The organism is Aeromonas popoffii (genome assembly GCF_037818705.1).
GTDB classification, from domain to species: Bacteria; Pseudomonadota; Gammaproteobacteria; order Enterobacterales; family Aeromonadaceae; genus Aeromonas; species Aeromonas popoffii.
Genome location: NZ_CP149129.1, coordinates 4100001 through 4215343 on the forward strand (window position 1 = coordinate 4100001; position 115343 = coordinate 4215343).

The 115343-nt window shown below is 59.1% G+C and carries 106 protein-coding genes, 1 tRNA gene and 3 pseudogenes (2 of these 110 cut by a window edge); 49 read left to right on the forward strand and 61 right to left on the reverse strand.

The genetic code is table 11. The annotated features are described in order from the left end of the window. Both rapA and rluA read left to right on the forward strand, forming a co-directional pair. A protein-coding gene (rapA, locus tag WJM78_RS18980; RefSeq protein WP_339011013.1) for an RNA polymerase-associated protein RapA crosses the window boundary here: on the forward strand, positions 1-1920 show its 3' portion. It extends 948 nt beyond the left edge of the window; the window shows 1920 of its 2868 coding nt (coding positions 949-2868); the start codon falls outside the window, past its left edge; the stop codon is at positions 1918-1920. Positions 1921-2035: 115 nt separating this feature from the next. Continuing rightward, positions 2036-2692 (forward strand): bifunctional tRNA pseudouridine(32) synthase/23S rRNA pseudouridine(746) synthase RluA, encoded by a 657-nt coding sequence (gene rluA, locus WJM78_RS18985; protein ID WP_339011015.1) that lies wholly within the window; start codon positions 2036-2038, stop codon positions 2690-2692. A 58-nt stretch (positions 2693-2750) separates the two neighbouring features. Here rluA and WJM78_RS18990 read toward each other — a convergent pair whose 3' ends face one another. The 5 genes from WJM78_RS18990 to WJM78_RS19010 form a co-directional block, all read right to left on the reverse strand. Continuing rightward, the gene (locus tag WJM78_RS18990) at positions 2751-2939 is read right to left on the reverse strand and encodes a hypothetical protein (RefSeq protein WP_080741189.1); all 189 of its coding nucleotides are present in this window, start codon (positions 2937-2939) and stop codon (positions 2751-2753) included. A 58-nt stretch (positions 2940-2997) separates the two neighbouring features. After that, positions 2998-4929, reverse strand: coding sequence for a putative bifunctional diguanylate cyclase/phosphodiesterase (locus WJM78_RS18995; RefSeq protein ID WP_339011019.1), 1932 nt, complete (start codon positions 4927-4929; stop codon positions 2998-3000). A 23-nt stretch (positions 4930-4952) separates the two neighbouring features. Then, entirely contained in the window at positions 4953-5450 is a 498-nt protein-coding gene (locus WJM78_RS19000) for a molybdopterin-binding oxidoreductase (RefSeq protein WP_339011021.1), read from the reverse strand. 95 nt (positions 5451-5545) lie between these two features. Further along, on the reverse strand, positions 5546-7180 hold the full coding sequence (gene groL / locus WJM78_RS19005) for a chaperonin GroEL (protein WP_042033714.1): 1635 nt from the start codon (positions 7178-7180) through the stop codon (positions 5546-5548). A gap of 39 nt (positions 7181-7219) precedes the next feature. Next, positions 7220-7513, reverse strand: coding sequence for a co-chaperone GroES (locus WJM78_RS19010; protein ID WP_042033715.1), 294 nt, complete (start codon positions 7511-7513; stop codon positions 7220-7222). 233 nt (positions 7514-7746) lie between these two features. Between WJM78_RS19010 and WJM78_RS19015 the strand changes: the two genes are divergently transcribed. Beyond that, positions 7747-9099: an MATE family efflux transporter gene (locus tag WJM78_RS19015; RefSeq protein ID WP_042033716.1), complete on the forward strand. Its 1353-nt coding sequence runs from the start codon at positions 7747-7749 to the stop codon at positions 9097-9099. A gap of 24 nt (positions 9100-9123) precedes the next feature. On the opposite strand, the gene WJM78_RS19020 is transcribed toward WJM78_RS19015, so the two are convergent. After that, positions 9124-9606 (reverse strand): FxsA family protein, encoded by a 483-nt coding sequence (locus tag WJM78_RS19020; protein WP_042033717.1) that lies wholly within the window; start codon positions 9604-9606, stop codon positions 9124-9126. A 452-nt stretch (positions 9607-10058) separates the two neighbouring features. Between WJM78_RS19020 and aspA the strand changes: the two genes are divergently transcribed. The 3 genes from aspA to WJM78_RS19035 all read left to right on the forward strand — a co-directional run bounded on the left by aspA (position 10059) and on the right by WJM78_RS19035 (position 14232). After that, positions 10059-11501, forward strand: coding sequence for an aspartate ammonia-lyase (aspA, locus tag WJM78_RS19025; RefSeq protein ID WP_339011026.1), 1443 nt, complete (start codon positions 10059-10061; stop codon positions 11499-11501). Between the two features lie 127 nt (positions 11502-11628). Continuing rightward, positions 11629-12948, forward strand: coding sequence for an anaerobic C4-dicarboxylate transporter (locus WJM78_RS19030; protein ID WP_108537135.1), 1320 nt, complete (start codon positions 11629-11631; stop codon positions 12946-12948). A 198-nt stretch (positions 12949-13146) separates the two neighbouring features. Then, positions 13147-14232 (forward strand): porin, encoded by a 1086-nt coding sequence (locus tag WJM78_RS19035; RefSeq protein ID WP_108537136.1) that lies wholly within the window; start codon positions 13147-13149, stop codon positions 14230-14232. 63 nt (positions 14233-14295) lie between these two features. On the opposite strand, the gene mdtH is transcribed toward WJM78_RS19035, so the two are convergent. Then, complete coding sequence (mdtH, locus tag WJM78_RS19040; RefSeq protein WP_339011032.1) at positions 14296-15489, reverse strand: multidrug efflux MFS transporter MdtH; 1194 nt, start codon at positions 15487-15489, stop codon at positions 14296-14298. Positions 15490-15698: 209 nt separating this feature from the next. On the opposite strand from mdtH, the gene WJM78_RS19045 reads away from it, so the two are divergent. Further along, positions 15699-16598: a LysR family transcriptional regulator gene (locus WJM78_RS19045; RefSeq protein WP_275930960.1), complete on the forward strand. Its 900-nt coding sequence runs from the start codon at positions 15699-15701 to the stop codon at positions 16596-16598. Positions 16599-16649: 51 nt separating this feature from the next. Here the strand turns inward: WJM78_RS19045 and WJM78_RS19050 are convergent, their stop codons facing one another. Next, on the reverse strand, positions 16650-18419 hold the full coding sequence (locus WJM78_RS19050) for a M4 family metallopeptidase (protein ID WP_275930959.1): 1770 nt from the start codon (positions 18417-18419) through the stop codon (positions 16650-16652). Positions 18420-18770: 351 nt separating this feature from the next. Here WJM78_RS19050 and WJM78_RS19055 point away from each other — a divergent pair, with 351 nt between their 5' ends. Both WJM78_RS19055 and WJM78_RS19060 read left to right on the forward strand, forming a co-directional pair. Further along, positions 18771-19325, forward strand: coding sequence for a GNAT family N-acetyltransferase (locus WJM78_RS19055; RefSeq protein ID WP_212513598.1), 555 nt, complete (start codon positions 18771-18773; stop codon positions 19323-19325). A 57-nt stretch (positions 19326-19382) separates the two neighbouring features. Continuing rightward, on the forward strand, positions 19383-19934 hold the full coding sequence (locus WJM78_RS19060; RefSeq protein ID WP_042033725.1) for a GNAT family N-acetyltransferase: 552 nt from the start codon (positions 19383-19385) through the stop codon (positions 19932-19934). Positions 19935-19991: 57 nt separating this feature from the next. Here WJM78_RS19060 and WJM78_RS19065 read toward each other — a convergent pair. The 4 genes and pseudogenes from WJM78_RS19065 to WJM78_RS19080 form a co-directional block, all read right to left on the reverse strand. Beyond that, positions 19992-20951: pseudogene (locus tag WJM78_RS19065) on the reverse strand (IS1595 family transposase); the annotation flags it as partial. Between the two features lie 122 nt (positions 20952-21073). Next, on the reverse strand, positions 21074-21307 hold the full coding sequence (locus tag WJM78_RS19070; protein ID WP_212513596.1) for a hypothetical protein: 234 nt from the start codon (positions 21305-21307) through the stop codon (positions 21074-21076). Positions 21308-21615: 308 nt separating this feature from the next. Beyond that, positions 21616-22677: an oxidoreductase gene (locus WJM78_RS19075; RefSeq protein WP_339011038.1), complete on the reverse strand. Its 1062-nt coding sequence runs from the start codon at positions 22675-22677 to the stop codon at positions 21616-21618. A gap of 103 nt (positions 22678-22780) precedes the next feature. Beyond that, the gene (locus WJM78_RS19080; RefSeq protein WP_339011040.1) at positions 22781-23944 is read right to left on the reverse strand and encodes a multidrug effflux MFS transporter; all 1164 of its coding nucleotides are present in this window, start codon (positions 23942-23944) and stop codon (positions 22781-22783) included. 236 nt (positions 23945-24180) lie between these two features. Between WJM78_RS19080 and WJM78_RS19085 the strand changes: the two genes are divergently transcribed. Both WJM78_RS19085 and hemW read left to right on the forward strand, forming a co-directional pair. Further along, a complete protein-coding gene (locus tag WJM78_RS19085) occupies positions 24181-24777 on the forward strand; it encodes an XTP/dITP diphosphatase (RefSeq protein ID WP_108535937.1) in 597 nt (198 codons plus the stop codon). A gap of 73 nt (positions 24778-24850) precedes the next feature. Further along, positions 24851-25996: a radical SAM family heme chaperone HemW gene (hemW, locus tag WJM78_RS19090; RefSeq protein ID WP_339011043.1), complete on the forward strand. Its 1146-nt coding sequence runs from the start codon at positions 24851-24853 to the stop codon at positions 25994-25996. A 98-nt stretch (positions 25997-26094) separates the two neighbouring features. On the opposite strand, the gene WJM78_RS19095 is transcribed toward hemW, so the two are convergent. The 4 genes from WJM78_RS19095 to zntR form a co-directional block, all read right to left on the reverse strand. After that, on the reverse strand, positions 26095-26319 hold the full coding sequence (locus WJM78_RS19095) for a ribosome alternative rescue factor ArfA (RefSeq protein WP_339011044.1): 225 nt from the start codon (positions 26317-26319) through the stop codon (positions 26095-26097). Positions 26320-26341: 22 nt separating this feature from the next. Next, a complete protein-coding gene (locus WJM78_RS19100; RefSeq protein WP_271772548.1) occupies positions 26342-26593 on the reverse strand; it encodes a hypothetical protein in 252 nt (83 codons plus the stop codon). 136 nt (positions 26594-26729) lie between these two features. Then, positions 26730-27269, reverse strand: coding sequence for a dihydrofolate reductase family protein (locus WJM78_RS19105; RefSeq protein ID WP_339011049.1), 540 nt, complete (start codon positions 27267-27269; stop codon positions 26730-26732). Positions 27270-27350: 81 nt separating this feature from the next. Continuing rightward, the gene (gene zntR, locus WJM78_RS19110) at positions 27351-27791 is read right to left on the reverse strand and encodes a Zn(2+)-responsive transcriptional regulator (RefSeq protein ID WP_108535940.1); all 441 of its coding nucleotides are present in this window, start codon (positions 27789-27791) and stop codon (positions 27351-27353) included. Between the two features lie 422 nt (positions 27792-28213). On the opposite strand from zntR, the gene purH reads away from it, so the two are divergent. The 19 genes from purH (at position 28214) to WJM78_RS19205 (ending at position 45716) form a co-directional block, all read left to right on the forward strand. Continuing rightward, positions 28214-29806 (forward strand): bifunctional phosphoribosylaminoimidazolecarboxamide formyltransferase/IMP cyclohydrolase, encoded by a 1593-nt coding sequence (gene purH, locus WJM78_RS19115; RefSeq protein WP_339011052.1) that lies wholly within the window; start codon positions 28214-28216, stop codon positions 29804-29806. 114 nt (positions 29807-29920) lie between these two features. After that, positions 29921-31210 (forward strand): phosphoribosylamine--glycine ligase, encoded by a 1290-nt coding sequence (purD, locus tag WJM78_RS19120; RefSeq protein WP_042033735.1) that lies wholly within the window; start codon positions 29921-29923, stop codon positions 31208-31210. Positions 31211-31471: 261 nt separating this feature from the next. Then, positions 31472-31846: a cytochrome b562 gene (locus tag WJM78_RS19125; protein ID WP_042033736.1), complete on the forward strand. Its 375-nt coding sequence runs from the start codon at positions 31472-31474 to the stop codon at positions 31844-31846. Beyond that, positions 31827-32396, forward strand: a complete 570-nt coding sequence (locus WJM78_RS19130; RefSeq protein ID WP_339011055.1) for a cytochrome b/b6 domain-containing protein — start codon at positions 31827-31829, stop codon at positions 32394-32396. The genes WJM78_RS19125 and WJM78_RS19130 overlap by 20 nt, the downstream gene beginning before the upstream one ends. A 110-nt stretch (positions 32397-32506) precedes the next feature. Then, on the forward strand, positions 32507-32977 hold the full coding sequence (locus tag WJM78_RS19135) for a tetratricopeptide repeat protein (protein ID WP_339011057.1): 471 nt from the start codon (positions 32507-32509) through the stop codon (positions 32975-32977). A 515-nt stretch (positions 32978-33492) separates the two neighbouring features. Further along, on the forward strand, positions 33493-34917 hold the full coding sequence (locus WJM78_RS19140; RefSeq protein WP_339011059.1) for a site-specific integrase: 1425 nt from the start codon (positions 33493-33495) through the stop codon (positions 34915-34917). A 12-nt stretch (positions 34918-34929) separates the two neighbouring features. Further along, positions 34930-35895: a DUF6387 family protein gene (locus WJM78_RS19145; protein WP_339011061.1), complete on the forward strand. Its 966-nt coding sequence runs from the start codon at positions 34930-34932 to the stop codon at positions 35893-35895. A 98-nt stretch (positions 35896-35993) separates the two neighbouring features. After that, positions 35994-36224 (forward strand): helix-turn-helix domain-containing protein, encoded by a 231-nt coding sequence (locus tag WJM78_RS19150; protein ID WP_065479347.1) that lies wholly within the window; start codon positions 35994-35996, stop codon positions 36222-36224. A 26-nt stretch (positions 36225-36250) separates the two neighbouring features. Next, positions 36251-36442, forward strand: coding sequence for an ogr/Delta-like zinc finger family protein (locus tag WJM78_RS19155; RefSeq protein ID WP_404294919.1), 192 nt, complete (start codon positions 36251-36253; stop codon positions 36440-36442). Between the two features lie 39 nt (positions 36443-36481). After that, entirely contained in the window at positions 36482-36802 is a 321-nt protein-coding gene (locus tag WJM78_RS19160; protein ID WP_275930300.1) for an ogr/Delta-like zinc finger family protein, read from the forward strand. Continuing rightward, entirely contained in the window at positions 36799-37434 is a 636-nt protein-coding gene (locus WJM78_RS19165) for a GPO family capsid scaffolding protein (RefSeq protein WP_339011069.1), read from the forward strand. Before WJM78_RS19160 ends, WJM78_RS19165 begins: the two co-directional genes overlap by 4 nt. A gap of 13 nt (positions 37435-37447) precedes the next feature. Further along, positions 37448-38413, forward strand: a complete 966-nt coding sequence (locus WJM78_RS19170) for a P2 family phage major capsid protein (protein ID WP_339011071.1) — start codon at positions 37448-37450, stop codon at positions 38411-38413. 4 nt (positions 38414-38417) lie between these two features. After that, a complete protein-coding gene (locus WJM78_RS19175; protein ID WP_339011073.1) occupies positions 38418-39143 on the forward strand; it encodes a hypothetical protein in 726 nt (241 codons plus the stop codon). Positions 39144-39526: 383 nt separating this feature from the next. Beyond that, a complete protein-coding gene (locus WJM78_RS19180) occupies positions 39527-39694 on the forward strand; it encodes a host cell division inhibitor Icd-like protein (protein ID WP_236760962.1) in 168 nt (55 codons plus the stop codon). Beyond that, on the forward strand, positions 39691-39942 hold the full coding sequence (locus WJM78_RS19185; RefSeq protein ID WP_125601595.1) for a hypothetical protein: 252 nt from the start codon (positions 39691-39693) through the stop codon (positions 39940-39942). Before WJM78_RS19180 ends, WJM78_RS19185 begins: the two co-directional genes overlap by 4 nt. Beyond that, positions 39939-42647 carry a DUF927 domain-containing protein gene (locus tag WJM78_RS19190; protein WP_339011077.1) on the forward strand — a complete coding sequence of 903 codons (2709 nt, stop codon included), beginning with the start codon at positions 39939-39941 and terminating at the stop codon, positions 42645-42647. Before WJM78_RS19185 ends, WJM78_RS19190 begins: the two co-directional genes overlap by 4 nt. Positions 42648-42730: 83 nt before the next feature. Next, entirely contained in the window at positions 42731-43990 is a 1260-nt protein-coding gene (locus WJM78_RS19195; protein ID WP_339011079.1) for an AAA family ATPase, read from the forward strand. Next, on the forward strand, positions 43987-44493 hold the full coding sequence (locus WJM78_RS19200; RefSeq protein WP_339011081.1) for a hypothetical protein: 507 nt from the start codon (positions 43987-43989) through the stop codon (positions 44491-44493). The genes WJM78_RS19195 and WJM78_RS19200 overlap by 4 nt, the downstream gene beginning before the upstream one ends. A gap of 815 nt (positions 44494-45308) precedes the next feature. Then, positions 45309-45716, forward strand: a complete 408-nt coding sequence (locus WJM78_RS19205) for a hypothetical protein (RefSeq protein ID WP_339011083.1) — start codon at positions 45309-45311, stop codon at positions 45714-45716. A 574-nt stretch (positions 45717-46290) separates the two neighbouring features. Here the strand turns inward: WJM78_RS19205 and WJM78_RS19210 are convergent. From WJM78_RS19210 to rpsU, 5 genes are all read right to left on the reverse strand, one after another. Next, positions 46291-46367 (reverse strand) — tRNA-Ile (locus tag WJM78_RS19210). Positions 46368-46563: 196 nt separating this feature from the next. After that, positions 46564-48429, reverse strand: a complete 1866-nt coding sequence (gene rpoD / locus WJM78_RS19215) for an RNA polymerase sigma factor RpoD (protein ID WP_084204523.1) — start codon at positions 48427-48429, stop codon at positions 46564-46566. Between the two features lie 213 nt (positions 48430-48642). After that, on the reverse strand, positions 48643-50430 hold the full coding sequence (gene dnaG, locus WJM78_RS19220; RefSeq protein ID WP_339011087.1) for a DNA primase: 1788 nt from the start codon (positions 50428-50430) through the stop codon (positions 48643-48645). Between the two features lie 88 nt (positions 50431-50518). Next, the gene (locus WJM78_RS19225) at positions 50519-50962 is read right to left on the reverse strand and encodes a GatB/YqeY domain-containing protein (protein ID WP_275929743.1); all 444 of its coding nucleotides are present in this window, start codon (positions 50960-50962) and stop codon (positions 50519-50521) included. A gap of 15 nt (positions 50963-50977) precedes the next feature. After that, the gene (rpsU, locus tag WJM78_RS19230; protein ID WP_005309452.1) at positions 50978-51193 is read right to left on the reverse strand and encodes a 30S ribosomal protein S21; all 216 of its coding nucleotides are present in this window, start codon (positions 51191-51193) and stop codon (positions 50978-50980) included. A gap of 179 nt (positions 51194-51372) precedes the next feature. On the opposite strand from rpsU, the gene tsaD reads away from it, so the two are divergent. Then, positions 51373-52386, forward strand: coding sequence for a tRNA (adenosine(37)-N6)-threonylcarbamoyltransferase complex transferase subunit TsaD (gene tsaD, locus WJM78_RS19235; RefSeq protein ID WP_043826335.1), 1014 nt, complete (start codon positions 51373-51375; stop codon positions 52384-52386). 88 nt (positions 52387-52474) lie between these two features. Here the strand turns inward: tsaD and rpoS are convergent, their stop codons facing one another. From rpoS to rlmD, 14 genes are all read right to left on the reverse strand, one after another. Beyond that, the gene (gene rpoS, locus WJM78_RS19240) at positions 52475-53458 is read right to left on the reverse strand and encodes an RNA polymerase sigma factor RpoS (protein WP_042033754.1); all 984 of its coding nucleotides are present in this window, start codon (positions 53456-53458) and stop codon (positions 52475-52477) included. 47 nt (positions 53459-53505) lie between these two features. After that, complete coding sequence (locus WJM78_RS19245) at positions 53506-54549, reverse strand: peptidoglycan DD-metalloendopeptidase family protein (protein ID WP_042033755.1); 1044 nt, start codon at positions 54547-54549, stop codon at positions 53506-53508. Between the two features lie 9 nt (positions 54550-54558). After that, positions 54559-55140, reverse strand: a complete 582-nt coding sequence (locus WJM78_RS19250) for a YqaA family protein (RefSeq protein ID WP_042033756.1) — start codon at positions 55138-55140, stop codon at positions 54559-54561. Further along, entirely contained in the window at positions 55137-55754 is a 618-nt protein-coding gene (locus WJM78_RS19255; protein WP_108537344.1) for a protein-L-isoaspartate(D-aspartate) O-methyltransferase, read from the reverse strand. The genes WJM78_RS19250 and WJM78_RS19255 overlap by 4 nt, the downstream gene beginning before the upstream one ends. Before the next feature lie 4 nt (positions 55755-55758). Then, complete coding sequence (gene surE, locus WJM78_RS19260) at positions 55759-56520, reverse strand: 5'/3'-nucleotidase SurE (RefSeq protein WP_108537345.1); 762 nt, start codon at positions 56518-56520, stop codon at positions 55759-55761. Then, positions 56501-57559, reverse strand: a complete 1059-nt coding sequence (gene truD / locus WJM78_RS19265; RefSeq protein WP_339011097.1) for a tRNA pseudouridine(13) synthase TruD — start codon at positions 57557-57559, stop codon at positions 56501-56503. Before truD ends, surE begins: the two co-directional genes overlap by 20 nt. Then, positions 57559-58035, reverse strand: coding sequence for a 2-C-methyl-D-erythritol 2,4-cyclodiphosphate synthase (gene ispF, locus WJM78_RS19270; RefSeq protein ID WP_042033760.1), 477 nt, complete (start codon positions 58033-58035; stop codon positions 57559-57561). The genes truD and ispF overlap by 1 nt, the downstream gene beginning before the upstream one ends. A gap of 132 nt (positions 58036-58167) precedes the next feature. Continuing rightward, positions 58168-58854, reverse strand: a complete 687-nt coding sequence (ispD, locus tag WJM78_RS19275) for a 2-C-methyl-D-erythritol 4-phosphate cytidylyltransferase (protein ID WP_108537346.1) — start codon at positions 58852-58854, stop codon at positions 58168-58170. Further along, positions 58847-59170, reverse strand: coding sequence for a cell division protein FtsB (gene ftsB, locus WJM78_RS19280; protein WP_108537347.1), 324 nt, complete (start codon positions 59168-59170; stop codon positions 58847-58849). The genes ispD and ftsB overlap by 8 nt, the downstream gene beginning before the upstream one ends. 179 nt (positions 59171-59349) lie before the next feature. Next, entirely contained in the window at positions 59350-60651 is a 1302-nt protein-coding gene (eno, locus tag WJM78_RS19285; RefSeq protein ID WP_042033763.1) for a phosphopyruvate hydratase, read from the reverse strand. 89 nt (positions 60652-60740) lie between these two features. Then, positions 60741-62378 carry a glutamine hydrolyzing CTP synthase gene (gene pyrG / locus WJM78_RS19290; protein WP_042033764.1) on the reverse strand — a complete coding sequence of 546 codons (1638 nt, stop codon included), beginning with the start codon at positions 62376-62378 and terminating at the stop codon, positions 60741-60743. A gap of 140 nt (positions 62379-62518) precedes the next feature. After that, entirely contained in the window at positions 62519-63316 is a 798-nt protein-coding gene (gene mazG / locus WJM78_RS19295) for a nucleoside triphosphate pyrophosphohydrolase (RefSeq protein ID WP_339011104.1), read from the reverse strand. A gap of 85 nt (positions 63317-63401) precedes the next feature. Beyond that, the gene (relA, locus tag WJM78_RS19300) at positions 63402-65612 is read right to left on the reverse strand and encodes a GTP diphosphokinase (RefSeq protein ID WP_042033766.1); all 2211 of its coding nucleotides are present in this window, start codon (positions 65610-65612) and stop codon (positions 63402-63404) included. Positions 65613-65916: 304 nt separating this feature from the next. Continuing rightward, a complete protein-coding gene (gene rlmD / locus WJM78_RS19305; RefSeq protein ID WP_339011106.1) occupies positions 65917-67239 on the reverse strand; it encodes a 23S rRNA (uracil(1939)-C(5))-methyltransferase RlmD in 1323 nt (440 codons plus the stop codon). A 153-nt stretch (positions 67240-67392) separates the two neighbouring features. Here rlmD and barA point away from each other — a divergent pair, with 153 nt between their 5' ends. From barA to kbaY, 4 genes and pseudogenes are all read left to right on the forward strand, one after another. Beyond that, on the forward strand, positions 67393-70104 hold the full coding sequence (gene barA, locus WJM78_RS19310) for a two-component sensor histidine kinase BarA (RefSeq protein ID WP_339011108.1): 2712 nt from the start codon (positions 67393-67395) through the stop codon (positions 70102-70104). Positions 70105-70235: 131 nt separating this feature from the next. Continuing rightward, positions 70236-70715 carry a DUF1456 family protein gene (locus tag WJM78_RS19315; protein ID WP_042033769.1) on the forward strand — a complete coding sequence of 160 codons (480 nt, stop codon included), beginning with the start codon at positions 70236-70238 and terminating at the stop codon, positions 70713-70715. Positions 70716-70814: 99 nt separating this feature from the next. Then, positions 70815-71645 carry an N-acetylmuramoyl-L-alanine amidase gene (locus WJM78_RS19320; protein ID WP_422388455.1) on the forward strand — a complete coding sequence of 277 codons (831 nt, stop codon included), beginning with the start codon at positions 70815-70817 and terminating at the stop codon, positions 71643-71645. 25 nt (positions 71646-71670) lie between these two features. After that, positions 71671-71796 (forward strand): annotated as a pseudogene (kbaY, locus tag WJM78_RS19325) (tagatose-bisphosphate aldolase subunit KbaY); the annotation flags it as partial. A 126-nt stretch (positions 71797-71922) separates the two neighbouring features. Here kbaY and pdxJ read toward each other — a convergent pair. The 10 genes from pdxJ to rpoE form a co-directional block, all read right to left on the reverse strand. Then, positions 71923-72660, reverse strand: coding sequence for a pyridoxine 5'-phosphate synthase (gene pdxJ, locus WJM78_RS19330; RefSeq protein ID WP_042033771.1), 738 nt, complete (start codon positions 72658-72660; stop codon positions 71923-71925). 73 nt (positions 72661-72733) lie between these two features. After that, positions 72734-73441: a DNA repair protein RecO gene (gene recO / locus WJM78_RS19335; RefSeq protein WP_275929737.1), complete on the reverse strand. Its 708-nt coding sequence runs from the start codon at positions 73439-73441 to the stop codon at positions 72734-72736. After that, a complete protein-coding gene (era, locus tag WJM78_RS19340) occupies positions 73442-74341 on the reverse strand; it encodes a GTPase Era (protein WP_042033774.1) in 900 nt (299 codons plus the stop codon). Between the two features lie 61 nt (positions 74342-74402). Next, entirely contained in the window at positions 74403-75074 is a 672-nt protein-coding gene (rnc, locus tag WJM78_RS19345) for a ribonuclease III (RefSeq protein WP_042033775.1), read from the reverse strand. After that, entirely contained in the window at positions 75075-75998 is a 924-nt protein-coding gene (gene lepB / locus WJM78_RS19350) for a signal peptidase I (RefSeq protein ID WP_339011116.1), read from the reverse strand. A gap of 3 nt (positions 75999-76001) precedes the next feature. After that, positions 76002-77795: a translation elongation factor 4 gene (gene lepA / locus WJM78_RS19355; RefSeq protein ID WP_339011118.1), complete on the reverse strand. Its 1794-nt coding sequence runs from the start codon at positions 77793-77795 to the stop codon at positions 76002-76004. A gap of 117 nt (positions 77796-77912) precedes the next feature. Beyond that, a complete protein-coding gene (locus WJM78_RS19360; protein WP_042033778.1) occupies positions 77913-78374 on the reverse strand; it encodes a SoxR reducing system RseC family protein in 462 nt (153 codons plus the stop codon). 93 nt (positions 78375-78467) lie between these two features. Beyond that, complete coding sequence (locus tag WJM78_RS19365; RefSeq protein WP_042033779.1) at positions 78468-79448, reverse strand: MucB/RseB C-terminal domain-containing protein; 981 nt, start codon at positions 79446-79448, stop codon at positions 78468-78470. Positions 79449-79469: 21 nt separating this feature from the next. Continuing rightward, positions 79470-80063 (reverse strand): RseA family anti-sigma factor, encoded by a 594-nt coding sequence (locus tag WJM78_RS19370; protein WP_108535565.1) that lies wholly within the window; start codon positions 80061-80063, stop codon positions 79470-79472. A 22-nt stretch (positions 80064-80085) separates the two neighbouring features. Continuing rightward, complete coding sequence (rpoE, locus tag WJM78_RS19375) at positions 80086-80667, reverse strand: RNA polymerase sigma factor RpoE (protein ID WP_042033782.1); 582 nt, start codon at positions 80665-80667, stop codon at positions 80086-80088. Positions 80668-80849: 182 nt separating this feature from the next. Here rpoE and nadB point away from each other — a divergent pair, with 182 nt between their 5' ends. Next, on the forward strand, positions 80850-82457 hold the full coding sequence (nadB, locus tag WJM78_RS19380) for an L-aspartate oxidase (protein WP_339011123.1): 1608 nt from the start codon (positions 80850-80852) through the stop codon (positions 82455-82457). A gap of 83 nt (positions 82458-82540) precedes the next feature. On the opposite strand, the gene WJM78_RS19385 is transcribed toward nadB, so the two are convergent. Both WJM78_RS19385 and sdhE read right to left on the reverse strand, forming a co-directional pair. Beyond that, entirely contained in the window at positions 82541-82918 is a 378-nt protein-coding gene (locus WJM78_RS19385; protein WP_339011125.1) for a protein YgfX, read from the reverse strand. Between the two features lie 18 nt (positions 82919-82936). Further along, complete coding sequence (gene sdhE / locus WJM78_RS19390) at positions 82937-83206, reverse strand: FAD assembly factor SdhE (RefSeq protein ID WP_339011127.1); 270 nt, start codon at positions 83204-83206, stop codon at positions 82937-82939. 113 nt (positions 83207-83319) lie between these two features. On the opposite strand from sdhE, the gene ygfZ reads away from it, so the two are divergent. Beyond that, the gene (gene ygfZ, locus WJM78_RS19395; protein ID WP_339011129.1) at positions 83320-84231 is read left to right on the forward strand and encodes a tRNA-modifying protein YgfZ; all 912 of its coding nucleotides are present in this window, start codon (positions 83320-83322) and stop codon (positions 84229-84231) included. A gap of 6 nt (positions 84232-84237) precedes the next feature. Here ygfZ and WJM78_RS19400 read toward each other — a convergent pair whose 3' ends face one another. Then, positions 84238-85119, reverse strand: a complete 882-nt coding sequence (locus WJM78_RS19400) for a LysR family transcriptional regulator (RefSeq protein WP_339011131.1) — start codon at positions 85117-85119, stop codon at positions 84238-84240. Between the two features lie 136 nt (positions 85120-85255). Here WJM78_RS19400 and WJM78_RS19405 point away from each other — a divergent pair, with 136 nt between their 5' ends. Next, positions 85256-85693 (forward strand): PACE efflux transporter, encoded by a 438-nt coding sequence (locus WJM78_RS19405; protein ID WP_339011133.1) that lies wholly within the window; start codon positions 85256-85258, stop codon positions 85691-85693. 95 nt (positions 85694-85788) lie between these two features. On the opposite strand, the gene WJM78_RS19410 is transcribed toward WJM78_RS19405, so the two are convergent. Next, positions 85789-86130 carry a hypothetical protein gene (locus WJM78_RS19410; RefSeq protein ID WP_181364635.1) on the reverse strand — a complete coding sequence of 114 codons (342 nt, stop codon included), beginning with the start codon at positions 86128-86130 and terminating at the stop codon, positions 85789-85791. A 193-nt stretch (positions 86131-86323) separates the two neighbouring features. Here WJM78_RS19410 and cutA point away from each other — a divergent pair, with 193 nt between their 5' ends. From cutA to WJM78_RS19425, 3 genes are all read left to right on the forward strand, one after another. Further along, a complete protein-coding gene (cutA, locus tag WJM78_RS19415; protein ID WP_042033792.1) occupies positions 86324-86641 on the forward strand; it encodes a divalent-cation tolerance protein CutA in 318 nt (105 codons plus the stop codon). Beyond that, a complete protein-coding gene (locus WJM78_RS19420) occupies positions 86638-88431 on the forward strand; it encodes a protein-disulfide reductase DsbD (RefSeq protein ID WP_339011136.1) in 1794 nt (597 codons plus the stop codon). The genes cutA and WJM78_RS19420 overlap by 4 nt, the downstream gene beginning before the upstream one ends. Before the next feature lie 125 nt (positions 88432-88556). Beyond that, positions 88557-88970 (forward strand): hypothetical protein, encoded by a 414-nt coding sequence (locus WJM78_RS19425; RefSeq protein WP_275929732.1) that lies wholly within the window; start codon positions 88557-88559, stop codon positions 88968-88970. 51 nt (positions 88971-89021) lie between these two features. On the opposite strand, the gene WJM78_RS19430 is transcribed toward WJM78_RS19425, so the two are convergent. The 10 genes from WJM78_RS19430 to WJM78_RS19475 all read right to left on the reverse strand — a co-directional run bounded on the left by WJM78_RS19430 (position 89022) and on the right by WJM78_RS19475 (position 102485). Then, positions 89022-90326, reverse strand: coding sequence for an FAD-binding oxidoreductase (locus WJM78_RS19430; protein ID WP_339011139.1), 1305 nt, complete (start codon positions 90324-90326; stop codon positions 89022-89024). Between the two features lie 269 nt (positions 90327-90595). Then, positions 90596-91675, reverse strand: coding sequence for a class II fructose-bisphosphate aldolase (gene fbaA / locus WJM78_RS19435; RefSeq protein ID WP_339011141.1), 1080 nt, complete (start codon positions 91673-91675; stop codon positions 90596-90598). 116 nt (positions 91676-91791) lie between these two features. Then, a complete protein-coding gene (locus WJM78_RS19440; protein ID WP_005318809.1) occupies positions 91792-92955 on the reverse strand; it encodes a phosphoglycerate kinase in 1164 nt (387 codons plus the stop codon). A 62-nt stretch (positions 92956-93017) separates the two neighbouring features. Further along, a complete protein-coding gene (gene epd, locus WJM78_RS19445; RefSeq protein WP_042033797.1) occupies positions 93018-94028 on the reverse strand; it encodes an erythrose-4-phosphate dehydrogenase in 1011 nt (336 codons plus the stop codon). Positions 94029-94074: 46 nt separating this feature from the next. After that, a complete protein-coding gene (locus tag WJM78_RS19450; protein ID WP_108535855.1) occupies positions 94075-95004 on the reverse strand; it encodes an ROK family protein in 930 nt (309 codons plus the stop codon). Between the two features lie 204 nt (positions 95005-95208). Continuing rightward, on the reverse strand, positions 95209-96276 hold the full coding sequence (gene hemE / locus WJM78_RS19455) for a uroporphyrinogen decarboxylase (protein ID WP_339011145.1): 1068 nt from the start codon (positions 96274-96276) through the stop codon (positions 95209-95211). Between the two features lie 146 nt (positions 96277-96422). Next, positions 96423-97202 carry an NAD(+) diphosphatase gene (nudC, locus tag WJM78_RS19460; RefSeq protein WP_339011147.1) on the reverse strand — a complete coding sequence of 260 codons (780 nt, stop codon included), beginning with the start codon at positions 97200-97202 and terminating at the stop codon, positions 96423-96425. Positions 97203-97408: 206 nt separating this feature from the next. Next, positions 97409-100573 (reverse strand): bifunctional proline dehydrogenase/L-glutamate gamma-semialdehyde dehydrogenase PutA, encoded by a 3165-nt coding sequence (putA, locus tag WJM78_RS19465; RefSeq protein WP_339011149.1) that lies wholly within the window; start codon positions 100571-100573, stop codon positions 97409-97411. 331 nt (positions 100574-100904) lie between these two features. Next, positions 100905-101510: a TIGR04211 family SH3 domain-containing protein gene (locus tag WJM78_RS19470; protein ID WP_212513564.1), complete on the reverse strand. Its 606-nt coding sequence runs from the start codon at positions 101508-101510 to the stop codon at positions 100905-100907. Positions 101511-101663: 153 nt separating this feature from the next. Further along, a complete protein-coding gene (locus WJM78_RS19475) occupies positions 101664-102485 on the reverse strand; it encodes a potassium channel family protein (protein WP_084204524.1) in 822 nt (273 codons plus the stop codon). Positions 102486-102518: 33 nt separating this feature from the next. Here WJM78_RS19475 and WJM78_RS19480 point away from each other — a divergent pair, with 33 nt between their 5' ends. From WJM78_RS19480 to glnE, 3 genes are all read left to right on the forward strand, one after another. Continuing rightward, positions 102519-103769, forward strand: coding sequence for a methyl-accepting chemotaxis protein (locus tag WJM78_RS19480; protein ID WP_339011153.1), 1251 nt, complete (start codon positions 102519-102521; stop codon positions 103767-103769). 166 nt (positions 103770-103935) lie between these two features. Continuing rightward, entirely contained in the window at positions 103936-104382 is a 447-nt protein-coding gene (locus WJM78_RS19485) for a GNAT family N-acetyltransferase (protein ID WP_339011155.1), read from the forward strand. 190 nt (positions 104383-104572) lie between these two features. Then, positions 104573-107458 carry a bifunctional [glutamate--ammonia ligase]-adenylyl-L-tyrosine phosphorylase/[glutamate--ammonia-ligase] adenylyltransferase gene (gene glnE / locus WJM78_RS19490; RefSeq protein ID WP_339011157.1) on the forward strand — a complete coding sequence of 962 codons (2886 nt, stop codon included), beginning with the start codon at positions 104573-104575 and terminating at the stop codon, positions 107456-107458. 330 nt (positions 107459-107788) lie between these two features. Here the strand turns inward: glnE and WJM78_RS19500 are convergent, their stop codons facing one another. Both WJM78_RS19500 and WJM78_RS19505 read right to left on the reverse strand, forming a co-directional pair. Next, positions 107789-109942 carry an AsmA family protein gene (locus WJM78_RS19500; RefSeq protein WP_339011159.1) on the reverse strand — a complete coding sequence of 718 codons (2154 nt, stop codon included), beginning with the start codon at positions 109940-109942 and terminating at the stop codon, positions 107789-107791. Between the two features lie 193 nt (positions 109943-110135). Continuing rightward, positions 110136-112283 carry a prolyl oligopeptidase family serine peptidase gene (locus WJM78_RS19505; protein ID WP_339011161.1) on the reverse strand — a complete coding sequence of 716 codons (2148 nt, stop codon included), beginning with the start codon at positions 112281-112283 and terminating at the stop codon, positions 110136-110138. Between the two features lie 280 nt (positions 112284-112563). Between WJM78_RS19505 and WJM78_RS19510 the strand changes: the two are divergent. The 5 genes and pseudogenes from WJM78_RS19510 to WJM78_RS19530 form a co-directional block, all read left to right on the forward strand. Beyond that, positions 112564-112773: pseudogene (locus WJM78_RS19510) on the forward strand (threonine synthase); the annotation flags it as partial. Then, on the forward strand, positions 112770-113435 hold the full coding sequence (locus tag WJM78_RS19515; protein ID WP_339011163.1) for an amino acid ABC transporter permease: 666 nt from the start codon (positions 112770-112772) through the stop codon (positions 113433-113435). The pseudogene WJM78_RS19510 and the gene WJM78_RS19515, both read left to right, overlap by 4 nt. Positions 113436-113527: 92 nt before the next feature. Continuing rightward, positions 113528-114190 (forward strand): amino acid ABC transporter permease, encoded by a 663-nt coding sequence (locus WJM78_RS19520; RefSeq protein ID WP_339011165.1) that lies wholly within the window; start codon positions 113528-113530, stop codon positions 114188-114190. After that, positions 114187-114948 (forward strand): amino acid ABC transporter ATP-binding protein, encoded by a 762-nt coding sequence (locus WJM78_RS19525; protein WP_339011166.1) that lies wholly within the window; start codon positions 114187-114189, stop codon positions 114946-114948. Before WJM78_RS19520 ends, WJM78_RS19525 begins: the two co-directional genes overlap by 4 nt. Next, positions 114945-115343: the 5' portion of a transporter substrate-binding domain-containing protein gene (locus WJM78_RS19530; protein WP_339011168.1), read on the forward strand. It continues 438 nt past the right edge of the window; the window shows 399 of its 837 coding nt (coding positions 1-399); the start codon lies at positions 114945-114947; its stop codon lies beyond the right edge, outside the window. The genes WJM78_RS19525 and WJM78_RS19530 overlap by 4 nt, the downstream gene beginning before the upstream one ends.

The window sequence follows — 115343 nt, forward strand, 5'->3', positions numbered from 1 at the left end:
CAGCTGGGGCACCAGAGCCACTTCGCCCGTCTGCGCCTGCTCGATCCCGAGCGTTTCTACGACTACGAGGCCTTCCTCGCCGAGGAGCAGGCTTATGGTCAGGTCGCCAGCGCAGCGCAAGAGCTGCTGGATGGCGAGACCCTGAGCGATGAAGCCAGGCAGATCCTCGCCAGCCAGCTGGAAGGGCTGGATCTGAGCAATACCGCCGCCCGTCAGCAGGCGGTCGCCAAGCTGCTGGATCAGCATGGCACCGGCCGAGTGCTGTTTCGCAACAGCCGCGCCAATATTCAGGGCTTCCCTGAGCGCCACCTCAATGTCTACCCCATGCCGCTGCCGGAGCAGTACAAGACTGCCATCAAGGTGATGGGCATGATGGGTGGCAATGGTGGCGATCTGCAGACCCGTGCCCTGCGCTACCTCTACCCCGAGAAAATCTTCCAGCAGTTCGAAGGCGACAACGCCACCTGGACTCAGTTCGACCCGCGCGTCGAGTGGTTGCTGGGGCTGCTGCTCTCGGCCCGCCAACAGAAGGTGCTAGTGATCTGCTCCGAAGCGGCCACCGCCATCGCGCTGGAAGAGGCGCTGCGCACCCGTGAAGGGATCCGCGGCACCGTGTTCCATGAAGGGATGTCGATCCTCGAGCGGGACAAGGCCTCCGCCTATTTCGCGCAAGAAGATGGTGGCGCCCAGGTGCTGCTCTGCTCCGAGATCGGTTCAGAAGGTCGCAACTTCCAGTTTGCCAGTCATCTGGTGCTGTTCGATCTGCCGCTCAACCCGGATCTGCTGGAACAGCGTATCGGTCGACTGGATCGTATCGGTCAGCAGAATACCGTCGAGATCCACGTCCCCTATCTGGAAGGGACTGCCCAGCGCGCCCTGCAGCTCTGGTATCACGATGGTCTGGACGCGTTCGAGCAGACCTGCCCTACCGCTCGCCCGGTATTCGAAGCGGTGCGTGACGAGCTGTTCGAGCTGCTGGCCGCCAACACCGGCGATCAGGCGACCCTCGACGCCCTGCTGATCAAAACCCGCGAACTGCACGAGCCGCTCAAAGCCCGGCTGGAACAGGGTCGCGATCGCCTGCTGGAGATCCACTCCAGCGGTGGCGCTGCTGCCCAGCTGCTGGTCGACAAGCTGGCCGCCGAAGATGACGACACCGGCATGATCTCCTTCGCTCTCAAGATGTTCGACGAGATCGGCGTCAATCAGGATGACCGTGGCGAGAACGCACTGGTGCTGACCCCGGGGGATCACATGCTGGTCTCCAGCTTCCCGGGCTTGCCGCAAGACGGCATGACCATCACCTTCGATCGCAACACCGCCCTGTCGCGGGATGATATGGCGCTGCTCTCCTGGGATCACCCCATGATGCGCGGCGGTATCGACCTGATCCTGGGCTCCGAGATCGGTGCTACTTCGGTCGCCCTGCTCAAGAACAAGGCGCTGCCCATCGGATCCATTCTGCTGGAGCTGATCTTCGTCGCCGAGTCTGCGGCCCATCCCCAGCTCTACCGCTTCATGCCGCCGACCCCGATCCGCCTGCTGATGGACAAGAATGGCCAGAATCTGGGCGAGAAGGTGGCGTTCGATGCCTTCAACCGCCAGCTGACTCCAGTCAACCGCCATCTTGGCAGCAAACTGGTGACAGCTTCCCAGCCGGTTATTCACGGTCTGATTGGCAAAGGCCAGCCGATTGCCGAAGAGCTGAAAGCCGTGATTGTCGACAAGGCCCGTGCCCAAATGGCGCAGACCCTGCAGCAGGATCTCGATCGGCTGGAAGCGCTCAAGGCAGTCAACCCGAACGTGCGCGACAGCGAACTGGATTATCTGCGCAATCTGCAGGCAGAATTGCACCACCTGATCGATCAGACCCAACTCAAGCTGGATGCCATCCGCTTTATCGTGGTCACCCATAACTGACAAGGTACCGACCGACAGCGGCCAGACCCAGCTCAAACTGGATATCCAATGCCGCTTTATCGTGGTTACCCATAACTGATGGGGGCTTGCCCCCACCTTCTGATGCGAGACATTTATGTTTGAATACTCACCGCCTCTGGAACCCTGGCTCGATATCCTGTTCAAGGACAAGGACATCATGGTGGTCAACAAGCCCACGGGCCTGCTGAGCGTCCCCGGGCGCGGCCCCGAGAATGAAGACAGCATCCTGCATCGGGTGAAGCAGCAACACCCCAAGGCGGCGGCTGCCCATCGCCTCGACATGTCCACCACTGGCGTCATTGTCATTCCTCTCAACCCCAATTCTCATCGGGAGCTGAGCCGACAATTTCGCGAGCGGGAAACCGAGAAGCACTACCTCGCCTGGGTGTGGGGTGAGCCAGAGGCAGAATCGGGTCAGGTAAATCTGCCACTCTGCGTCGATTGGCCCAACCGCCCGAAACAGAAGGTGGACCACGAGGAGGGGCGCCACGCCCTGACCCTGTGGGAAAAACTGAAGGTAGAGAACGGCAACAGCCTGATCAAGCTGACCCCCATCACAGGTCGCTCCCACCAGTTACGCGTCCATATGCTGGAGCTGGGGCACCCGATTCTGGGTGACAACCTCTATGCCCATCCGGATGCGCTGACGGCAGCCCCCCATCTCTACCTGCATGCGGCCATGCTGACCATCAGCCACCCCCGCAGTGGGGAGCGTATGACCTTTGAAGCTCCCGCACCTTTTCCGCTATAGGCCAGAACGTGAACATAAAAAAAGCCCCCATCAACTGATGGGGGCTTTTTCATTAGGATCAGACGCGAATATCGATTTTACTTCCCAGTGTGGAGCTGGCCGATGTCGCTGCGGTCGGGGCTGATTGAGCAGCCGTCTGGAGCAGTTTCAATGCGGCCTCACCATCCTGGGTTTGCTGCTTCTTGGCCAGACTGGCTGTCAGCAAAGCAGAACCAAATGACGTTGATGCAGAACTAGATATATCCATGGTGTACCTCCTGCCCTAAGACTATCGGCCCTCTTGTGCCATTCATGAGCCATTTTGGCTAAATTAAATACGTCTTGTTGGGGTGACGTCGCTCCAGCCATTGCTCTTCCATCTCCAGCAAAGTCTGATAGACCTTCTCTGCCTGTTCAGGACGACTGAACAGATATCCCTGACCATAGAGGTGAATGTCGGTGAGGGTGCGCAGCACATCGAGTTGGGCCTGGGTTTCTATCCCCTCACACACCAGGCTTTTGCCCAGCATGGAGCCCATGCGGCAGATATTGGCGACCAGCTCCGAGGCCTCTATTGAGGTATCGATCCCCTGAATGAAGGAGCGATCGATCTTTACCTTGCTGACGGGCAGTTTCTGCAAATAACTGAGGGAGGAGTAGCCGGTCCCGAAGTCATCCAGCGCCAGCTGTACACCCTGCTGATTGAGATCCTGCATCAGCTGTAAGGAGTTTTTCACCTCGCGCATTGTTGTGTCTTCGGTCACTTCCAAGACCAGGCTGGCGGCCGGGATATGATGATCCATCAAGGCCTTGGCCACCAGCTTCAACAAGTTGCGCTGGTACATGCCAGGTGAGATGTTCACGCACATCTGCAAATCGACCAACCCGAGCTGCTGCCACTGATAGAGCTGCTCACAGGCGGTATTCAGCACCCAGCTGCCCAGTTTCTCGGCAAGCTGGAACTCTTCCGCCACCTGGATCACCTCATTGGGCGGAATGAAGCCCAATTCAGGGTGGCGCCAGCGCAGCAGAGCTTCGACCGCCTCGCAGCGACCACTTTCGAGATTGACGATGGGCTGGTAATAAAGCTCAAGTGCGTTGTGCTCCAACGCCATTATCATGTCGCTTGCCAGATGCTTGCGTCGCGCCGTCTCATTGAGCAGCGAATTGTCATAAATGACATAAGGGACATGGGCCTTGCGACTGTGAAACAGCGCCAGCTCGGCCCGGCTGAGCAACTCCTGCGTCAGTTTGCTGTCCATCGGGAAGAAGGCAATACCGATCCCGACTTCCAGCCGGAATGGGTAATTGTCGATGATAATGTCCTGCTTGAGTGCATGGAGCAGGCGGGAGACCAGCTCCCTCACCTGTCGCAGGTCGCTGCTCTCGCGCTGGATCATGGCGAATTGGTCCCCACCCAGACGTGCCACCCACTCCCCGTTTTCACACAGGCTGCGGGTCCGCTTTGCCAGCTCCCGTAGCAGGAAGTCACCCGTGTTGTAGCCAAATTTGCTGTTGATATCACGAAAATCATTGATATCCACCAGCACCAGGCCAAATGGCGTCTCCCTGGCTGCATACGATTCCATCTTCTCCAGCAACGCCAGCCGGTTGGCCAATCCGGTCAGGGGATCAACCCGTGCCATACGGAAGTGCCGGCGAGCCTCGCGGATCAGCAGGCCACTGAGCAGCATCACCGACAGCACGAGGCCGGACACCATGAACAGCAAGGCATTGCGCAACTGGCCGAAACGCTTGTCATTGCCCGAATAGACGTTGATGTTCTTCTGCATGACAGACGCAAGAGAGTAAGAGAGAGGTTCCTGCAGGGGGGCCAGCCGCATCATGATCTGCTGATAGTCCGGCGTGCCCGATTTCAGGTGAGTGATGTTGGACTCCATCTCGCGGATATTGCTTTCGATCAGCTGCACCAACCGCAGTGTCTTCTGCTTGTCCTTCATGCTCTGGCGCAGCTGGCCACTGAGCAGGATAGGTGTACGACTCCAGAGGATGTCGTAACGCAGCATCAGGGTATCGTGATCTATGCCGCCATAATGGTAGATCTCGACGGAGTTGAGGAAACGCCCCAACTCCAACTGCAACTGCATTAGGGCCCAGGAGACATCATAGGTATATTTCTCCATCACCCGGGTTGCATTCTGTATCTGTGCGAGGCAATACAGGGTGCTTCCCGTGAACAACAGGATGGATAGATAAAGCACCGCAAGTAACGGCCACGCCTTGGTCTTTGCTTTCACCCGTACTCCCGCAAACCATTATATCAATGCTGGATATCAACCGAACTCAGTTGCCAGATCATCATGTCGGTAAATTCTGACCGTTTCAGCTCAGGATACTGATCCAGCGGTAGGATAAACCAAAGCGGCCCCTTATTCCGCACCCGCATGGTCACCCCGTCGTCCTGCCAAGCCAGGATGGGATCATATTGTTTGACCTTGTCCCAGTTGATCTTAATCTGAAAACTGTTCAAGGCGGTCAGGGTTACGGCCTTGCCATCCGCCCCGACGGCAGCAAGCACATCCGCCAGCTTGGGCCCCACATACTTGTGCGGTTTGTCGACCCAGGGGTTTCCCGTCACTATCTCATGCTGTGGCAGCGCCTTGAGCATGGCCAGATCGAAGCCAATGGCCCCCTCGCTCGCCTCGGCGGGCATCACATTGCCGGTCACCTTCAAGATCACGGGTCCCTGCGGTGCCTCTAGGGCCATGGCTGGCATTGCCAGAGAAAAGAGTAATGTAATCAAACCCAGTGCACGCATATTCACCTCATATAAAGTTGCCAACAATAGACTCAGTTTAGTCGCCATAAAAAAAACGGCTCGCAAAAGCGAGCCGTTTGGTAAACAGGGCCGAATTACATCATGCCCATACCGCCCATGCCACCCATGTCAGGCATGGCAGGGGTATCTTTCTTCGGCAACTCGGTGATCATGCACTCTGTGGTGATCATCAGGCCGGCGATGGAAGAGGCGAACTGCAGCGCAGAACGGGTCACCTTGGTCGGATCCAGGATCCCCATGGCCAGCATGTCACCGTACTGTTCGGTGTAAGCGTTGTAACCGAAGTTGCCTTCACCATTCTTCACCGCGTTGGCAATGACGGAGGCTTCTTCGCCGGCGTTGATGACGATCTGACGCAGCGGAGCTTCCATGGCACGCAAGGCAACCTTGATGCCCACGTTCTGGTCTTCGTTGTCACCGCGCAGATTGGCCAGCTTGGCAGCAACGCGCACCAGCGCAACACCACCACCAGCAACCACACCTTCTTCGACGGCTGCGCGAGTTGCGTGCAGGGCATCGTCAACACGGGCTTTCTTCTCTTTCATCTCGACTTCGGTAGCGGCACCGACCTTGATCACGGCAACGCCGCCAGCCAGTTTGGCTACACGCTCTTGCAGCTTCTCACGGTCATAATCGGAAGAGGTATCTTCGATCTGCTGACGGATCTGGGCCACACGGCTCTCGATCAGGGCTGCATCACCCACACCATCGATAATGGTCGTGTTTTCTTTGGTGATGACGATGCGCTTGGCACGGCCCAGGTCTTCCAGGGTCGCTTTTTCCAGCTCCATGCCCACTTCTTCGGAGATCACGGTACCACCGGTCAGCATGGCGATATCCTGCAGCATGGCCTTGCGACGGTCACCGAAACCAGGTGCCTTGACGGCAGCCACTTTCACTATGCCGCGCATGGTGTTGACCACCAGGGTCGCCAGCGCTTCGCCTTCCACGTCTTCGGCAACGATCAGCAGCGGCTTGCCTGCTTTGGCAACGCCTTCCAGCACCGGCAGCATCTCGCGAATGTTGGACACTTTCTTGTCAACCAGCAGGATGAAAGGATCATCCAGCTCGACAGAACCGGTTTCCGGCTTGTTGACGAAGTACGGAGAGAGGTAGCCGCGATCGAACTGCATACCTTCGACTACAGCCAGCTCGTCATCCAGGCCCTGACCATCTTCAACTGTGATGACGCCATCACGACCGACTTTGTCCATGGCTTCGGCAATCAGCTTGCCCACTTTTTCATCGGAGTTGGCGGAGATGGTACCCACCTGAGCGATAGCATTGTTGCAGGCACACGGCTGGGACAACACTTGCAGCTCGGCAACGGCAGCAATAACTGCCTTGTCGATACCACGCTTCAGATCCATCGGATTCATGCCAGCGGCAACGGCCTTCAGGCCTTCGTTGACGATGGCCTGAGCCAGTACGGTCGCCGTGGTGGTACCGTCACCGGCGGCGTCATTGGCCTTGGAAGCAACTTCCTTGACCATCTGGGCGCCCATGTTCATGAATTTGTCTTCCAGCTCGATTTCGCGAGCAACGGAGACGCCATCCTTGGTGATGGTCGGAGCACCGAAGGACTTGTCCAGTACCACGTTGCGGCCTTTCGGACCCAAGGTGACCTTGACGGCATCGGCCAGGATGTTTACGCCTTCGAGCATCTTGATGCGGGCTTCGTTGCCAAACTTGACTTCTTTAGCTGCCATTTTCTTCAGTCCTTAAATCAATTCGGGGAAAAGGGTGAATTACGCTTCGACAATCGCCAGGATGTCGGTCTCGGACAGGATCAGTACATCCTGACCATCCAGCTTCTCGGTCTTCACACCGTAGCCTTCGTTGAAGATCACCTTGTCACCCACCTTGACGGCAAGGGCTTTGACATCGCCATTGTCCAGAATTCGGCCAGTCCCCACGGCAAGTATTTCACCACGGGTGGACTTCTGGGCCGCAGTACCAGTCAAGACAATGCCGCCAGCGGATTTGGCTTCAGCTTCGATGCGCTTGATGATGACGCGATCGTGCAGTGGACGAATTTTCATCGATAACTCTCCCAAAATGAGTCTCTGTGTTGCTTTGAGGAATGGCCATTCCTGGCCAAATTAGATATGTCTCTGATGTGGGGCGTTTTTGTTAACCCTTCAAGGGCAAATACAAAAAAAATATTTTCACGTACTATGAATATCTTCGATGGATCGCCCGTGTCCCGGTCAGGAAACCGGATTTGCGCTGCCCACAGTCAGAACGTAATTCGCCAGATGCAAGAGACGAGCCCGTGACCCGACCCAATCCCATGCTGACCGCCCCCATGACGTCCGTATTGTTGCGCATGACGGGCCCCATGATCCTCGGCATAGTCGCCATACTGGCTTTCAACCTGGTCGACACCTTCTTCATCGGCATGCTGGGCACCCAGGCGCTGGCGGCCATCAGCTTCACCTTTCCGGTTACTTTCGTGGTGACCTCGTTGGCAATGGGGCTGGGGGCTGGGCTCTCGGCGGTCATCGGTCACGCACTCGGCCAGGGCAGGCATGACGAAGCCGCCCGCATCACCACTGACAGCCTATTTTTGGCCGTGGTACTGGTTACCCTGCTCTCTGTGCTGGGCGCCCTCACCATACAACCCCTGTTTCGGCTGCTCGGTGCCAGCGACCCGCTTATCGGGCTCATCTACGACTACATGCTGATCTGGTATCTGACCGTGCCCATGCTGGTGCTGCCCATGGTAGGCAATGCCGCCATCCGGGCCACTGGAGATACCAAGACCCCGAGCCTGGTGATGGGGGTAGCGGGACTGGTCAACGGTGTGCTGGATCCTCTGCTCATCTTCGGCATAGGCCCTTTTCCCGAGTGGGGGATCCGTGGGGCGGCCATTGCCACCTCGATCTCCTGGCTGATGGCCATGCTGGTCAGCCTCTATATATTGCGCCATCGGGAAGGCTTGCTGTTGTGGCGCCTGTCGCCCCGGCCACGGCTGCTGGCTCACTGGCGCGCCTTGCTGCACGTGGCAGTACCGGCCTCGTTTACCAACATGCTCAACCCGCTGGCCACTGCCGTGCTGATGACCATCTTCGCCGGATTAGGCACCGAGGTAGTGGCTGCCTATGGCGCCGCATCGAGAGTGGAAGCCTTGTTGCTTATCGTGATGATGGCGCTCTCTTCCGTGCTGGCCCCCTTCATTTCTCAAAACTGCGGAGCGGGCAACCCGGCCCGCGCCAAGGCGGCGCTCCAGTTCTGCATGCGCTTCGCCCTGCTGTTCCAGCTCGGCGTCTATGGATTGACCTGGCTGCTGGCACCGCTCATCGCCAACCTGTTCAGCGATCACCCACAGGTGGTGCGCCTCATCATCCTTTATCTGCACCTGGTGCCCATAGGTTACGGCTTCCAGGGCATGGTGATGCTGCTGGCCTCGGCGCTCAATGGTGTCAGGGCCTCGAGTGTCTCTTTTCTGTTCAACGGGTTGCGACTGTTTGTCTTCTTGGTGCCAGGGGCTTGGCTGGGGGCTGAACTGGGTGGGGAACAGGGGATCTATCTGGGGATACTGCTGGCCAATCTGGCGGCGGGCACACTGGCCTGGTGGTATGCCCACCACCGCTTCGAGCGACTGTGCCATCAGGGCAAACCCTGACAGGCACAGCACCCATACTGCGGTTTATTCTTTACGTTCAAATTCGCCCTCGATGGTGGTCCCACCACGATTAGCACCGCCCGGCGGTTCCTCGTCCTCGCCAGGACGCGCCTCGAATGGAGGCCGCTGTGCCTGAAAACCGCCCATCTGCATCCTGAACTGGCCGCTGCCCACCAGCTTGTCGGCCAGCCTGTTACGCAGCCAGGGCAGCAACAGCAGGATACCGAAGAAATCGGTCACAAAACCCGGGATGATCAGCAGCAAGCCAGCCAGCGCCAGCATCATGCCCCCCATCACCTCTCGACCCGGCATCTCGCCCTGCTGCATCTTTTGCTGCGCATTGAGCAGGGTCTTGATGCCTTCACTGCGCACCAGCGATGACCCGATCACGGCGGCCAGTACCAATAAGCCGACGGTTGGCAAGGCGCCCATCACGGAGCCCACTTCGATCATCACGGTTAGCTCGAGCAGCACCAGACCAATCAACAACAGAAATAACTTGCCCATAACAACCTCAGTGCGGGTGAACTTGAATGAATCTCAGGTCTGTTGCAGCCAACGAAATAATGTTGCTGCCAACTCACCATGATATAGCTCCTTGAGAATTAAAATGGGGGTATCCCCTCGTTTTTCAAGTCTGAAGGGTGACAGCGCGCCGGTTCTTCAGAAAAAACGGCCAAGTGGACTGTGATTGAACACCTTGTTCTGTCAAAGTAAATCGTTCGATTGCAATCTCAGTTTAATGACCACAATTTATTTGAGGCTGTCTCAAATTTAGTGATCCAAGTCTAATATTAGATACCTCAATTGAGGTAATGTAGACACCAGTAATTATAGGGGGCAAAAAAGCCTCCACCTGCCCCACTCGATGTGTGGTGCTTCAGGATGAGCCGTGCGTAAGGAACTCGCGACCACTCGGTGAGGATCGTTTCCATTAATCTGATTTCTGAGGCATTACAATGAGCGACATCAAGAACGTCCGCATTGAAGAAGACCTGCTGGGCACCAAAGAAGTTTCCAATCATTTCTACTACGGTGTGCACACCCTGCGCGCTGTCGAGAACTTCAAGATCAGCTCTCAGAAGATTTCTGACGTTCCGGAATTCGTCCGCGGCATGGTACTGACCAAGAAGGCCGCCGCCATGGCGAACGGCGAACTGGGTACCATTCGTCCTGAAATTGCTGACAAGATCGTAGAAGCCTGCGACCTGATGCTGAACACCGGCAAATGCTTCGACCAGTTCCCGGTCGACGTGTATCAAGGTGGTGCCGGCACCTCCGTCAACATGAACACCAACGAAGTACTGGCCAACATCGCCCTCGAGATCATGGGTCTGGCGAAAGGCCGCTACGATGTCATCAACCCGAACGACCACGTCAACAAGTGCCAGTCCACCAACGACGCCTACCCCACCGGTTTCCGCGTTGCCGTGGTAAACAGCACAGACACCACACTGCACGCGCTGGAAGCGCTGATCGCCGCCTTCTATGACAAGGCCAAGGAGTTCAAGAGCATTCTGAAGATGGGTCGTACCCAGCTGCAGGACGCAGTTCCCATGACCCTGGGCCAAGAATTCCACGCCTTCGCCGTCACCCTGCGTGAAGAGATCAAGTCCATCAAGCGTTGCCAGGAGCTGCTGCTGGAAGTGAACCTGGGCGCGACCGCGATTGGTACCGGCCTGAACACCCCGCCCGAGTACTCAGCCTTGGCCATCAAGCGACTGGCCGAGATCACAGGTCGTGCCTATGTGCCGGCAGAAGACTTGATAGAAGCTACTTCAGACTGCGGCGCCTACGTGATGCTGCACGGCGCCATCAAGCGTCTGGCCATGAAAATGTCCAAGATCTGTAACGATCTGCGTCTGCTCTCCTCCGGCCCGCGCACCGCACTCAAAGAGATCAACCTGCCGGAAATGCAGGCGGGCTCCTCCATCATGCCGGCCAAGGTCAACCCGGTTATCCCGGAAGTGGTCAACCAGAGCTGCTTCAAGGTATTCGGTAACGACGTCACCATCACCTTCGCCGCCGAAGCGGGTCAGCTGCAGCTAAACGTCATGGAGCCGGTGATTGGCCAGGCCATGTTCGAATCCCTTGGCCTGATGGAAAAAGCCTGTATCTCCCTGCGCGAGAAGTGCGTCGAAGGCATCACTGCCAACCCGGAAATCTGCATGAACCACGTGCTGAATTCCATCGGCATCGTGACCTACCTGAACCCCTTCATCGGCCACCACGAAGGGGATATCGTCGGCAAGATCTGTGCCCAGACCGGCAAGAACGTCCGTGAGGTCGTGCTGGAACGCGGCCTGCTGACCGCAGAGCAGCTGGATGAAATTCTCTCCATCGAGAACCTGATGAACCCGCAATACAAAGCCAAGCGCTACACCCGCGAAGCCAACGTATAAGCGAGCAAATGGGCCGGGTTTATCCCGGCCCATAAAGTCAGTTCCCGATAGGTCTTGCCCAGCCCCATCGGGAATTGGCTTTTCTGCCAAATAAAACCTAAAAAAACTGGAAAATGGAGTGTTCACTATGATTGTTATCGAGTTACTTGTCGTGCTCGCCGCTATCTATCTGGGTGCCCGGATAGGCAGTATCGGTATCGGCTTTGCCGGTGGTCTGGGTGTGCTGGTACTGACCTGGGGCCTGGGGGTAGCAATTCCGGGCGACCAACTGGTCACCTTCATCCCTTGGGACGTGATCATGATCATCGCGTCCGTCATCTGTGCCATTGCCTGTATGCAACTGGCGGGAGGCATGGACTACCTGGTGTCGCTGGCAGAAAAAGCCTTGCGCAAAAATCCCAAGTACATCACCTTCGCCGCCCCGATCGTCACCTATCTGATGACCATGCTGGCCGGTACCGGTCACACCGCCTTCTCCACCCTGCCGGTGATCGCCGAAGTGGCCAAGGAGCAGGGCATTCGTCCTTCCCGTCCGCTCTCCATCGCGGTTGTTGCCTCCCAGATCGCCATCACCGCCTCCCCGATCTCCGCGGCCGTGGTTGCTTTCTCCGGCATGCTGGAGCCGTTCGGCATTGACTACCTGACCCTGCTGGCCATCTGTATTCCCTCCACCTTCATTGCCTGTATCCTGGGCGCCTTCATTGCCAACCTGATGGGCAAACCGCTGGAGCAGGATGAAGTCTATCTGGAGCGTAAAGCCAAGGGACTGATCAAGCTGCGCGGCACCACCAAGCTGGAGCTGAAGCCTTACGCCAAGGTTTCTGTCTGGATCTTCATCTCCGCCATCGTAGCGGTCATGGCCTATGCCACCGCCATCTCAGGTAAAGTGGGCCTGATCACCAACCCGCCGATCCCCCGTGACGGCGCCATCATGGGCATTATGCTGGCCGCTGCCACCATCATGACCCTGGTCTGCAAACTGGATGCCACTCAAGTGACCAACATGCCGACCTTCAAATCCGGTATGTCCGCCTGTATCTGCGTACTGGGTGTGGCCTGGCTGGGCAACGTCTTCGTGAAAAGCAACATGGACACCATACAGCTGATCGCCGGTGACCTGCTGAACCAGTACTCCTGGCTGCTGGCCGTTGTGCTGTTCTTCGCCGCCATGCTGCTCTACTCACAAGGCGCCACCACCAAGGCCCTGATGCCGGCTGCGCTGGCACTGGGTGTCAGCCCGCTGACCGCCATCGCCTCTTTCGCCGCCGTGAGCGCCCTGTTCGTACTGCCGACCTACCCGACCCTGCTGGCCGCGGTCGAGATGGACGACACCGGCTCGACCCGTATCGGCAAGGCCGTGTTCAACCACCCCTTCTTCATCCCCGGCACTGCGACCATCGCTTTCGCCGTGGCACTGGGCTTCTTCTTTGGCGGTATGATACTCTGATCAGCATTTCATGCTAAAAACCCTCAAACGGCCCGCTTTGGGCCGTTTTTTATGCCTGGCTTTTGCGTCTAATCATTAATTAATCCTTATGCACTTCAGTTTCTATCAAGGTTCGCAGATCTACTCTGGGCATCGGAACAGAAACCGATCAACAGGGCCAGCACAGGTACGACAGTGTTTACACCAGAGGAACGAACAATGAAAAAGACAGCATTGACTATGGCCATCTCCAGCGTGCTGCTGGCCGGTGGTGCGCAAGCCGCTACCGTCTATGACCAGAACGACACCAAACTCGAGATTGGTGGCCGTGCTCAAGGCATGTACTACGGTACCGATGACAACGGCTCCGAAGGTGATCAGAGCTACTTCCGTCTGCACGTTGCCGGCGAAACCAAGATAGATAGCGAACTCAAAGCATTCGGCTTCGCTGAATACAACCTGCCGGTCTCCGGTTCTGACAACGACGAACTGCGTTATGCCTACGCCGGCATCAAGCACGATCGTTTCGGTGCCTTCAGCTATGGCCGTCAGGATGGTCTGTTCACCAAAGCCGTGAACAACTACACCGACGTGCTGGCTGAGTGGGGCGGTGACGGCCTGGGTAAAGACACAGAAGTGTTCGGCACCGGCCGCACCAACGGCCTGGCCCAGTACATCTATACCTATCAGGGCCTGACCCTGGGTGCCCAGTTCACCGGTAACAACGATCCGCAGAACGCTGATCGCTCCAACCGCGTTGGCCCGAACAGCACCTGGAATCCGAAGGGTTCTTCCGAAGGTTTCGCCGTGTCTGCCAACTATGACTTCGACATGGGCCTGAGCCTGGGTACTGCCTACAACCAGGCTGGCAAGACCGACGAGCAAGTAGCCAATGCCGCTTTCGGTGGCGATCGCGATGCCAAGCTGTATGGCGTGGGTGCCAAGTACGCAGTCGGCGACCTCTACCTGGCTGCGACCTACTCCCACGGTGAAGACCACCTGTTCGTCAACAACGGCTATGCCGAGAAGATGGATGGCTACGAAGCCGTAGCCCAGTACACCATCGGCAAGTTCAAGCCGTCTCTGGCCTACCTGCGTACCGACGTGAAAGACAACGCCCGCGGCATCGACGAGACCGCTACCGAATATGTTTCCATCGGTGCCTGGTACAACTTCACCGACAACTTCAACGCCTATGTTGATTACAAAATCAACCTGTTGGACGAAGTGGGATCTACCAGCATGAATACTCTGGGCAAGAACACCGACGACGTGGTCGCCGTGGCCCTGCAGTACAACTTCTAAGCCGTTCCTGAATTGCCTACTGTATTGTTACCGGCCGCCCTGCGGCCGGTTTTTGATTGCCCGTCAGATATTAATCCGCGCCAGACTCGGCTCGCGGTGAAAGCAGTTCACCAGCAGCAGCAAGGTCGTCACGCCGACCGTCCCCAGCACCAGCCAGGGTAACCAAGGCTGCCCCTGAGCATTGGCGTAGTCATGCAAGGCTCCGCCCCCCACGTATCCCGTCATGCCACCGAGCGCCAGCCCCAACCGGCTGAAGCCCATGTAACTGCCACGTGCCCCCGGCTGCGCCAACTTGGTCATGAGGGTCTCCCGCGCCGGCTCGGCGATGACGATCCCCAGGTAGAAGCAGGCCAGCAGCATGAAGACCGCTGGCAGCGTGATCGCAAACGCCACCAGCCCTATGCCGGCCGTCATCAGCAACACGCCCGCCATCAGCCGACTCTCCAGCTTGAGGTGCTTCTCACCATAGCGGGCAAGAGGGTACAGCAGCGCCAGCGAGATGGCAGTTTCCAGGGTATACATCCAGCCCACCGCAGTGGTGCTGCCCGCCATCTGTTTCACCAGAATGGGGAAGATCAGCATGACCTGCACCCAGAGTGCGTAGTAGCCACTCAGGATCAGCACCAGCCGGCAGAAGGCCTTGTCCGCCAACACCTGGCCGAGACCGGCCCGGATCGGCGTCGGCCGTAGCGAGAGCTTGTAGGGCGGCAGGATCAGCAGGTTGCACAGGGCCGCACAGACAAACAGGCCAGCCCCCAGCAGACAGACGTACTCGAAGTCGAAGTTGAGCAACCAGCTGCCAAGCAGCGCCCCCACCACGGCGCCGGCGCTCTCCAGCATCATCAGCAAGGAGATGTAGCGACCCCGCTGACGCGGACGAGTGAACTTGATCACCAGGGCGGCCCGGGGGGGATCGAACAGACAGCCGCCCAGCCCCGAGATGATGCAGGAGAGGATCAGATCAAGCCCACTCTGGGCATAGGCCAGACTGGCAAAACCCGCTGCCCGTAACAGCATGCCCCCCACTATGAGTGGCCGGGCACCAAACTTGTCTGCCAGCGATCCCCCAAACACCCCCAACCCCTGCTGGGTCAGCTGACGCAGCCCCAGCGCCAGACCAACCACCCCGGCCGCCCAGCCAAGCTGATCCACGAAGCGCAGACTGATCATAGGCATCACCACGAAAAACCCCAGGATCACCAAGAGGGAATCCAACGCCAAAAACCACCGCCCCAACCGCCTCGCCCGCTCCACCATAATTGCCTGACCCCTGCTTTGCTAATGACATCCAACTCGCTCGTCTCATCGCCCGGATGACGCCGTCGCCAAATCGGGTCAAGGGTGACTGTAACCCCCTGACTCGACATGGCAATATGCCAATGCACGACGATTGAGACTGCTATTCTGGAAGGGCGCCAGATATAGTGGTAGCCGACAACTGGCTATATTTCATATTGGATTACGTTATGGCTATGACTCTGGATGACTTGCAATTACTACTGGATGTGGTCAATCGCGGCAGCTTCAGCAAGGCGGCGGCCATTCGCGGCTGGTCCCAACCCATGGTCAGTCAGCGAATCGCCGTGCTGGAACAGGCGCTGGGACAACCCCTGTTTCGCCGCCACAGACGCGGCGCTACCCCGACCCCGGCCTGCGAACAGTTTCTGCCTGCGGCAGCCGCCGCGCTCACTGCACTGGAAGGGGGACGCCTGGCGATGCAAGGTGCGCCAGCCCTGCCCCGCATCAAGCTCTCCTGCCTCCCTTCCCTGACCACTGTGGTGTTTGGCCCCCTGCTGCTGGCGCTGGTGGATGAAGCATTCGAGATCCGCTGCAATACGGATCACTCCGGCATCATCATGCAAGAGCTGCTGACCGGTGAAACAGACGTCGGCTTCATCCTCAAGTGTCCGGCCATCGCCGGCATCCAGCTCGAGTTGCTCTGCCGCTCCCCCATCATAGCGGTAGCCTGCGCCACCCACCCACTGGCGGGGCAGCGGGGCCTGACCCTGCAAGACATAGCCAACGAGCGGCTGGCTCCCCAGCAGTGGGGCACAGGCTGCGACGAATTGATCCTGCAACTGCGACTGCTACGCCAGGTGGCAAGCCCGCTGCATGCCATCCAGCCCGCCAGTGCGGCGCGGGAGTTGGCGCTGGAGCACGGCTTCATCACCCTGATGCCGGCACTCGCCATCAGCCGGGACCTGGAGGTTGGCCGCCTGATCCAGCTGGATGTGGTGGATCTGCCGCAGGATCACTGGGATGTCATGATGGCCTGGCGCAGCGGCAAACGACCCAACCCCGCCAAGGAGCGGGTGCTGGAAGCCGCCCGCACCCTGGCCCGACGCTGGTCGGGTAAACCCGCATAAAAAAGCGCCGGACAAGTCCGGCGCAAAACGCTAGGTCACATCAACCAGGGATCAGTAGGTCGCCTTGAGGGTCACCCCGGAAAAGGCGCTGAAGCCGCTCAGCTGCACATACCAGGTACCCGCCTTGGGCGAATTCAGAGTGCAGGTCTCGGTGTTGCCATTCTTGTATGGGCGGCAATCATAGCTGTTGCCGGTCGGCAGCGCCCCGAACTTCACATAGAGATCCGCATCACCTGTGCCGCCACTGCTGGCGACCACCAGCTGGCTCTTGCCGGCCGGTACGTCGATAGTGAAGTTCACCTTGCCACCCTTGGCAGCGGAGAGCCCGGTCACGGGGACCCCGTTTTGCAGCACACTGCTGCTCGGTGGCGGTGTGGTGCCGCAGGAGGCATTGACACCGACCGTAGTAAAGGCCGCCGCCACGTCAGGCAGGCTGTAGCCCAGATCGGTAGCCGCCCTGGTCACGCCACAGGCGCCCTGATCGTAGGTGGTATTGGCTCCCCAGTAGAGGCGGTTGGCCAGCACGAATACTTCAAAGGCCTTGCGGGTGTTCCAGCCACTGGTATTGGCCAGCAGGTAGAAGGCACGGTTGTAGACACCCGAGCTATGGTGCACATCAATGCCATCGTAGTAATCGCTGGCATGACCGATTGAGCTGCCGTCACGGGTCGGATCCTCGAAGTAGCGCAGCGAGCCATTGCCCTTGAAGATCTGGGCCCCGACCATCCAGTCGTTACTGCCCTTCATGTAGTACTCGGCCGCTTCCCCCGCCATGTCGGAGAAGGCCTCGTTGATGCCGCCCGATTGGTCCGAGTAGACCAGGCCCGAGTTCTGTTCGGTAAAACCGTGACTCACCTCGTGGGCGGCCACGTCCAGGCTCACCAGCGGGTAGAAGGTGGTGGCACCGTCGCCAAACGTCATCTGGCTGCCGTCCCAGAAGGCATTCTCGTAGTTGCGGCTGTAGTGCACCCGCATCTTCAGCTTGAAGCTGAGCGGCGCCGTGTTGTACCAGTTGCGGTACATGTCGAACACCACATTGCCAAAGTAGTGGGCATCGTTGAGCGGCGAGTAGGCACCGTTGATCTCCTTGACCGTGTTCTCCGGGCAGGTGAACTGGTGCACGGCACCACCCGTGGTGGCGTGATTCATGTTGACCGTATCCACGTTCGGGCTGGTCATGCGACAGGTGTCATCCACCAGCAGGGGGCCGAAGTCGGAGCCGTAGAAGTATTTGCCGGTTTTGACGTTGCCACCCGGGCCTGTGGAGTCCTTGTGGTTGATCCCCTCCCAGCGCTTGAGCTCGGTACCGTTCTGGGCATCGATCACCACGAAGGGACGGCTCGGCTGCTCGCTTGCCGCCAGCCATGAGACCAGATAGACCAGACGGGCCTGCCCGGCCTCATCCTGCATCACGAACAGCTTGACTCGCTCGTTGCTGCCCTTGGCCCCGGCACGGGCCTTGCCAGCGGCATCGGCCGGTGACAGGGCAGCCGTCGGGCTGGCCAGGTCGGCATCGATCTGGCGCAGGATCTGGCCGGAGACCTGGCTTATCTGACCCCCGAGGGACAGCTCAGCCACCAGTACCTGGCCCCAGACCGGGATACCATTCCAGGTCTGCTCATAGCGAACCCGCTGCTGGCCATTGGGCAGCTTGACCGCCCGCACTTGACGAAACTCTCCATCCCCAACCAGCGCACTCACACCTGCGGCGCCGCTTGGTGCTCCCTGAATGCCCGCCACCTGATGTACGTCAACCTGTTCTGCAGCCAAGGCTGCGCTTCCCCAGCAGGCCAATACCACGGCCAAATAAACTTTGTTCATCTCGTCTTTCCTTAGGTCGATGAAGATTGCACGCCGGGTCTCTTACCCAACGCTCCTACACTAGTTAGCACGATCAAAACAGCTGCCTGTCATATATGACAGCGCAGCACGAACCGGTAGCAGGATCTGCGGTTTCATATGTTAGGTAGTGCAAACAGAACAAAAAGCAGTGAATGACGCTTGAAAAGGCCTGAGAATAACCAGACCCACACGACCCCCAACACAGGCCCCTCCATATGGGGATAGCGAACGCAGGTGAGAGTGTAAAAGCCCTTGGCGCACAAGGGGTTGATTGGCTACATTGGCTGTTTGGCGGCCCACACAGGGCCAAGACACGGCAGAGAGGTAAGGATGTTTTCATGGCAACTGGACGATGAATTGGCGCTGCTGTTCTTGCAGCCCGACATGGCAAGCGAACTCTTTGGCCTGTGCCGGGAGAACCGCGACTACCTGACCCAATGGCTGCCCTGGCCTCCCTACATACAGCAGCCGGCCGACAGCGCCACCTTCATCCGCCACGCCATCGAGAAGTTTGCCCGCGGCGAGGGATTGACCACCGTCATCGAGTATCAGGGCGAGGTCGTCGGTGTCATCGGCTACAACCAGATCGATCAGGCGCTGGCCAAGGTCACCATTGGCTACTGGCTGGCGGAACGCTGGCAGGGCAACGGCATCATCACTCGCGCCTGTCAGGCCCTGATCCATCACGCCTTCGAAGAGATGGGGATGGAGAAGGTTGAGATCAGCACGGCGGTGGAAAACGAGCCCAGCCGGGCGGTGTGCGAGCGACTCGGCATGCAGCCGGAGGGGATCAGCCGACGGGCCGAACGACTGGAGGATCGTGTGGTGGACCACGTCCACTACGGCCTGCTGCGCGATGAGTGGCTAAGGCAACGCGATCACTGATGGCCGAGGCAGCCCGGCGGTCGGCACCCTGCTTATGAATCCACAGAGGGAACCTTGATGGCACTACCGCACCTCCGCACGGCCCGTACCCGGCTCACTGTATTGCCGCCCGAGCGGGCCGACCTGATGCTGGATTTCTATCTGCGCAATCGCGCTCACCTCACCCCCTGGGAACCCAGCCGGGACGAGGGTTTCTATACCCTGAGCCACTGGCATGGCCGCCTGCGCGACAGCTATGGCCAGTTCTTCAACGGCAGCGCCGTTCATCTGGTGGCGCTCGACCCCTTGGGCGAGCAGGTGATCGCCACCTGCAACTTCACCCACATACTGATGGGCATGTTCAAGGCCTGCCATCTTGGTTATGCCATCGATCAAGCCCATGAAGGCCAGGGCCTGATGCAGGAGGTGATCGAGGCCGGGATTGAGTACCTGTTTCGGGAGCACGGCCTGCACCGGGTCATGGCCAGTTATATGCCAACCAATCTGCGCAGCGGTGCCCTGCTAGAGCGCCTCGGCTTCGAGCGAGAGGGCCTGGCCCGGGACTATCTGATGATCAACGGCCGCTGGGAGGATCATGTGCTCACCGCACGGATCAACCCGGCGATCTAGGCAAGAAGCGGCTCGCCAACAGCAGGCCAGTTGCCCGTCAGGCATAAAAAAAGGCTCTGTCCCAATTACGTGTTGCATGGGGCGCCCCAGCGCCTCATGCAAACATGCTTTGATATTTACGCCTTTTCCGTAACGCTCCAGCATCCTGCGCCAACCCAGGTAGTTCTTCAGGTAGTGCGTCGCCACGCCATGGAACCGCTCCAGCCACTCTTTCAACCGATGGTGATACCCGTTTACGTGCTGGATGTGATACGCACCGACCACCCGTTCGCCTTGACGATTGCGCACCACCTGATGGGTTACACCCTGTTCTTTGCTGAAACAGGCATACACACCCGCTCCATCGCTACACAGCACCGCATCCGCTGACACCAACGGCTTCAACACCGCGATGACCGTCTCGGCATCGATTCTCTCCAACTGGAAATCCGCATGGTGGCCTGCACGGTCTTGTACCACCATCACCGGGATGTAATCTGGCCCGGTTCCACGAGTTCGACCTTTACCACCGCGATGACGTGCCGGACGCGGCAGTCCCCGCTGCCCCTTGAACGATTCAAGGAAGAAGGTCTCATCAACCTCAACGATGCCCTCTTCCCGGGTGGCCTGATGGGTTGCCATCGCGCGCAAGAAGCGGTGACGCCAGAGGAACGCGGTGTTTTTGCTGACCCCACAGCGCCGCGCGGCTTGGCGGACAGTCAGTCCCTCGATGAGGGCTTGCGCGTAGTCTTCCCAGCACTGGGCTTTGCGCAACCGTGCCAGAGGAGTTTTAGTCAAAACGGTGCTGGTGCGCAGACACAGTTTGCAACGGTAGCGGCGCAGTCCCCGACTCCATCCCCAGGGTGCCAGCTGGGTGACATCAGCCTGACAATGTGGGCAGCCACTGCATGCCGGTAACTGAGTATTGAGCGAGGTAATGGTGTGGGGTGCAGTGAGCTCCTGCTGAGCAACACGGCGCTGGCGCAGGGTTAACTGGGGAAAAAGGGACAACAGGTGTTGAAAGGCTGGGGTATCCATGATGGTAGACCTCAAGGTGATGGCCTACTTCAAGATTAGCCTTTCAACACGTAATTGGGACAGAGCCTAAAAAAACGGGTCCGGAGCTTGGCTCCGGACCCGTCTTCAGAAGAGGTGCAGGCTTAGTTAGCCTTGGCATCGCTCACTGCGGCTTCAGCCTTGGAGACAGCTTTCTCGACGGTTGCAGTCGCTTCGGTAGCAACCTTCTCTACGGTAGAGGTGGCTTCGCTAGCGGCTTGCTCAACAGTTGCAGCAACGTCGGCGGCCGGAGTCGCTGCCGGAGCGGCGGCTTCTTCTTTCTGACCACAAGCGGTCAACATCAGGCCCAGGATACCGGCTACCAGTACTTTGTTCATGTGCATACCCTCAAAAAATATGGAGAGATGGTTCGTTCAACCATCACAGTGCGTCCGTTCACCCGGTTAGAAACCCATAGACCGGGAGCCAAGAGGCGCGCGAAATATATCCCCATACGCCCCCAATGGAAACGAGTATCACAATGATATTTTCTCGTTGGCTGGATGAAAAGAACTGCTACAACGACAAGCATTGGTACACAACACCCACCATTAACCCAAACCGTATAATAAACAACCGCAACCGGCGTGATTACTGGCGATAAACAGCGATTCTCGTCATTCGGGTGAGATACGAGATGCCCCTCTCAGTCAGACAAATTCTGACAAGCCAACCGTTTTCCTTGCTGGTGGCTGTCTCGGGCCAGATCCAGTAGCGCCATCACTGCCAATGCCTCGCTGGCCGGAACCGGATTCTCCCCTTCCCCCTTGATCGCGGCGCAGACGCCACTGTAGTAAGCGCCGTAATTTCCCGCCTCACCGACCACTGTCTGCTGCTGGAACTGACCATCCCGAATGCGACTGAGCTGACCAGGTTCGCTATCAACCCCCCAGTCTGCCGCCGGTGGCCGCTTGCCGAGCTTGAGCTGATCTTCCTGCACATCCATGCCGAACTTGATAAACGACCCTTCACTGCCGTGGATGACGAAACGGGGCATGGTGGCCGAGACCAGACAACTGCCGTGCAGTACCACTCGCATCTCGCCATACCGTTCACCATAGCCCAGCACCACGTGGAAATAGTCATCCGTCAGGGCACCTGGGCGCTGCCGCGCCAAATCCGCCTGTAGCCAGTCCGGTTGGCCAAACAGTTTCAGCGCCTGATCCAGGATGTGAGGGCCGAGATCGAACCAGAGTCCGGAGCCGGGGCCGCCCGCTTCGCGCCAACGCTGACGCACTTGTGGGCGATAGCGGTCGAAATGGGATTCAAACTGAGCGACCTGCCCCAGAGCACCTTCTGCCAGCAGACGGCGCACCGTGAGGAAGTCCCCGTCCCAGCGCCGATTGTGGAAGATGCTGAGCAGCCGCCGCTGCTTCCCGGCCAGCTCCACCAGTGCCTTTGCCTCGGCCAGATCCAGCGCGAAAGGCTTGTCGATCACCACGTGCTTGCCGGCCAGCAGCGCCTGGCGAGCTATGGGGGCATGGGTATCATTCGGCGTGGCGATCACCACCAGATCCACCGAAGGATCGGCCAGCACCTCTGCCAGCGAACCGACCCGGCAACCGGGCAAATCCGCCTCAACCTTGGCGGCATCCCGGCTCACCACCCAGCCGAGGGAGAGTCCAGGGGTAGTGGTCAGGAAGGGGGCGTGAAAGGTCTTGCCTGCGAAACCATAACCCACCAGGGCTGCGTTGAGAGTCTGGATCATCCGGTTTTCTCCACGGGTCTGTCATAAGCGTCAGGCTCGGTGCCGCCTGCAAAAAGAGAAGGGGGCCCATGGCCCCCTGAGTGTGCCCATCAGAGCACAGGATTTATTGTAAACACAAGCGCCGGCCCGGACGGGTCAACAGCAGCAACAGGGGCGGTAACAACAGCCACATATGCAGCGCCAGCTGGTTCAGCGGATCCGGCATCAACCAACCGGTGATCCCCACCAGGGCGCCTGAGCCGCTCATCTGGAACAGGCCGAGCAGGGCCGCCGCCGTACCGGCGCAGTGACCGAACGGTGCCAGCGCCATGCCGGCGGCCGCCCCCAGCACCATGGCAAAGCCGATGCTGGAGAAGAACACGGGCCCCATCATGGCCAGCGGATGCTCGACATGCTGCACCAGAGTCAGTGCGATGGCCGACAAGGTGATCACCAGCAGGCCGATGCGCAGCGTGCGTCTCGGCCCCACTCTGGCGATGACGCGTGGCGCCAGGAAGCAGGCCAGTATGTTCAGCGCCGCGTTGGCGGTGAACCAGTAGCTGAAGCCGCTCATGTCCAACCCCAGCTTCACCATCAGCTGCACCGGCGCCGCCGTGACATAGGCCAGGATCACCGCCATCGCCAGCATGCAGAGGCTGGCGTTGAACAGAAAACTCGGGGAGCGCAGCACAGGGCTGTAGCGGGACCAGCTGATGAGCGGACCGCTGCTGCTGGTCTCGTCCGGACGAGTCTCCGGCATGCGCCACAACAGCCAGCTGCCGACGATGGCCGCATAACCGGCCATAAACCAGAAGTTGGCAGACCAGCCCGCCTTGGCGGTGAGCCAACCGCCGAGCAGCGGCGCCAGCGCAGGAATGAAGCAGATGGCGCCGTTCAGATAGGAGATCATCTGGCCGCTCTTCTTGGGGCCATAACTGTCACGCACCACTGAGAAGGCAGCGACCGAGGTGGCACAGGCACCGAAGCCTTGCAGCATCCGCGCCAGCATCAGCTCACCCAGGCTGGCGGCAAAACCGGCCGCCAACGCACTCAGGCCATAGAGCAGCACGCCGCCCAGGGCGATGGGCTTGCGGCCATAACGGTCGGCGAGCGGCCCGACCAGCAGCTGACCCAGTCCCATGCTGAACAGGAACCAGGTGATGGTGCCCTGCATCAACGTCACTTCGGCACCCAGCTGCTCGGCCATCTGCGGGATGGCGGGCAGGTAGATATCGATGGCCAGTGGACTGAACAGCACCAGTAGGACAAGCAGAAGAATCAATGGCATCAGTCACCTCAAGCCGTAAGGGAAAATCGATTGGGGCGCGAGTCTACTGACTCACAGTAATGAATTGAAATGGTATTTAATCACTTTGGTTATTCCTATACGGAAACATGCATGTTATTCGCACCTCAACCAAGGTCACAGTCGTGACCAGCCAGGGCAGTATTGAGGGCAATTGGCGCTTTTACTCACAGCGTGCCCCGCATAGAATGCGCAGATTATTTTTGCGGAGGTGCTCGATGAACAAGCTTGTCCTGGCAACAGGTAACCAGAAAAAGGTGAAGGAATTGGCCACCATGCTGGCCGATATGAAGATCCAGGTGATCCCACAGAGCGAGTTTGCTGTGCCGGATGCCGAAGAGACAGGCACCACCTTCGTCGAGAATGCCATCATCAAGGCTCGCCACGCCGCCCGCATCACAGGCCTTCCCGCCGTCGCAGACGACTCGGGCCTGGAGGTGGATCTGCTGCACGGCCGCCCCGGCGTCTACTCAGCCCGCTTCGCCGGCGAGCATGCCAGCGACAAGGACAATATCGACAAGCTGCTGGCCGAGCTCAAAGGCGCCCCCGATTACCTCAAGAGCGCCCGCTTCTGGTGCGTGCTGGTCTACATGCGTCACGCTGACGATCCTACCCCCATCATCTGCCAGGCGAGCTGGGAGGGGATGATCATCGACGAACCCCTTGGTCAGCACGGCTTTGGCTATGATCCCGTGTTCTTCGTCCCCGACCATGACTGCACCTCGGCCCAGATGCCGAGCGAGCTGAAAAACCAGCTCAGCCATCGCGGTCAGGCGCTGGCCAAGTTGAAAGCGGCCCTGGCAGCCACCCACTGATACGCCGCCACGCATTTCATCTACAATGGGGGCCCGTCAGCCCCCGTTTTTATGTTTGATTATTGGAAGCCCCATGCTGCAACTGCCGCCCCTCTCCCTCTATATCCATGTGCCCTGGTGCGTCCAGAAGTGCCCCTACTGCGACTTCAACTCCCACGCCCAGAAAGGGGAGCTGCCTCACCTCGAATATGTGGCCGCCCTGCTGGAGGATCTGGATCAGGATCTGAAGTGGGCCCAGGGACGTCCTCTCTCCTCCATCTTTATCGGTGGGGGGACACCCAGTTTATTGAGTGTGGAGGCCATGCAAACCCTGCTGGACGGGGTGCGCGCCCGCATCGCCCTGACCCCGGATTGCGAAATCACCATGGAGGCCAACCCGGGCACTGTGGAGGCGGACAAGTTCGCCGGCTTCCAGCGGGCGGGCATCAACCGCATCTCCATCGGGGTGCAGAGCTTCCAGCAAGAAAAATTGGCCCGGCTCGGTCGCATCCACGGCCCCGAAGAGGCGCGCAAGGCCGCAGCGCTGGCCCACGCCATCGCGCTGCCCACCTTCAACCTGGACCTGATGCACGGCCTGCCGGATCAGAGCCTGGACGACGCCCTCTATGATCTGCAGCAGGCCATCGACTGCGCGCCGCCGCATCTGTCCTGGTATCAGCTCACCATAGAGCCGAATACGGCCTTTGCCTCCAAGCCGCCACGGCTGCCGGAGGATGATACCCTGTGGGACATCTATGAGCAGGGCCACGCCATGCTCACCGCCCGGGGCTATCAGCAGTACGAGATCTCGGCCTATGCCAAAGCGGGCTATCAGTGCCGCCACAACCTCAACTACTGGCGTTTCGGCGACTATCTCGGGATAGGTTGCGGCGCCCACGGCAAGATGACGGATCTCGTCAGCGGCCAGATACTACGCAGCGCCAAGGTGAAGCACCCGAAAGGCTATCTGGATCCCGCCCGATCCTACCTGGACAACCAGTGGCAGGTGACCGAGGACGAATTACCGCTGGAGTACTTCATGAACCGGTTCAGATTATTCGAGCCGGTCCCCAAGGCAGAGTTCGAGGCTTACACCGGCTTGGGCCTGGAGCGAGTGGAGACTATGCTCGCGATTGCCCAGACCAAGGAGCTGATCGAAGACCTGGGGGATTGCTGGCAGCTCACCGCTCTCGGCCATCGCTACCTGAATGTGCTGCTCGAGCTCTTTATGGACGAGTAAGCCGACGGGGCATCACAAGGTCCGGCTTCACCGCCAACACAATGAGGGCGCCCATGGCGCCCTCATTGTGTCAGTCATGCCTTGCGGCAGAAACCCGCTCAGCAGCAGACGCATCCCATCTGCTGTTGGCCGGGCTCCCACCGCTTGCCATATTTGGCCTTGCGCTGGTAGCTCCCCTTGCCCTTCTTGTTTTGCTCGACCCGGCTGCGAAACAGCGGATCCGTGAGCAGGGCTTGCAAGTGGTTATCCTTTATCTCCCCGCGCCTGTGGGCATAAACGATATCTGGAGATTCACTCGTCTGTTTACTTCTGTTCTCAGTCACAACCTGTCCTCATTGGCGTTACCTACTTACATTTCTTCAAAAACCAGCGTTTAGTTTCTGGTACTTGAACAATTACCCCTTCATTTTCTAAGAGTCCCAGTAACGTTCTTGAAATGTGGCCCTCATGACCCACATGCCCGCCATAAATACCTAGCGAACGTCCCAGCTCTGCATTAGTGAGTCCTGTATCCCCTGAAGCCTCAAGGGCTAAATAAACTGCACTTTTTAAATCAGCAATTGCAGATTGAGCTAACTGATAAGCTTGAGCATTCATCTATTTATCTCGTGAAATTCAGTTATAGAGACTTCGCATTTGGCGAATACCTCATTTTTTATAGTAGGCCCAGGTCAAAAACGCAGCGATTTTGTCACCAAATCGCCGCCGTCACAATGGCATCCTGGCAAACTGATCAGCCCCCTTGCTTGCGCTGGTAACTCACCTGAACAATCCCGCTTGGCAGCATCTTCACCTGAGCTGGATGCCAATGACTCACCGGGATATCAGCCCCGAATAGCGGGATGCCTTTACCAAGCAGCACAGGAACTCTGGACAGCGTCAGCGTATCGACCAGGTCAGCCTGCAAAGCCTGGCGTACCAGATTGCCGCCATCCAGATAAACATGACGGGCCCCTTCATCCCAAAGCTCGGCCAGTACCTGCCTCAATTCACCACTGACAAATTGCTCCTGATAACGGGGCTCGACAGGGTTGTGTGTCATCACCCTGACTCTCAATCCTTCATAGGGCCAGACGCCAAACCCCATGACGGCATCATAGGTATTGCGCCCCATCAGCAGCGTATCGCTGTGTTCCATCAGCGCATTGAACCCGGTGTCATCGGGTGGATCGGAAGAATAAGGCGTCAGCCAGTCGAGTGAGTTGGCCTCCCCCGCGATGAAACCATCAAGGGAAAGCGCCAAGAAGACGGTGATGCTGGGTCTTGTCATCATGATATTTATCTCTGCGAGCAAGCGGCTGATACGGCGTTATTTTACTGTTCGCAACCAGCAAGCGCTTTTGGGTCATTGGGTTTATTCATGGACGTGGGCATGATGCTCATGCTGGGCGGGGGCGCCGGATTCGAGCACTTCCAGGATGGCACAGTGCTCCGCCGAGCGCGGGCCGCCACAGCAGATGTTGGAGAGCTCCCGCAGGTTTTCGCGAAAGCGGGTCAGCTCCACGATCTTCTGCTCCACCTGGGTCAGCTTGGTGTCGGCCACCGCCTTCACCTCCTGACAGGTAACCTTGGCCTTGTTGGTGTCGAGGCTGAGCAGCTCACCTATGTCAGCAAGGGAGAAGCCCACCGACTTGGCGCGGATGATGAACTCCAGTCGCCGCTTGTCCTGATCGCCGTAGAGGCGGTAACCAGACTCGTTGCGGATCCCGGGCGAGATGAGGCCGTTCTTCTCGTAGAAACGCAGGGTATCCGCCTTCACCCCGCACGCCTTCGCCAGTTCACCGATCCGATACATGCTCTCTCTCCCGCTGGATATACGCTGTAATAAAAACCGGAACCCACTATCGCCCCTTTGCCCATTGATTGCCAGCCAAGGACAGAAAACGGACAATCCAAAGGGGCTGCCGTCACTTTTTTCCATCAAAACGCTGAAAAGACAAACGTTTTACAAAAAACCACCGAAAAACGTTTAACACCGCACCAGACAAGGCTTCGCCACGTTAAAAAATCCACCGCAGCTCACATTTTTTGTGTAGAATACGCGCCCACAAGAGAGCGTCGCGTCAAGCGGGCATTTCTTAAAACACGTTTGCCTTTGAACGACTATCCGGGTGAGCGTGGTTTGCGAAATCCCCCACTTCCATTTATTTGGGGACTCTCTGTGTTGAGCCTCGCCTCCCATGGAACGGTCCCCGTTATGCTGAGGACGATAGTGTGATGGAACAAGCTCGACCCATTCGCCGTGCACTGCTGAGTGTGTCTGACAAAACTGGCATCCTGGAATTTGCCAAGGCACTCAACGAACGTGGCGTGGCCTTGCTCTCCACCGGCGGCACCGCCAAGTTGCTCGCCGACGCGGGTCTGCCGGTGACCGAGGTCTCCGACTACACGGGTTTTCCTGAAATGATGGATGGCCGGGTCAAGACCCTGCATCCCAAGGTCCACGGCGGCATTCTCGGTCGTCGCGATCAGGATGACGCCATCATGGCCCAGCACGCTATCTCCCCCATCGACATGGTTGTCGTCAACCTCTACCCCTTTGCCGCCACTGTGGCCAAAGCAGACTGCACCCTGGCCGATGCGGTCGAGAACATCGACATCGGCGGCCCGACCATGGTGCGCTCTGCTGCTAAAAACCACAAAGATGTCGCCATCGTCGTCAAGGCTGCCGACTACGATCGCGTTATTCGTGAAATGGATAGCAATGGCAACAGCCTGAAACTGGCGACCCGTTTTGACCTTGCCATCGCAGCCTTCGAGCATACCGCCGCCTACGACGGCATGATCGCCAACTACTTCGGCACCATGGTTCCTTCCTACGGTGACAACAAGGAGGGTGACGAAGAGTCCCGCTTCCCGCGCACCTTCAACAGCCAGTTCATCAAGAAGCAGGACATGCGTTACGGCGAGAACAGCCATCAGGCTGCCGCTTTCTACGCCGAAGAGCAGGCCGCGCCGGGTTCTGTATCCAGCGCTACCCAGCTGCAAGGCAAGGCGCTCTCCTACAACAACATCGCCGATACCGATGCAGCGCTGGAGTGCGTGAAGGAGTTCAGTGAACCGGCCTGCGTCATCGTCAAGCATGCCAACCCCTGCGGCGTGGCCATCGGTGACGACCTGCTGACTGCCTACGATCGCGCCTACCAGACCGATCCCACCTCCGCCTTTGGCGGCATCATCGCCTTCAACCGCGAGCTGGATGGTGCCACTGCGGCGGCCATCGTGGCTCGTCAGTTTGTCGAAGTGATCATCGCCCCGACGGTGAGCCAAGCAGCCCGTGACGCCGTTGCCAGCAAGCAGAACGTGCGCCTGCTCGAATGTGGCCAGTGGACGACATCGGCGCAAGGTTTTGACCTCAAGCGCGTCAACGGCGGCCTGCTGGTGCAGGAGCGGGATCTCGGCATGGTGACGCAGGATGACCTGAAAGTGGTCAGCAAGCACCAGCCAACCGAGGCCGAACTGAACGACCTGCTGTTCTGCTGGAAAGTGGCCAAGTTCGTCAAATCCAACGCCATTGTCTACGCCAAAGCGGGCCAGACCATCGGCGTCGGCGCTGGCCAGATGAGCCGGGTCTACTCCGCCAAGATCGCCGGCATCAAGGCCGAGGATGAAGGGCTGACAGTGGCGGGCTCCGTCATGGCCTCCGATGCCTTCTTCCCGTTCCGAGATGGCATAGACGCCGCCGCGGCCGCCGGTATCTCCTGCGTCATCCAGCCGGGTGGCTCAATGCGCGATCAGGAGGTGATCGACGCCGCCGACGAACACGGCATGACAATGGTGTTCACCAACATGCGCCATTTCCGTCACTGATGGGTCAGGGTCGCCGCTGGCGGCCCTTTTGTTGTCTCTTTTCAACTGACTATTGTCACTGGCTGACGGCACCGGGATGCCAGCCAGTGACCACAAATAGAAGCGAGCGATACGATGAAAGTACTGATCATTGGCAACGGCGGTCGTGAACACGCCCTGGCATGGAAAGCCAAACACTCTCCACTGGTACACCACGTTTTCGTGGCACCGGGCAATGCGGGCACCCAGCTTGAGCCGGGCGTCGAGAACGTCGCCATCGAGGCAACCGATATCGATGGGCTGCTGGCCTTCGCCAAAGAGAAACAGGTCGGCCTCACCATAGTCGGGCCGGAAGCGCCGCTGGTCAAAGGGGTGGTGGATGCCTTCCGCGCCGCCGGTCAGTCCATCTTCGGCCCGACCGCTGCCGCCGCCCAACTGGAAGGCTCCAAGGCCTTCACCAAGGATTTCCTGGCCCGTCACGCGATTCCGACCGCCGACTACCAGAACTTCACCGAGGTGGAGCCTGCGCTCGCCTACCTGCGCGAGAAGGGCGCGCCTATCGTCATCAAGGCCGATGGTCTGGCGGCGGGCAAGGGGGTGATTGTCGCCATGACGTTGCAGGAGGCAGAAGAGGCAGTACGCGACATGCTCTCCGGCAATGCCTTTGGCGACGCGGGCTCGCGGGTGGTGATTGAAGAGTTTCTGGATGGCGAAGAGGCGAGTTTCATCGTCATGGTCGACGGCGAGCACGTGCTGCCCATGGCCACCAGTCAGGATCACAAACGGGTGGGTGACGGCGATACCGGCCTCAATACCGGTGGTATGGGCGCTTACTCCCCGGCGCCGGTAGTGACTGCTGACGTGCACAAGAAGGTCATGGAGCAGGTCATCATGCCGACCGTGCGTGGCATGGCGGCCGAAGGCAATGTCTACACCGGGTTCCTCTACGCCGGTCTGATGATCGATGGCGAAGGTAACCCCAAGGTGATCGAGTTCAACTGCCGCTTCGGCGACCCCGAGACCCAGCCTATCATGCTGCGGATGCAGTCCGATCTGGTGGAACTCTGCCTGGCGGCCTGCGAAGGCAAGCTGGATCAGAAAGAGGCCATCTATGACCCCCGCGCCGCCATCGGCGTGGTGCTGGCGGCGGGGGGTTATCCCGGCGATTACAGTACCAATCACCCCATCAGCGGCTTGCCGGTGGATGAGGTGGCCGGTGAGAAGGTGTTCCATGCCGGTACCCGGCTGGAAGGGCATACCAGCCTGACCCAGGGTGGCCGCGTGCTGTGCGCAACCGCCCTCGGCCATACCGTTGCCGACGCCCAGCAGCGTGCCTATCAGCTGGCGGCGCGCATCAAGTGGGATGGCGTCTTCTACCGCAAGGATATCGGCTGGCGCGCCATAGAGCGCGAGCAGGAGCAGTAATTTCCAACAGTCGCACACACATGTTCATCAGGGCCTGCGGGCCCTTTTTCACATGCCGCGACCAGTCACCTTGCCCTAGGGGGATCCCTCGCCATCTCCCTCACATTTCCCCCTCTCTCGTTACCATTTGTGACAAAAAACAGCAATTTTCACAAACAGTTCACGGTGGCTCATGGCATCATGCCTGTCATGAACACCAAACAAGGGTTCATAAGAAGCCAACCAAAAATTGATAAGCATGTCGTTAAATAAGGAAATCCCATGTTGAAAACTGTTCGCCCCCTGTTGCTGCCCCTGATGTTTGGCCTGATGACCCTGCCCGCCATGGCCGGTGAGCTGGAACAGCCGATGAAAAAGATCGGCTTCAACTACAAGCAGGCTGTCAAAGCTGACGATGCAGCCGCCATGGAGAAGCACATCAACGAGATGAAGGCTCAGCTCGACGTTGCCAAGCTGAAGAACATGCCAACCGCCAAGAAAGAGAAGTTCCTGGAAGGCATGAACAAGGTACAGACTGAGCTGGATGCCAGCCTGGCAGCCCTCAAGGCGGGTGACGAGGCCAAGGCGCGCGAGCACCTGGCCAAGGTCAATGACCTGAAGAAGGAGTACCACAAATATGCCAAGCAAAAAGGCTGATCCCTTTCACTGGGATAGTCTGGTCCGCCTCACCCACTGGGGTGTGGCGGCTGCCTGTGTCGGCAATCTCTGGCTCAACGAAGCCGGCGAGGAGTGGCATGAATGGCTGGGGTATACCGCCATGGCACTGATCGGCCTGCGCCTGGTGTGGGGGCTCTCTTTCGCCAAGGGCCATGCCCGGCTGCGAGCCCTGATCCCGAGCCGGGCAGATTTTCGCCAGCAGGCCGTGGCGTTGCATGAACGCACCCCGGCAACCCCCGGCCATCATGGCAGCGGCAAGCTGGCGGTATGGGCGCTCTGGCTGACCATACTGGCCACCGCAGGTAGCGGCTGGTTTCAGAACACCGAGCTGGGCTTTGAACTCGGGTCCGACGACTGGCACCTCTGGTGTACCTGGGCGCTGCAAGGGCTGATCGCGCTGCATCTGACTGCTCTCGCATTCACCTCCTGGCGCCAACGCAGCAATCTGGTGGCGCGCATGTTGCCTTCGGTACGCGGCAAGCGTGCGCAGCAAGCGCCAGCGCCAGCGAGTCAGGATCAACACTCCTGATATGTCAGACAGACCCGCGCCCCTAGCCGGGTCTGTCCCTTGTCGACTCGCCCCCCTCCCGCCCTGGTCCCGCAGACACGCTTTTACCCTATTTCTATGCAGGAGCACCCATGAAACAGCTTGAGACCCTCAAGGCAGAGGGCAGGATAGAAGAGGCTCGCCAGCACGGCCTGCTGCAACTCATCGCGCATCCACGACATGCCGGGCTGCATTACGAAGTTGCCTGCCTGCACGATAACCTGGGACGAGAGGCACAGGCCATTCCACTCTACCAACAGGCTATCGCACTGGGGCTGACGGATGAGTCTCTGCGTGGCGCCTGGCTCGGCCTTGGCAGCGCTTATCGCACCACAGAGCAATACCCGGAGGCGCTGGCCGCCTTCGAGCAAGGACTGGCCCGTTTCCCCGATGCCAATGAGTTCAAGGTGTTTCGCGCTATGGTTTGTTACAACCTGGGGCGCAACAAGGAGGGGATGGAGAGCCTGCTGGCGGTACTGGCAGAGACGGCGACAGATCCGGCTCTGGCACCTTACCGACGCGCCATCGCCCTCTATGCCGCCGACCTGGATCGACGCTGGTAAATAGCCAGCAACAAAAAGGCCGCTCATCATGAGCGGCCTTTTTACGAAATGTGGTGGCCCCTGCCCGACTTGAACGGGCGACCAATCGATTATGAGCGTGGGAAAAACGCATTTCACTGTATTTACGTACAGTACATGATGTTATATAAATCAATGCCTTAGATCAACATGCTCATTTTATGACCTTCCCCACTCTTCCCCCATATTCTCCCTCTGACGTATCCTATACGTATCCTTTTTCGACCAATCGATTTCTAGGATACCCGGATCGATTGGTCGGCCAAGAGCAGGCTAGCCAGGGAAAGGAGCAGCAAACGCCACTCCCCCCTTGGGCCCAAAAAGGTCGCATAGGGTTTAAATATTGAGGTTACAGAGGTTACAAGGTTACAACCCCCTACAAGCCACGGTTTAGCTGGGTTTGTTTGTAACCTCACCATAAATAGTCAGAGGTTACAGAGGTTACAAGACCTGTCTTGCCTGCCCTTCCTCTGGCTAGCCTGTTTTGTGGGAGGAAGATGAAAGCGTTCAAATTCACCAAGGCCACGATCGATGCACTGCCCCCTGCACCAGAGGGGAAACAGGTCGAGTACTGTGATGCCATGGTGCAGGGGCTGAGGCTCCGGGTCGGGGCCACTGGGAGCAAGTCGTTTAGCGTGGCCAAGAGCAAAGAGGGACGCTTTATCAGGGCGACCTTGGGGCGCTACCCGGCACTGACCATCGACATGGCCCGCGCCAAGGCGTTGGAGATCCTGGGCGATGTGGCCATGACTGGCCAGAACCCTAACGTGATCCGGCGTGAACAGGACAAGTTGAAGGTCACCCTGGGCGAAGCCATTGATGCCTACCTTGCCAGCCGAGGGGATCGGATCAGGTCGGAGACAGCCAAGCACTACCGCGCCGATCTCAACAACTACTCCGGCGACTGGATGACGATCTCCTTGCTCAAACTCACCAGGGAAAAGATCGAGGTACGGCACAAGGCCATCACCGAGGGCTTGCCCGGCTCTTGGCATGGCGCGGCCCGTGAGTTTCGCAAGGCGGGGACCGGCAAGGGCAGCAAGGCACAGGCCGACCGCTGGGCGCGTACCCTGCGGGCCGTGTGGCGCTTTGCCCGCGACCATTACCGGGACGCCAATGATCGGGTCATGCTGCCTGAGCCACCCACCGAAGTCTTGAGCAGCAAGCGCCTCTGGCACAATAACCCCAGACGCAATGACCGGATCCGCACTCACGAACTCCGGCGCTGGCTGGATGCGGTGGAACAGGTCAGGCAATACGCCATCGACTGGCGAGACGACACCACCGCCACCGTCTGCGATGCCATCGACATGGCACTGTTTACCGGCTTGCGCCGCTCCGAAGTATTCCAGCTCACCTGGGATCGCGTCAGTATGAGCGGCGGTTATTTCTGGATTGATAAGACCAAGAACGGCGACCCGCTGGAACTGCCGATCACCGAAACCCTGCTCACCATCTTCCGCCGCCGCTGGCACTGGAACCTCAAACAGAGCCTGTTCGTATTTCCTGGCCGTAACCCTGATCGTCCCATCCATGAGCCGCGCCGGGTCATTGCCAAGATCTGCGCCGCTACCGTGCCCCACCCGAACCCGGACGGCCTGCCGCCGCTCGAGTTCAAATGCCACGATGCCCGCCGCACCTTTGGCACCGTGGCCGAACTAGCCGAGGTCGGTCAGTACACCATCAAGCGCCTGATGAACCACCGCACTCTGCGCAGTGCTGACGTGACGCAAGGCTATATCCATTTCACGGCGGACGAGCTGCGTAAACCGGCGACCAGGATCGAGCGGGATATTTTGGAATATGCAGGCCGTCTGGATAGTAAAAATAATGCCAATAGTAACTTGTTGACTATTTTTGCCACGCTGCCAGAAGACGAGCAGCGCCGATTATTGTTAAGTCTGCACAACAATATTGGCTGAGAGGGAGTTTAAATGTTTTTACAAGAATGGTTTGAGAATGAAGAGTTTCAAAAATCACAGGCATCAGGTAATTTCCCTGTTGTTTTTGCATCTCTCTGCCAAATGGAAAAGTATCATGACCTGACAAACCTTACATCGCAGACTCTCATTGAACAGCTGTGTTTAAGAGCAAGAATATTTGAGGCTTTTTTAACGCAAGATTCAGCGATAGAACATTATTTTAATGCATGGTTCGATATGTTTGAATCTGACTCTGTGATTATTCACGAGCCAGATGCCGATGAATTGAAAATTGACATTAACAGAATGTTATCAGCGAACGAACTATCTCTCGTAGAGTTAATAGCATGGCGTGGCGCTTCCGGTGTCAGTATCGAACAGTCGCAAGATGTGGTGGCGAATGCGCTGGCTTCACTGCATAGCGTCAAACCCTTATCTGTTGCGACGGTTAAACATATGTCTGCTATTGCTCATAAGAATAAATATGGCGACATGGACGATTTTAGTGCTAACTATATTTACCACCCCATATCAGAAGCTTTTTCTTATGAGCATAAAGAGGCGTATGGGAGGTTAGTTACCATGAGTGTTAATCTCTCTGATTATACAGATGAAGAGATCCTCGATGACTTGGCCAAGTTGCTTAAAAGCTGGCGTAAGGATACGGGCACACCATCTAAGCCGGAACCATCAAGGGCCAGCAGCATTAACCTGAGAAAGATAATTAACAACAGATATATTTTATTGTTGGATGGAATGATTTTCGGTCGAATATTGAATGGAACAATAACTGATGAACTCCTTATTAACCACGTGTATCCACACTTAGAAATTCAGCCTGACTCTTTCCGAAAGACCTATAAGCGGAATGCGCGAGCTTTCGCCAGTCCGCAGTGCCTCAATCTATGGGAGAAAACCCTAACCAACTTGGGATTGTGGGGTAAACCCGTACAGCACGCTTTGCAGAAAAAATTCTAACCACGTTCGGAAGAAAAATCGGGTGATTTTTCTTCCTCCCCGCAATAGGGCTCTATGTGGAAAATCAGCGGCATCCGAGCAAAACCAAGGGTGCCTGTATGAAATCCGCAATAAACCAAAACACTTCGCAACGCCTCACCCGCCGCGAGGCTGCCGCCTACCTTGGGTTGTCAGAGAAGACCCTTGGGGTCTGGGCCAGCAATGGCCGCTATGAACTCCCCTACTACAAACTAGGCAACCGCACACTCTACGAGCGCACCGATCTCGACGCATTCCTTGCAGCCCGAAAAATGCTGCACTCCAGCAAACCCGCGAATCCTATCCAATAACCAGGGAGGTACTCACTATGCGCGTGATGTGCACCGAGTGCGGCGAACTGGGCCGTATTACCAAGACCTATCGACACACCCGAGGCGTGGCCACGCTCTATTGCCAATGCATTGACCCCGAGTGCGGTCATTCGTGGGTGTCGTCCCTGTCATACAGCCACACCCTGCACCCGTCAGCCAGGAAAATTCCCGAGACGTCACCCGTTACCAAGCCGTAACCCAATGATGCCTCACGCCATTTGTGCCGGAGGGAAACTATGCGTGTGCTTTGCACCGAGTGCGGCAAACCAGGCCGCATTACCAAGACCAACCGCATGACAGCGGGGGTCGCCAACCTCTATTGCCGCTGTTCGGATATTGCGTGCCGTCACTCCTGGGTGTCCACCGTGTCCTACAGCCACACCCTGAGCCCGTCCGCCAAGCGGGCCAATGAGCTAACCCTGGCACTGGTGCGGGCCATGTCACCCGAGGCCCACGCCACCTTGTGTCAAAGCGTGAACGAACACCAGCAGCAGCTGGATATACAAGCCGCGCAAGAGCGCGAGAAACCCACGGTAACACTGCGGAGGGCAGGATGAGCAGTCAGGTAAAAACAGGCTGGATTTGTATCGCCAGCACGGGGGCAACACTGGATGGCCGCACCATCACGCCCGAGTGTCTGCGCCAGTTGGCCGAGACGTATGACCCGAATTTTTACGTGGCCAACCTCTGGCCAGATGGGGTACGAGGTCGCCCGTTGGGGCACGTCCACGCCCTGAAACTGCAAGAGCAAGGCGACCAGCTCAAGCTGCTGGCCGAGCTGTGCCCCACTCTGGAACTGATAGAGCTCAACACCAGCGGCACCCATGCCTTTTGCGCCATTGAGGCCAGCGAGAATTTCGCAGGCACCGGCAAGTGGTATCTGTCCGGCGTGACTGTCACTGACCAGCCGACCCTGACGGGGCTCACCCAGCTGCAATTTAGCGCCAAGCCGCCGAGCAGGCGTCCCCTGCTGGTGCCTGTCTCTGCGCCCGTTGTGCCTGCAAAACCCACTTTCCGGACATCAAAACCCGAGCAGATGTTTAGCCAGATAGAGGCCCTGTCAGCGGAGGTGACGGCCCTTTGCCGCAAGCTCGACAGCTTCACCCCGTATCGACCCAACCAGCCGAGCGCCCCCGCTGCTGACCGCAGTGACGACCCCACCCACGCCAACCATTACCGTGTTTACTAAGGAGCCCCACCCGATGAGCTTATCTGACCTGCTGCACGATGTGCGCCTGAGCTTTATCCCTGCGCCTCAACCCAGCTTTGGCAACCTCGACAACGCCGCCAGCATGGCCCTGACAGCGGCCATGCTACAGGCCGCCCCGTTTCTGTGGATGGTCTCTATCCAGGGCGTGGATGACCCCCACGCGCTGCGCTTTGACCCACTCAAGCCAGCCCTGCGCAGTGGCCGCAAGGCACAAGGGCGCTTTCTGGTGCGGGCCGAGCCGAGCAAGCGCGAACACGAATACGAAGAGCTGGACAGCAGCGCCATCTGGACGTGGCAACAGCTGGCCCAGATGCTGGCAGGGCTCGACCAGAGCCAAGCTAACAACCTGCTCGAAGAGCTGGCGTTGGCCGCCTTTGCGGATGACCTGATACGGGTCGGCTTCCATGGCCAGACTGCCGCCGTCAACACCGACCCCGAGGCCAACCCGAACGGGGAAGATGTGATGGTGGGCTGGCCTGCGCTGGCCAAGGCCGCCGACCCCGAAGGGCTGCGGGTGCTGCGCAATGCCGTGACGTTCGACCCCAGCGGCAAGGGCGATTTCACCGACCTGGACGCGATGGTCTATGCCCTGATTGAGACGCTGCCGCCAGCCTACCGCCAAGACCCGCGCTTGGTGGTGATGGTAGGCGGCGACCTGCTGCGCACCCACCAGAAAGCCCACCTCAAGGCCGGACAGGTACGGGACAAAACCCAGCGCATGAAGATTGCCGACTTGGGCTTTGTCTCGCACCAGCACATGCCGAGCACCTATCTGGGCATTACCTTGGTCGAGAACCTGCAAGTGCTCACCGTCAACCGTACCCACCGCCTCAACGCGGGGGACATTGACGACCTCGCCAGCTGGGGCATTCGCTACAACCGCGCCCAGTCCTACGCCCTGGGCGAGCCCACCGCTTACGCCGCCTTTGATGCCATCACCCTTGCCACCGAGGAGTAACCCCATGCAACAACCGACTTTGCAGGCCGCGCCGACTACTCAGCTCCCTAATGCCCCAGTGGGCACCCGCGCCAGCCGACTGGATGAACACGTGGCCCTGTTCCAAAGCGAGCACCGCAAGCTGATGGAGCTGGACAGCGAAATTCAGGTGCTGCGTGCACAACGCAAAGCCTTACTAGCCCAAATCCCACCCGCCAAGGAGCGCCGCGAAGAGCTGCGCCAGGGGCGCATTAACCAACTGATGGGCGGGGTAGTGTCACTGGAAGCGGCGCAGGAATACCGCGAGCTGGGGGAGCTGCTGGAGGATGCCAAGGCGGCGACCACCTTGTCGGAGTGTCAGGAAAAGCGCTTGGCCATGCCGCTCTATCAGACCCAGCTGGCGGTCAACAGCGCCCAGAGCATGGTGGCCGGAAGCTATGAAAGCTATCTCGACCACAAGGTGATGCCGTCCATCCTCAACGGGCTCAAGGGGCGACTGGCCGAGCTGGCCGCCCTGACCCACGCCAAGGCCACCATCATGGGGCAGGAAGGGGCGCGCAAGTGGGCACAGAACGAGCTGGCCCACGCCCTCAAAGAGGCCATGAGCGGTGAGCAGGTGGCACTGGATGGCGACAAGCCCGCCGCCCGTGAAGTGCTGGCTACCTCGACCCGCCCGCAAGCGGCTGACCTGCTGGCACTGTGCAACAGCCCAGGCAAGCGCCAGTGCTTACTGAGGGAGCTTGGGGAGTAACACAAACCGGAAATACAAAAGGGAGCCTGCCAGGGCTCCCTATTTGCTTACCCCACCCCCAATTCCAGAGGAGCAAGCCCATGTACCATAGCAAAGCCCCTGATCCCCGGCAAGAGTTGCATCCATGGATCAATTCGGATAGCCTCTCCCATGTCGCCTTAAGCAAGCGACAAGGCTGGCGGATTAAGCACCCGCAAGCAGCGACTCACGTAGGAAAATTTGTATCCCTTTCCCCCATTTCTGGCACCTTGCCGGAGATCTATCCTGTTTTGGGGGCATGGGTCGGGAGCCAAAGAAAACGCCCCCACTGTGCCTGCCTACGTGAGCACTGCTTTGCGGCTACCCGATCCGCCCTGCGTCAACTTCACGTAGGGATAACCCCAATGATCTTCACCTTCCTGATCGCCACTCGTGGCCGGGTCTCTGACCTGCACCGTATACGTACCATTTCTGCTGTCGCTGATACCGAAGCCCAAGCCCGCGCCAATCTTCCCGGCTTACCCCTTGTGTTTGTTGCCCGTATTCCCTGTGCGAAAAGGGGGCAAGCATGAATCAACACCCTCACCCTTCAAAAGAACTTACTCGTGTCACCGCTGATCTCGATGTATCTGCCTGCGCCCTGAATACCCTTTCCCGGTTGCTGACTGCCAGCGTGGATTGGGAGCGTAAAGACCGTATCGAGCACGAAGAATTTACCTATGGCCTATCTGGCCTGTTGCGTGGACTCGCCAAAGAGGTAGAAACGAACTCTTGCCGGATCAGCGAACTGAATGACCGGTTACCGGGAGGTGAATCATGATCTCCCATCGTATTGTCTCTGATGTCTCTCTGGCAGCCCGTGGTCAATGGCCCGCAATCCTAGCAGAGCTGGGGCTTTCTATTCCCAAACGTGGCCAGCATGGCCCCTGCCCTGCCTGTGGTGGGAAAGACCGGTTTCGCCTGGATGACAAGGAAGGCCGAGGAACCTGGATCTGCACACAATGCGGGGCCGGTGATGGCTTAACCCTACTGGCCAAGGCCACCCACAAAAGCACCAAGGAGGCCGCCCAAGAGGTGGCCACCCTACTAGGGCTATCTGCATCGGGTCTTGATGAGCAAGAGTTAGCAGCCCGCCGTCAGAATGCGGAGCAGATAGCGGCCAAGGCCCGACAGGATGAGGAAAAAGCCAAGCGCAAAGCCTGCACCAGGGCGGCCTCTATCATGCGAGATTGCATCAAAGGACGTAGCCCCTATCTGGCCCTTAAACATTTGCCAGATTGGCTGGCAGACACCAATCAGACCTTGATCCGCGAGGCCCGGCACAACTTCCCCCAAGGCTCCCTGGTAATACCGCTAACAGATGAAAATGATCAGCTGGTCAACGTCCAGCTAATCGACGCACAAGGCGAAAAACGCTATTTGGCCGGCGGCCAGAAAGCAGGGGCATTTCATCGGTTAACCGGTGGCCTGCAAGTCGCCATCTGTGAAGGCTACGCAACGGGCGTATCCGTCCACTTGGCAACAGGCGCAACCATCTATTGCGCCATGGATACGGGCAACCTGCAGGCAGTCGCAGAGATAGCCAAACGCCGCGAAGGAGCAGAGCCGATCCTGATTGCGGGGGATAACGATGCCCAGATTGATGGCAACCCAGGCCAAGCCAAAGCCCAACAAGCCGCTGCAGTGGTAGGAGGGCTCGTGTGCCTTCCTAATGAGGCCGGTGATTGGAACTACTACCACCAAGCCCATGGGCTGCTCGATACCAAGAAGGCGATCATGACCTCTTACGCAAAGACTCAGACACCGGCACAACTGCCCCCCAAAACCCCAGAACTGCCAGACAACTACAGCATGAGCAAAGAGCGGCTCTTTGCCATGGAGTGGCGCGGCAAGGGAGAAGAGGCGGAGCGTGTGCCGGTGCCTATCTGCTCACCCCTGCACGTCACCGCGATCACCCATACCGAGCAGGGCCAGGGCTTTGGACGATTGCTGGAATGGCGGGATACCAACGGCAAGACCCGCCGCTGGGCAATGCCCATGCGAATGCTGGTTCACAAAGGCGGTGAGGAGGTGTTCGGCCAGCTGGCAGAAAGCGGGCTCAGTTATATCAACATGAGCAAAAAGAACCTGCTGCGTGATTACCTGATGAGCTGCCAACCGCAAGCCCGGATCACTTGTGTTGATCGCACCGGCTGGCACAAGCAAGCCTATGTGCTGCCAAACGGCAACCTGGGGCCGGATGCCAACGAGGTGATCCTGCAAACCACCGGCTATGTGAACAACGACTTCACCACGTCCGGCACTCTGGCTGAATGGCAAGCCCAGGTGGCCGCCCTAGCGGTAGGCAACAGCCGGTTGGCCTTTTCCCTGTCCTGTGCCTTTGCGGCCCCCCTGCTAACGCTGATTGGGGTCGAGGGGGGCGGTTTCCACCTGAAGGGCGAAAGTACCGATGGCAAAACCACCGTGATGATGGCCGCCGCCAGCGTGTACGGCCCCGAGGCATTCGCACACACATGGCGGGCCACCGGTAACGCCATAGAAGGGATCGCCAGTCGCCGCAACGATGCCCTCCTCTGCCTGGATGAAATCAAGGAGGTGGATGGCCGGGAGGCGGGTCTGGTGGCCTACATGCTGGCCAATGGCCAGGGCAAGGGGCGAAGCCGCCAGGATGGGGAACTACGTGAACGCAAACAGTGGCGTTTGTTGTTCCTCTCAACTGGCGAGCTTTCCCTGGAAGACCACGCTGAGCAAGCAGGCCAGCGCACCTTTGCCGGTATGGAGATCCGTACAATCCAGATCCCGAGCGATACCGGCAAGCACGGCGCGTTTGAAGAGCTGCACGGCATGGCCGGTGGCCGCCAGTTTGCTGACGCGCTACGCGAGCGCCTGCAAGGCCAGCACGGCACTGCCTTCCGGGCCTACATCGAAGCATTGGCCAACGACTTGAACACACACAGCACCTGGATGAAGGCCGAGATCCGCCAACTGATCACCACCATGACACCAGAGGGCGCAGGTAATCAGGTCGGTCGAGCCATTAACCGCTTTGCCCTAGTAGCCGCAGCTGGTGAGCTGGCCACCCGCTTAGGCATCACTGGATGGCAATCGGGAGAAGCCACCAAAGCCGCGAGAATTTGCCTTGATGCGTGGTTGGCCGACCGTGGCCACCTTGGCAACCAGGAAGACGCCGCAACCCTGCGCCAGATCCGCCAGTTCTTCACTGCCTATCAGTACAGTCGGTTTGCGGACTGGGATGACCCAAACCACAGGCCTGCTCAGATGGTGGGATATCGCAAAAGCCCACATATAGGTAATGATGAAGAAGTGATTTTCTTTGTGTTACCGGAAGGATGGAGGGAGATAAACCAAGGAAGAGACTATAAAAAGGCTGCACGTTTAGCGCTTAAACAAGGTTGGATAGTCAAAGCACAGCCAGGTAAAACACAAATGCTAGTGCGGCTCCCTAATACTTCAAAACCTGTACGGGTATACATGTTAGGATGTTCTATTTTTCTGACTCCATAGTGTTGTAGCTAGCTTCGACAAATAGTACGATTCGTTGCAGATATAATTTTCATTAAAATGTTTTGCAAGAGTGAGGGGCTAAAGTGATAAAACAAATAAACCTGACTAACTGGAAGAGTTATGAAAAGTCCAGTTTATATATAGACCCGTTAACAATACTGATTGGTACAAATGCCAGTGGTAAGTCTAATGTTCTCGATGCATTAGTGTTTTTACAAAGAGCGACTTCAGGACTTAGTTTACATCAATCAATTTTTGGTGATATGAATATCTCACCTCTTAGAGGTGGGGCTGAGTGGATTTGTAGGAGAGGTACCGACGAGTTTTCGATTGAAGTGATTTTCGGCACAGAAAACAAATCCATTGATTACAAATATTCTCTTACTGTCAGAGTACAAGAAACAACAAGAGCGGAAGTATCGCAAGAAGAATTATTGATTCAGCGTTATGGGCCAAGATCAACGACTGCAAAAGAAAAGCGTCTTTTCTATACTCAGCAACAAGATGTTACTGGAACTCCAAGTATACCGGCATATTTTGCATCGGGTACTAATGGACCAGGAAAGAGACTTGATCTAAATCGTTCGTTTACGATTATTAATCAAGCGGAAAGTCTTTTGATTCGAAAGGAAATTCAAGATGCAGTAAAGTTGGTAATCGACCAACTGCAAAAAATATTCGTCTTTGACCCAATCCCAAGTCACATGAGAGGATATTCTCCATTCTCAGATAAATTACAATCTGATGGTTCGAATATCGCAGGAGTTTTGGCAGCGTTAGAGAATGATGAAAAGCAAACAGTTGAGGAAATTCTGACAGACTATCTAAGAAAGCTACCCGAAAAAGACATAACTAAAGTGTGGGCTGAGTCTGTTGGAAGATTCAAAACTGATGCAATGATCTACTGTTCGGAAACATGGCATGATAGTAATGAAGAAACTGTCGATGCGAGAGGAATGTCTGATGGGACATTGCGCTATTTAGCAATTGTAACAGCTATGCTCACTAGAGCAGAAGGAAGTCTTCTTGTAATTGAAGAAATTGATAATGGATTACATCCTTCTAGAGCAAAAATCCTTATTAATATGCTAAGAGATCTTGGCAGCGATAGGAATATTGATGTTATTGTAACGACACATAACCCCGCGTTATTAGATGCAGCCGGCAATAAAATGGTTCCATTTATTACTGTGGCACATAGAGACCTAACAACAGGGTTTAGTGTATTAACTCCATTGGAAGATGTGGAGAAGCTAGACTACTTAATGGCAAGAGGCTCATTAGGGAGACTCTCAGCAGAAGGTGCGATTGAAAAAGCACTGATGTCGGGAGATTCTTTATGAGAAAGGTCTTGATAATAGATACAAGTGTTCTGTGTGTATGGCTCCAAGTGCCAGGGATGCTTGATTGTGGCCCTCTGAGAGATAAGTGGACCCATGAACGTATAGTTGAGAAAATCGAAGCATCAAGAGCAGAAGGTGCGTTACTAGTACTCCCTTTGGCAACCATAATTGAAACAGGAAATCATATTACAAGACATGCTAATTGTTACAATACGGCATTAAAATTGTCAGATAAAATAAGGGAGTGTGCGAATGGAGATAGTCCATGGGCTGCCTTCGTTGAACAATCTGAGCTGTGGACGACAGAGCGACTAATATTATTGGCGGATGGTTGGCCTGATCTTGCTGCAAGAGCTATATCAATCGGCGATGCAACAATAAAGGATGTCGCAAGTTATTACCTTGATATGGGAAGGCATGTGGAAATATTGACTGGTGACCAAGGTCTTCAAGAAGAATCACCTGAAATACGAACACAGCCGAGGCGACGGGCTGCGCGTTAACAATAGATTTTTTACACTTGAAATGTTGAAATAATAAAAGATCCCATTGCTAGGGGTCTTTTATTATAAAGTCGGATGAATAAAATCTTTCAGGGATAATCTGAATATACTGAGTCCTTGTGACATGAGACAAAGCCACAGTGACATCACGAAATCTGCGCTCTTCCGCTCCCGCCTGCGGGCCGCACCAAGAAAATTTTTTGCAAAACTGGATTACCGCAGTTTCCTAGCTCTAGGCCGCGCCGAGCTTGGGGTTTAGGTGCCCGGATGGAATTTCAAGAAGTGAAAGGAATTTCAGCTTTTGGAAAAAACACGCCCCATTTTTGGACCAGACAAAAAACATAACCATCTGATATTTATATAAAAACTCTATTTTCCGTGGCCATTTCCCCATGCCACACACTTTTCAGCTTGCAGAAAAAAATCTGACATTATCATTTAAAAACAATGAGTTATGATAGTTTTTCGGATTTGAATGATCTGAAAATTTTCAGTTTTCCACTCATGCTAGTACGCATGCAGACCTCAAGGCTGAGTCCATCGCTGATCCCTGGTTGAGTGTCTGTGCTGAACCTAATGGAGGCACTTCTGGACACTGAGGGAGCACAATGAAATGATTTTCATGTATTGATTACGTTGATGGGGTGGAGCTAAGGAGAAAACACTGTTGTCTGATTAAGATCGCACTCCATCTACTCACTGTATGCTTGCCGCAGACAAATAGAGGTTTCGACAGAAAAACGATGAACATATTCCGGTTGCTACACGTCATGCCAATGCCAGAAGGCACACGGCTAAAGCTTCGCAGATACTTCATGAACCGAAAGTCTGACCAAGATCGGCGCCGTTTCATCAAGAGCGGGGGACATTCAGCTGTGTTTTGGGACTTCAGTCATTGGCAGTTCGAATACCAACTCCTTGATGAGGACGAGGCCAGTTTCCATTCTCGGCAGCTTTTGAGTCGTGCTCGTGAGCTTAGAATTCCCACTCCGCAATTGTTCGTGGATGAAGCTTTATCGCCTGATTACCAGCCAAGTGGGCTGGATGGCCACCGTTATTATTTATCACTTGTAGGCGAGCAGAAGGTTCGCTCTGCCATCCGCGAAGAGGAGAAATATCGTTCGGAGCGTTGGGCAAGGCGCATACCCTACATTACTGCGTTAAGTGGTCTGATCGGGACAATCACCGGCCTTGTTGCCGTTCTAGCAAAGTGGGGTTCGTAGCCACAATGTGGTAGCAATCAAAAGTGGCGCAAAAAGGAACTCTCGATGTAGAGAATGTAGACCCATCGAAGCACACCGCGTTAGCCGTGTACGTAGCGCTCTCTCCTCCATTTCACTTAAGCCGCTGAAATTTGTAACCTCTCGGGGTTACAGGTTACACAGTGGACGAAAGTGGCTGTAGCCCAAGCCAGACAAGGGCTAGAGGCTTGTAACCTCACACCGTTTCCACTGCGTGTAACCTCTATCAGCTTTTCAGGCCACGACAGAGGTTACAGCGCAAAGCCGCGCCAGCACTGGGCTAGAGCCGAGTTGTAACCTCGTAACCCGTGTAACCCCAGTTTTTTCGACATATAGAGATAAAAAGGAAAATGCCTGGTCATGTGAAAGAGATCCAAAAGCAAGCCTCAATGGTGTCTCTTTGAGGGGGCCGGAGCTTTTTTTCTACCTGATGGGGAAAATTTTTTTAGGGGGGATAAGAGCTATTTTAGAGTGGATGCTCTACAGGCTGAAATATCCTATAGGTATCCTAGCGAAAAGAGGGTTGGCGAGTACTAACTCGCCAACCCTCTGGAATTGGTGGCCCCTGCCCGACTTGAACGGGCGACCAATCGATTATGAGTCGACTGCTCTAACCAACTGAGCTAAGGGGCCAGATTGTTGGTTTTGCGGCGTGGATTATAGGAGATGTAGAGAAGCCAGTCTATAGGCAGATCAACCACTTGGCGACATTTTGTCCACTTTCCTGCCAATATTCCTGCCAACCGGCTCACGTCCCATAAAGTCCGGATAAAACAAAGCCCCGCATAGCGGGGCTTTTGAGACGACGGCTCTGGGCACATACCAGGGACTATTCGTCCAAGAAGCTGCGCAGCACTTCCGAACGGCTCGGGTGGCGCAATTTGCGCAGTGCCTTGGCTTCGATCTGACGAATACGCTCACGGGTGACGTCGAACTGCTTGCCCACTTCCTCAAGGGTATGGTCAGTGTTCATGTCGATCCCGAAACGCATCCGCAGCACCTTGGCTTCGCGGGCGGTCAGACCTGCCAGCACTTCGCGAGTCGCATTGCGCAGGCTTTCGCTGGTCGCGGCATCCGCCGGCAGAGCCAGAGTGGTATCTTCGATGAAGTCGCCCAAGTGAGAGTCTTCATCATCACCGATGGGCGTCTCCATGGAGATGGGCTCCTTGGCGATCTTCAATACCTTGCGGATCTTGTCTTCCGGCATGCCCATGCGCATGGCCAGCTCTTCCGGGTTCGGTTCGCGACCCATCTCCTGCAGCATCTGACGGGAGATACGGTTGAGCTTGTTGATAGTCTCGATCATGTGTACCGGGATACGGATGGTACGGGCTTGATCCGCGATGGAGCGGGTAATGGCCTGACGGATCCACCAGGTAGCGTAAGTCGAAAACTTGTAGCCACGACGGTATTCAAACTTGTCTACCGCCTTCATCAGACCGATGTTGCCTTCCTGGATAAGATCCAGGAATTGCAGACCACGGTTGGTGTACTTCTTGGCGATAGAGATAACCAGACGCAAGTTGGCCTCAACCATCTCTTTCTTCGCACGGCGGGCCTTGGCCTCACCTATGCTCATGCGGCGGTTGATATCCTTGATCTGGGCGATGGAGAGACCAGTCTCCTCTTCGATCTGCTGCAGCTTGCCGATGGAACGCAGCACGTCTTCATCCATCTCGACCAGACGGGGAGACCAGGCTTTGCCAGCCTGTTTCTGGTATTCAAACCAAGCCGTTTCACACTCGTTGTTGGTGAAGGCCGCGACGAAGGTTTTCTTCGGCATCTTGGCCTGCTCAACGCAGAGTTTCATGATGATGCGTTCCTGGACACGGACCCGCTCCATCATCCCACGCATGTTGTTGACCAGACGATCGAACTGCTTGGGCATCAGGCGGAATTGACGGAATACGTCGGCCAGCAAAGCAATCGCGGCCTGGGTATCTTCGTGCGCGCGGCCATTCTTCTGAATGGAGAGGCGCGTTACCTCATACTGGGCACGCAGCTCACCAAACTTCTCGCGAGCGACTTCCGGATCCGGACCACCGTCACCGTCGTCGTCCGAGCTTTCGCCGTCGTCGTCTTCATCTTCGTCTTCATCTTCATCTTCGTCGGCCAGATCGGCTTCGCCGAGTTCAGAACCAATGTGAGTCGCGGTCGGCGCGACGTCATCGGTTTCGTTAGGATCGATGAAACCCGAGATGATGTCGGACAGGCGCAGCTGTTCTGCTTCGTATTTATCATACTGCTCAAGCAGATAGGTAATCGCTTCCGGGTACTCGGCAACGGAGCTTTGCACCTGGTTGATACCGTCTTCGATCCGCTTGGCGATGTCGATTTCGCCTTCGCGGGTCAGCAGTTCGACGGTACCCATTTCCCGCATATACATGCGGACGGGATCGGTCGTACGACCAATCTCAGATTCAACAGATGCCAGTGCCTGGGCAGCTGCTTCGGCAGCGTCCTCATCGGCGGTACCACCTTCAGCCATGATAAGGTCATCAGCATCCGGGGCGTTTTCAACCACCTGAATACCCATATCGTTGATCATCTGGATGATGTCTTCGATCTGGTCAGAGTCGACAATGTCTTGCGGGAGGTGATCGTTCACCTCGGCATAGGTCAGGTAGCCCTGTTCTTTACCTTTGGCAACGAGGAGTTTAAGCTGAGACTGCGGGGTTTGCTCCATAGAACTCATCCGGTTGGTGATGCTAGGTTGCGCGTACAGTGCGCTGCTGCGCAAATAGCCAATTCTAATAGAAAACCGCCAGACATGCTATGTCTGGTTGCGGCGTCGGTCATGAGAAACCCCTGCCCGCAGTATTGTCGGGGCCAGGCGGTTATAAAATTTTTGCTTTTAATCCCGTCGATTCGGGCAACGGTATTCATATTGGGACTAATCACTCAGATATCAAGCCCCACTCTCATTTCTTTTCTCAATCTGTACCTCTCTGATCAGCATCATCAGCTCTTGCGTTTCCTCAGAGCTTAACCCTTCCTGAGCCACCTTGGCCTGCAATTCTTCAATTCGTTGCTTCAGAAACTGGTTGATGAAACCGACAAAGGTATCCTGCAGTTCTCCCAGAATATCCGGCTCCTGGTTGAGCTTGATCTCTTCAAACAAGTCGTGCATCGCCAGCTGGGCGAGGATCTCGCCCTCTTTGGTACCGCGCCAGTGCTCCAGCAAGATGCCCGTGGTGATCCCGGGCTGCGCCAGGATCTGCTGATGCAGCTGCAGCAAGAACTTGATTCCTTGTACCCGCAGCCCGGCCAGCTCAGGCATAGCCGGCAGCTCGGCCGTCACCGCTGGGTACTGGATCATCAGAGCCAGTGCCCGGCGCAGCGGCGTCAGCTTGGCAGCCTTGGGTTTGGTAAGCTCGGCCTTGGGCTGGCTATTGCGGGCGAACAGTTCGGCGATGCGCTGCTTGTTCTCACCCCAGCGCATCATGCTGGAGAGACGGGTGATCAGCCCCTCACGAGTAAACCCTTCCGGTACCCGGCGGATCAACTCGGCAGCCTTATTGGCCACCTCGAACTTGCCCGCCTCACCGGACAGTGCCGCATCCCGCCCCAGACGCTCAAACATGAAGTCGGCGAAAGGCTGGGCCTGGTCCAGCAGGGCTTCAAAGCCCTCCTTGCCAATCTGGCGGACCAGCGAATCTGGATCCTCGCCATCAGGCAGGAACACGAACTTGAGTTCACGCCCATCCTGCAGATGGGAAAGAGCATTATCCAGCGCCCGCCAGGCTGCTTCACGACCGGCGTTGTCACCGTCGTAGCAGCAGACCACCTCGGCGGTAGTGCGAAACAGGGTGTGGATATGGTCGCTGGTGGTGGCGGTACCCAGCGCCGCCACCGCATAGTCGATGTCGTACTGACCAAGCGCCACCACGTCCATGTAGCCCTCCACCACCAGGATCCGGCGAGGATCCTTGTGTGCCTGCTTCACCTCGTAGAGACCGAACAGCTCCCGCCCTTTATGGAAGATGGGGGTCTCTGGCGAGTTCAGGTACTTGGGCGTGCCATCGCCGAGCACCCGGCCACCGAAACCGATTACCCGGCCACGCTTGTCGCGGATCGGGAACATGATGCGATCACGAAAGCGATCATAGCTGCCCGGGCCATTGTCACGGGTGATCAGCATGCCGCCCGAGATAAGCAACTGCTCGTGATCCCGGCTGCCGCCGAAGCGGCGGCGCACCTGATCCCAATCACTGGGGGCGTAGCCGATATTGAATCGTTTGACCACTTCACCGGTCAGACCGCGCCCTTTGAGGTACTCCACCGCATGGGGAGCGCTCTTGAGATTACTCTCGTAGAAGCGGGCGATCTGGTTCATCAGCTCGAACAGATCCTTACTGACGGCCGGTTGGCTATTGGCCGAGCTACCAAAGCTCTGTTCGCGAGGCACCTGCATGCCCTGCATGTTGGCAAGCTCTTCAATGGCATCGGGAAATTCGAGACCGTCGTACTCCATGACAAAACCGATGGCGTTGCCGTGGGCGCCACAACCGAAGCAGTGGTAGAACTGTTTCTCCTGGCTGACGGTAAAAGAGGGACTTTTTTCGTTATGAAAAGGGCAGCAAGCCTGGTAGTTTTTACCGGCTTTTTTCAGCCGCACTCGCGAGTCGATCAGCTCGACTATGTCTGTGCGTACGAGCAGATCATCGATAAAGGATTGTGGGATCCTGCCTGCCATAACCGTCCTGTTTCATTGCGGAGAAAATAAAAAAGCCGCGCATTCCCAGGGAAGCACGGCTTCTTCGACCAAACAAGAGAGTTGCCTGTTACGCCAAGCGGGTTTTCACCTGAGCACTGACGGCGCCCACATCGGCACGTCCCTGAATTTTCGGCTTCAAGACAGCCATGACCTTGCCCATATCAGCCATGACGGCAGCACCACTTTCAGTGATGGCTTGCTCAATCAGTGCGGCAATTTCGTCTGCGGTCAGCTGTTGTGGCAGGAATTCCTGCAGCACAACGATCTCTGCGGACTCTTTGTCGGCGAGATCCTGGCGACCGGCAGCTTCAAATTGGCTGATGGAATCGCGGCGCTGTTTGACCATTTTGATCACGACAGCGAGGATATCCTCATCATTGAGCTCGATACGGGAATCAACTTCACGCAGCTTGATTTCTGCCATCAACAAACGGATCGTCCCCAGGCGAGCCTTATCTCTGGCAAGCATGGCGAGTTTTTGCTGATCCTTGAGTTGATCCTTCAGAGACACGGCATTATCTCCCGATTAGTACAGGCGGATACGACGTGCGTTTTCGCGAGACAGCTTCTTGGCGTGACGCTTTACAGCAGACGCTTTGGCGCGCTTACGAATGGTAGTCGGCTTCTCGTAGAACTCACGGCTACGAACTTCAGACAGGATACCGGCCTTTTCGCAAGAACGCTTGAAGCGACGCAGAGCAACGTCAAACGGCTCATTTTCACGGACTTTGATTACTGGCATGTGCCTTTCACCTCAGTGATATATTGTTAGCTGACCATCAGTCGATCAGCATGTCTTAAAATGGTGCGAAATTATACTCTGGACAGGGAATGAAAGTAAACCCGCAGAGATCGCTCTGGTTTAAAAAACCCGCGAAGGTTACCATAGCCGTCTCATTTTAGCAGTGAAATTTTTTAGCAATGCGTGTATTGGGCATAGAGACATCCTGTGACGAAACAGGGATCGCGATCTTCGACGATCAAAAAGGGATCCTTTCCCATCAGTTATACAGCCAGGTCAAGCTGCATGCGGACTACGGTGGCGTCGTCCCCGAACTCGCCAGCCGGGATCATGTCCGCAAGACGATCCCGTTGATCCAGGCCGCATTGCAAGAGGCGGGACTGGGCAAAGATGATATTGATGGCATCGCGTATACCGCGGGCCCGGGTCTGGTTGGCGCCATTCTGGTAGGGGCGACCATAGGCCGCTCGCTGGCGATGGCGTGGAACAAACCTGCCATCGCCGTGCATCATATGGAAGGCCACCTGCTGGCCCCCATGCTGGAAGAGAGAGCGCCCGAGTTCCCCTTCGTGGCGCTGCTGGTCTCCGGTGGTCACTCCATGCTGGTGCGGGTCGACGGTATCGGCAGCTATCAGCTGCTGGGCGAATCCATCGATGATGCCGCCGGTGAGGCGTTTGACAAGACCGCCAAGCTGATGGGGCTGGATTATCCGGGCGGTCCCCTGCTCTCCCGTCTGGCCGAGAAGGGCACCACCGGACGTTTCCACTTCCCCCGTCCCATGACTGACCGTCCGGGGCTCGATATGAGCTTCTCCGGTCTCAAGACCTTTGCTGCCAACACCATTGCCGCCAACGGTGACGATGAGCAGACCCGTGCCGATATCGCCCGTGCGTTTGAAGATGCGGTGGTCGATACCTTGGCCATCAAGTGCCGTCGCGCCTTGAAAGAGACCGGCCTCACGCGCCTAGTGGTGGCCGGTGGTGTCAGTGCCAACCGTCACCTGCGTGCCCAACTGGCCGAGCTCATGGAGAGTCTCAAGGGTGAGGTGTTCTATCCACGCACCGAATATTGCACCGATAATGGCGCCATGATCGCCTATGCCGGTATGCAGCGTCTGAAAGCGGGCGTGTTCGAGCCGCTGGCGGTCAAGGCCGTACCACGCTGGCCGCTGGACACCCTGGATCCGGTGTGATCCTGCAGATCCGGCTGCAATGAAAAAGGGGCTGAAGGCCCCTTTTTGGTTGCAGTCAGCAGCGCATAGGCGCCCTGATTGGTACTCGCTAGTTGGTCCGAAACAGCGCCTCGATGGAGAGCCCCTGCCCCATCAGGATCTCCCGCAGGCGACGCAGTCCTTCCACCTGGATCTGGCGTACCCGCTCCCTGGTCAAGCCGATCTCGGACCCCACGTCTTCCAACGTGGCCGGTTCATAACCGAGCAGGCCAAAACGACGAGCCAGCACCTCACGCTGCTTGGGATTTAGCTCCTCCAGCCAGTGCACAATGCTGGCACGCATATCGTCATCCTGCGACTCCAGCTCGGGCCCCATACCACGTTCATCAGAGAGCACATCCAGCAGCGCCTTGTCGCGATCTCCGCCTATTGGGGTATCCACGGAGGTGATCTTCTCGTTAAGCTTGAGCATGCGATTCACGTCGTCTACCGAGCGATCCAGCGCAAAGGCGATGTCCTCTGCGGTTGGTTCATGATCGAGGCGATGAGAGAGTTCACGAGCAGTACGCAGATAGACGTTCAGCTCCTTGACCACATGGATGGGCAGACGGATGGTGCGAGTCTGGTTCATGATGGCCCGCTCTATGGTCTGGCGGATCCACCAGGTAGCATAGGTGGAGAAACGGAAGCCGCGCTCGGGGTCGAACTTCTCGACTGCGCGAATAAGACCGAGGTTGCCCTCTTCAATAAGATCCAGCAGCACCAGGCCGCGGTTGTTGTAGCGACGGGCGATTTTAACCACCAGTCGCAGGTTTGATTCGATCATGCGCTTGCGGGCGGCTTTATCACCTCGCAAGGCACGACGGGCGTAATAGACCTCCTCTTCGGCAGTGAGGAGGGGGGAGAAGCCAATCTCCCCCAGGTAGAGCTGGGTGGCATCCATCACCTTGTTCAGTTCCGGTGCCATCAGTTCATCGGAGATGGTCTCTTCCACCTCGGCGACGACCTCGCCCAACTCTTCTACTTCATGGGACTCGGATTCGGCGTCAAACTCTAACTCTGCATCCTGCATAACCAGTTGTTCTTGGCTCATGGCGTGTCTCCCTGACCTGAACCAGAGTAAGACTTAACTCTCTGGGGTTAACGCTTTGGCAAATGGCTCATCGGGTTTATCGATTTGCCTCGATACCGGATTTCAAAGTGCAATCGCACATCCGGTGCGTCCGTGCTACCCATCTTGGCAATGACTTCTCCGCCCTTGACGCTATCCCCTTCCCTAACCCGCAACTCATCATTGTGAGCGTAGGCAGAGAGGTAGTCGTCATCATGCTTGAGGATAATCAGCTTGCCATAACCCCTTAGTGCGCTACCCGCATAGACGACCTTGCCGCCACTCGCTGCGTAGACGGGTTGCCCCTTCTGACCAGCGATATCTATGCCCTTGTTTCCCTGTTCTGCAACGGAGAAACCCTCGACGATCCGGCCTTGTGTCGGCCAGTGCCAAGATAGCTTCGACTGAGGCTTATTGTCTGTTTTTTGTTCTTTGATCTGAGCGTATTCTTTTGAAGATGGCTGAGCAATCGTTTTCTGTTTGATAAATGGGGTGGTCGTACCTGATGGCGCTGTCGCAAGGGGTTTGGGGCCGGTACTTTGTGGCGTGACCGGACGGGTCGCGGCGACCATCTGGCTACCTCCCGTGCTGGCAGACTGCACATTCAGCACCTGGCCAACCTGGAGTGCATAGGGTGCCTGCAGGCTGTTACTCTGTGCCAGCGTCTGATTCGACATGCCAAACTGACGGCCTATGCTGCTCAGAGTATCCCCAGGGCGAACCTGATAGGTGCCGGCACTGCGTGCAACCGTCTGGCTGCCGGCGGACGAATCGAACCGGATCTGTTGTCCCGGATAGATGTTATAGGGAGGGCTGATGCCGTTGAGGCTGGCAAGAGACGGTACATCATTGCCCGAGTTGAAGGCGATGGAGTAGAGGGTATCCCCTTTTTTCACCGTGTAGCTGTTGCCCTGAATGGCCGGCTGAGCTGTCCCCTGACGAGTCGGTACGGTCGAGACAAGGCGATCATTGCCCAATCCCTGTACCGGAGCAGCAGTCTTGCTGGAAGAGCAAGCGAGCAGCAGCCATGACAACACGACGATACTGCTTCCTTGCCAAACACGCGAACGCATAGTGGATCCTTAACGACTAAACCAGAAATAGGCCACAACGGCCAAACAAATACAGAGCCAGCCCAGCACATCCACATAGTGCATCAGCTTGCGCTCCATCTTCTCACCGCCCCAGCGCATCAGGCCCGCGACCAAAAAGAAGCGCATGCCACGACCGATCAACGAGGTCACGATGAAGGGCAATAGCGCCATTTGCAACAGGCCTGCCGTGACGGTAAACACCTTGTAGGGGATCGGCGTGAAGCTGGCAATAAAAATCACCCAGATGCCCCACTGCTCGAACCACTGCCGGGCCAGGCTAATCTTCTCTTCATATCCCACCGAGGTAACCAGCGGCTGCACCACTGGCTCCCACAGGGCATAACCGAGTGCATAGCCAAACAGCGCCCCCAATACGGAGAAGATCGTCGCCAGTGCGGCGTAGTGCCACGCCTTGTGCGGCCTGGCCAGCGCCATGGGCGCCAGCATCACGTCCACCGGGATCGGCCAGAACACCGACTCGGCAAAGGCGGTGATCGCCAGATAATAAGGGGCATACTTGTGGCGGGCCCACTGCATCACCAGCACGTACAAACGAGAAAACAAGGTCACTCAACATCTCCGTCGATCAGGGGAACAAACCTTACCGGCTCCAGGATCTTGCTGGTCAGCTGGGAGCCGGATCGCTCGATCAGCTGCAACATCTGCTGGCTGTCCCCCACCGGCAGTACCAGACGGCCGCCATCGGCCAGTTGATCGGTCAGGGCGGTGGGCACTTCGCTGGCCGCCGCCGTCACCAGGATCGCATCAAACGGCCCCTTGTTGGGCCAGCCCAGCCAGCCGTTGCCGTGCTTGGCGGAAACATTGTGCAGATCGAGCTGCCGCAACCGGCGTCTGGCCTGAAACTGCAGCGACTTGATCCGCTCCACTGTGTAGACATGCTCCACCAGATGCGCCAACACCGCCGTCTGATAACCGGAACCAGTACCAATCTCCAGCACATGGGCAGGAGCATTCTGGATCAGCAACTCGGTCATCCGCGCCACCATATAAGGCTGGGAGATGGTTTGACCGTGGCCGATGGGCAACGCCGTGTTGTCCCAAGCCTTGTGGGCCATGGCTTCATCCACAAACAGCTGGCGCGGCACTTTCGCAATCGCCGCGAGTACGCGGAAATCACGAATGTCCTGCGCGATCAGCTGGTTTAACAGGCGCTGTACTATCACACCTTCATCCCTGCAGGTCTAACCAAGCCCCCAGACCCGCCAGACTGCTGTAAGCAGTCATATCGATGGTCAGGGGGGTGATCGAGACGTAGCCCTGCTCGATGGCGGCAAAATCCGTGCCTTCTCCCGCATCCTGCTGACTGCCGGGGGGGCCTATCCAGTAGATGGGCTGACCACGGGGATCCTCGGTACGGATCACCGACTCCGCCCGATGACGGTTGCCAAGACGAGTCACTCTGATCCCCTTGATCTGCTCGAGGGGCAAGTCCGGCACGTTGACGTTGAGGATCTGATCGGCGGGCAGCGGGTGCACCATCATGCCCTTCACCAGTAGGGCCGCATAGTGGGCCGCGCTGGCGAAGTGGGTCTTGCCTACCAGCGAGATGGCCAGCGAGGGAAAGCCGAGGTGACGCCCTTCGGTAGCCGCCGCGACCGTGCCAGAGTAGATGACATCATCCCCCAGGTTGGCACCGTGGTTGATGCCCGCCACCACCATGTCGGGTTCAGGGCGCACCAGTTCGTTGACCGCCAGATGCACGCAGTCAGTCGGCGTTCCCTTCACCGCATAGCTCTCGATCCCATTAAAGCCGGTTTCGCTGAGACGAGTAACCCGCAGCGGCACCTCCAGCGTCAGGGAGTGACTCGCGCCGCTGCGGTTGCGATCCGGCGCGACAACGATGACCTCGCCGCAGGCCGTCAACGCATCGCTGAGGGCACGGATCCCCTCGGCATGCACCCCATCGTCATTACTGACCAGAATTCGCATCGGACTGATTCCTGAAACCATGATCGGCCTCTTCGGCCTGCATTAATTCGCGTACCACACTGGTGGCAAAGGCGCCGGCCGGCAGGAAGAACGACAGGGTCAACGCCTCGTCGTCCAGCTGCCAGCTCATCTGCCCCGGCTTGAGCAGGAGCGGACGACGGTCCTGCTCCAGGCCAGCCTTCTCCAGGCCGTCGCACCAGTCGCGGTAAGGCACCAGCACGGCCTGCTCGAACTCGGCGGCCGCCCCCTGGCTCGCCAGCCGGCCACGACCCCATTGGGGGGCGGTCAGCTGCACATCACCGGAGGCGAGACGGGCCTCGAGCTCAGGGGTCAGCAGCTCTTCGCTGAAGATGGAGTGGCTGCCCTTGAGCATCACGCAATCACCGGCCAGCAGCTGGTGAGCCAGCCCCTGTTCGATGCGGGCGCTGACAATGGCATTGAACAGCATGCTGCGGGCGGCAGAGAGGTAGAGGGAGCGCTTGTTGCGATCATGGATCCGCTTGCCGGCAAACATCGCCTTGGCCGCTTCCAGGTTGTTGCCACCACGGCCAAAACGCTGCTCACCGTAATAGTTCGGCACCCCCTGGCTGGCGATAGCCTGTAGGCGTGACGCCAGTCCCTCGGCCTGTTCCAGCCCGGTCAGACGCAGGGTGAAGTGGTTGCCCTTGAGGTAACCAACCCGCAATTTGCGGTTATGGCGCCTGGCTTGCAAGATCTGGATGCTATCGCTCTGGATGACCGAGAGGTCCGGCTCACTCTTGCCTGGCAGGTGAATGCCAAACCACTGCTCGGTCACGGCGTGGCGATCCTTGAGGCCAGCCCAGGTCACTGCGTTGCGATTGACCCCGGCCGCATCGGCCAGCAGGCCCGCCACCCAGGCGGTGTTTTCGCCGGTTTTACGCACCCGCACGAAAATGTGTTCACCCTCGCCACAGGGCTCGAAGCCAAGATCCTCAACCACCACGAAATCACTGGCCTCGGCCTTGAGAATGCCACGGGCGGTGGGCGCCCCGTGCAGATAACTGAGTTGTTCCAACATTATTGTTTCACCAGTAAGACGACGGCTTCGGTGGCGATCCCTTCCTTGCGCCCCGTAAACCCGAGTTGTTCTGTGGTAGTCGCCTTGACATTCACACGGTGCAAATCACACATCAGGTCGGCGGCCAGCACGGCGCACATGGCGTCGATATGGGGTGCCATCTTGGGGGCCTGGGCTATGATGGTCACGTCCAGATTGCCGATGACATAGCCTGCCTTTTTTACTCGGGCAAATACGTCCCGTAGCAGGATCCGGCTGTCGATCCCCTTGAATTGCGCGGCGGTATCGGGAAAGTGGCGGCCTATATCACCGGCACCGATGGCGCCCAGCAGGGCATCGCTCACCGCGTGCAGCACCACATCGCCGTCGGAGTGGGCCAGCAGGCCCTGTTCGTACGGCACAGCGACGCCACCCAGCATGCAGGGGCCCAGCCCACCAAATTTGTGTACATCAAAACCATGACCAATGCGCATCATCAGCGGCAACCTCCCAACATGCTGAAACCAACCCCATCAATTTTGTGTACGTCCACACCATGTCCAATCCGGATCATGCTAACTCCTTGTTCGGGCCTGTTTGTTCGAGACAGTCTGTTCTGACTGAGGAGCTTATGCCTGCTGGCTTAAAAACAGCCCCGCCAGGGACAGATCCTCCGGCCGGGTCACCTTGATATTGTCGGCACGCCCTTCCACCATGCGCACGGTGAAACCGGCACGCTCCATGGCAGAGGCCTCGTCGGTCATGATGGCCCCCAAGGCCAGCCCCTCCTCCAGCGCCCGCAGCAGGGTGCGGCTGGGGAACATCTGCGGCGTCAGGGCATGCCAGAGCTGCTCGCGATCGACGGTGCCGAGTATGTTGCCCATGGCGTCTGAACGCTTCATGGTGTCGCGCACCCGGCTACCCAGAATGGCGCCACCACACGGGATGGCGGTGGCGATGAGCCGGTCAAGGTCGCCGTGGGTCAGACAGGGACGGGCGGCATCGTGCACCAGCACCCACTCCCCCTCTGCCAAGTGCAGCGCATTGAGAACGGAAAAGGCGCGCTCGGCGCCCCCCTCTACCCGCAGGACACGCGGGTCTGTCGCAACGGGCAGGGCATCAAACCAGCGATCGTGAGGTGCCAGCGCCACTATCACCTGGGTGATAGCCGGGTGAGACAGCAGGGCGCCGAGGGTATGCTCGAGAATGGTCTGTCCCGCCAGTTGCAGATACTGTTTCGGACAATCGGCGCCCATCCGGCTGCCAATCCCGGCGGCGGGGACTATGGCGGTCAGCCCGGTCTGGCGATCAGTCATCGTAGGCTGCATCTCCCGCGCTGGAGCCCTTGTCCTTATCCTTATCCTTGGGGATGATCCGGTAGAAGGTCTCGCTCTGCTTGATGTAGCCAAGATCGTTACGCGACAGCTCCTCTATGGCTTCAAGACCCGAGGTCAGATCGTCAATCTCGCGATAAATCAGGTCGTTGCGGTCCTTGAGTACCAGATTGTCCTGCTGCTGCCGGGAGATGGCGTCGGACAATTCGTGATAATCGGACAGGCCATTCTTCCCCAGCCAGAGGTCATATTGAAGCCCTCCCAACAGGAAGAGCAGGATAAGAGTGAGTAGCCGCATGCACTGAGTCTCCTTCAAGCGGCCTAGTTTCCCATATTCGCAGGCAAGACAAAAGGAAGCCAGTGTCCCGGATGGGCAGGGCCGGAATAAAAAATGCAGAAACGGCGCCCGGCGATGACGGAAACGAAAAAGCCCCGCCATATTGGCGGGGCCTTGAGCAGATTAAAGGCGGGCTGAAATTAAGCCTGGCCTTTCACTTCTTTCAGACCGTTGAACGGAGCTTTGGCACCCAGAGCTTCTTCGATACGGATCAGCTGGTTGTACTTGGCAACACGGTCAGAACGGCTCATGGAACCGGTCTTGATTTGGCCTGCAGCGGTACCAACAGCCAGGTCGGCGATGGTCGCGTCTTCGGTCTCACCGGAACGGTGGGAGATGACGGCAGTGTAGCCAGCGTCTTTGGCCATCTTGATGGCAGCCAGGGTTTCGGTCAGGGAACCGATCTGGTTGAACTTGATCAGGATGGAGTTGGCGATGCCGTTGTCGATGCCGCGCTTCAGGATCTTGGTGTTGGTTACGAACAGGTCGTCACCCACGATCTGGATTTTCTTACCCAGCTCTTTGGTCTGGTAAGCGAAACCGTCCCAGTCAGATTCGTCCAGGCCATCTTCGATGGAGACGATCGGGAACTTGGTGGTCAGGTCAGCCAGGTAGTCGGAGAACTCGTTGGAGGTGAAGATACGACCTTCGCCCTTCAGGTTGTACTCTTTCTTCTCGGCATCGTAGAACTCGGAAGCAGCGCAGTCCATGGCCAGGGTGATGTCTTTACCCAGTACATAGCCAGCAGCGGCAACGGCTTCAGCGATCACTTCCAGCGCTTCGGCGTTGGATTTCAGGTTGGGAGCGAAACCACCTTCGTCACCCACAGCAGTGTTGTAGCCCTTGGACTTCAGCACTTTGGCCAGGTTGTGGAACACTTCGGCACCCATGCGAACGGCTTCTTTCAGGGTCTTGGCGCCAACCGGCTGGATCATGAACTCCTGGATGTCGACGTTGTTGTCGGCGTGCTCACCACCGTTGATGATGTTCATCATCGGCAGCGGCATGGAGTAAACACCGGCGGTGCCGTTCAGCTCGGCGATGTGAGCGTACAGCGGCAGGCCTTTGGCAGCGGCGGCGGCTTTGGCGTTGGCCAGGGAAACAGCCAGGATGGCGTTAGCGCCAAACTTGGATTTGTTCTCGGTGCCGTCGAGGTCGATCATGATCTGGTCGATAGCGGCCTGGTCCTTGGCATCTTTACCCAGCAGAGCTTGAGCGATCGGGCCGTTGACGGCGGCGAGGGCTTTCAGAACGCCTTTACCCAGGAAACGGCTCTTGTCGCCGTCACGCAGTTCCAGCGCTTCGCGGGAACCGGTGGACGCGCCAGACGGCGCGGCTGCCATACCAACAAAACCACCTTCCAGGTGAACTTCGGCCTCAACGGTCGGGTTACCACGGGAGTCGATGATTTCACGACCGATCACTTTAACGATCTTGGACATGTGTATTTCCTCAGGTTTCGTAAAAAAACAACAAAAATATGCCAAAAAAAGCGGCTGTGGCACAGAGCCTCAACCGCATTTATTTTAAATTACTTCAGATTACGCTTCTGATACTCGCCTGCCGCCTTCACAAAACCGGCGAACAGGGCGTGGCCATCACGGGGAGTCGAGGTGAACTCCGGGTGGAACTGCGCCGCCACGAACCAGGGGTGATCCGGGATCTCGATGATTTCCACCAGTTTCTTGTCGGCGGAGAGGCCGGTCACTTTCAGACCTGCCGCTTCAATCTGCGGCAGCAGCTTGTTGTTCACTTCGTAACGATGACGGTGACGCTCGTAAATGGTAGGGCTGCCGTACATCTGACGCACCTTGGAATCGTCGACCAGGTGGCAGAGCTGGGAGCCCAGACGCATGGTGCCGCCCAGATCGGACTTCTCGGTACGAGTCTCGACGTTGCCTTCGTCATCCACCCACTCGGTGATGAGACCGACGACCGGATAGGCGCAATCTTTCTTGAATTCGGAGGAGTGAGCCCCTGTCATGCCCGCCACGTTGCGTGCAAATTCGATCATGGCAACCTGCATGCCGAGGCAAATACCCAGATAAGGGATCTTGTTCTCACGGGCATACTGGGCCGCCTGGATCTTGCCTTCCACGCCGCGCTCACCGAATCCACCTGGTACCAGGATCGCATCCAGGCCTTCCAGCAGCTCGGCGCCACGGGTCTCGATGTCCTGGGAGTCGATGTACTTGATGGTGACGGAGAGACGGGTCTTGAGACCACCGTGCTTGAGCGCCTCGTTGACGGACTTGTAGGCATCCGGCAGGGAGACATACTTGCCGACCATACCGATGGTCACTTCCGCAGTCGGGTTGGCCTCTTCGAAGACCACCTGCTCCCACTCGGACAGGTCAGCCTCCTTGCACTCCAGACCGAAACGCTCGGTGAAATAGGAGTCCAGATTCTGGGACTTGAGCAGAGCCGGGATCTTGTAGATGGAGTCGACGTCTTTCATGGAGATGACGGCGCGCTCGGGCACGTTGCAGAACAGGGCAATCTTGGCACGCTCATTGGCCGGAATGGCGCGGTCGGAGCGGCAGATCAGCACATCCGGCTGGATACCGATAGAGAGCAGCTCTTTCACGGAATGCTGGGTCGGCTTGGTCTTCACTTCACCGGCAGCGGCCAGGTAAGGCACCAGGGTCAGGTGCATGAACATGGCGCTGTTGCGACCCACTTCGGCAGCCAGCTGACGAATGGCCTCAAGGAACGGCAGGGACTCGATATCGCCCACGGTACCGCCCACTTCGACGATGGCCACCTGATGACCTTCGGCACCGGCAATCACCCGCTCCTTGATGGCGTTAGTGATGTGCGGGATGACCTGAATGGTGGCACCAAGATAGTCGCCACGGCGCTCTTTGCGCAGCACGTCGGCGTAGATGCGACCAGTGGTAAAGTTGTTGCGGCGAGTCATCTTGGTGCGGATGAAACGCTCATAGTGGCCCAGATCCAGATCGGTTTCGGCCCCGTCCTCGGTTACGAACACTTCACCGTGCTGGGTCGGGCTCATGGTGCCCGGATCCACGTTGATATAGGGGTCCAGTTTCATGATGGTCACATCCAGACCACGGGCTTCCAGAATGGCTGCCAGAGAAGCTGCGGCAATGCCTTTGCCGAGGGATGAAACAACGCCACCAGTTACAAAAATATATTTTGTCGTCATGCTGAACCTGAAAGAAGTTTAGGGAATTTAAGGGGTGCTTCGGGGATGAAGCAGGACGGGGAAACAGTATACCAAAACCCCCTCTCCCAAACAATGAACAAAAATCTATCAGGCTCCCCGCCCCCTCATCTTGCGCCAAATCAACTTTGTTCGGTTTCCTTGGCCTTGTCCCAGGCTGCGTCCAGCTTTTCCAGTGAACAATCGGTCATTTTCAGCCCTTCCGCGGCGATAAACTGCTCAACCTGACGAAAGCGACGTTCGAACTTGGTATTGGCACCCCGCAACACCTGCTCCGGATCCTTGCCAAGATGCCGTACCAGGTTGACGGTAGCAAACAAGAGATCGCCGAGCTCATCGCTCACCCGCGCTTCGTCCACATCAGCCATCAGCGCCTCTTCCATTACCTCGTCGATCTCTTCGTGGATCTTGTCTACCACAGGTCCCAGCGTCTTCCAGTCGAAACCAACCGTGGCACAGCGCTTCTGGATCTTGGCCGAACGGGTAAGGGCTGGCAGCGAGAGCGGTATGTCATCCAGCACACTCTGCTGATCCAGCGCAGCCCGCTCTTTGGCCTTTTCGGCCTCCCAGTTCACCTTCACCGCCTGCTCGTCACCGAGATCTGCATCGGAAAACACATGGGGGTGGCGGCGAATGAGCTTTTCGCTCACCGCATCCACGATATCGGCGAAATCGAACAGCCCCTGCTCCTTGCCCAGCTGGGCGTAAAACACCACCTGGAACAGCAAATCGCCGAGCTCCCCCTTCAATCCCTGCCAATCACTGGTTTCGATGGCATCGGCGACCTCATAGGCCTCTTCCAGGGTGTGCGGCACTATGGTCTGAAAGCTCTGCTTGAGATCCCAGGGGCAACCCCGTTGCGGGTCACGCAGGCGAGACATGATATCGAGCAGTTGGGGCAGGTCGTAACGTGGGGGCATGGGATGATTCGCTTTTTGATTCGTACCACAGGGGGAAAACAGTGACCGACCTAGCGGTCGGTCACGGGTTGGTTCTTGATGACAATCAGAGGCGCTTGGCGCTGATCACGTCATTGAGCTGGCTGAGCTTGGCCAACGCCCGGTTGAAGGCGTTGATGTTGTAGATCTCCAGCTCCATGTCGATCTCGGCAGTCTGCTCGCGCACGTTGGAGCGCGAACGCACTCCCATTACGTTTATCTTCTCGTTGGCCAGCACTGTGGTGATGTCTCGCAGCAGACCCGAGCGATCGTTGGAGAGAATGCGGATGGTGAGGCCATAACCACCGGAGTAATTCTCCCCCCATACGGCGTCGATCAACCGCTCCGGGTTACGACGAGAGAGCTCCTTGAGCTGCTCGCAATCATCCCTGTGGATAGACACCCCGCGCCCCATGGTGATGAACCCCTGAATGGTGTCACCGGGGATAGGCTGGCAGCAGCGGGCGATATGGGTCATCAGATTGCCGACCCCTTCCACGACTATGTGATCCTTGGGCTTGGGCCGGAACGGGGTATTGGCCTTCTGCTCCAGTTTTTCCAGCACACGGCGATCTTCTTCCTCCGCCGTCAGCTTGTTGTAACGGGTGTCCAGATAGTTGAGCAACTGGTTGATGCGGATATCGCCGCTGCCGATACCGGCCAGCAGGTCTTCCAGCTCCTCGGCGTGGAAACGCTCAAGAACCACCTTGTCCACCTTGGAGAGGGTCAGGTTATGCCTGTCCAGCTCCTTCTCCAGCAGTTCCTTGCCGGCGGCTATGTTTTTGTCCCGATCCAGCTTTCTGAACCAGGTGGCCACCTTGGCCCGCGCCCGGCTGGAGCGCAGGAAACCCGAGTTGGGGTTCATCCAGTCGCGGCTCGGGTTCGGCTCCTTCTGGGTGATCACCTCCACCTGGTCGCCGGTCTGCAGCGCATAGGTGAACGGCACTATGCGCCCATCAATCTTGGCGCCGATGCAGCGGTGGCCGATCATGCTGTGCACGTGATAGGCGAAGTCGAGCGGGGTGGCCCCCGCCGGCAGATCAATGACATCCCCTTTCGGGGTAAACACATAGACCCTGTCTTCGAACACCTGACTGCGCAGATCCTCGAGCAGGGAGCCGCTTTCGGAGAGATCCTCCTGCCAGGCGAGCAGCTTGCGCAGCCACTCGATCTTGTCTTCAAAGTTGTTGGCCTTGTTGGCGGCCTGAGCCCCTTCCTTGTAACGCCAGTGAGCAGCCACGCCAAGCTCGGCATCCTGATGCATCTGGTCGGTACGGATCTGGATCTCTACCGTCTTGCCCTCGGGCCCCACCACGACAGTGTGGATGGACTGGTAACCATTGGGTTTCGGGTTGGCGACATAATCGTCAAACTCGCGGGGAATATGGTGGAAATGGGTATGGACTATGCCGAGCGCCGCGTAGCAATCCTGCAGCCGCTTGGTCACCACCCTCACCGCACGCACGTCGAACAACTCGTTGAATTCGAGGTGCTTCTTCTGCATCTTGCGCCAGATGCTGTAGATGTGTTTCGGGCGGCCATACACTTCCGCCTCCACCCCGGCCTCTTTGAGCCCGTCGCGCAGGGACTGCACGAACTCGCGGATGTAGCGCTCCCGATCGAGGCGCTTCTCGTCGAGCTGTTTGGCAATCTGCTTGTAGGTATCCGGGTGCAGGTAACGGAAGGCGAGATCTTCCAGCTCCCATTTGAGCTGACCAATGCCGAGCCGGTTGGCAAGCGGCGCATAGATGTTGGTGATCTCCTGGGCCATCAGCACCCGGGTCTCTTCATCCGCCTTCTTGGCTTCCCGCAGACAGGCGATACGCTCCGCCAGCTTGATGACCACGGCGCGCACATCCTCGACCATGGCGAGCAGCATGCGCCGCACGTTGTCGACCTGCTCCGGCGAAGTCTCGCTGCGGTGCAAGGTCTGCAGGGAGCGGATGGCCTCCATCTCCAGCACCCCTTCCACCAGCTTGGCGATCTTGGGGCCGAAGTCTTCGTCCATCCGCTCCTGGCTGATGAGGCCGGCTTCGACGAAGGGGTAGATGATGGCAGCCTTGAGAGTGCCGAGATCCATGCTGAGCATCAGCAGAATGCCCGCCATCTCGACACCACGCACCAGCAGACGGTTGGTGAGCGCCTCGTCACCAAGCGTCAGACAATACTGATAGACGGTTCGCAACTGATCCTTGTCACTGTCACTCAGGGTGAGCGAGCTGACCCACTCTTCCAGGGTGAAGTTGTCTTTCAAATGAATATCGCGAACCGCAACCATGGTATCAATCCTTTAAATTATTGGGCCGAAAGCTGCCGCTTCCTCCCCCTCACCTGATGAGACTGCCTCAGATGGGGATATCTGGAGAACTTTTCAAGGCATATTGTCAATAAAGACAATAGAGTTCTCCAACAGGCCCAGCCGATTTACGAGGGGCTAGATTACCCCAATCACTCAGGCTCCAACAGCCTAACGGACTCCGGATATACCGGATTAAAAGAACATATCCGCCCCCCAACACGTCAGACCAAGGGGTAGGATGACTGAGTTCCTTCACCCTTGGTTAGGCCGTGAATGACCTCGTTTACTCCCGCTCAAACAGGGCCATGGACTCCAGGTGACCCGTGTGGGGGAACATGTCGAGCATCCCCAGACGCACCAGTCGGTAGCCCCCTTTCACCAGCACCCGACTGTCACGGGCCAGGGTGACCGGGTTACAGGAAACGTAGACCACTCGCTTGGGTGAAAGTTTCACGACGTGACCCATCACCTCCAGCGCACCGGGGCGGGCTGGATCCAGCAATACCAGATCGAACCCTTCCCGTGCCCAGGACATGCCGACTATGTCACCGCTCAAGTCCGCCTTGTAGAAACGGGCGTTGTCGATGCCGTTGCGACGGGCGTTCTCCTCGGCGCGGGCCACCATGGCCAGATCCCCTTCCACTCCCACTACTTCGCGGGCCTGACGGGCCAGTGGCAGGGTGAAGTTGCCGATGCCGCAGAACAGATCCAGCACCTTGTCATCCTTGCTTGCCCCGAGCCATGCCAACGCCTGGGTCACCATGCGCTGGTTGATGGGGCCATTGACCTGAATGAAGTCACCGGGAGCAAATGCAAGAGACAGGCCATCAAGTGAGTAGGATGGCTGGAATACGTGGTGCAACGGCTCGATGCGTTCATCGGCAGCCTGCAGATAGAGGTCTATCCCCTGTGCCTTCGCAAACGCCACCAGCAGGGCGAGATCCGCCTCGTTGGGGCGACCCGTATGGCGCAGCAGCATCATGATCCCCTGCTCGGCCTGAATGAGTTCGGCATGGCCCAGCTCACGCTGGCTCTTGAGGCGATTGAGGCACTCGCGCAGCGGCGCTATGAGCGTAGAGAGCGGCTCGGCCAGCACGGGACACCCCTCAATCTCCACCAGGTCATTGGATTGGCGACGACGAAAACCGACCCGGGTGCAGCGGCCATTCTTGTCAAACTTGATGGCCAGCCGGCAGACCCGGCGGTAGGCACGAGACTCCCCTGTCAACACGGGCTCCAGCACTGGCGCCTTGATCTGCCCCAATCGCTCGAACAGGCTGACCAGCCCGGCCTCTTTGGTGGCCTGCTGATCCGCCTCGCCAAGATGCTGGGCATTGCAACCGCCACACTCGCGGTAGTGGCCGCAGAAGGGGGCGATGCGATTGGCGGCCGGGGTCACTACCTGTTGCAAAGCGGCATGGGCATACTGCTTCTTGTCTTCGAGGATGCGGGCCTTGACCTGCTCACCGGGCAGCCCCCCTTCGATGAAGATCGCCTTGCCCTGATGACGGCCGATACCGACGCAGTGGTGATCCAGGCTGTCTACCGTAAATTCAATACGTTGGGGCTGGGTGGATTTCTTTTGGGGTTTGAAAAACTGGGCCATAAAACTTGGTGCCTATAGGTGGCTATGTCATGATTGTGGAATCTGCAGCAGGCTATTGTCCCACAAGAATAATAGTATGACCAAATCCGGCCTGCGGGCCCGCCCACTGTCGTGTACCCTCTTGCCCACCCTGCTCATCGGGGGATCATTCCCATGACCAAGTACGGCCTTCGAGCCCGTGTGCTGGCCTTTACCATATTGCCGACCCTGATCATTGGCGGCCTGATGGCCGGTTATTTTACCTTCCACCGCTACCAACAGCTGGAAAACAACCTGATCGATCAGGGCATCAACATCATAGAGCCGCTGGCCATTGCCAGTGAATACGGCATGACCCAGCACAGCCGGGAATCGCTCAAGCGGCTGATTGGCCTGACCCACCGCAAAAACTCACCGTTCATCAAGTCCATCGCCGTCTTCACCCAGGACAACCAGCTGTTCGTGACGTCCAACTATCACAGGGACTTCACCCGGCTGCGGCTGCCCGATGGCAGCAAGATCCCCGAGCTGACCAGCGTCACCCTGTACGGTGACGACATCATATTGCGCACCCCGATCCAGGCCGAGACCAGCATGGATGGCTTCCCGCTGCCCAGCGATGTGGAACCGCCCATGATCGGCTATATCTCCATGCAGATGACCACCGACAGGGCCATGATACTGCAGTATCGCGATACCTTCTTTGCGGTGATCGTGGTGCTCATCGGGGTCGCCTTCAGCACCCTGTTTGGCTTTAGGCTGGTCAAGAGCGTGACCCAGCCCATCACCGACATGGTGCAAGCGGTGCACAAGATCAGGGAGGGGCGACTCGACACCCGGGTCAGCGGCCAGCTCACCGGCGAGCTGGACATGCTGAAAAACGGCATCAACGCCATGGCCAAGGCGCTCTCGGAATATCACGAGGAGATGCAGCAGAACATCGATCAGGCGACCTCGGATCTGCGGGAGACACTTGAACAAATAGAGATCCAGAACGTCGAGCTCGACATGGCGAAGAAACGGGCGCAGGAGGCGGCGCGGGTCAAGTCCGAGTTCCTGGCCAACATGTCCCACGAGCTGCGTACCCCGCTCAACGGCGTCATCGGCTTCACCCGCCAGCTGCTCAAGACGCCGCTGACCCCGAGCCAGACCGACTACATGCAGACCATAGAAAAGTCGGCCCGCAACCTGCTCGGCATCATCAACGACATTCTCGACTTCTCCAAACTGGAGGCGGGTAAGCTGCAGCTGGAACATATCCCGTTCAGCCTGCGCGACACCCTCAACGAGACCATGCACCTGCTCGGTCCCAGCGCCCACGACAAACAACTCGAACTCTCCCTGCAGGTGGATGCCGAGGTGCCGGACTACCTCACCGGCGACCCCATGCGCCTGCAGCAGGTGCTGACCAACCTCACCGGCAACGCCATCAAGTTCACCGAGCGCGGCAACGTGGACGTGCGCATCGAGCAGACCGGGTCCAGCAACGGCAACAAGGTGCGGCTCAACGTGCTGATCCGCGATACCGGCATCGGTATCTCGGAAGAGCAGCAACGCCAGCTGTTTCAGGCCTTCAACCAGGCCGACTCCTCCATCTCGCGTCGCTATGGCGGCACTGGCCTGGGTCTGGTCATCACCCAGAAGCTGGTGCAGCAGATGGGGGGGCAGATCCGTTTCGAATCCGAGTTTGGCAAAGGCTCCGTCTTCTCCTTCAGCCTGGACATCGACGTATCTCCCCTACCCCAGACCGACAAGCTGCCGCTGGATCGTATCCAGGGCAAACGGGTCTGGCTGCTGGAGCCGGACCCCTTCAGCCACTCCTCCCTCTGCGCCCTGCTGGCGGAGTGGCAGCTGGATGTGCAGTCGCTCGCCATCGACACCATCTGGCCCGAAATGAGCAACCAGGACATGGTGATCATCGGCAGCAGCACACTGCACACCCCACAGCAGGTGATCGCCCGCCTCGACGGGCTGGACGGCCAGCAGAACACCATAGTGCTGCTCAGCAGCCACGAGCCCTCACTCTATGACGCCATGCTGGCCCATGGCGCCCAGCACTGCCTCTCCAAACCCACGAACCACCGCAAGCTGCTGCACGCCCTGCTCTCCCCCGAGCCAGCCAAAAGCGCGCCGCTGCCTGCCCCCACCCCGCGCAGCGTGCAGGCGATCAAGGTGCTGGCGGTGGACGACAATGCGGCCAACCTCAAGCTGATCGCCGCCATGCTCAAGGAGATGGTGAGCCAGGTGGTGGTCTGCAAGAATGGCAAGGAAGCAGTCAGACTGGCCCAGAACCAGCCATTCGATATCATCTTCATGGATATACAGATGCCGATCATGGATGGCATCAGCGCCACCCAGGCGATCCGCAGCCAGTCCCTCAATACCGAGACGCCGATCGTGGCGGTGACCGCCCACGCCATTCCCGGCGAGCGGGAAAGGTTGATCAGGCAAGGGATGGATGACTATCTGGCCAAGCCCATCGACGAGAGCATGCTGGCCCAGCTCATCACCGACTTCGCCCATCGTCGCCACCAGAACCACGCAGACCAGCAGATAGACTGGCCCCTGGCGGTGCGCCAGGCCGCCGGCAAGCCGGATCTCGCCAAAGAGATGCTGACCATGCTGATGGCCAGTTTCGACGAGGTGGATCCCGTGCTGGAGGCAGCCCTTAACGGTCAGGTGGAGGATGCCGAGGTGCTGGCCCAGCTGCATCGCCTCAACGGTGGCTGCGCCTATTCCGGGGTGCCTGGTCTGCAACGGCTGCTCTCCCAGCTGGAGCAGCAGCTACGCGACGGAGTGCCGGTCAGCGAGCTGGAACCCGAATTGCTGGAATTGCAGGATGCGATGGAGCAGGTGCGCCAGGAGGCGCCAGACTACCTCGCCTGAATGAGCGGGATGCAGGGCGGCTCGCCATTGGCAGCAACCCCTAGCCCCCTTCTCCTGCCAGGGCCAACCCCGCTTTTTCTGACGCGGGGCGCGCCAGATGATAAAGTTGCGCCGTTTCTACAGGAGTCAACATGACCAACAACGATATTCTGCGCCGTCTGCGCTACGCCCTCACCATCAGTAACGATCAGATGGTCGAGATGTTTGCCAAAGGCAACCTGACGGTCACTCACGCCCAGCTGCACAGCTGGCTGATGAAAGAAGCGGCTGAAGGGGAAGAGCAAGAAGCAGGCTATGTCGCCTGTCCCGATGCGGCCCTGAGCCAATTCCTCGACGGCTTCATCATAGCGCGCCGCGGTGTGCGGGAAGATGCCCCGGCCCAGGTGATCCCGAACCGGATCAACAACAACATGATACTGCGCAAGCTGCGCATCGGCCTCAACTACAAGGAAGAGGACATGCTCGGCACCCTCAAGCTCGCCGACTTCAACCTCTCCAAGTCCGAACTGAGTGCCCTTTTCCGCGCCAAGGATCACAAGCACTACCAGGATTGCGGGGATCAGATCCTGCGCAACTTCCTCATCGGCCTCACCGCCAAGTACCGCGCCTGAGTCATGGGCCAGCGTATCCGCTCACTGTCAGCCCGCCTCTCGCTGGCCAGTGAGCGACGCTGGCCGTCGTGCCTTCTCAAGCCGAGCCCGAACAGGGCCATGTGGCTGCAGCTATGGTCACTCTGCCTCATACTGCTGCTGAGCGCCTGCCAGCCTGCCCCCTATCAGCTCTCTTCCCGTTATCCCAGCGCCAGCCAGAATGAACGCATCGCCTTCCTGATCCTGCACTACACGGATGAGGACGACGCCCACTCCCTGCGCCTGCTGACCGAGGCGGCCCATCAGGTGAGCGCCCACTACCTGATCCCCCGCGACACGGATCAGACGCCGCTGCCCGTCTACCAGCTGGTGCCCGACAGCCAGCGCGCCTGGCATGCGGGTCGCAGTCGCTGGCACCAGTATGCGGGGCTCAACGCCAGCTCCCTCGGCATCGAAATCGTCAACCTGGGCTATCCGCCGGAAGATGAGCTGCTACCCGCCCACCTGCGGCGCTGGCAGCCTTACACCCAGGCGCAGATCGCCGCCATCGGCGCCCTGACTCAGAAGCTGGTGCAACGCTACCGGATACCGCCAACCCAGGTGCTGGCCCACAGCGATGTTGCCCCCGAGCGCAAGCAGGATCCCGGCCCCCACTTCCCCTGGCGCGAGCTCGCCCTGCACTACGGGGTCGGCGCCTGGCCCGACGAGGCCAGAGTCACGGCCCTGCGCCAACAACCGGCCCCCGCCTGGAATGCCCTCACCTGGCAGCAGCAACTCGCCCGTTACGGCTATGGGGTCGCCCCAAGCGGCGCCTGGGATGAACAGAGCCGCGCCACCCTGCGCGCCTTCCAGCTCCATTTCCGTCCCGCCCTGGTCAGCGGCGAGCCCGACGAGCAGAGCCAGGCCATCCTCACCGCCCTGCTGGAACGTTACTTCCCCGAGCCTGGCTGAGCGCATCTGCTGACAATGAAAGAGGGATGCCATACAGGCCTTCCTCGCCGCCCACCCGGATGCGAGCGATCAGCGCCAGTATCTGGTGCCCGCTATGGAGGAAGTGCTCGCCGCCAAGATCCGCATGTGCATGAGCGGCGGCAGACTCTGATCATCACGGGGTGACGCGCACGTCTGGCTGACACCGCCCCCTGCACCTGTTCCGCTTTGCAATCAAAAGGGACGCCATGGCGTCCCTGTTTGTTCGTCTCTCGCGGTGTGCAACACCGCCGGGCGGTCAGATCCCCTGACGGGCTTCCTGCATCAGCAGGCGCATGTCGCTCACCGCCTTGCTCAGACCGTCGAAGGCAGCACGGCCTATGATGGCGTGGCCGATGTTGAGCTCATAGAGCTCGGGGATAGCGGCGATGGCCTTGACGTTGTGGTAGTGCAGACCATGGCCAGCATTGACCTTGAGCCCCTTGCCGGCAGCATAGGAGGCGCCGGCGGCAATGCGCTTGAACTCGGCGTTGCGCTCGGCATCCGTGGTGGCATCGGCGTAACGGCCGGTGTGGATCTCGATGAAGGGAGCGCCACTGTCGGCCGCCGCGTCGATCTGGTGCGGGTCGGCATCGATGAACAGCGACACCTGGGCGCCGACGGCCGAGAGGCGCGTCACCGCATCCATTATTTTGTCGAGCTGACCGGCCACATCCAGACCACCCTCTGTGGTCACCTCGGTACGCTTCTCCGGCACCAGGCAGACGAAGTGAGGCTTGATGCGACAGGCGATGCCAATCATCTCCTCGGTCACCGCCATCTCCAGGTTCATCCTGGTCTGTATGGTCTGGCGCAACACCTCGACATCACGGTCCGTGATGTGGCGACGGTCTTCCCGCAGGTGGACAGTAATGCCATCGGCACCGGCCTGCTCGGCCACGAAGGCGGCCTGCACCGGATCCGGATACTGGGTGCCACGGGCATTACGCAGGGTGGCGATATGATCGATGTTCACACCCAGATAGATTTCGCTCATTGATGACTCCTTGAAACACTTCATCTGTTAACTGTGCGGCTGCCGCCTTGGCGCCAGCGCAGATATCCATATGTCACCGTGTGCTGGCTTTGCGCTTTAAAAACAGCTCCCGGCTCTTTAACTGACGCTTACCCAGATAGGGTTGCAGCGCCAGTCGGCTGAAACGTTTGGCCGCCTGCAGCAAGGGAGGGGTATCGAAACGTCCCTCGGCGAAGGCCAGCAGGTGGGCACCGAGGAACAGGGTACGGGGATCCGGCGCCCGCTCGCAAGCGACAAAGCCCAATTCGCGCTCGAAGCCGTAGAGCAGCTCGGGCTGGATCGCGGACTCGTCGTCGGCGGCGTATTCGAAGTCCACCGCATAGCCAAGCGCCTGCAACAGCAGGAACTCGAAACGGCGCAGCGGCAACTCGGGCGTCTCGCCATCCGCCAGCGCCATCAGGGCACGGGCATAGGCGTCAAACACCTCGGGAAAGGGGGTATGGGCTTCCAGCAGGTAGTAGACCAGCTCATTGAGGTAGAGACCGTAGAAGAGACGATCGCCACCGAGTCGCAATGAGTGATCCGGACATTCGACCTGGGCGAGGTTCTTGAGATCGCCCTTGCCACGCCAGCTGATGGTGAGCAGGGAAAAAGGTTGAAGCAACCCCTTCAGAGGGGAGCGTGGCCCGCGAGAACCGCGAGCCACCAGGGTAAATCGGCCACTATCCTGGGTAAACACCTCGACCAGCTGACTGGTCTCCCGATAGGGCCGACTGTGGATGACGAAGGCTGGACTCAGCAATCAGTCATCGCCATAGCCGAGACTGCGCAGGGCGCGCTCGTCATCGGCCCAGCCCGCCTTGACCTTGACCCACAGCTCAAGGAACACCTTGTTCTGGAACAGGCGTTCCATGTCGATGCGTGCCTCTGTGCCTATGGTCTTGATCTTCTCACCCTTGTTGCCGATGACCATCTTCTTCTGGCCATCACGCTCCACCAAGATCAGGGCGTTGATGTGATAGATGCCGCTCTCTTCCACCTTGAAGCGCTCGATCTCCACGGTCACAGAGTAAGGCAGCTCCTCACCGGTGAAACGCATCAGTTTCTCGCGGATGATCTCGGAGGCCATGAAGCGGGAAGAACGGTCGGTCACGTAATCTTCCGGGAAGAAGAAGTTGTTCTCCGGCAGCAGATCCTTGGACCACTCGCGGATCTTCTCCACGTTGGTGCCCTTCTCGGCGCTGATGGGCAGGATATGGGAGAACTTCATCTGCTGGCCCAGCCACTCCAGGTGGGGCAACAGGTCTTCCTTGTCCTTGACGTTGTCGATCTTGTTGACCGCCAGCACCACGGGACAAGGCAGATGGCGCAACTTGCCGAGCACCATCTCGTCATCCTTGGTCCAGTGAGTACCGTCGACCACGAACACTACCATGGCCACGTCCCCCAGCGAACTGGTGGCGGCGCGGTTCATCAGACGGTTGATGGCCCGCTTCTCTTCGATGTGCAGACCCGGGGTATCCACATAGATGGTCTGATGGTTCTCCTCGGTGTCGATCCCCAGGATCCGGTGACGGGTGGTCTGGGGTTTCTTCGAGGTAATGCTGACCTTCTGGCCGAGCAGCTTGTTGAGCAGGGTGGACTTGCCCACGTTGGGACGGCCCACGATAGCGACAAAGCCGCAATAAGTGGTATCTGTCATGACAGTTTTTCCAATGCCTGTTGTGTTGAAAGACCGCGTCTTCTTGGATCAGCAGTAGCTGTCACGACAATCTTTCCAATGCTTGCTGCGCCGCAGCCTGTTCTGCCTTGCGACGACTGGTGCCGACACCGACCAGCGGACCATCCAGGCCTTCCACGTCGCACTGGACGGTGAACTCCTGGTTGTGGGCCTCGCCCTTGACGTTGGTCACTGTGTAGGTCGGCAGGGATTTACGGCTTCCCTGCAAAATTTCTTGCAAGCGGGTCTTGGGATCCTTCTGCTCTATGCCTGGGCGTATCTCGTCCAGACGGCTGGCATACCAGCTCAGCAGCAGCACCCGCACCCCCTCAAGATCAGTATCCAGATAGACGGCGCCAATCACCGCCTCGACCGTGTCGGCCAGAATGGATTCGCGACGGAAACCGCCGCTCTTGAGTTCGCCAGGCCCGAGGATCAAGTGATCCCCGAGGTCAAACTCCCGGCCCAGTTCGGCCAGGGTCTTCTCGCGCACCAGGGTGGCACGCATCCGGCTGAGGTCCCCTTCCGCCGCTTGCGGGAAGCGGTGGAACAGAGCATCGGCAATCACCAGACTCAAAATGGAGTCTCCCAAAAATTCCAGTCGCTCATTGTGACGGGAACCGGCGCTACGGTGAGTCAGCGCCCGGGTCAACAGTTCCTGATCGTGAAAGACATGCCCGAGACGGGACTGCAGTCTGTTCATTTTGATATTCATTTACTTGATTCCGCCAATGCGGTTGAAGCGCACACCTGTCGGTACCCAACTTGGCAGCAGGGAGCCTTCTTCACGCTCGAATTCAAAACTTATCCAGATAGCGACCGCCTTGCCGACCAGGTTCCTTTCGGGCACAAACCCCCAGAAACGGCTGTCGGTACTGTTGTCACGGTTATCACCCATCACGAAGTACTGACCTTCCGGCACGACCCACTCGTCGGGGTAAGTGCCGGGCTGGCGATAATAACGGTCGACCATATCGGGCATCAGCGGGTTGCGAAGAGTCCCGTGGGACACCTCACCCAGTTGCTCGGTATAGCGGTCAAGCGGGATCCCCATCTGGGTAAATTCACCCCTTTGTTCAAACTTGGCGTCGACCTTCTCAAAGCCCGGGCACGTTTTCCCTTCCTGCTCCTCGCACTTCGGCCGGATCATCAGCTCCTTGTCGCGATAGATGACCCTGTCACCCGGCATGCCGACCACTCGCTTGATGTAGTCCACCCGGGTATCCAGCGGATACTTGAACACCACCACATCGCCACGTTTGGGTTCGCCAGTCTCGAGGAACTTGGTGTTGGTCACCGGATCCCGCAGACCGTAGGCAAACTTCTGTACTAGGATGAAGTCGCCCACCAGCAGGGTGGGCATCATGGAGCCAGACGGAATCTGAAACGGTTCAAAGATGAACGAACGCAGAATGAGCACGAGCGTGATGACCGGGAAGACACCGGCGGTCTGTTCGATCCAGACCGGCACGGGGGCAACCTTGGCCAGGGTTTTCTCATCCAGATGGGCGCCGCCATGGGCACGGGCCATGGCAATCTTGGCGGCCCGCTGCTTGGACCAGATCATCTTGTCCAGACACCAGATAACACCGGTGATCGCGCAGACCACCACCAAGATCAGGGAAAACGTGCTTGCCATCGATTAATCCTTTCCTACATGGAGAATTGCGAGGAAAGCCTCCTGCGGCACGTCGACACGGCCCAGGGACTTCATCCGCTTCTTGCCTTCTTTCTGCTTGTTCAGCAGCTTCTTCTTCCGACTCACGTCACCGCCGTAGCACTTGGCAGTCACGTCCTTGCGCAGCGCCTTGACCGTGCTGCGGGCAATGATCTGGTTGCCGATAGAAGCCTGAATGGCGATATCAAACATCTGGCGCGGGATCAGCTCACGCATCTTCTCCACCACCTGGCGACCGCGATACTGGGCGTTCTCCTTGTGGGTGATGATGGCCAGGGCATCGACGCGCTCACCGTTGATCATGATGTCCAGACGGACCATCTCGGAGGTTTCGAAACGCTTGAAACCATAATCCAGCGAGGCGTAACCACGGCTGGTGGATTTCAGGCGATCGAAGAAGTCGAGCACCACTTCCGCCATCGGGATTTCATACGTCAGTGCGACCTGGTTGCCGTGATAGACCATGTTGGTCTGCACGCCACGCTTCTCGATACAGAGGGTGATGACGTTGCCCATGTACTCCTGCGGCAACAGAATGTTGCACTCGGCGATAGGCTCACGCATCTCCTTGATGTTGTTGACCGGAGGCATGGCGGACGGGCTGTCAATATGGATGGTGTCGCCATTGTTCAGCTCAATCTCATAGACCACGGTCGGCGCAGTAGTAATGAGATCCAGATCGTATTCCCGCTCCAGACGCTCCTGAATGATCTCCATGTGCAGCATGCCGAGGAAGCCGCAACGGAAACCAAAGCCCAACGCGGTGGAACTCTCAGGTTCAAAGAACAGGGAGGCATCGTTCAGAGACAGTTTGTCGAGGGCATCACGGAACGACTCGTAGTCATCGCTGGAGATGGGGAACAGACCCGCATACACCTGCGGCTTCACCTTCTTGAAACCCGCCAGCGCTTTTTCGGCGCCGTTCTTGGCTTGAGTCAGGGTATCGCCCACAGGGGCACCGTGGATGTCTTTGATGCCGCAGACAACCCAACCTACCTCGCCACAGCCCAAGCCCTGAGTATCCACCTGCTTGGGCGTGAAGATACCGATACGATCGACACCCCACACCTGACCGGTGCTCATCACCTTGATCTTGTCGTTCTTCTTGAGGGAGCCGTTCTTGATCCGCACCAGAGAGACGACGCCCAGATAGGAGTCGAACCAGGAGTCGATGATCAGCGCCTGCAGCGGGGCATCCGGATCACCTTCCGGTGGCGGGATACGCGCTACGATCTCTTCCAGCACGAAATCAACACCCAGGCCAGTCTTGGCGGAGCAGCGCACCGCATCGATGGCGTCGATGCCGACTATGTCTTCGATCTCCTCGGCAACACGCTCGGGTTCTGCGGCCGGCAAATCAATCTTGTTCAGCACCGGCACCACTTCCAGCTCCATTTCCATGGCGGTGTAGCAGTTGGCCAGAGTCTGTGCCTCAACCCCCTGGCCGGCATCTACCACCAGCAGCGCCCCTTCACAGGCCGCCAATGAGCGGGAGACTTCGTAGGAGAAATCTACGTGGCCCGGGGTGTCGATAAAGTTCAGCTGGTAGGTGTTACCGTCTTGTGCCTGGTAGTTCAGGGTCACACTCTGTGCTTTGATGGTAATGCCGCGCTCGCGCTCCAGGTCCATGGAGTCAAGCACCTGAGCCTGCATCTCGCGGGAGGACAGGCCACCGCAAGTCTGGATCAGACGGTCCGACAGGGTCGATTTACCGTGGTCGATGTGTGCAATAATCGAAAAGTTACGAATGTGTTTCATCGAGCAAGAATCACTCAAAATTAGGTTAGGCCGAATATGGAGGCAGGATTTTACTGGATAACCAGGTCGACGGCCAATCTTTAGTCGACGGAGCACCAGAAATACAGGCCTGCACGGTCAGGAGAGGTTGCGGGTATGGAGTACCACACCCAGCATGCGAGGGCCATATGCCCCCTGATCGAGTCGCGTGGAAAAGTAACGAACCAGTGAAAATCCGATGAGACCACCCAGCAAGCAGCTGAGGATGGTGATCCCCTCCCCCCCCGCCAACAAGGGTGCCAACCAGAGCTGGCCAAGCAGAGCGCCAGCCAGCAGACAGAACAGCGGCAATACATAAACCAAGGCGGCCCCCCGCAGGATACTCGCCTGGGGAATGCCGAGCCTCACTTGCTGGCCGACGCTCACCTCGGCGGTAAGGACAACCCGCAGCCGTTGCTGCTTCATCGGAAACGCCTTGGCAACCGTGCCGGTACCGCAGTTGGACTGTTGATGACAACCGCTGCAGGCGGAGCGCCGTTCGCACTCCACCCAAGCATATTGTCCATCAATGGCCACCACAGTCGCCAGCTCTTCGCTCATTTCACTCACAAGCCGTTTCCACAATAACAAGGGACAGATTGACCCAATCTGAACATGGCAGCCCTGCTTGAGCAAGCGGGAGTGCAAATACGACTACTGTACCGTCTCATTGCGGGCCAGAGGTTGCACCGACTCAGCGATGCGTTTCGCCGTTTCGGCCGGTACTTCGCCCACGACCGTGATCTCGACCCCCACGTCGTTGACGTAACTCACCAGCGAGGTCGCCCCCTGGCGGATCAGCTGCTGGCGCACCGCCTGCTTGGGATCGACCCTGGCCACATAGACCGAAAGATCCACCAGACCATCGGAGAGCATCATGTAATCTACCGGCAAGCTGGTGGTCACCAGCTGGTGCCTGTCCTGAGACAATACCTTGAAGCCATCCGGTAACCAGGTGAGATGCCAGTTCAGCGTCTGCTGCGGCGCCGGGTAGGCATCCTCCATCGCCAGCGCCTTGGGCAGTTTGCTGCCCGCCAGCTTCACCAGCCAGGGCGCAGGGGCACTCTGCCTGTCCAGAGCCACGCCCAGCACCTGCTCGACCAAGTTGCCTTCCCGATCCACCATGTCCACCCGCAGCAACAGCTGGCTCTGCTCATCGACCCAGAGCACGAAGCCATACTTGTCCGCCTCTTTGGGCACCAGCCTGACCACCTGTGCCACCAGACCGGCTACCCGGCTGCGGCCGGCCAGCACGGGATCATAGCTTTCCAGCACCCGGGGCAGCGGCATCTTCACCAGAGTGGCCCAAACACCAGGGAAGCGGGCGCCCTTGAGGGTGTAAGGTTCGTGGCTGTTTTCAAAGAAGGTGAACTCGTCCTGGCGCTGCAGGTACTCTATGGTCTTGCCGTCCAGATAGCTCAGGTGAGCCACCTCCTTGCCATCGATCACCCCATGACTGAAACGTATGGGTTCGAGGCGCCCCTGACGGGCTTTGACCATGGATAATTCGAAATTCTGTTGCGAGACGGCACTCTGCATCTGCTGCAACAAGGCCTCGGCCGACTTATCGTCGGCCGAGGCCTTGGCACATATCAGCAGGAGAGAGGCCAGCAAAATACGGCTGGACTGGCGCACGATCTGCTCCCTAAAAATGCGTTATTCCTGAATCTGCTTGTCTTGCAGCAGACGCTGTTGCAACTGATGGTCACGCAGGAAGGCATTGATGCGCTCACGCTGCTCCTGCATCTGTTGCTCACTCAACCCTTGCTGGCGGGAGGTCGCCCGGTTGCTATCCTGGGGGTAGTGCACACTAACCGGTGAGGCACTGCCACCGACAGGAATAGTGTTGAGCACAGGATTGGTCGGCATGCCGTCATGCCCCTGATACTGCTGCACCCCGAAGATGACGGCGGCGGCGACCGACGCGGCGATGGCATACTGCCCCACCTGCTGACCGACCCGACGAAACAGCGGAACCACTTTGGCAGCGGTGTGAACCTGCGATGCTGTTGGCTTGCTCTCCACCGGCTTGGGCGCCAATATGGTGGGCTCGTCTTCCAGTGCAGCCATGATGCTGTCACTGAAATCCAGCTGCAGATTGACCGGCAGGTCCCCCCGCATGGCATCACCGATCAAGTGGTAACGAGACCAGGTATCTTGCAATGCCGGATCCATTTCCAGCTCGCTCAGAACCTCAACATCGCTCAAGTCACCATCCATCAGGGCCGAGAGTTGCTCTTTAGTTGCCATAAGTTAACCTGTCTTTCCCCAGTTAATTCTCGATCAGAGGTTTCAGCTTTTTATCGATTGCTTCCCTCGCCCGGAAAATACGGGATCTCACCGTACCGACAGGGCAATCCATGATTTCGGCAATCTCTTCATAGCTCAGCCCTTCCAGTTCACGAAGGGTGATGGCTGTCCTCAAGTCTTCAGGCAAAGCTTCTATGGCGGAAAACACTGTGCGCTTGATTTCGTCGGTCAGCGCCAGGTTTTCCGGTGTTGCCACCTCTTGCAAGGCTTCGCCACCACCATAGTATTCTGCCTCGTCCGCCTCTACATCACTGCTGGGCGGCCTGCGCCCCTGAGAGGTCAGATAATTTTTGGCCGTATTCACGGCGATTCGGTACAACCAGGTGTAAAACGCGCTCTCGCCACGGAATGTCGGCAACGCCCGGTAGGCTTTGATAAATGCCTCCTGCGCCACATCCGGCACATCGCCCGGATTGTTGACATACCTGGCAACCAGGTTGACCACTTTATGCTGGTATTTTTTTACCAACAGGTTGAATGCATTTTTATCGCCACGCTGGACCCGTTCAACCAGCTGTTCGTCCAGTAGATTCTGGTCGCTCATCAGAGCCGTAAAACCCCCATCAGGTTATCGTTTTTCTTTTCCGGCCCTTCCTAAGCGCACAAGTTCAGACAGGAGGAATCAGGGAAAGTTCGGTTGCATTGAAAAAAATGTGACGCAGGCTGCATCACTGCCCTCGCTTGGGCTACCATGGTGCCAGTTCTTAATCCAAGCCAATGATACTTATGAAAGCAAGTATTGAATACCTTTGCGATGTACTGATCATTGGCAGCGGTGCCGCTGGTCTATCCCTCGCGTTGCGGTTGGCAGACCAGGCCAAAGTCCTGGTTCTGAGCAAGGGTCCCATCAGTGAGGGGGCCACTTTGTATGCGCAAGGAGGCATCGCTGCCGTTTTCGACGAAACAGACAGCATCGAATCCCACGTGAGCGACACGCTCAACGCTGGCGCCGGGTTGTGTGACTCAGCCGTGGTGGAGTTCACAGCCCGTCACGCCCGCGAGTCCATCCAGTGGCTGATCCAACAGGGCGTTCCCTTCGATCAGGAGCAGGACGCCGAGGGTGAATCCCACTATCACCTGACCCGCGAAGGGGGCCACAGCCATCGCCGCATCTTCCACGCGGCCGATGCCACCGGCAAGGCGGTGCAGCTCACCCTGATCGATCAGGTGCGCTCCCACCCCAATATCCAGCTGATGGAGCGTTTCAACGCGGTCGACCTCATCACCACCCGCAAGCTGGGTCTGCCGGGCAACAAGGTGCTGGGCGCCTACGTCTGGAACCGCAACGCCGAGCAGGTCGAGGTGATCCGCGCCCGCTTCGTGGCGCTGGCCACCGGCGGCGCCTCCAAGGTATATCAGTACACCTCCAACCCGGACGTGAGTTCGGGTGACGGTATCGCCATGGCATGGCGCGCCGGCTGCCGGGTGGCGAACCTGGAGTTCAACCAGTTCCACCCCACCAGCCTGTTCCACCCCGATGACCCCAACTTCCTGTTGACTGAAGCCCTGCGCGGGGAAGGCGCCTATCTGCGCCGTCCCGACGGTAGCCGCTTCATGCTGGAGTTTGACGAGCGAGCCGAGCTGGCCCCGCGGGACATAGTCGCCCGCGCCATCGACCACGAGATGAAACGCCTTGGTGCCGACTGCATGTATCTGGACATCAGCCACAAGCCGGCGGATTTCATCATCAAGCACTTCCCGACCATCCATGAACGCTGCCTCGCAGTCGGCATCGACATCACCAAAGAGCCAATGCCCATCGTCCCGGCTGCTCACTACACCTGTGGCGGCGTAATGATAGACAATAATGGCCAGACCGACATTCCCGGTCTCTATGCCATCGGTGAAGTCACCTATACAGGGCTGCACGGCGCCAACCGCATGGCCTCCAACTCCCTGCTCGAGTGCGTGGTCTATGCCCATCAGGCGGGGGCCGACATCATGGCCAAGCTGCCCATGAGCATTGAACCGCCCCATCTGCCCGCCTGGGATGAGAGCAAGGTGGATAACTCGGACGAGCAGGTCGTTATCCAGCACAACTGGCACGAGCTACGGCTGATGATGTGGGACTATGTAGGAATAGTGCGTACCAACAAACGCCTGGCCCGCGCCAAACGCCGCATTGATCTGCTCAAGCAGGAGGTGCAGGAGTACTACGCCAACTTCCGGGTCTCCAACAACTTGCTGGAGCTGCGCAACCTGCTGCAAGTGGCCGAGCTCATCGTCAACTGCGCCTTGCAGCGCAAGGAGTCCCGTGGCCTGCACTACAACCTGGATTATCCAGACATGCAGCCAGACTCCAAACCCACGGTACTGACGCCGGATCGGGAGTAATCACCCGTTAGGCGTCACCCAAATGACCTCGCCCCGGCGGGGTCATTTGCTATGGGGGATAAGGGTCAAAACGGGCGGTACGATTAACGGGCGGGCGGGGTTAGCCGGATGGCGCGGGCCAGCGCCCTGTAGTGTTCCGGCGCGAGCGCGTCGGAGAAAAGCCAGAGACGCGCATCGGACCTGTCACTTGCCACCAGTTGCAGCCAGAGTGCCCCGGGCAAGATGCGGCTGCGCGTCCCCAGCTGGTAGCGATTGCCCTGCCACTCCAGCCACTGCCCATCCCACACCAGCGTACCGGCATTGCGACCGGAGCGGCGCCAGGCCAGCCAGCCCCCCGTCAGCCAGCAGGGCAACCAGAGTACCCACTGCCAGCCATGGATCAGACTGGCCACAGGCCACCACAACAACAGAAACAGGATCAGCAGCAGAACACGCTGCTGCCGGGAGAGAATGACGGGCATGACCACCCGCATCGGGGATCAGCTCAAGCTGTCGTGGCGCGCCTGATTGCGCTCCAGGATCAGGGGGATCATGGCGGCAAAGGCGGGGTCAGTCGGAACACCGTGGCCCATGCACCATTTGAACAGGTCCGGGTCATCGCTCTCCAGCAAACGAATGAAGGTCTGCTGCTGTTCATCGCTCAGGCTATCGAACTCGTGTTCAAAGAACGGCATAAAGATCACATCCAGCTCGAGCATGCCACGACGGCAGGCCCACTTCAGGCGGGATTTTTCAATTGGGCTCAACATGGCACTCTCCTTACAAAGACCTGTGGATGGTAACAGCTGGATTTTCCGGCTGACAAACATTCCTTACGTCTTTACCATGCAGGTCACATACTTTCTGTCTCTGGAATACCATCGTGAGCCTGCAAACGCCTGTTTTTCCTGCCGAGCCAACCCTTTTCTCCCTGACCGATCTGGCCATCACCAGCCTGACCGGTGCGGATCGCGTCAAATATCTGCAAGGCCAGGTCACCTGCGACGTCAACGCCCTGCAACCGGGCCAGAGTACGCTGGGCGGCCACTGCGATGCCAAAGGCAAGCTGTGGGGCGATTTTCGTCTGCTCTGCCTGAGCGATCGCCTGCTGCTGCTGACCAAACCCTCTGTGCTGGCTCGCCAATTGCCGGAGCTCAAGAAGTTTGCGGTGTTTGCCAAGGTAGAGTTCGCCGAGAACCATGGTCAGGCGGTCGGTGTGGCTGGCCAAGGCACGGATGAGTGGATGGCGGCCCGATTTGCCACGTCACAAACCGGCCTGATCGACGATGGGATGGCGGTGCAGATCGAAGCGGATCGCTGGCTGCTGGTGAGCGATCAGCAGTTGGCGCTGGACCTGCCTGCCGGCAGTGAATCACTCTGGTGGGGGCTGGATATCAAGGCTGGCATCCCGCATATGGAAGCGGTACATCAGGGGGAATACATACCCCAGATGCTGAATCTGCAGGCGCTGGAGGGGATCAGCTTCACCAAGGGCTGCTACATGGGGCAGGAGACGGTGGCCCGCGCCAAGTATCGCGGTGCCAACAACCGCGCCCTGTTCGTGCTGGCCGGCACCGCCAGCGAGCCCGTCGCCTGTGGCGATGCCCTGGAGATCCAGCTCGGTGACAACTGGCGGCGCAGCGGCATGGTGCTCAACGTCTGGCAACAGGCAGGCCATGTCTTGATCACGGCCGTGCTGCCCAAAGACACAGAGGCCAATGCCCGGTTCCGTCTCAAGCAGGAAGAGGGCTCCAGCCTTGCTCTGCAAGCCCTGCCCTACTCGCTGACCGAGTAAGGTTGGCTAACGAGGCACCCGCGCCAGCAGTGCCTCCTTGAGCCAGCGCCCCGCCTGCCCGAGCGGGCGGGCGCGATGCCACTGCAACTCCAGCTCCAGTTCGGCCTTGGCGATAAAATCCGGGTTGAGCACCACCACCTCCCCCCGCGCCAGCGGCCGATGCAGCAGAAAATCGGGGATCGCCGCCCACCCCAGCCCCAGCTTGACCAGCTCCAGAATGCCGAGATCCCCCTCGACCCACCACACCTGCGCCGAGAGGCGGAAGCGGTGGCGCTCCGTGCCCTCCCGCCGTCCCGTCACCATCAGCTGGCGGGCCCCTTGCAGATCGCTCTCTCGCAGCGGCGTTCTGTGGGCCAGTGGATGATCCGGGGAGACCACCAGCGGCATGCCGACGGATCCCAGCGAACGTGAGGCTATCTCCCGCTCCGGCTGTTCCTTCTGGTAGCTGATGCCAAGCTGGGCCCGACCGCTTTTGAGCAGCTCGGTCACATCCTCCATCAGGGGAAACAGCAGCTCCAGTTCAACGCCCGGGTAACGGGTGGCGAACTCTTCCAACAGAGAGCCGAGCCAGGGCAGGTGGGAATCATCGTCGATGGCCAGGGTGAGCCGCGACTCTATGCCTGCGGCCAGCTCCCCGGCAATCGCCTGCAATCGCTCGCTTTGGGCCAGCAAGATGCTGGCTTCCTGGTGGATCCGGGTGCCCGCCTCCGTCAGCACGGGATAGCGGGCCGAGCGATCAAACAGCGCCAGCCCAAGATCTATCTCCAGGTTGGCGATGGCGGTGCTGACCACGGACTGCGACTTGCCCAGCTTGCGGGCCGCCGCCGAGAAGGAACCCGTCTCTGCCGCCGCCAGCAGCGCCTTGAGTTGTTCCAGCGAGGGGTTCATCCAGTTGCTCCTGTCATGACCTGATTGCACACCAATCCATCTGTTTTAACGATAGATACTAACGTGAACCTATCAGAAATTCGCGATAAATTGGCCACCATCGACACTCAGACACAGATAGATAGAGAGACAGACCATGCGTAATACCCGTGACCGCCTGCGCCACGCCATTGGCTTTGAACTGATTGGTCTGCTGATCGCGGCCCCCCTGGCAAGCTGGATCACTGGCGTAGGACTCCACCATATGGGACCGCTGGCATTGTTCTTCTCGGTGCTCGCCACCGTCTGGAACTACGTCTACAACATCGGGGTCGACAAGCTGTTGCTGAAGTATCAGGGCCATACCCACAAGACCCTGTGGCAGCGGGTGCTGCACACCTTCGGCTTTGAGGGCGGTCTGCTGATCGTCGCGCTGCCGGTCATGTCCTGGTGGCTGAGCGTCAGTATGCTGGAGGCGCTGGTGCTGGATCTGGGCTTCGTGCTGTTTTACCTGGTCTACGCCTTCATCTACAACTGGAGCTATGACAAGGTGTTCCCGATACCGGGTCAGGTGCAGCAGAACACACTGGGTTAAGCGACAGGAAAACAGGGCAGGGACAACGAGGCACCATCATGCGACTGGCATGATGGTGCTGGAGGAGGGCAAGCCAGTCGGGCCTGCCGCAGCGCTCAGGCTTGCGCCTTCAGCGCTTCGGTCGGGACATCTGCCTCGGCCGACTCCTGGGTCAGCATGGCCTCAAGGTCGCTCTGGTACTGGTTCAGCAGGCGCTGGGCAGCCACCATGTCACCCTTGTGCAGACGCTCGAACAGATGGTGTTGCACCACGCCGTTGAGATACTCCACCGTGACGGGTTGCTCCAGGGCAGCCAGCAGCTCCTCTTTTTCCAGTTCGGCATTGATTTCATCGGCACTGGTACGCAGCAGACCGGCCAGTTGCACCAACATACGGCGCTCACCTTCGCGCAACAGGCTCAACATGCGGTTTCTCTGCTGCTCATTCTGTTGGGTCATACATTTCCTTACGTCGAATGGGAACAAGCCCGCTCATTCTGCCCTGTCCGTTTGACAGCGTCTATCTCATGCCCCCCACTTATTTTCATGTCGAGCCGATAAAGGCCGTCAGATGCTATTTGCCCCGTCGCTAGGTATAGTAGCCACTGGTTTACGGGCGCCTGACCGCCCCGCACAGACGAGAAATTTCACCATGACAGATGCCATTCTGGTGCTGTGCACCTGCCCGGATGAGGCCAGTGCCGACCTCATCAGCGAACACCTGCTGAACCAGCGGCTGGCGGCCTGCATCAATCAGCTGCCCGGTCTCACCTCCGTCTATCGCTGGCAGGGGAAGATAGAACGGGCACGGGAGATCCAGCTCATCATCAAGTCGCGGGCCTCCCTGTTCGAACTCTTGCGCCTATGCATCCTCAGCCATCACCCCTATGAGGTGCCGGAGATCCTGGCACTCCCGACAAGCCAGGGCCATCAGCCCTATCTCGACTGGTTAACACAGGAAACCTCATGACACTGTCTCGCCTGCTCTCCCCCCTGCTTGTGCTCTCTGCTCTGCTGCTGTCCACGCTGAGTGCGACGCCGGTTCAGGCCGGCAGTGACAGTCTGCTGAGCGCCCTCGGCATCGAGGCCAACGCCCAGCCCAAGTTTCTGAAAGCCGACGACGCCTTCGTCCTCGAGAGTGAACAGCAGGGCAACCAGTTGCTGCTGACCCTGCGCATCGCCGATGACTACTACCTCTACCGCCACAGCTTCCGCTTCCAGGGCGAGAACCTCGCCTTCAGCGAACCCGTCTTGCCCGCAGGGACCGAGCATCAGGATGACTTCTTCGGCAAGACCCGGGTCTACTACCGGGAAGTGCAGATCCCCGTCACCCTGACCGAGGCGGGCCAGCAGGCCAGCCTCACCGTCAGCTATCAGGGCTGCACCGACGGTCTCTGCTACCCGCCCACCGACAAGCAGATTGCGGTGCAGCCCCTTGTGGCCAGCACCCACGATGTCGCGCAGACCAGCATGGATGAAGCCGCCAGCCCCCCTGCCAGCAGCCAGCAGGATCAGCTGGCCGCCGCCCTCGGCAGCCAGGGATTCTGGCTCAGCATCGCCGTCTTCTTCGCGCTGGGGCTGGGGCTCGCCTTCACCCCCTGCGTCTTCCCCATGTACCCCATACTGACCGGCATCATAGCCGGGGCGGGTCATCGTCTCTCCACCCGCCGCGCCTTCCTGCTCTCCTTCGTCTATGTGCAAGGGATGGCGGTGACCTATACCCTGCTCGGACTGGTGGTAGCGTCGGCGGGCTTGAAATTCCAGGCGGCGCTGCAGCACCCCTATGTGCTGATCGGGCTCTCCGTCATGTTCGTGGTGCTGGCACTCTCCATGTTCGGGCTCTACACCCTGCAACTGCCGAGCAGCCTGCAAACCCGGCTGTCCGGCCTCTCCAACCGCCAGCAGGGTGGCTCGCTACCCGGGGTCGGCATCATGGGGATGATCTCCGGCCTGGTCTGCTCCCCTTGCACCACGGCGCCGCTCTCGGGGGCGCTGATCTACGTGGCCCAGAGCGGCGATCTCTGGCTCGGCGGTGCGGCTCTCTATGCCCTTTCGCTGGGGATGGGGCTGCCGCTGCTGCTGCTCGGCACCTCGGGCGGCAAGCTGCTGCCCAAGGCCGGCGCCTGGATGGATATGATCAAGCAACTCTTTGGCTTTGCGCTGCTGGCGGTGCCCATACTGCTGCTGTCACGGCTGTGGAGCGATCAGATGGCCGCCCTGGTATGGCTGGGCTGGGGACTGGTACTGTGCGGCTATCTCTATCACCACAACCAGCATCAGAGTCACTCCGTGGGTCGCAGCCTGCGCGGCTTCGTACTCTTGCTAGTGATGATCAGTGCCGTGGTGGTGGGCAAGGACCTGCTACTGCCCGAACCCGGCGTCAAGGCCACCTCCGAGGCCCAGGCGCCCCAGTTTATCCGTATCAAGACCCAGGATGATCTCAAGGTGCAGCTGGCCGCCGCCCGCGGCAAGCCGGTGCTGCTGGACCTCTATGCCGACTGGTGCGTTGCCTGCAAGGAGTTCGAACACAAGACCTTTAGCGACCCGGCAGTGCGCGAGCGCTTCGGCCAGATGGTGCTGCTGCAGGCGGACGTCACCGCCAATGACGATGCCGATGTGGAACTGCTCAACGGCCTCAACGTGCTGGGGCTGCCGACCCTGATCTTCTTCGATCGCGCCGGCAACGAAGTGAGCGGCCAGCGGGTGACGGGCTTTATGGGGCCCACCGAGTTTTTGGGTCAGCTCGACAAGTTGCGCTGAAAACAGCTGGCCCGGCCTCACGCCCGAGCCCAACGGTTAACCGCTGATTTTTCTGGCAATCCCTTGTATATGATCGGCAGCGTGGCAAAATTTGCCCCTTCCCGTCTCATTCGTCCGGAGTTTTGATGAAAAAGTGGTTCATCCCCCTGCTGGCCCTCTGGCTATCTGGTTGTTACGCAGGTCCCGGTGAAGAGGCGATCCAGACCCAGGTGACAGCCAAACTCCAGTCTGACACAGACGACTATCTGTTCGAGATCAGTGACTTTGCCATTCTCGGCAAAGAAGAGCGGATGGAGGGGGTCTATCTGATCAAGGTGAGCTACCAGCTCCATTTCAAGCAAGGGCTGGATCAGTTGCGGGTGCAGCACGACGAGGACCTGGTCTATGACAGGGTCGGCCCCTTCCAGCAGGAGATGGGACTGATGGAGCTGGAGCGCAAGTACGGCGAGTTCGACGCGGGCCAGGTACTGCCCCAGCAGACCGACGTCTGGATGATGAAAACCGAACTGGGCTGGCGCCTGGCTGAGCCCGCTCACTAAACACCTATCCACCGACCAAGGCAGCGTCTCTTAAGCTGTTTTTCTCGCCCCTTACAGCAGATCCTTCATCCGGTGCCATAACATCCCCAGTGCCAACAGCGGGGAGCGCAGCGCCGGGCCGCCCGGGAAAGTCATGTGGGGCACGCTGGCAAAGAGATCGAAACCCCGGCTCTCCCCCTTGATCGCCTCTGCCACCAGCTTGCCCGCCATGTGGGTGGCGTTGAGACCGTGACCAGAATAGGCCTGGGCGTAGAGCACGTTGGGATAGTCCTTCAAGCGGCCAATCTGCGGCAGCCGATTAGCGCCGATCCCTATCATGCCGCCCCATTGAAACTCAATGGCGGTACCGGCCAGCTCGGGGAAGACCCGCAGCAGCTTGGGCAACATGAACGCCTTGATATCCTTGGGATCCCTTCCTGAGTAGTTGCAGGCACCGCCAAACAGCAGGCGCCCGTCGGCAGAGAGACGATAGTAGTCGAGCGCCACATTTTGATCGCATACCGCCATGTTTTGCGGCAGCAGACGTTGGCGCAGCCGTTTTTCCAGCACTTCAGTGGCGAGAATATAGGAACCGGCTGGCAGCACCCGGCCCCCCAGTTCGGGATTGAGGTCATTGAGGTAGGCGTTGCAACCGATAACCAGATAATCGGCAGTGACCCGACCGTGAGCTGTGGTCACCTCGACCCGTTTGCCATAGTCGATATGGGCCACTCTGGAGTGTTCAAACAGGGAGACCCCGAGGCTGGCAGCGGCACGCGCCTCACCCAGCGCCAGATTGAGGGGATGCAGGTGGCCAGAGCCCATGTCGATCATGCCGCCGATATAGCGATCAGACCCGACCACTGTGTGGATCTCCTCCCGTGGCACCAGCGTGATCTCGTGCTGATAGCCAAGGCCGGCCAAATGCGCCGCCTCCTCTTCAAACCCGGCCAGATGACGCTGGCGGGTAGCCAGATCGCAGTAGCCCCAGGTGAGGTCGCAGTCGATGTTGAAGTGCTCGATGCGCTCTCGCACCAGCTGTACCGCCTCCAGCCCCATCAGATCCAGCTCGCGCACCCCCTGCTCGCCGATCCAGCGGGCAAACTGGCCGGTGTCGTGGCCTATGCCACGAATGAGCTGACCGCCGTTGCGGCCAGACGCCCCCCAGCCGATGCGGTTCGCCTCCAGCAGGGCCACCTTGTAGCCCGCCTGTGCCAGGTTGATAGCGGTGTTGAGGCCGGTGAAACCACCACCTATGATGCAGACGTCGGCATTGAGCTCACCGCTGAGCTCGGGCCACTGTTGATTGTCGTTGCGGGTGGCCGCGTAATAGGAGGCCACGTGTTCCTGATGTCCGTTGTGCTTTCCTGTCTGCATACTCAGCATCCTGCCTTGGTAGCCCGACCTGCCCTCGATAATACCCAGCCCCCTACCCCCAATCTAGCCTCCGTGGATCACAGAAATGGAAAAGGCGTACCAAAGGACACCATTTACTGCATTCTCGGTTTGAGGCAGGCCATCGAGAGACCCATTCCCCCAGATACAACAGACACAGGAAAGGAGGTATCTGCTGCAATCAGGCCCCTTACAAACACGAAAGGCGCCCCGAGGGGCGCCTTTGCAAGCAATCAAGATACGGTAACGAATTACAGTACGTTGATGGCGTTCAGGTCGGAGAAGGCTTTCTCCAGACGAGCGATCATGGAAGTCTGACCTTCACGCAGCCATACGCGCGGATCGTAGAACTTCTTGTTCGGCTTGTCAGCGCCTTCCGGGTTGCCCAGCTGGCCTTGCAGGTAAGCTTCGTTCTTCTGGTAGAACTTCAGCACGCCTTCCCAGGTTGCCCACTGGGTGTCGGTATCGATGTTCATCTTCACGACGCCGTAGGAGATGGACTCACGGATCTCTTCCAGAGTGGAGCCTGAACCACCGTGGAATACGAAGTCCAGAGACTTGGCAGGCAGACCAAACTTCTCGGAAACGTGCTTCTGGGAAGCGTCCAGGATGGACGGGGTCAGCTTGACGTTACCCGGCTTGTATACACCGTGTACGTTACCGAAGGAGGCAGCGATGGTGAAACGCGGGCTGATCTTGGACAGACGCTCGTAAGCGTAAGCAACATCTTCCGGCTGGGTGTACAGGGAAGATTGATCCAGGTGGCTGTTGTCCACGCCATCTTCTTCGCCACCGGTGCAACCCAGTTCCAGCTCCAGAGTCATGTTCATCTTGGCCATGCGGGTCAGGTACTCGCAGCAGATGTCGATGTTCTCTTCCAGAGACTCTTCGGACAGATCCAGCATGTGGGAGGAGAACAGCGGCTTGCCGGTTTCAGCAAAGTGCTTCTCGCCCGCTTCCAGCAGACCGTCGATCCACGGCAGCAGCTTCTTGGCAGCGTGGTCGGTGTGCAGGATCACCGGAATACCATAGGCTTCGGCAACGGCGTGAACGTGCTTGGCACCGGAGATGGCACCGATGATGGCAGCCTTATGACCTTCCATCTTCAGACCCTTGCCGGCGGTGAATACGGCACCACCGTTGGAGAACTGAACGATAACCGGCGCCTTGACCTTGGCGGCAGCTTCCAGCACGGCGTTAACGGAGTCGGTACCAACGCAGTTGACGGCCGGCAGAGCGAAGCCGTTCTCTTTGGCGATGGCGAATACTTTCTGAACGTCATCACCAGTGATCACGCCGGGTTTTACGAAGTCGAAAATTTTCTTAGACATGTTTAATCGTCCTGTTCTCGTATGCCGTTAATAAAAAATGGGGGGTTCATCATGAACCGGCACAGCGGCCACATGATAAACGAAACGGGAGGCTTTTGCCCCCCGTCTCGGGTCAATTAGGCTTTGGCGCGCTGTTCAAGCATCGCAACAGCCGGCAGTACCTTGCCTTCTACAAACTCCAGGAAGGCGCCGCCGCCAGTGGAGATGTAGGAGACTTTGTCGGCGATGCCGAACTTGTCGATGGCGGCCAGGGTGTCACCACCGCCAGCGATGGAGAAAGCCGGAGAAGCAGCGATGGCTTCGGCAATCACCTTGGTGCCTGCGGAGAACTGGTCGAACTCGAACACACCAACCGGGCCATTCCACAAAATGGTCTTGGCGTTCATGATGATGTCGGCCAGGGCCTTGGCAGAGTCAGGGCCGATGTCGAAGATCATGTCGCCGTCGGTCACGTCGGAGACGGACTTGATGGTGGCCGGAGTAGACTCGGAGAACTCGGTACCCACGACCACGTCGGTGGTGACCGGAATGTTGGTCTCGGCGGCCAGTTTCTTGGCGGTGTCGAGCAGGTCGTGTTCACACAGGGACTTGCCGACGTTGTGACCGGCAGCAGCGATGAAGGTGTTGGCGATGCCACCACCGACCACCAGCTGGTCTGCGATCTTGGAGAGGGACTCCAGCACGGTCAGCTTGGTGGAGACCTTGGAGCCGCCAACGATGGCAACCATCGGACGCTCGGGCTTGAGCATGGCTTTGCCCAAGGCTTCCAGCTCACCGGCCAGCAGCGGACCAGCACAGGCGATCGGGGCAAATTGAGCCACACCGTAGGTAGAACCTTCGGCGCGGTGAGCAGTACCGAATGCATCCATTACAAAGACGTCACACAGGGCGGCGTATTTTTTGGCCAGCTCTTCGGTGTTCTTCTTCTCGCCTTTGTTGAAACGGCAGTTTTCCAGCACAACCAGCTCACCGGCAGCGACGTCTACGCCATCCAGGTAATCCTTGGCCAGGCGGACCGGGCAGGACAGTGCGTCTTTCAGATAGTTGACTACCGGAGCCAGGGAGAACTCTTCGTTGTATTCACCCTCGGTCGGACGACCCAGGTGGGAGGTGATCATCAGCTTGGCGCCCTTTTCCAGAGCCAGCTTGATGGTCGGCAGCGTCGCCACGATACGTGCGTCGGAAGTGACCTTGCCGTCTTTTACCGGCACGTTCAGGTCAGCACGGATCAGCACGCGTTTACCAGCCAGATCCAGGTCGGTCATCTTGATAACAGACATATTCAGTCCTCTATATTTTCAGGTAATGTTAAAAACAGTAACCTTGTGCCCGGTGCAGGCTCTCAGCCTGCGGCCATCATGGCCCGGGTGGTATCCAGCATACGGTTGGCGAAGCCCCATTCGTTATCGCACCACATCAACATCTTGACGAGGTTGGCATCGCTCACCCGGGTCTGGGTACCATCAATGATGCAGGAGTGCGCATCATGATTAAAGTCTACGGAGACCAATGGCTCTTCCGTGTAATCCAGAATACCGCTTAATGTACCTCTGGATGCCCGTTGCAGAGCTTGATTTACGTCAGTAACCGTCACTTTTTTACGAACAGTAATACTGAGATCCATTGCCGTTACGTTGATGGTCGGCACCCGCACCGCGATCGCCTCGAACTTGCCGGCGAAGTGGGGGAGGATTCGCTCCAACCCCTTTGCCAGCTTGGTGTCAACCGGGATGATGGACTGGCTGGCAGCACGGGTTCGACGCAAGTCACTGTGGTAGGCATCGATGACTTGCTGATCATGCATGGCCGAATGAATTGTCGTAATAGTACCACAATTTATCTCGAACTCTCGATGCAATGTTTCTATGACGGGCACCACGCAGTTGGTGGTACAGGAGGCGTTGGAGACGATCCGCTCCCGCCCCGTCAGCACCTGATGGTTCACCCCGTAGACGATGGTCGCATCCACATCCGCATCCGCCGGATGGGAGAAAAGCACCTTGCCCGCCCCCGCCGCCAGATGGCGTTCGGCATCGGCCCGCGAGCCAAATACCCCGGTGCAGTCCAGTACCACATCCACCCCCAACGCCCGCCACGGCAGGCTGGCCGGATCCCGCTCGGCAAACAGGGGGATGAGATCCTCCCCCACCAGCATGCTGCTGCCAGCCAGCTGCACTGGATACCGGAAGCGGCCGTGGCTGGTATCGAAACGGGTGAGGTGCACCATGGCTTCGGGCGCCGCCAGTTCGTTGATGGCAACGATCTTGATGGTCTTGTCGCGCCCGCTTTCATAGAGGGCTCGCAACACGTTGCGGCCAATCCGCCCGTAACCATTGATGGCAATCTTGATCATGGAAAAAGTGTGTCCTTAGCGACGGCAAAGAGGACCGATGGATGGCTCACGACAGCAGAGCATCCTGGAATACGCCACGGGCCAGCAGGGCAGCCCCGAATACCCCGGCGCTATCCCCCAGGGCTGGAGCAATAATGGGGGTGGCGAAGCGGGGATTAAAGAGGAAGGGCAAAATTGTCTGCCGCCCGGCGCTGTAAAGGCTCTGCACGTTGCCGACCCCGCCGCCGATGACGATGACATCCGGATCCAGAATGTTGACCACATTGGCCAGCGCCTGACCAAACAGCAGGTGCAGTCGATCTAGGGTGAGCCTGGCCACATGATCGTGGGCGCTGGCCGCCGCAATCTGGGCCAGCGACAGATGACGCTTGGCCTTGGCCTGATACCAGGCCTCCAGCGCGGGGCCGCTGATGAAGGACTCGACGCAACCGCGCTTGCCGCAATAGCACTCGGGCCCATCGGGGGAGAGCACATTGTGGCCCCACTCACCGGCGATGCCGTGGTGGCCATTGAGGATCTGGCCGTTGATGACGATGCCGGAACCGACCCCGGTGCCCATGATGATGCCGAACACCACGCGTGCAGAGGGATGGTGCTGGCGCACAGCCCCGAGATGGGTCTCCGCCAGGGCGAAGCAGTTGGCGTCGTTGGCAATCAGCACAGGCACACCCAGTTTAAGCTCCAGATCTTCCTTGAACGGCTTGCCGTTGAGCTCTGTGGTGTTGCAGTTCTTCATCAGGCCGGTCTGGGGATCCCGTGCCCCCGGGGTGCCCATGCCCAGCACGGTCGGCCGCTGACCCAGCCTGGTGGCGCACTCGTCCACCAGTTTGGCGATCTGGCCGATCATGTGCTGATAGCCCCCCTGGCGCTCGGTGGGGATGCGATGGCGCAGCAGCACCTCGTCGCCATCCAGCACCACGCATTCACACTTGGTACCACCGAGATCTATGCCCCAATCCAGTGATTTTTTGCTCATCTTGCCTCCTGCCATGACCAAGGATGCTGCCGCGAGGACGCTCGCTGTCCGCCTCACCTGCGACCGCTCATCTTGCTCTTCATTTACCCGCGAGTGTGGCGCAGTGTAACCCGAGCCGGGGCCGGGATGCAGCCCCAAACCACGGCAGGCCGGATAACAAAACGGGGCCCGCAGGCCCCGTTCTCATTGTGCTTTTTACCGGTCTCAGCGACCGTGGTACTGAGCCGACAGCTCGTGCACCGCATTGACGAACACGCCTGCGTGCTCCGGGTTCACATCCTGATGGATGCCGTGACCCAGGTTGAAGACGTGGCCGTTGCCGCTGCCAAAGCCCGCCAGTATGGTAGCGACCTCTTCGCGGATACGCGCTGGCGCGGCGTAGAGCATGGAAGGATCCATGTTGCCCTGCAGTGCCACCTTGTCACCGACCCGGCGCTTGGCGTCTGCTATGTCTATGGTCCAGTCCAGCCCCAGCGCATCGCAACCGGTGGCGGCGATCTGCTCCAGCCACTGGCCGCCGTTCTTGGTGAACAGGGTCACCGGCACGCGGCGCCCCTCATTTTCACGGATCAGGCCATCGACGATCTTGTGCATGTACTGCAGGGAGAAATCGCGGTAATCCCGTGGGGTCAGCACGCCCCCCCAGGTGTCGAACACCATGACCGACTGGGCACCCGCCTTGATCTGGGCATTGAGATAGGCGATGACGCTGTCGGCCAGCTTGTCCAGCAGCAAGTGCAGTGTCTGCGGCTCGGCATACATCATCTGCTTGATCTTGGTGAAGGCCTTGGAGCTGCCCCCCTCCACCATGTAGGTGGCCAGGGTCCAGGGACTGCCGGAGAAGCCGATGAGCGGCACCTCGCCCTTCAGCTCGCGGCGTATGGTGCGCACCGCATTCATCACGTAGCCCAGCTCGTCTTCCGGATCCGGAATGGGCAGCGCCTGCACATCGGCCATGGATTTGATGGGACGCTCGAAGCGCGGGCCTTCGCCGTGTTCGAAGTAGAGGCCCAGCCCCATGGCATCGGGCACGGTCAGGATGTCGGAGAAGAGAATAGCGGCATCGAGCGGATAGCGGCGCAGCGGCTGCAGAGTGACTTCACAGGCCAGTTCGGCGTTGCGGCACAGGGACATGAAGTCCCCCGCGACGGCGCGGGTCGCCTTGTATTCCGGCAGATAACGGCCAGCCTGGCGCATCATCCATACCGGGGTCATGTCCACTTCCTGGCGCAGCAGGGCACGCAGGTATCGATCGTTCTTCAGCTCTTTCATCCCAGTTCCTGAGTTCATATCACGCATAAAATGGCGGATATGATACCACTTTGTGCGTGACGCGGGGCGGCCCAAACGCCCGCCATGGCGGTTCGAGTGCAAAGATGTGAAGGGGCGCAAACAAGCGCCCTGTTTTTTTATCGCCGTCAGTGCGCTTCGCTCAGACTCTGCTCGATGAGCCGCCGCGCTATGGTGCCGTGCGGGGGCAGCCGTGGCAGCCGGTCTGCCTCAAAGAAATCGGCGGCCACCAACTCCTCATCCTGCACCCGGATCTCGCCGCTCTCATAGTCGGCGGTGAAGCCCATCATCAGGTTGTGGGGGAAGGGCCAGGGCTGGCTCGCCACGTAGCGCACGTTGTGCACCCGGATGCCACTCTCCTCAAACACCTCCCGCGCCACACACTGTTCCAGGTTCTCACCCGCCTCCACGAAGCCGGCCAGCACGGTATACATGGGGTCATCCGCCTGATAGTGACGGCGATGGGCCGCCAGCAGGATCGCCGGCCCCTTGCGCACCGCCACTATGATGCAGGGGGAGATGCGCGGGTAGACGACGTGACCATGCTGGCACATCTGCGCCCACTCCCCCATCTTCGGGGTCATGGGGGCACCGCACTCGCCGCAGAAGCGATGGCTGCGGCGGAAGGTGGCCAGCTGCCAGGCTCGGCCCCCAAGACGAAAGCCCTCTTCATCGCCGGCCACCATCAGTTGGCGCAGCGGCATGAGCCGACTGGTGTCGGCCTCGGCACCCAGCGCCAGCAGATAGCAGGGCAAACCGCCCCACTCATCAAAATGCTCAAAGGTGGCGCGTTGCAGATGGGCGGGCAGGCTGGCGCGAGGGCCTTGTGGAATGCGCCCCTGTTCATCCAGCAGGACGAGGTGATCGCCCCCCAGCACGAACCAGCGGGCCTGTTCGGTTAATGGCATCAGATGAACACTCTTGTTGCGATGTCAGATGAGAATGGCTTGCCCGGCATGATGCACCGGACGCGGCCCGGTGAAAAGTGACGAGTCGCGACCATATTACGACCGCTTGGGCCCGCTGGCGACCCCAAGATGGCAGCCCGGGGGCAAGAGACGACCAATAGAAAGGCCGCCCGCAGGCGGCCTCAAGGTGTGGCTCCCAATGCCGATCAGGCATCGCCCATTGCCAGCAGGGAAGCGTTGCCGCCTACCGCAGTGGTGTTGATGGTGCGGGTCTTTTCGGTCACGAAGCGGCTAAGGTAGTGGGGGCCACCCGCCTTGGGACCGGTGCCGGAGAGCCCTTGCCCGCCGAACGGCTGCACCCCGACCATGGCGCCGATCTGGTTGCGGTTGATGTAGACGTTGCCCACGTTGATGCGGCTGGCCAGCTCCTCGGCATAGGATTCGTTGCGGCTGTGGATCCCCAACGTCAGGCCGTAGCCGGTGCCGTTGATATCTGCGATCACCTTGTCCAGATCCTTGGCGGCGTAACGCACCACGTGCAGGATGGGGCCGAACTGCTCCTTCACCAGCTCGCTGATGGAGCCGATTTCCAGCGCGGTCGGCTGCACGAAGTGGCCACCCAGGGTCACGGCCGGCATGGGTGCCTGAGCGATCAAGCGGGCGCGCGGGATCATGTGCCCCAGATGCGCGTCCAGCCCGGCCTTGGCATCAGCGTCGATGACCGGGCCGACGTCGGTATTGTGCTCGGCCGGATTGCCGACTTTCAGCTCCTGCAGGGCACCGGTCAGGATCTCCAGCACCCGCGGCGCGATTTCCTCCTGCAGGTAGAGCACCCGCAGGGCGGAGCAACGCTGACCGGCGCTCTGGAAGGCGGCGCTCACCACGTCGCGCACCACCTGCTCCGGCAGGGCGGTGGAGTCGACTATCATGGCGTTCTGGCCGCCGGTCTCGGCGATGAGCGGCAGGATGGCGCCATCACGTTGGGCCAGCGTCATGTTGATGAGCTTGGCAGTCTCGGTGGAGCCGGTGAAGCAGACGCCACCGATGCGGGCATCCGCCGTCAGCTTGGCCCCCACGCTAGCGCCATCACCCGGCAGCAGTTGCAGCACGTCACCCGGAATACCGGCCTGATGGGCCAGGGTCACCGCCAGATGGGCGATAAGGCCGGTCTGCTCCGCCGGTTTGGCGATAACGGTATTGCCGGTGGCCAGCGCCGCAGCGATTTGACCAAGGAAGATGGCCAGCGGGAAGTTCCACGGGCTGATGCAGACAAAGACGCCACGGCCCTGCAAGAACAGCTCGTTCTGCTCACCCGTGTAACCGGGCAGCAGGGTCGCCTGCCCCATCAGGCCACGGGCCTGCACCGCGTAGTAGCGGCAGAAATCCACCGCCTCGCGCACCTCGTCGATACCATCCTGCAGCAGCTTGCCCGCCTCGCGGGTACAGAGTGAGATGAACTGCTCGCGGTTCGCTTCCAGCAGATCTGCCAGCGTCTCCAGCGCGGCGGCGCGCTCGCTCACCGGGGTCTCGCGCCAGCGCGGGAAGGCAGCATGAGCGGAGGCCAGCGCCTGCTCCACCGCCTGCTCGTCGGCCCAGTGGATCTTGCCGACCGTCAGGCTCACGTCCTGCGGGCTCAGCACTGTGCGGGCGTCGCTGCGCTTGAGGGTCTCCCCATTGACAATGGGACCCGCCAGCCACTGCTTGCTCTCCAGCTCTTTCAACCTGGCGAAGAAGGGACGCTGGATGGCGACGATGTTCATGTTCACGCCGCTGGAGTTTTTACGGTCTGTGAACAGGTTCACCGGCTGCGGAATACGGTCATTGGCCAGGCTGCCATAGCGCTTCAGGGTGCGCAGCGGGTGCTCGGCCAGGCTGTCCACCGGGGTGTTGGGATCCACCAGCTTGTGGACGAAGGAGGTGTTGGCCCCGTTCTCCAGCAGGCGGCGCACCAGGTAGGGCAGTAAGTCCTTGTGGGCACCGACCGGCGCATAGATGCGGCAGTGCAGGCCGGGACATTCGCTGAGCACGGCGTTGTGCAGCTCCTCCCCCATCCCGTGCAGGCGCTGGAATTCAAACTGGCGATCGCCGGCCATCTCCAGGATGCTGACCACGGTATTGGCATTGTGGGTAGCAAACTGGGGGGAGATGAAACCGCGGGTCGGCTCGCTCAGCAGGTAGCGGGCGCAGGCGAGGTAGGAGATGTCGGTACCCGCCTTGCGGGTAAACAGCGGGTAACCGGGCAGACCGGCCTGCTGGGCATATTTCAGCTCGCTGTCCCAGTAGGCCCCTTTCACCAGCCGCACCGGGATCAGATCCCCCTGCTCGCGGGCCAGCCCCGTCAACCAGCAGAGCACCGGCAGGGCGCGCTTGGAGTAAGCCTGCACCACCATGCCGAGCTTGCCCCAGCCGCGGTTGGCCTCGGAGCGGTAGAGCTGCTCGAAGAGATCCAGCGACAGCTCGAGGCGGTCCATCTCCTCGGCATCGATGCTGATGGCCACGTCCTTGTCACGGGCCAGACGCACCAGCCCCACCAGTCGCTCGCTCATCTCGCCGAGCACCCGCTCGCGGTTCGCCACGTCATAGCGCGGATGCAGCGCCGACAGCTTGATGGAGATGGACGGGGCCGGGCCGCCGTCGCTGATGCGCTCATTGCCGACCGCCTCGATGGCGCGCTGGTAGTCGCCGAAATACTTGTCCGCATCGGCCAGGGTCAGGGCGGATTCCCCCAGCATGTCATAGGTGTGGGTGTAACCCTTCTCCCGGGACTTGCGGCTCGCCTTCAGGGCCTCCTTCATGTCACGCCCCAGCACGAACTGCTTGCCCATGATCTTCATGGCGGCATACATGGCGGAGCGCACCACGGGCTCACCCAGCTTGTTGACCATGCGGCCAAGCATGTTGGCCGGATTGCCGTCCAGCTTCTTGTCGAGCTTGATGATCTTGCCGGTCAGCATCAGCCCCCAGGTGGAAGCATTGACCAGGGTGGAGTCGCTCTTGCGAAAATGGGAGGACCAGTTGGCACCGGAGAGCTTGTCCTTGATCAGGGCGTCGGCGGTCTCGGCATCGGGAATGCGCAACAATGCCTCGGCCAGGCACATCAGTATGATCCCCTCCTGCGTATCCAGGCTGTACTCCTGCAGGAAGGCGTCGATGCCATCGCCCGATCCACTCTCCTTGCGTACCTTGGTCACCAGGGTACGGGCGCGCTGGGTCACCCGCTCCAGCGAGGCACCATCCCCCGGCAACATGGCAGAGAGCTCCGCCAGATAGGCATTCTCATCCACCACATAATTCTGGGTAATGGCTTCGCGCAGGGCGGCCAGATCGGAGGGAAGGTAGTCAGCAGCAAGAACTTGAGTGGCTTTGAACATATGGGGTCTTCCTGTACGCCCGCAGGCTATGTCGACGAAGGCGGCCGTGCCGCCGAAACGCCGACAATGTATACAATATCAACCGATAGATGAAATGAAATTGTTGCCTGACATTAACAAATATCGCTAATTGGCTCAATTGGCGCACATTAAAGCCGAGGGGTTGGCGAGGCGGGTAATTTCACTGCCTTATTTTGTATACAATTTTATGCAGGGCAAAAAAGAAGGTCGCTATTGCGACCCTTCTTCATCCGACCGACAGAAACGGTCCGTTTGTCCTGCTTCACCACGGCTGCCACGACAGGGCAGAACCTGGGTAGCAGCATGCAAATCAGTTCATCCAGCGTTCGCCACGACTGCGACGACGGGGCAGCATGGGGAGCAATATGCCAAGCAATATGCCGCCACCCACCATGGCACCACCGCGGATGAACCAGTCCATCTGCATGTCGTGCTCCTGGTTGTCATAGCTCTGGGTCAGGGCGTCGTTCTGCTCCTTTAGATTCCCCATCTCTTCGCTCTGGCTGGCGAGCTGGGTCTTCAGGCTGGCGATCTCCTTGCTCTGCTCGGCGATCTGACCATCCTTCTCGGTGAAGCGCTGCTCATTGTCACCGTTGAGGTTTTGCAGGCGAGCCTTGAGCTCTTCCAGCTCTTTCTGAACCTGGGGCAGGCGCTCGCGCAGGCTGATCTCACTCTGCAGCTCGCTGTTCTTGATCCAGCCATCGCGGCCACGCCCGTCCACCACCTGGGTAAAACCAGCCTCGTTGTTCACCGCCTTGACTTCGAGCGGTTCACCCGCCTTGACGCTGCCGAGGATCCGGTACTGGGTACCCGGACCGTTGTGGATAAAGGTAGAGATGTTGTCTGAGACATAACGGGTATCGGCCAGTGCCTGTTGGGCACATAAGCAGATCAGGATCCCGAGAAGGGCGCGCATGGTCGATCGATTCTCTTCATTTGGTTAGATGACTGGCCGAATGTTAAGCCGCCTGCGGGTCAAAGGACAAGCAAAGAAAAACGCCGCCCCCCGAGCTGAGAGCTGGCTCGCAACTTGTCCCCTCCCCCATGCGACCATTCCAGACGCCGGAGGCTACTTCTGTTTCAGCGCCTTCACCTCGGCGGACAAGGCGCGCAGCTCCTGCAGCAGCAGCTCATGCTGGGCACTCTGGTGATGCCGCCACTTCTCCAGTTCGTCATCCCTCCGTCCCGGCTGCAGAAACAGGCTGGCCATGAAGCCACTGATGGCACCGAACAGACCGACCCCGAACAGGATCAGCAGACTGGCGACGAAGCGTCCCTGCTCCGTCTTGGGCACCAGATCGCCGTAACCCACGGTAGAGAGTGTCACCAGGGTCCACCAAAAGGCGTCGTAAGGGGTCTGTATCAGGCTGCCGGGCTGACCCGATTCGATCAGATATATGACGCCCGACCCCATCCCCAGCAGCAGGAAAAACAGAAACAAGATCCCCGAGAGGGTGGTCTCGTTGCGTTCGCGGCGGAACATGCCGAGCAGATCCGGCTGCTTGCGCAACAGCTGATAGACCCGCCACAGCTGGATCAAGCGCGCCCAGCGTAGCTGTTCCACCATGGGCAGACTGCCCGGCAGATAGAACCAGTTCGCCTTGAAAAAGGCCATCTTGTCGCTGGCTCGCACCCAGCCATAAGCGAAGTGGGCGAGGAAGAAATAGCAGATCAGACTGTCGACGTCATAAAAGAGCTGCAGTGTCTGGGAGGGCCACTCCGAGTAGCCCCACCAGCGGGCGCAAACCAGCGCAACGGAGATCACCGACAGAAACGCCATCAGCAGATCCATGGCGCGCAGGTGAGTTAAGTGATGTCGCATACATTTTCCGACTTTAGGCACAGTACAAATGAATAAAAGAGAAGATAATGCCGATAGTCCTGAGGGCAAAGGAAAAAACGGCTTTTAAAAAGGAGAATGGCAATGCAGTTGAACCTGCTGGAGAAAAGAATGAGCAACATCCGGCTGATACCCAAAGTGGTACTGCTCATGGTGTTCAGTACTGTGTTGTTGCTCATCAAGCTCTGGTTTGACGCCAGCATTCTGGAAACCACCCTGCTGAGCGAGGGCATAGATGCCGACAAGGCCAATGCCATTGCCGATCGCCTGCTCTGGACCGGGGTGATGGAAACCGCCGTGATGGGGGTCATCTTCGTGGTACTGCTGCTAACCGGCTCCCGTCTCATGGTCAAGCAGGTGCACTACCTGGTGGGCCTGCTGGAACGCTTCGCCCACAAGGATCTGAGCCACAAGGTGCTGCTCAAGTCCCGCGACGAGTTCGGCGACATCGCCAAGGCGGTGGCCCACTCGCAGGAAAACCTCAAGCAGGTATTCGGCACCCAGCGCGTCGCTTGCAAGGAGCTCAACGACATCGCCTCCCAGGTCACCCTTTGCATGGAAGAGGCCAACGAGGCCATCAGCGAGGAGTTCACCCAGATAGAACAGCTGGCCAGCGCCATGAGCCAGATGGTGGGCGCCATTCGCGAGGTGGCCGCCCACGCGGAGCAGGCCTCCCACGCCACCGCCGACACCAGCCTGCTGGCCGAAGAGGGCAGCCGCTGCGTGGCGGCTACCGTCAGCACCATAGATACCCTCTCCGGCAACATCCAGCGCTCCGCCACCGTGGTCAACGAGGTGGAGCAGGGAGTCGAACAGATTGGATCCGTCGTGGATACCATTCGCGGCATCTCGGAGCAGACCAACCTGCTGGCCCTCAATGCCGCCATCGAGGCTGCCCGCGCCGGTGAGGCGGGTCGCGGCTTTGCCGTGGTCGCGTCAGAGGTACGCGAGCTGGCGAACCGGGCCCAGGCCGCCACCGTCGAGATCCAGAAGATGATCGAACAGTTGCAGGGCAATGCCCGTCAGGCTGCCGAGTTGATGGCCAAGAGCGTGCAACAGGCCGACAAGGGGGTGGAGCAGGTGACCCAGGCCGGTGATCAGCTCGCCACCATAGTGCTGCGGGTACAGGGGGTGGCCGACATGAACCGCCACATCGCCGCCGCCTCCGAGCAGCAGAGCTCGGTGGCCGAAGAGATGAGCGGCAACCTGGAGCAGGTCAAGCAGGTGGTGGAAGGATCCGTGGTCGTCCTGCGGGAGCTGCAGGAAGCCTCCGAGCTGGTGGAACACCATAGCCAGACCCTGGATACCCATATCCAGGCTTTCAAACTGGCCTGACGGGCATTACCTCTCAGACCGGACACAGGAGCAAACGGCTCATCACCGCCAGACCCTGGACAGTACTCATCATCCAGGCTTTCAAACTGGCCTGAGACCGCGATTTGAGTAAACTGGAAGGCCCCGCGAGGGGCCTTTCTTATTCATGTCACGGCAAGGAGCCTGGATGCAGCACCCACAAGATCACTCCCAACTGGAGATCAGCGACGACAAGGGACGGCTCGACGTGCCCTTGATCTACCAATTTTTGTCCGAGGAGGCCTATTGGTGCCTCGGTATTCCACAGGCGACGGTACAGAGAGCCATCAACCACTCCCTCTGTTTCGGTGGCTACGTGGCAGGTCAGCAGGTGGCATTCGCCCGAGTCATCACCGACAAGGCCACCTTCGGCTATCTGGCGGATCTATTCGTGCTGCCCGCCCATCGTGGCCGGGGCCACAGCAAGACGCTGATGGCGGCTATCCTGGCTCACCCGCAATTGCAGGGACTGCGGCGCCTCAGCCTGGCTACGTCGGATGCTCACGGCCTCTATGCCGGTTTTGGCTTCGTGCCGCCGCGCAAACCGGCCAGCCTGATGGAAAAGTACGATCCCGAGATCTATCAGCGATCCTGACCAGAGATCGCAGCGCTCGCCGGTTCATGCCGTACACCCCTGCGCTGTGGCGTAGGGGTGAGACTGTGCACGGTGAGGGTACCTGCGACCAGCTCGCCCATCGCACTGTGCCGAGCCGCTCGACAGTGCTAGATTGGCTGCCAGCATTTTCATTCACCCTGCAGACCCGTTAACCACAAGGACGGCAACCGTGGCCCAGCATTTTGCTTCTCTCTTCACATCAATCACCTCTTTCCCGCCCTTGCTGCAAGAACAGGCCGAGCGCCAGTGGCAGCGGCTGGTCGAGCTGGCCCCCGACTATGGCAACCTGCCCGAGCCGGTTCGCCAGACCCTGCTGACCCTGCTGGGCCTCTCCGATTTTGTCGCCGATTCCCTCTTCAAACAGCCGGAGTTGCTGACACAGCTGCTCGCCTCCGGGGATCTGGAGCGGGCTGAACGCTGGCCCGCCTACCAGCGCGATCTGACCGCCCTGCTCGCCGAGGTGAATGATGAAGAGGCGCTCAAGCGCATCCTGCGCCAGTTCCGTCGCAGCCGCATGCTGGTGATCGCCTGGCGCGAGCTGCTGGGCCACGCCGCAGTGGAAGAGAGCTTTATCCATCTCACCAAGCTGGCGGATGCCCTCATCTGCTCCGCCCGCGACTGGCTCTACGCCAAACAGTGCAGCGAGCTGGGCACCCCGATGGACGGCAATGGCAACCCGCAGCCGCTGCTCATTCTCGGCATGGGCAAGCTGGGCGGGGGCGAGCTCAACTTCTCCTCGGATATCGACCTTATCTTCACCTTCCCCGAGAACGGCTACACGGTCGGCGGGCGGCGCGAGCTGGCTAACCAGCCCTTCTTCATCAAGCTGGGCCAGCGGCTGATCAACGCCCTGCACCAGCCCACCCAGGATGGTCAGGTGTTCCGGGTCGATATGCGGCTGCGCCCCTTCGGCGACGCGGGGCCGCTGGCCATCTCTTTTGCCGCCATGGAGGATTACTACCAGCACCACGGCCGCAACTGGGAGCGCTACGCCATGGTCAAGGCACGGGTGCTGGGGTCCCAGTGTGCGCACGCGGTCGAGCTGGCCGAGATGTTGCGCCCCTTCGTGTTTCGCCGCTATATCGACTTTGGCGTCATCGACGGCCTGCGCCAGATGAAGGCGATGATCGCCGCCGAGGTGCGCCGCAAGGGGCTGGAGGGCAACATCAAACTTGGGGCTGGCGGCATTCGCGAGGTGGAGTTTATCGCCCAGGCGCTGCAACTTATTCGCGGTGGTCGTGAGCCTGCGCTGCGGGTGCGCCACCTGCCGGAGTCACTGGCCGCCATCGCCCGGTGCGGCGCCCTCGAATCCGCCCATTGCGACCGCTTGCTGGATGCCTATCGCTTCCTGCGCCGGGTGGAGAACATCCTGCAGGAGATCGGCGATCAGCAGACCCAGACCCTGCCGACCGAGGAGCGGGATCGCCAGCGGCTGATCGCTGCTCTGGGTTTTGGCGACTGGGGCGCCTTTATGGCCCATCTGGATGAGGAGATGGCGGCCGTCCATCAGGAGTTCGCCGCCGTGGTGGGGGAAGAGAAAGAGGCCCCCGCCCATCTGGAGCAGCTCTGGCTCGATCTGTGGCGCACCGAGCTCGATGCCGCCGAGCTGGAAAAACTGCTGACCGCGCAGGGGGTGGCCGAGCCCGCCCCGCTCTGCGCCGCGCTGCTGCGTTTCAAGGAGGAGTACAAGCGCCGTCAGATCGGGCCGCAGGGGCGCATCGCGCTGGACTGGCTGATGCCGGAGCTGCTGCGACTGGTGGTGGCCAGTGAGCAACCCGCCCGCCTGTTCGAGCGGGTGTGCGCGCTGCTGGCCCGCATCTTCACCCGCAGCGCCTATCTGCAGCTGCTGGCGGAAAACCCGGGTGCCCTGCGCCAGCTGGTACGGCTGTGTGATGCCAGCCATCTGGTGAGCGAGCAGCTGGCCCGCTACCCCATCCTGCTGGACGAGCTGCTCGACCCCCAACACCTCTACCACCCCACCCCGCTCGATCAGTACAAGCCCCAACTGCGCCAGTTCCTGCTGCGCATTCCCGAAGAGGATGTGGAGCAGCAGATGGAGGCGCTGCGCCAGTTCAAGCAGGTGCAACTGCTGCGCATCGTGGCAGCCGACATCGCCGGCGCCCTGCCGCTGATGAAGGTGAGCGACCACCTCACCTGGCTGGCGGAGGCGATCACCGAAGAGGTGGTCAATCAGGCGTGGGCCCAGATGAGCGAACGCTACGGGGTGCCGCCCGAGGTGGCGTTAAGCGGCCAGCGCGGCTTTGCGGTGGTGGCCTATGGCAAGCTGGGCGGCATTGAGCTCGGCTACGGCTCGGATCTCGATCTCGTCTTCCTGCACGGCGGCGATCCCAACAGCTATACCGATGGCCGCAAACCCATCGACAGCCGCCAGTTCTACCTGCGCCTCGCCCAGCGGATCCTGCATCTGTTCAGCACCCGCACCCCGTCCGGGATCCTCTACGAGATCGACATGCGGCTGCGCCCCTCCGGCGATTCCGGCCTGCTGGTCTCGTCACTGTCGGCCTATGAGCAGTATCAGCAAAACGAAGCCTGGACCTGGGAGCATCAGGCGCTGGTGCGGGCCCGACCCATCTATGGCGATGACACCATCGTTGCCGAGTTTGCCCGCATCCGCCGCGATGTGCTGGCCAACGCGCGGGAGCTGCCGACCCTGGCCCGCGAGGTGCGCGAGATGCGCCACAAGATGCGGGATCACCTGCTCAAGGCGGGGGCCGGCGAGTTCGACCTCAAGCAGTCCCCCGGCGGCATGGTGGATATCGAATTTATCGCCCAGTATCTGGTGCTGGCCCACGCCTGCGGCGAGCCCGAGGTGCTGACCCGCTGGTCCGATAACGTGCGCATCTTCGACGAGTGCGTGCTGGTGGGCGTACTCACACTGGAGCAGGCGGAAGGGCTGAAACATGCCTATCTGGAGATCCGTAACCTCGGCCATCGCCTCAACCTCTCGGAGATCTCCCGCAAGGTGAGCGACGACCAGTTACTGACCGAACGGGGCCATGTGCTGGCGGTCTGGCAACTGCTGCTGGGGGAGTGAGATACCACACTGCCGGATCAACGAGAAAGGGGCGCTTGGGCGCCCCTTCTTCATCCAGATATCAGCGGTAGCATCAAGCGCTATCGCCCCCCGGCAAGGTCGATGAAGGTGCCGGTGACGTAGGAGGCATCGTCCGACAACAACCACGCAATCGCGGCGGCCACCCGTGATCAGCACATGTTTGTTCATGGACGCTCCTTGTTCACTGTCTCTCTGACTGACCCGGATAGTACCCCATCTTTGATGGCAAAGCCGCGCTCCGACACCTTGCTGGCCTGCAGCAAAGAGCCCGCACTGGGCGGGCTCTGAATGATAATGAAAGGGGAATAACTACCTGAACAACCCCTTGAGCAGTTGATCGGCCACTCCCCTGACGCCTTCGCTGTCAGCCTTGTCACCCAGCAATTTTTTCAGGCCACGCTCGGCCTCCTTGCGGGCCTTCTCCTCCAGTAGCTTGTTGTTGCCGAGCAGCGCCTTCACGTCGAGCCGGTAGCTGGGCGCCTGCCAGCGGCCACCGATGCGCACCGGTATGGTGATCTCTTTGAGCTCATCCACATCCTTGCCGCCCTGGCCCTTGCTGCTCTCGACGATGGAGGTGAGGAACAGGAAATCCAGGGTTTCCGGCACCAGGGCTGTCTGACCCTCGCCTTTCACCCGCAGGGCCGGAGCAAACAGCTGGATGTCGTCGGTACGGGCCACGCCGTTGGCAATATGGAAGCTGGCGGTGAAGGTGCTGAAGTCGGTCTTGCGAGCCTCTTTGACCTGCTCGACCCCCTTGCCGGTCAGGGTAGCCCGCGCCTCGCGGATCATCTCCGCCAGGTTGATGCCGTGCAGGGCACCATCGCTCAGCTTGAGGCTTACCTTGCCCTGCATCTGGCTGCGCAGCGCCTGCTCAGACAAGCCACGGCCCTGCACCTCGACCTCGAGATCCCCCTTGCCCTCGAGCAGATCGCTCTGGGCCAGAGTTTGCAGCAACGGGTGCACATTCACCCCCTGCACCCGCTTGTGTATCTGGTAGCGGGCAGGTTGCTGACGGGCATCGAGCACGCCGTTTGCAGTTACCTGACCACCGGCCACGCCGGCGCTGAACTGCTTGAGGCTGAGCTGGCCACCCGCCAACGCCAGTTGCAGATCGACGGCGCTCAAGTCCAGTCCCTTCAGCCGCAGGCTGCCCAGTTGCAGCCGACCGGCCAGATCAAACGCCTTGAGCGCGCTCAGATCAGGCTCCAGCGCCGACAGCGCCTGGGCCACCTTGGCGGGGGATGTGCCCTTGTCTGCCGTCTTCACGGGCGCCGAAGGGGTCGACGCTGCGGCCTGGGCCGCTGCCGGTTTGCCGAGCCAGGCGTCGAGATCCAGCTTCTCCCCCTTGAGGTCGAACTCAACCCCGGGCACGGCCCCGAGCCGCACCACCCCCTCCCCGCGCAGCAATGTCTTGTCGGCATCCAGCACCAGCTTGCTCAGGGTGATGGTCTGCTTGTCGAGCTCGGCGCGGGCAAAGCCAGCCAGCTTGAGATCCAGTTGCGGGCGCGGCAGGGCCGAGCCTTGCAGCTTGGCGGCCAGTACCGCATCCGACACATCCAGCAGTTGCTGTCCCTGATCGAGCCGCGCCTTGAGAGTCCCCTCCAGGGTGCCGGCCAGGGTCGGTTTGTCCGCAGCCCCCTGTGCGCCGCTCAGGTTCAAAGTGAGGCTGCTCCACTGCCCCAGTGCCATCCGGTCAGCCTTGAGGGAGAAAGCATCGAGCCGCTGCGTCGGCGCACTCAGGCTGCCGCTCATGCTGAGATCCTTGAGTTCGCTGGCTGTTGCCTCCCGGGCCAGCTTGAGTCGAGCCTGCCCCTTGATATCGAAAGCAAGATCCCCGCGTGCCCCCCTGGCGGCCAGGGTCACCGGCACCCACTGATCCACCGCCAGCTGACCCAGGTTGAGATCGAGCTGCTCGAGGCGGGAAATGGTACCGTCGCGATCGTCCTGCAGCAGGGCACTGGCCTGTTCCAGCACCACACCCTGCAGGCTGATCTGCCAGGTCTGGCCATTGCTCGCAGGGGGCTGGCTCTGGCCACCTGGCGCGGGCTCGCTGCCCTTTGCCGACTCAGGGGCCTTGACGAGATCGCTCAGGTTGGAGCTGCCATCGGCTTTGGTCTGGATGAAGAGGTGCGCCCCGTTCAGCGTTACCTCGCCAATCTCCAGCCGGTGGGAGAGCAGCGGCAGCACGGCTACCGAGGCCTGCCCCCGCTCGAAGCGCACCAGATCCGGCTCGGCAAAACCGGCCGGGTTGCGAAGCGCCACCTTCTCGAGGGAGAGGCCCAGGCTTGGCCAGAAACGCCAGCCGATATCCCCTTGTATCACCAGCTCGCGGCCCGTGCTCTTGCGCACCTGATCCACCAGCTGGGGCTTGAACTGATTGGGGTCAATCAGGCTCACCAGAGCGACTATCGATACCAGGGCGGCCAGCGCAAGCCCCAGCAGTATGTAAATGATCTTCTTCACGATGGACTCCTTGAATACTGATCCTGTGACTGACTATACCACCGGGGGCGCGGCGGATGACCTCCGTCGCCCGAAACCGGATCGCGGCGAGACAGGGATGGTCGCACCGCCGGAGGCTGACAAAGAAAAGGGCCCCGCAGGGCCCTGATCTCGCGGGGTGACCGGCAGTTGCCAGTAGCCTATCTCGCCTGGGTCATGGTTGGCGCGGCAGTTGCCGGTAGCCCATCTCATGAAGTGTAAAGGCGTAGATATCCGCACTCTGCTCGATCAGCTTGGCCACCGGCGTGCCCGCCCCGTGCCCGGCATTGGTTTCGATGCGAATGAGCTGGGGGTGGGGCCCCGCGTTGTCGGCCTGCAGGGTGGCTGCAAACTTGAAGGAGTGGGCTGGCACCACACGGTCGTCGTGATCCGCCGTGGTCACCATGGTCGAGGGATAGCTGACCCCGGCCCGGATGTTGTGCAGCGGCGAGTAGTTCTTCAGATAGTCGAACATGGCCTCGCTATCGGCACTGGTGCCATAGTCGTAGGCCCAGCCCGCCCCGGCGGTAAAGGTGTGATAGCGCAGCATGTCGAGCACCCCCACAGCAGGCAGGGCGACCCGCATCAAATCCGGGCGCTGGGTCATGACGGCCCCCACCAGCAGGCCGCCGTTGGATCCGCCTCTGATAGCCAGCCGGTCCGTGCGGGTGTAACCCTCGGCCTTGAGGTACTCGGCCGCGGCGATGAAGTCGTCGAACACGTTCTGCTTGTTCATCTGGGTGCCCGCCAGGTGCCAAGCCTGGCCGTACTCGCCACCGCCACGCAGGTTGGCCACCGCATAGACGCCCCCCAGATCCAGCCAGTTGGCGACCGAGACGCTGAAGCTCGGGGTCAGGCTCACGTTGAAGCCGCCATAGCCGTAGAGGATGGTCGGATTGCTGCCGTCGAGCTTGAGCCCCTTGCGGTAGCTGATGATGAGCGGCACCCGGGTGCCATCCTTGCTCAGGTAGAAACGCTGCTCGGAGACGTAATCCTCCGGTTTGAAGGGGGCAGCCGAGGCGCGATAGAGGCTGATTGCCCCGCTGTTGGGCTCGAACTTGTAGAGGGTGGGCGGCTGGGCATAGTTCTCGAAGCCGAAGTAGAGCGCGGGATCATCGTGCTTGCCGTTGAAACCGCTCACGCTGCCAAGCCCCGGCAGCGCCACCTCGCGCACCCGCTTGCCGTCATGGTCGAACTGCTCGATCCGGGCGGTGGCATCCACCATGTATTCGGCGAACAGGTAGCCGCTACCGCTGTGCACCGTCAGCACCTGCTGACGCTCCGGGATGAGATCGCGCCAATGTTCGGGGCCTGGGTTGCCCGCATCCACTGTCACCAGCCGGCGGTTGGGGGCATCCCGGTTGGTCAGCAGGTAAAGCGTGCTGCCCCGGTTGTCCACCAGGTTCACGTCTGCAGCCAGATCCCCCTGCACCGTCAGCAGTGGAGCCCCCTCCCGGGTCAAGTCCTTCACATAGAGGCGGTTGCCCGAGGTGGAGTTAGCCGCCGAGATGAGCAGGTAGCGATCATCCTCGGTCACGGTCGCCCCCACGTAACGGTGCTGCTGGGCCGGGATGGCGCCAAACACCAGCCGATCATCTTCCTGCGCCGTGCCGAGTCGGTGGAAGTAGAGCTTGTGCTGATCGGTCTTGGCCGACAGCTCGCTGCCATCCGGCTTGTCGTAGCTCGAGTAGAAGAAACCCTCGTTGCCAAGCCAGCTGATGCCGCTGAACTTCACGTCCCTGAGCGGCACCTCCAGTGGCTGCTTGCTCTCCACGTCCATCAGGTGGATCTCGCGCCAGTCGCTACCGGCCAGCGACAGGGAGTAGGCAAGCGTCTTGCCGTCACGGGAGAAGCTCAGCTGATCCAGTGCTGTGGTGCCATCGGGGCTGAGCAGGTTGGGATCGAGGAACACCTCGGCCGGCTTTCCCGCCAGCTGGCGCCACAAGACATGCTGGTTTTGCAGACCGTCGTTCTTGAAGAAGTAGTGATAACGCCCCTCGCGAAACGGCGCCCCCTCCTTGGCGTAATTCCAGGAGGCGGCCAGCTTGCCCTTGATGGCATCGCGAAACGGGATCTGTGCCAGATAATCCTGAGTCATCCGGTTCTGGACCCTGACCCAGGCCTCGGTCTCCGGGCTGCGATCATCCTCCAGCCAGCGGTAGGGGTCGGCCACGGCCTGACCGAAGTAGTGGTCCACCTGCTCGCTCTGGCGGGTGACGGGGTAGTGAAGGCGCGCTTTCCCTGACATGGCATCCTCTTTGGTTGACTGGCCGCTGCAGGCACTCAGCAGTGACAGGGCCAGCAGGCTGACAATGGCTCGCATCGATGCGGCTCCCTGCGGTGTCGGTGAAACAGGCAGGGTAACAAAGAGTGCCGGATGGCCCAACCCCCCAGAGGCTTGGCTGGCGAATACCCCCTGCGAACCGACACTGGCATGGGTGAGCGGAGTCATATGAATTTTTTCGCTTAAGTTTGCCACTTTATGTTGTTTGTTATCAGGCACTTTGGCCACAAGATGGAATAAGCAACTGACTTCGACGACTCATTCAGGATAACGCATGCCCTACAGCTACCTATCACATCTGCGTTGCAGCAAGACGGGCGAGATCCGCCAGCTCGCCTCTCAGGAGGGCCGCTTCGTCTGCCCGGAAGGGGCGGCCGCCTTCGCCGCTGCCCGCCAGTTGCGTGAAGCGGGCTGGATCCGGGAGGGTGAGCGGGTGGTGATGCTCAACACGGGGGCCGGCATCAAGTACCCGGACACCATCACTGTGTTGCCCCAACGGCTGCGCCGTGACGGGAGGATACCGGCATGACTTTCGACTGGGCGTTCATCCTCACCACACTGCCCGCATTTGGCAAGGCGGTCTGGGTCACCCTGCAGCTCGGCACCATAGTGATCTTCAGCTCGCTCACAGTGGCGTTGCTCAACGTGATCCTGCTGAGCCTGCACAAGCCGTCGCTCACGGCACTCATCCGCGCGTATGTGGAGCTGGCCCGCAACACACCACTGCTGATCCAGCTGTTCTTTCTCTATTTCGGGCTACCAGCGCTGGGGCTGTCGTTGTCAGGTTTCGCCACGGCGGTGATCGCCATGACCTTCCTCGGCGGTGGCTATCTGACCGAGGCGCTGCGTGCAGGCATTCAGGCGGTGCCCGCCAGCCAGCTGGAGGCGGGCCGGACCATCGGTCTCTCCCGCTGGCAGCTGCTGCGCCACGTGCAACTGCCCCAGGCCTGGCTTGCCAGCCTGCCCGCGCTGTTTGCCAACTTCATCTTTTTGCTGAAAGAGACCACGGTGGCCTCGGCAGTGGCGGTGCCCGAGTTGCTCTATACCACCAAGAATTACATCGCCCTCTACTACAAGACCTACGAGATGCTGGCGGTACTGACCCTGATGTGCGTGCTGATTTTTCTGCCGCTGTCCCTCGCCCTGCGAGTCGTTGAAAGGAGGCTGCAACATGGTCAGTTCGGTCACTGAGTCGCTTGAACGAGCATGGCTCCTGATGAGTGCGCCGAGCGCCCAGTCATCGTCATCACAGGCCCTGCGAGCCTCGAAAAGGAGGGTTCAGTATGGCCAGTCCGGTCACTGAGTTGTTGGCACAAGCGCTGCCACTGCTGGCGGTGGGCGCGGGCCAGACCCTCGCCATCTCGCTGCTCGCCATCCTGTTTGCCACCCTCGGCGGTGTCGCTTACGGCGTGCTGGCACAACAGGGCAGTCGGTTGGTTCGAGGACTGCTGCGCTGCTATCTCGAGCTGTTTCGGGTGGTGCCGGTGCTGGTATGGCTCTATCTCTTTTTCTTCGGGTTGCCGATCTTTTTCGGCCTCGATATCCCGGCCTTCTGGTGCGCCGTGCTGGTGCTCGCCCTCTGGGGCGCCAGCGAGGTGGGGGAAGTAGTGCGCGGTGGTCTGCGGTCGCTGGCCCGTGGTCAGCAAGAGGCCGGGCTGGCGCTCGGGCTCTCGACCTGGCAGCTCTATCGCCATGTGTTGCTGCCTCAGGCGTTGCAACGGCTGACGCCGCCGACCATCAACATCTACACCCGCATCATCAAGACCAGCTCGCTGGCGGTGCTGATCGGGGTGGTGGAGGTGATCAAGGTGGGCCAGCAGATCATCGAGCGCACCTACGCCTCGGTACTTATCTACGGTCTGCTGTTTCTGTTCTTTTTTCTGGTCTGCTATCCGCTCTCGCTCGCCTCGCGCCGGCTGGAGCAAAAATGGGGTAATGCGGTATGACACCTCTGCTTGAACTTAAGCTCGTCAGCAAACAATTCGGCCCAAATCTGGTACTGGATCAGGTCAGCCTCAGTGTGCGCGCCGGGGAGGTGATCGTCATCCTGGGGCCGAGCGGCTGTGGCAAGAGCACCTTGTTGCGCACCCTCAACGGGCTCGAGCCCATTCAGGGGGGCGAGATCCGCTTCGATGGTGCGCTGCTGGATGGCGCCACCGACTGGCAACGAGTGCGCCAGCGGATCGGCATGGTATTCCAGAGCTATCACCTCTTCCCCAACCTGACGGTGCTGGAAAACGTGCTGCTTGGCCCCTTGCAGGTGCAAAAACGGGAGCGGGCAGAGGCGCTGCTGCAAGCCGAGCAGTTGCTGACCCGCATCGGTCTGTGGGAACGACGCCATGACTATCCGTGCCAGCTCTCCGGTGGCCAGCAGCAGCGCATCGCCATCGTGCGGGCGCTGTGCGTGAACCCGCAGGTGATGCTGTTTGACGAGGTAACTGCCGCCCTCGACCCGGAGATGGTGCAGGAGGTGCTGGAAGTAATCCGCGATCTCGCCGGTAGCGGCATGACCCTGCTCATCGTCACCCACGAGCTGGCATTCGCCCGGGCGGTGGCGGATCGCATCGCCTTCATGGATGGCGGCCACATTCTGGAGCAGGCCGCGCCCCATCAATTCTTCGACAACCCCAGGAGCCAGCGTGCGCGCCAGTTCCTCGCCAAGTTTTCTTATACGAATGTCATCAAACGAAAGGAGTCAGCATGAAAAAAATCACCTCGGTTCTGTTTAGTGCTTTGCTGGGACTGGGTCTTGCCAGCGGCGTTGCCCATGCGGCGGACGGTTCCCTCGCCAAGATCAAGGCCCGTGACAAGCTCATCGTTGGCGTCTTCACCGACAAGCCGCCGTTTGGCTACGTGGACGAGAAGGGACGCTATGTCGGCTTTGACACTGATCTCGGCCGCCGCTTCGCCAAGGATCTGTTGGGGGATGAGAACAAGATCGAGTTCGTGGCGGTGGAGCCCGCCAGCCGCATCCCCTTCCTGCAGAGCGACAAGGTGGATCTGATCCTCGCCAATATGACAGTGACCCCGGAGCGGCGCGAGGTGGTGGATTTCACCCACCCGAACCTGCGAGTGGCGGTGCAGGTGCTGGTGCCGGAA

What these genes read in the sequence shown, in the direction of transcription:
- rluA (WP_339011015.1), top strand. Translation starts at nt 2,036, where the DNA reads ATGTTTGAATACTCACCGCCTCTGGAACCCTGGCTCGATATCCTGTTC.
- WJM78_RS18990 (WP_080741189.1), bottom strand. Translation starts at nt 2,939, where the DNA reads ATGGATATATCTAGTTCTGCATCAACGTCATTTGGTTCTGCTTTGCTG.
- WJM78_RS19000 (WP_339011021.1), bottom strand. Translation starts at nt 5,450, where the DNA reads ATGCGTGCACTGGGTTTGATTACATTACTCTTTTCTCTGGCAATGCCA.
- groL (WP_042033714.1), bottom strand. Translation starts at nt 7,180, where the DNA reads ATGGCAGCTAAAGAAGTCAAGTTTGGCAACGAAGCCCGCATCAAGATG.
- WJM78_RS19010 (WP_042033715.1), bottom strand. Translation starts at nt 7,513, where the DNA reads ATGAAAATTCGTCCACTGCACGATCGCGTCATCATCAAGCGCATCGAA.
- WJM78_RS19020 (WP_042033717.1), bottom strand. Translation starts at nt 9,606, where the DNA reads ATGGGCAAGTTATTTCTGTTGTTGATTGGTCTGGTGCTGCTCGAGCTA.
- aspA (WP_339011026.1), top strand. Translation starts at nt 10,059, where the DNA reads ATGAGCGACATCAAGAACGTCCGCATTGAAGAAGACCTGCTGGGCACC.
- WJM78_RS19030 (WP_108537135.1), top strand. Translation starts at nt 11,629, where the DNA reads ATGATTGTTATCGAGTTACTTGTCGTGCTCGCCGCTATCTATCTGGGT.
- WJM78_RS19035 (WP_108537136.1), top strand. Translation starts at nt 13,147, where the DNA reads ATGAAAAAGACAGCATTGACTATGGCCATCTCCAGCGTGCTGCTGGCC.
- mdtH (WP_339011032.1), bottom strand. Translation starts at nt 15,489, where the DNA reads ATGGTGGAGCGGGCGAGGCGGTTGGGGCGGTGGTTTTTGGCGTTGGAT.
- WJM78_RS19045 (WP_275930960.1), top strand. Translation starts at nt 15,699, where the DNA reads ATGGCTATGACTCTGGATGACTTGCAATTACTACTGGATGTGGTCAAT.
- WJM78_RS19050 (WP_275930959.1), bottom strand. Translation starts at nt 18,419, where the DNA reads ATGAACAAAGTTTATTTGGCCGTGGTATTGGCCTGCTGGGGAAGCGCA.
- WJM78_RS19055 (WP_212513598.1), top strand. Translation starts at nt 18,771, where the DNA reads ATGTTTTCATGGCAACTGGACGATGAATTGGCGCTGCTGTTCTTGCAG.
- WJM78_RS19060 (WP_042033725.1), top strand. Translation starts at nt 19,383, where the DNA reads ATGGCACTACCGCACCTCCGCACGGCCCGTACCCGGCTCACTGTATTG.
- WJM78_RS19070 (WP_212513596.1), bottom strand. Translation starts at nt 21,307, where the DNA reads ATGAACAAAGTACTGGTAGCCGGTATCCTGGGCCTGATGTTGACCGCT.
- WJM78_RS19075 (WP_339011038.1), bottom strand. Translation starts at nt 22,677, where the DNA reads ATGATCCAGACTCTCAACGCAGCCCTGGTGGGTTATGGTTTCGCAGGC.
- WJM78_RS19080 (WP_339011040.1), bottom strand. Translation starts at nt 23,944, where the DNA reads ATGCCATTGATTCTTCTGCTTGTCCTACTGGTGCTGTTCAGTCCACTG.
- WJM78_RS19085 (WP_108535937.1), top strand. Translation starts at nt 24,181, where the DNA reads ATGAACAAGCTTGTCCTGGCAACAGGTAACCAGAAAAAGGTGAAGGAA.
- hemW (WP_339011043.1), top strand. Translation starts at nt 24,851, where the DNA reads ATGCTGCAACTGCCGCCCCTCTCCCTCTATATCCATGTGCCCTGGTGC.
- WJM78_RS19100 (WP_271772548.1), bottom strand. Translation starts at nt 26,593, where the DNA reads ATGAATGCTCAAGCTTATCAGTTAGCTCAATCTGCAATTGCTGATTTA.
- WJM78_RS19105 (WP_339011049.1), bottom strand. Translation starts at nt 27,269, where the DNA reads ATGATGACAAGACCCAGCATCACCGTCTTCTTGGCGCTTTCCCTTGAT.
- zntR (WP_108535940.1), bottom strand. Translation starts at nt 27,791, where the DNA reads ATGTATCGGATCGGTGAACTGGCGAAGGCGTGCGGGGTGAAGGCGGAT.
- purH (WP_339011052.1), top strand. Translation starts at nt 28,214, where the DNA reads ATGGAACAAGCTCGACCCATTCGCCGTGCACTGCTGAGTGTGTCTGAC.
- purD (WP_042033735.1), top strand. Translation starts at nt 29,921, where the DNA reads ATGAAAGTACTGATCATTGGCAACGGCGGTCGTGAACACGCCCTGGCA.
- WJM78_RS19125 (WP_042033736.1), top strand. Translation starts at nt 31,472, where the DNA reads ATGTTGAAAACTGTTCGCCCCCTGTTGCTGCCCCTGATGTTTGGCCTG.
- WJM78_RS19130 (WP_339011055.1), top strand. Translation starts at nt 31,827, where the DNA reads ATGCCAAGCAAAAAGGCTGATCCCTTTCACTGGGATAGTCTGGTCCGC.
- WJM78_RS19135 (WP_339011057.1), top strand. Translation starts at nt 32,507, where the DNA reads ATGAAACAGCTTGAGACCCTCAAGGCAGAGGGCAGGATAGAAGAGGCT.
- WJM78_RS19140 (WP_339011059.1), top strand. Translation starts at nt 33,493, where the DNA reads ATGAAAGCGTTCAAATTCACCAAGGCCACGATCGATGCACTGCCCCCT.
- WJM78_RS19145 (WP_339011061.1), top strand. Translation starts at nt 34,930, where the DNA reads ATGTTTTTACAAGAATGGTTTGAGAATGAAGAGTTTCAAAAATCACAG.
- WJM78_RS19150 (WP_065479347.1), top strand. Translation starts at nt 35,994, where the DNA reads ATGAAATCCGCAATAAACCAAAACACTTCGCAACGCCTCACCCGCCGC.
- WJM78_RS19155 (WP_404294919.1), top strand. Translation starts at nt 36,251, where the DNA reads ATGTGCACCGAGTGCGGCGAACTGGGCCGTATTACCAAGACCTATCGA.
- WJM78_RS19160 (WP_275930300.1), top strand. Translation starts at nt 36,482, where the DNA reads ATGCGTGTGCTTTGCACCGAGTGCGGCAAACCAGGCCGCATTACCAAG.
- WJM78_RS19165 (WP_339011069.1), top strand. Translation starts at nt 36,799, where the DNA reads ATGAGCAGTCAGGTAAAAACAGGCTGGATTTGTATCGCCAGCACGGGG.
- WJM78_RS19170 (WP_339011071.1), top strand. Translation starts at nt 37,448, where the DNA reads ATGAGCTTATCTGACCTGCTGCACGATGTGCGCCTGAGCTTTATCCCT.
- WJM78_RS19175 (WP_339011073.1), top strand. Translation starts at nt 38,418, where the DNA reads ATGCAACAACCGACTTTGCAGGCCGCGCCGACTACTCAGCTCCCTAAT.
- WJM78_RS19180 (WP_236760962.1), top strand. Translation starts at nt 39,527, where the DNA reads ATGATCTTCACCTTCCTGATCGCCACTCGTGGCCGGGTCTCTGACCTG.
- WJM78_RS19185 (WP_125601595.1), top strand. Translation starts at nt 39,691, where the DNA reads ATGAATCAACACCCTCACCCTTCAAAAGAACTTACTCGTGTCACCGCT.
- WJM78_RS19190 (WP_339011077.1), top strand. Translation starts at nt 39,939, where the DNA reads ATGATCTCCCATCGTATTGTCTCTGATGTCTCTCTGGCAGCCCGTGGT.
- WJM78_RS19200 (WP_339011081.1), top strand. Translation starts at nt 43,987, where the DNA reads ATGAGAAAGGTCTTGATAATAGATACAAGTGTTCTGTGTGTATGGCTC.
- WJM78_RS19205 (WP_339011083.1), top strand. Translation starts at nt 45,309, where the DNA reads ATGAACCGAAAGTCTGACCAAGATCGGCGCCGTTTCATCAAGAGCGGG.
- rpoD (WP_084204523.1), bottom strand. Translation starts at nt 48,429, where the DNA reads ATGAGTTCTATGGAGCAAACCCCGCAGTCTCAGCTTAAACTCCTCGTT.
- dnaG (WP_339011087.1), bottom strand. Translation starts at nt 50,430, where the DNA reads ATGGCAGGCAGGATCCCACAATCCTTTATCGATGATCTGCTCGTACGC.
- rpsU (WP_005309452.1), bottom strand. Translation starts at nt 51,193, where the DNA reads ATGCCAGTAATCAAAGTCCGTGAAAATGAGCCGTTTGACGTTGCTCTG.
- tsaD (WP_043826335.1), top strand. Translation starts at nt 51,373, where the DNA reads ATGCGTGTATTGGGCATAGAGACATCCTGTGACGAAACAGGGATCGCG.
- rpoS (WP_042033754.1), bottom strand. Translation starts at nt 53,458, where the DNA reads ATGAGCCAAGAACAACTGGTTATGCAGGATGCAGAGTTAGAGTTTGAC.
- WJM78_RS19245 (WP_042033755.1), bottom strand. Translation starts at nt 54,549, where the DNA reads ATGCGTTCGCGTGTTTGGCAAGGAAGCAGTATCGTCGTGTTGTCATGG.
- surE (WP_108537345.1), bottom strand. Translation starts at nt 56,520, where the DNA reads ATGCGAATTCTGGTCAGTAATGACGATGGGGTGCATGCCGAGGGGATC.
- truD (WP_339011097.1), bottom strand. Translation starts at nt 57,559, where the DNA reads ATGTTGGAACAACTCAGTTATCTGCACGGGGCGCCCACCGCCCGTGGC.
- ispF (WP_042033760.1), bottom strand. Translation starts at nt 58,035, where the DNA reads ATGATGCGCATTGGTCATGGTTTTGATGTACACAAATTTGGTGGGCTG.
- ispD (WP_108537346.1), bottom strand. Translation starts at nt 58,854, where the DNA reads ATGACTGATCGCCAGACCGGGCTGACCGCCATAGTCCCCGCCGCCGGG.
- ftsB (WP_108537347.1), bottom strand. Translation starts at nt 59,170, where the DNA reads ATGCGGCTACTCACTCTTATCCTGCTCTTCCTGTTGGGAGGGCTTCAA.
- eno (WP_042033763.1), bottom strand. Translation starts at nt 60,651, where the DNA reads ATGTCCAAGATCGTTAAAGTGATCGGTCGTGAAATCATCGACTCCCGT.
- pyrG (WP_042033764.1), bottom strand. Translation starts at nt 62,378, where the DNA reads ATGACGACAAAATATATTTTTGTAACTGGTGGCGTTGTTTCATCCCTC.
- mazG (WP_339011104.1), bottom strand. Translation starts at nt 63,316, where the DNA reads ATGCCCCCACGTTACGACCTGCCCCAACTGCTCGATATCATGTCTCGC.
- relA (WP_042033766.1), bottom strand. Translation starts at nt 65,612, where the DNA reads ATGGTTGCGGTTCGCGATATTCATTTGAAAGACAACTTCACCCTGGAA.
- rlmD (WP_339011106.1), bottom strand. Translation starts at nt 67,239, where the DNA reads ATGGCCCAGTTTTTCAAACCCCAAAAGAAATCCACCCAGCCCCAACGT.
- barA (WP_339011108.1), top strand. Translation starts at nt 67,393, where the DNA reads ATGACCAAGTACGGCCTTCGAGCCCGTGTGCTGGCCTTTACCATATTG.
- WJM78_RS19315 (WP_042033769.1), top strand. Translation starts at nt 70,236, where the DNA reads ATGACCAACAACGATATTCTGCGCCGTCTGCGCTACGCCCTCACCATC.
- WJM78_RS19320 (WP_422388455.1), top strand. Translation starts at nt 70,815, where the DNA reads ATGTGGCTGCAGCTATGGTCACTCTGCCTCATACTGCTGCTGAGCGCC.
- pdxJ (WP_042033771.1), bottom strand. Translation starts at nt 72,660, where the DNA reads ATGAGCGAAATCTATCTGGGTGTGAACATCGATCATATCGCCACCCTG.
- era (WP_042033774.1), bottom strand. Translation starts at nt 74,341, where the DNA reads ATGACAGATACCACTTATTGCGGCTTTGTCGCTATCGTGGGCCGTCCC.
- rnc (WP_042033775.1), bottom strand. Translation starts at nt 75,074, where the DNA reads ATGAATATCAAAATGAACAGACTGCAGTCCCGTCTCGGGCATGTCTTT.
- lepB (WP_339011116.1), bottom strand. Translation starts at nt 75,998, where the DNA reads ATGGCAAGCACGTTTTCCCTGATCTTGGTGGTGGTCTGCGCGATCACC.
- lepA (WP_339011118.1), bottom strand. Translation starts at nt 77,795, where the DNA reads ATGAAACACATTCGTAACTTTTCGATTATTGCACACATCGACCACGGT.
- WJM78_RS19360 (WP_042033778.1), bottom strand. Translation starts at nt 78,374, where the DNA reads ATGAGCGAAGAGCTGGCGACTGTGGTGGCCATTGATGGACAATATGCT.
- WJM78_RS19370 (WP_108535565.1), bottom strand. Translation starts at nt 80,063, where the DNA reads ATGGCAACTAAAGAGCAACTCTCGGCCCTGATGGATGGTGACTTGAGC.
- rpoE (WP_042033782.1), bottom strand. Translation starts at nt 80,667, where the DNA reads ATGAGCGACCAGAATCTACTGGACGAACAGCTGGTTGAACGGGTCCAG.
- nadB (WP_339011123.1), top strand. Translation starts at nt 80,850, where the DNA reads ATGAAAGCAAGTATTGAATACCTTTGCGATGTACTGATCATTGGCAGC.
- WJM78_RS19385 (WP_339011125.1), bottom strand. Translation starts at nt 82,918, where the DNA reads ATGCCCGTCATTCTCTCCCGGCAGCAGCGTGTTCTGCTGCTGATCCTG.
- sdhE (WP_339011127.1), bottom strand. Translation starts at nt 83,206, where the DNA reads ATGTTGAGCCCAATTGAAAAATCCCGCCTGAAGTGGGCCTGCCGTCGT.
- WJM78_RS19400 (WP_339011131.1), bottom strand. Translation starts at nt 85,119, where the DNA reads ATGAACCCCTCGCTGGAACAACTCAAGGCGCTGCTGGCGGCGGCAGAG.
- WJM78_RS19405 (WP_339011133.1), top strand. Translation starts at nt 85,256, where the DNA reads ATGCGTAATACCCGTGACCGCCTGCGCCACGCCATTGGCTTTGAACTG.
- WJM78_RS19410 (WP_181364635.1), bottom strand. Translation starts at nt 86,130, where the DNA reads ATGACCCAACAGAATGAGCAGCAGAGAAACCGCATGTTGAGCCTGTTG.
- cutA (WP_042033792.1), top strand. Translation starts at nt 86,324, where the DNA reads ATGACAGATGCCATTCTGGTGCTGTGCACCTGCCCGGATGAGGCCAGT.
- WJM78_RS19420 (WP_339011136.1), top strand. Translation starts at nt 86,638, where the DNA reads ATGACACTGTCTCGCCTGCTCTCCCCCCTGCTTGTGCTCTCTGCTCTG.
- WJM78_RS19425 (WP_275929732.1), top strand. Translation starts at nt 88,557, where the DNA reads ATGAAAAAGTGGTTCATCCCCCTGCTGGCCCTCTGGCTATCTGGTTGT.
- WJM78_RS19430 (WP_339011139.1), bottom strand. Translation starts at nt 90,326, where the DNA reads ATGCAGACAGGAAAGCACAACGGACATCAGGAACACGTGGCCTCCTAT.
- fbaA (WP_339011141.1), bottom strand. Translation starts at nt 91,675, where the DNA reads ATGTCTAAGAAAATTTTCGACTTCGTAAAACCCGGCGTGATCACTGGT.
- WJM78_RS19440 (WP_005318809.1), bottom strand. Translation starts at nt 92,955, where the DNA reads ATGTCTGTTATCAAGATGACCGACCTGGATCTGGCTGGTAAACGCGTG.
- epd (WP_042033797.1), bottom strand. Translation starts at nt 94,028, where the DNA reads ATGATCAAGATTGCCATCAATGGTTACGGGCGGATTGGCCGCAACGTG.
- WJM78_RS19450 (WP_108535855.1), bottom strand. Translation starts at nt 95,004, where the DNA reads ATGAGCAAAAAATCACTGGATTGGGGCATAGATCTCGGTGGTACCAAG.
- hemE (WP_339011145.1), bottom strand. Translation starts at nt 96,276, where the DNA reads ATGAAAGAGCTGAAGAACGATCGATACCTGCGTGCCCTGCTGCGCCAG.
- nudC (WP_339011147.1), bottom strand. Translation starts at nt 97,202, where the DNA reads ATGCCATTAACCGAACAGGCCCGCTGGTTCGTGCTGGGGGGCGATCAC.
- putA (WP_339011149.1), bottom strand. Translation starts at nt 100,573, where the DNA reads ATGTTCAAAGCCACTCAAGTTCTTGCTGCTGACTACCTTCCCTCCGAT.
- WJM78_RS19470 (WP_212513564.1), bottom strand. Translation starts at nt 101,510, where the DNA reads ATGCGCGCCCTTCTCGGGATCCTGATCTGCTTATGTGCCCAACAGGCA.
- WJM78_RS19480 (WP_339011153.1), top strand. Translation starts at nt 102,519, where the DNA reads ATGCAGTTGAACCTGCTGGAGAAAAGAATGAGCAACATCCGGCTGATA.
- WJM78_RS19485 (WP_339011155.1), top strand. Translation starts at nt 103,936, where the DNA reads ATGCAGCACCCACAAGATCACTCCCAACTGGAGATCAGCGACGACAAG.
- WJM78_RS19505 (WP_339011161.1), bottom strand. Translation starts at nt 112,283, where the DNA reads ATGCGAGCCATTGTCAGCCTGCTGGCCCTGTCACTGCTGAGTGCCTGC.
- WJM78_RS19515 (WP_339011163.1), top strand. Translation starts at nt 112,770, where the DNA reads ATGACTTTCGACTGGGCGTTCATCCTCACCACACTGCCCGCATTTGGC.
- WJM78_RS19520 (WP_339011165.1), top strand. Translation starts at nt 113,528, where the DNA reads ATGGCCAGTCCGGTCACTGAGTTGTTGGCACAAGCGCTGCCACTGCTG.
- WJM78_RS19525 (WP_339011166.1), top strand. Translation starts at nt 114,187, where the DNA reads ATGACACCTCTGCTTGAACTTAAGCTCGTCAGCAAACAATTCGGCCCA.